General features: G+C 69.6%; 114 protein-coding genes and 2 tRNA genes (2 of these 116 only partly in view). 54 read left to right on the forward strand and 62 right to left on the reverse strand.

Features of this window, described 5'->3' with window-relative positions; all coding sequences use genetic code 11:
• A protein-coding gene (locus MOX01_RS04540; protein ID WP_141368561.1) for a DNA/RNA non-specific endonuclease crosses the window boundary here: on the reverse strand, positions 1–501 show its 5' portion. It extends 285 nt beyond the left edge of the window; the window shows 501 of its 786 coding nt (coding positions 1–501); it begins with the start codon at positions 499–501; its stop codon lies beyond the left edge, outside the window.
• A 99-nt stretch (positions 502–600) separates the two neighbouring features.
• On the opposite strand from MOX01_RS04540, the gene MOX01_RS04545 reads away from it, so the two are divergent.
• The 3 genes from MOX01_RS04545 (at position 601) to MOX01_RS04555 (ending at position 3,293) form a co-directional block, all read left to right on the forward strand.
• Positions 601–1,962, forward strand: coding sequence for an aminotransferase class I/II-fold pyridoxal phosphate-dependent enzyme (locus MOX01_RS04545; protein WP_113681058.1), 1,362 nt, complete (start codon positions 601–603; stop codon positions 1,960–1,962).
• On the forward strand, positions 1,959–3,209 hold the full coding sequence (locus tag MOX01_RS04550) for an aminotransferase class I/II-fold pyridoxal phosphate-dependent enzyme (RefSeq protein ID WP_230977803.1): 1,251 nt from the start codon (positions 1,959–1,961) through the stop codon (positions 3,207–3,209). Before MOX01_RS04545 ends, MOX01_RS04550 begins: the two co-directional genes overlap by 4 nt.
• A gap of 13 nt (positions 3,210–3,222) precedes the next feature.
• Positions 3,223–3,293, forward strand: a tRNA-Cys gene (locus tag MOX01_RS04555).
• A gap of 30 nt (positions 3,294–3,323) precedes the next feature.
• On the opposite strand, the gene MOX01_RS04560 is transcribed toward MOX01_RS04555, so the two are convergent.
• On the reverse strand, positions 3,324–4,175 hold the full coding sequence (locus tag MOX01_RS04560; protein ID WP_046747657.1) for an AraC family transcriptional regulator: 852 nt from the start codon (positions 4,173–4,175) through the stop codon (positions 3,324–3,326).
• Positions 4,176–4,298: 123 nt separating this feature from the next.
• Here MOX01_RS04560 and MOX01_RS04565 point away from each other — a divergent pair, with 123 nt between their 5' ends.
• Positions 4,299–4,844: a carboxymuconolactone decarboxylase family protein gene (locus tag MOX01_RS04565; RefSeq protein WP_046747658.1), complete on the forward strand. Its 546-nt coding sequence runs from the start codon at positions 4,299–4,301 to the stop codon at positions 4,842–4,844.
• Positions 4,845–4,905: 61 nt separating this feature from the next.
• Here the strand turns inward: MOX01_RS04565 and MOX01_RS04570 are convergent, their stop codons facing one another.
• Together MOX01_RS04570 and MOX01_RS04575 are read right to left on the reverse strand one after the other, a co-directional pair.
• Positions 4,906–5,637, reverse strand: coding sequence for a glutamine amidotransferase (locus tag MOX01_RS04570; protein ID WP_058630687.1), 732 nt, complete (start codon positions 5,635–5,637; stop codon positions 4,906–4,908).
• Positions 5,634–6,656, reverse strand: coding sequence for a type I glyceraldehyde-3-phosphate dehydrogenase (locus tag MOX01_RS04575; protein WP_141368563.1), 1,023 nt, complete (start codon positions 6,654–6,656; stop codon positions 5,634–5,636). Before MOX01_RS04575 ends, MOX01_RS04570 begins: the two co-directional genes overlap by 4 nt.
• Before the next feature lie 69 nt (positions 6,657–6,725).
• Between MOX01_RS04575 and MOX01_RS04580 the strand changes: the two genes are divergently transcribed.
• Positions 6,726–7,388: an HAD-IA family hydrolase gene (locus tag MOX01_RS04580; protein ID WP_211368706.1), complete on the forward strand. Its 663-nt coding sequence runs from the start codon at positions 6,726–6,728 to the stop codon at positions 7,386–7,388.
• A 4-nt stretch (positions 7,389–7,392) separates the two neighbouring features.
• On the opposite strand, the gene gabT is transcribed toward MOX01_RS04580, so the two are convergent.
• Positions 7,393–8,730: a 4-aminobutyrate--2-oxoglutarate transaminase gene (gabT, locus tag MOX01_RS04585; protein WP_141368567.1), complete on the reverse strand. Its 1,338-nt coding sequence runs from the start codon at positions 8,728–8,730 to the stop codon at positions 7,393–7,395.
• A gap of 78 nt (positions 8,731–8,808) precedes the next feature.
• Between gabT and MOX01_RS04590 the strand changes: the two genes are divergently transcribed.
• A complete protein-coding gene (locus tag MOX01_RS04590; protein WP_141368569.1) occupies positions 8,809–9,588 on the forward strand; it encodes a YggS family pyridoxal phosphate-dependent enzyme in 780 nt (259 codons plus the stop codon).
• Positions 9,589–9,594: 6 nt separating this feature from the next.
• On the forward strand, positions 9,595–10,470 hold the full coding sequence (locus MOX01_RS04595; protein ID WP_141368571.1) for a heme o synthase: 876 nt from the start codon (positions 9,595–9,597) through the stop codon (positions 10,468–10,470).
• 13 nt (positions 10,471–10,483) lie between these two features.
• Here MOX01_RS04595 and MOX01_RS04600 read toward each other — a convergent pair whose 3' ends face one another.
• The 7 genes from MOX01_RS04600 to MOX01_RS04630 form a co-directional block, all read right to left on the reverse strand.
• Positions 10,484–10,690 carry a CDGSH iron-sulfur domain-containing protein gene (locus tag MOX01_RS04600; protein ID WP_061015425.1) on the reverse strand — a complete coding sequence of 69 codons (207 nt, stop codon included), beginning with the start codon at positions 10,688–10,690 and terminating at the stop codon, positions 10,484–10,486.
• Complete coding sequence (locus MOX01_RS04605) at positions 10,687–11,754, reverse strand: iron-containing redox enzyme family protein (RefSeq protein WP_058630681.1); 1,068 nt, start codon at positions 11,752–11,754, stop codon at positions 10,687–10,689. Before MOX01_RS04605 ends, MOX01_RS04600 begins: the two co-directional genes overlap by 4 nt.
• A gap of 133 nt (positions 11,755–11,887) precedes the next feature.
• Entirely contained in the window at positions 11,888–12,778 is an 891-nt protein-coding gene (locus MOX01_RS04610) for an endo alpha-1,4 polygalactosaminidase (RefSeq protein WP_082738390.1), read from the reverse strand.
• Entirely contained in the window at positions 12,703–13,395 is a 693-nt protein-coding gene (locus MOX01_RS04615; RefSeq protein ID WP_061015427.1) for a DUF899 domain-containing protein, read from the reverse strand. Before MOX01_RS04615 ends, MOX01_RS04610 begins: the two co-directional genes overlap by 76 nt.
• Positions 13,396–13,450: 55 nt before the next feature.
• On the reverse strand, positions 13,451–14,848 hold the full coding sequence (locus MOX01_RS04620) for an MFS transporter (RefSeq protein ID WP_141368573.1): 1,398 nt from the start codon (positions 14,846–14,848) through the stop codon (positions 13,451–13,453).
• Between the two features lie 43 nt (positions 14,849–14,891).
• Positions 14,892–16,007, reverse strand: a complete 1,116-nt coding sequence (locus MOX01_RS04625) for a carboxylate-amine ligase (protein ID WP_141368575.1) — start codon at positions 16,005–16,007, stop codon at positions 14,892–14,894.
• Between the two features lie 8 nt (positions 16,008–16,015).
• Complete coding sequence (locus tag MOX01_RS04630; protein WP_061015430.1) at positions 16,016–16,282, reverse strand: DUF7218 family protein; 267 nt, start codon at positions 16,280–16,282, stop codon at positions 16,016–16,018.
• 123 nt (positions 16,283–16,405) lie between these two features.
• Between MOX01_RS04630 and MOX01_RS19095 the strand changes: the two genes are divergently transcribed.
• On the forward strand, positions 16,406–16,570 hold the full coding sequence (locus tag MOX01_RS19095) for a hypothetical protein (protein ID WP_017201713.1): 165 nt from the start codon (positions 16,406–16,408) through the stop codon (positions 16,568–16,570).
• A gap of 76 nt (positions 16,571–16,646) precedes the next feature.
• Here the strand turns inward: MOX01_RS19095 and MOX01_RS04635 are convergent, their stop codons facing one another.
• Entirely contained in the window at positions 16,647–16,853 is a 207-nt protein-coding gene (locus tag MOX01_RS04635; protein ID WP_046747714.1) for a CsbD family protein, read from the reverse strand.
• A gap of 279 nt (positions 16,854–17,132) precedes the next feature.
• Here MOX01_RS04635 and MOX01_RS19595 point away from each other — a divergent pair, with 279 nt between their 5' ends.
• Positions 17,133–17,444 (forward strand): four-helix bundle copper-binding protein, encoded by a 312-nt coding sequence (locus tag MOX01_RS19595; protein ID WP_484992085.1) that lies wholly within the window; start codon positions 17,133–17,135, stop codon positions 17,442–17,444.
• 46 nt (positions 17,445–17,490) lie between these two features.
• On the opposite strand, the gene MOX01_RS04645 is transcribed toward MOX01_RS19595, so the two are convergent.
• Positions 17,491–17,838, reverse strand: coding sequence for a hypothetical protein (locus tag MOX01_RS04645; RefSeq protein WP_141368577.1), 348 nt, complete (start codon positions 17,836–17,838; stop codon positions 17,491–17,493).
• A 296-nt stretch (positions 17,839–18,134) separates the two neighbouring features.
• Here MOX01_RS04645 and MOX01_RS04650 point away from each other — a divergent pair, with 296 nt between their 5' ends.
• Positions 18,135–18,620, forward strand: a complete 486-nt coding sequence (locus MOX01_RS04650; RefSeq protein ID WP_058630742.1) for an FBP domain-containing protein — start codon at positions 18,135–18,137, stop codon at positions 18,618–18,620.
• A 5-nt stretch (positions 18,621–18,625) separates the two neighbouring features.
• Here MOX01_RS04650 and MOX01_RS04655 read toward each other — a convergent pair whose 3' ends face one another.
• The 6 genes from MOX01_RS04655 to MOX01_RS04680 form a co-directional block, all read right to left on the reverse strand.
• Complete coding sequence (locus MOX01_RS04655) at positions 18,626–19,447, reverse strand: PaaX family transcriptional regulator (RefSeq protein ID WP_141368579.1); 822 nt, start codon at positions 19,445–19,447, stop codon at positions 18,626–18,628.
• Positions 19,437–20,675, reverse strand: a complete 1,239-nt coding sequence (locus MOX01_RS04660; protein ID WP_141368581.1) for a kynureninase — start codon at positions 20,673–20,675, stop codon at positions 19,437–19,439. The genes MOX01_RS04655 and MOX01_RS04660 overlap by 11 nt, the downstream gene beginning before the upstream one ends.
• Before the next feature lies 1 nt (position 20,676).
• Entirely contained in the window at positions 20,677–21,639 is a 963-nt protein-coding gene (locus tag MOX01_RS04665) for an amidohydrolase family protein (RefSeq protein WP_141368583.1), read from the reverse strand.
• A complete protein-coding gene (locus tag MOX01_RS04670) occupies positions 21,639–22,490 on the reverse strand; it encodes a tryptophan 2,3-dioxygenase (protein WP_058632347.1) in 852 nt (283 codons plus the stop codon). The genes MOX01_RS04665 and MOX01_RS04670 overlap by 1 nt, the downstream gene beginning before the upstream one ends.
• A 61-nt stretch (positions 22,491–22,551) precedes the next feature.
• A complete protein-coding gene (locus MOX01_RS04675; protein ID WP_141368585.1) occupies positions 22,552–24,267 on the reverse strand; it encodes an amidase in 1,716 nt (571 codons plus the stop codon).
• A complete protein-coding gene (locus MOX01_RS04680; RefSeq protein ID WP_141368587.1) occupies positions 24,267–25,307 on the reverse strand; it encodes an agmatine deiminase family protein in 1,041 nt (346 codons plus the stop codon). The genes MOX01_RS04675 and MOX01_RS04680 overlap by 1 nt, the downstream gene beginning before the upstream one ends.
• A 67-nt stretch (positions 25,308–25,374) precedes the next feature.
• Between MOX01_RS04680 and MOX01_RS04685 the strand changes: the two genes are divergently transcribed.
• Positions 25,375–26,064: a TetR/AcrR family transcriptional regulator gene (locus MOX01_RS04685; RefSeq protein WP_141368589.1), complete on the forward strand. Its 690-nt coding sequence runs from the start codon at positions 25,375–25,377 to the stop codon at positions 26,062–26,064.
• Between the two features lie 40 nt (positions 26,065–26,104).
• Positions 26,105–27,478: a pyridoxal phosphate-dependent decarboxylase family protein gene (locus tag MOX01_RS04690; RefSeq protein ID WP_141368591.1), complete on the forward strand. Its 1,374-nt coding sequence runs from the start codon at positions 26,105–26,107 to the stop codon at positions 27,476–27,478.
• A 32-nt stretch (positions 27,479–27,510) separates the two neighbouring features.
• Here the strand turns inward: MOX01_RS04690 and MOX01_RS04695 are convergent, their stop codons facing one another.
• Positions 27,511–28,035 carry a TetR/AcrR family transcriptional regulator gene (locus MOX01_RS04695; protein WP_058632351.1) on the reverse strand — a complete coding sequence of 175 codons (525 nt, stop codon included), beginning with the start codon at positions 28,033–28,035 and terminating at the stop codon, positions 27,511–27,513.
• Positions 28,036–28,132: 97 nt separating this feature from the next.
• On the opposite strand from MOX01_RS04695, the gene MOX01_RS04700 reads away from it, so the two are divergent.
• On the forward strand, positions 28,133–28,843 hold the full coding sequence (locus MOX01_RS04700) for an MBL fold metallo-hydrolase (protein WP_141368593.1): 711 nt from the start codon (positions 28,133–28,135) through the stop codon (positions 28,841–28,843).
• Between the two features lie 25 nt (positions 28,844–28,868).
• Here MOX01_RS04700 and MOX01_RS04705 read toward each other — a convergent pair whose 3' ends face one another.
• The 3 genes from MOX01_RS04705 to MOX01_RS04715 form a co-directional block, all read right to left on the reverse strand.
• Positions 28,869–29,432 (reverse strand): cysteine hydrolase family protein, encoded by a 564-nt coding sequence (locus MOX01_RS04705; protein WP_141368595.1) that lies wholly within the window; start codon positions 29,430–29,432, stop codon positions 28,869–28,871.
• On the reverse strand, positions 29,429–30,871 hold the full coding sequence (locus MOX01_RS04710; RefSeq protein WP_061015727.1) for a purine-cytosine permease family protein: 1,443 nt from the start codon (positions 30,869–30,871) through the stop codon (positions 29,429–29,431). The genes MOX01_RS04705 and MOX01_RS04710 overlap by 4 nt, the downstream gene beginning before the upstream one ends.
• Before the next feature lie 78 nt (positions 30,872–30,949).
• On the reverse strand, positions 30,950–32,230 hold the full coding sequence (locus MOX01_RS04715; protein ID WP_058632355.1) for a M18 family aminopeptidase: 1,281 nt from the start codon (positions 32,228–32,230) through the stop codon (positions 30,950–30,952).
• Between the two features lie 267 nt (positions 32,231–32,497).
• Here MOX01_RS04715 and MOX01_RS04720 point away from each other — a divergent pair, with 267 nt between their 5' ends.
• A complete protein-coding gene (locus MOX01_RS04720) occupies positions 32,498–33,361 on the forward strand; it encodes an EamA family transporter (protein WP_141368597.1) in 864 nt (287 codons plus the stop codon).
• Positions 33,362–33,478: 117 nt separating this feature from the next.
• On the forward strand, positions 33,479–34,912 hold the full coding sequence (locus tag MOX01_RS04725; RefSeq protein WP_141368599.1) for an HNH endonuclease signature motif containing protein: 1,434 nt from the start codon (positions 33,479–33,481) through the stop codon (positions 34,910–34,912).
• A 24-nt stretch (positions 34,913–34,936) separates the two neighbouring features.
• Here the strand turns inward: MOX01_RS04725 and MOX01_RS04730 are convergent, their stop codons facing one another.
• Positions 34,937–35,593 carry a response regulator gene (locus MOX01_RS04730; RefSeq protein WP_230977804.1) on the reverse strand — a complete coding sequence of 219 codons (657 nt, stop codon included), beginning with the start codon at positions 35,591–35,593 and terminating at the stop codon, positions 34,937–34,939.
• 227 nt (positions 35,594–35,820) lie between these two features.
• Between MOX01_RS04730 and MOX01_RS04735 the strand changes: the two genes are divergently transcribed.
• Positions 35,821–36,963 (forward strand): sensor histidine kinase, encoded by a 1,143-nt coding sequence (locus tag MOX01_RS04735; protein ID WP_061015719.1) that lies wholly within the window; start codon positions 35,821–35,823, stop codon positions 36,961–36,963.
• A gap of 254 nt (positions 36,964–37,217) precedes the next feature.
• Here the strand turns inward: MOX01_RS04735 and MOX01_RS04740 are convergent, their stop codons facing one another.
• A complete protein-coding gene (locus MOX01_RS04740; protein ID WP_230977806.1) occupies positions 37,218–37,961 on the reverse strand; it encodes a GntR family transcriptional regulator in 744 nt (247 codons plus the stop codon).
• Positions 37,962–38,130: 169 nt separating this feature from the next.
• Here MOX01_RS04740 and MOX01_RS04745 point away from each other — a divergent pair, with 169 nt between their 5' ends.
• The 6 genes from MOX01_RS04745 to MOX01_RS04770 all read left to right on the forward strand — a co-directional run bounded on the left by MOX01_RS04745 (position 38,131) and on the right by MOX01_RS04770 (position 44,693).
• The gene (locus MOX01_RS04745) at positions 38,131–39,060 is read left to right on the forward strand and encodes a phosphate/phosphite/phosphonate ABC transporter substrate-binding protein (RefSeq protein ID WP_141368601.1); all 930 of its coding nucleotides are present in this window, start codon (positions 38,131–38,133) and stop codon (positions 39,058–39,060) included.
• A 108-nt stretch (positions 39,061–39,168) separates the two neighbouring features.
• Positions 39,169–39,999, forward strand: coding sequence for a phosphonate ABC transporter ATP-binding protein (phnC, locus tag MOX01_RS04750; RefSeq protein ID WP_141368603.1), 831 nt, complete (start codon positions 39,169–39,171; stop codon positions 39,997–39,999).
• Positions 39,996–41,753, forward strand: a complete 1,758-nt coding sequence (gene phnE, locus MOX01_RS04755) for a phosphonate ABC transporter, permease protein PhnE (protein ID WP_141368605.1) — start codon at positions 39,996–39,998, stop codon at positions 41,751–41,753. The genes phnC and phnE overlap by 4 nt, the downstream gene beginning before the upstream one ends.
• Entirely contained in the window at positions 41,750–42,889 is a 1,140-nt protein-coding gene (locus MOX01_RS04760) for a TIGR03364 family FAD-dependent oxidoreductase (protein WP_141368607.1), read from the forward strand. The genes phnE and MOX01_RS04760 overlap by 4 nt, the downstream gene beginning before the upstream one ends.
• Positions 42,886–43,593 carry a phosphonatase-like hydrolase gene (locus tag MOX01_RS04765; protein WP_141368609.1) on the forward strand — a complete coding sequence of 236 codons (708 nt, stop codon included), beginning with the start codon at positions 42,886–42,888 and terminating at the stop codon, positions 43,591–43,593. Before MOX01_RS04760 ends, MOX01_RS04765 begins: the two co-directional genes overlap by 4 nt.
• Positions 43,594–43,604: 11 nt before the next feature.
• Positions 43,605–44,693 (forward strand): alcohol dehydrogenase catalytic domain-containing protein, encoded by a 1,089-nt coding sequence (locus MOX01_RS04770; RefSeq protein WP_052748693.1) that lies wholly within the window; start codon positions 43,605–43,607, stop codon positions 44,691–44,693.
• Between the two features lie 69 nt (positions 44,694–44,762).
• On the opposite strand, the gene MOX01_RS04775 is transcribed toward MOX01_RS04770, so the two are convergent.
• Both MOX01_RS04775 and MOX01_RS04780 read right to left on the reverse strand, forming a co-directional pair.
• The gene (locus tag MOX01_RS04775; protein ID WP_058632364.1) at positions 44,763–45,314 is read right to left on the reverse strand and encodes a CinA family protein; all 552 of its coding nucleotides are present in this window, start codon (positions 45,312–45,314) and stop codon (positions 44,763–44,765) included.
• A 25-nt stretch (positions 45,315–45,339) separates the two neighbouring features.
• Positions 45,340–45,819, reverse strand: a complete 480-nt coding sequence (locus MOX01_RS04780) for an FHA domain-containing protein (protein ID WP_046747739.1) — start codon at positions 45,817–45,819, stop codon at positions 45,340–45,342.
• Between the two features lie 186 nt (positions 45,820–46,005).
• Between MOX01_RS04780 and MOX01_RS04785 the strand changes: the two genes are divergently transcribed.
• The 3 genes from MOX01_RS04785 to MOX01_RS04795 all read left to right on the forward strand — a co-directional run bounded on the left by MOX01_RS04785 (position 46,006) and on the right by MOX01_RS04795 (position 48,420).
• Positions 46,006–46,353, forward strand: a complete 348-nt coding sequence (locus MOX01_RS04785; protein ID WP_046747740.1) for a DUF7882 family protein — start codon at positions 46,006–46,008, stop codon at positions 46,351–46,353.
• A gap of 128 nt (positions 46,354–46,481) precedes the next feature.
• Complete coding sequence (locus tag MOX01_RS04790; protein WP_141368611.1) at positions 46,482–47,366, forward strand: SDR family oxidoreductase; 885 nt, start codon at positions 46,482–46,484, stop codon at positions 47,364–47,366.
• A gap of 136 nt (positions 47,367–47,502) precedes the next feature.
• Positions 47,503–48,420 (forward strand): EamA family transporter, encoded by a 918-nt coding sequence (locus MOX01_RS04795; RefSeq protein ID WP_141368613.1) that lies wholly within the window; start codon positions 47,503–47,505, stop codon positions 48,418–48,420.
• Here MOX01_RS04795 and MOX01_RS04800 read toward each other — a convergent pair.
• Together MOX01_RS04800 and MOX01_RS04805 are read right to left on the reverse strand one after the other, a co-directional pair.
• Positions 48,392–49,171, reverse strand: a complete 780-nt coding sequence (locus MOX01_RS04800; protein WP_046747743.1) for a YidC/Oxa1 family membrane protein insertase — start codon at positions 49,169–49,171, stop codon at positions 48,392–48,394. The genes MOX01_RS04795 and MOX01_RS04800 overlap by 29 nt on opposite strands.
• Before the next feature lie 66 nt (positions 49,172–49,237).
• Positions 49,238–49,510 (reverse strand): DUF6412 domain-containing protein, encoded by a 273-nt coding sequence (locus tag MOX01_RS04805; RefSeq protein ID WP_046747744.1) that lies wholly within the window; start codon positions 49,508–49,510, stop codon positions 49,238–49,240.
• Positions 49,511–49,580: 70 nt separating this feature from the next.
• Between MOX01_RS04805 and MOX01_RS04810 the strand changes: the two genes are divergently transcribed.
• Positions 49,581–50,627 carry an NAD(P)H-dependent flavin oxidoreductase gene (locus tag MOX01_RS04810; protein WP_141368615.1) on the forward strand — a complete coding sequence of 349 codons (1,047 nt, stop codon included), beginning with the start codon at positions 49,581–49,583 and terminating at the stop codon, positions 50,625–50,627.
• A gap of 136 nt (positions 50,628–50,763) precedes the next feature.
• Here the strand turns inward: MOX01_RS04810 and purU are convergent, their stop codons facing one another.
• Positions 50,764–51,615 carry a formyltetrahydrofolate deformylase gene (gene purU / locus MOX01_RS04815; protein ID WP_046747746.1) on the reverse strand — a complete coding sequence of 284 codons (852 nt, stop codon included), beginning with the start codon at positions 51,613–51,615 and terminating at the stop codon, positions 50,764–50,766.
• A 116-nt stretch (positions 51,616–51,731) separates the two neighbouring features.
• Between purU and MOX01_RS04820 the strand changes: the two genes are divergently transcribed.
• Complete coding sequence (locus MOX01_RS04820) at positions 51,732–52,946, forward strand: cation:proton antiporter (protein WP_046747747.1); 1,215 nt, start codon at positions 51,732–51,734, stop codon at positions 52,944–52,946.
• Entirely contained in the window at positions 52,943–53,413 is a 471-nt protein-coding gene (locus MOX01_RS04825; RefSeq protein WP_046747748.1) for a hypothetical protein, read from the forward strand. The genes MOX01_RS04820 and MOX01_RS04825 overlap by 4 nt, the downstream gene beginning before the upstream one ends.
• Position 53,414: 1 nt before the next feature.
• On the opposite strand, the gene MOX01_RS04830 is transcribed toward MOX01_RS04825, so the two are convergent.
• Genes MOX01_RS04830 through MOX01_RS04845 form a run of 4 tightly spaced genes read right to left on the reverse strand, consistent with a single transcriptional unit; the run spans position 53,415 to position 56,823 of the window.
• Positions 53,415–54,131 carry a glutamine amidotransferase-related protein gene (locus tag MOX01_RS04830; protein WP_127012625.1) on the reverse strand — a complete coding sequence of 239 codons (717 nt, stop codon included), beginning with the start codon at positions 54,129–54,131 and terminating at the stop codon, positions 53,415–53,417.
• A gap of 40 nt (positions 54,132–54,171) precedes the next feature.
• The gene (locus MOX01_RS04835; RefSeq protein ID WP_113680106.1) at positions 54,172–54,912 is read right to left on the reverse strand and encodes a substrate-binding domain-containing protein; all 741 of its coding nucleotides are present in this window, start codon (positions 54,910–54,912) and stop codon (positions 54,172–54,174) included.
• A 10-nt stretch (positions 54,913–54,922) separates the two neighbouring features.
• Positions 54,923–55,234 (reverse strand): hypothetical protein, encoded by a 312-nt coding sequence (locus MOX01_RS04840; RefSeq protein ID WP_058632370.1) that lies wholly within the window; start codon positions 55,232–55,234, stop codon positions 54,923–54,925.
• Positions 55,234–56,823: a PspC domain-containing protein gene (locus tag MOX01_RS04845; protein ID WP_170224122.1), complete on the reverse strand. Its 1,590-nt coding sequence runs from the start codon at positions 56,821–56,823 to the stop codon at positions 55,234–55,236. The genes MOX01_RS04840 and MOX01_RS04845 overlap by 1 nt, the downstream gene beginning before the upstream one ends.
• Positions 56,824–56,937: 114 nt before the next feature.
• Here MOX01_RS04845 and MOX01_RS04850 point away from each other — a divergent pair, with 114 nt between their 5' ends.
• Together MOX01_RS04850 and MOX01_RS04855 are read left to right on the forward strand one after the other, a co-directional pair.
• Complete coding sequence (locus tag MOX01_RS04850; RefSeq protein WP_141368619.1) at positions 56,938–58,182, forward strand: ATP-binding protein; 1,245 nt, start codon at positions 56,938–56,940, stop codon at positions 58,180–58,182.
• Positions 58,175–58,834, forward strand: coding sequence for a LuxR C-terminal-related transcriptional regulator (locus MOX01_RS04855; protein WP_061015694.1), 660 nt, complete (start codon positions 58,175–58,177; stop codon positions 58,832–58,834). The genes MOX01_RS04850 and MOX01_RS04855 overlap by 8 nt, the downstream gene beginning before the upstream one ends.
• A 23-nt stretch (positions 58,835–58,857) precedes the next feature.
• Here the strand turns inward: MOX01_RS04855 and MOX01_RS04860 are convergent, their stop codons facing one another.
• From MOX01_RS04860 to MOX01_RS04875, 4 genes are all read right to left on the reverse strand, one after another.
• Positions 58,858–59,265 (reverse strand): DapH/DapD/GlmU-related protein, encoded by a 408-nt coding sequence (locus tag MOX01_RS04860; RefSeq protein WP_017829277.1) that lies wholly within the window; start codon positions 59,263–59,265, stop codon positions 58,858–58,860.
• A gap of 80 nt (positions 59,266–59,345) precedes the next feature.
• Positions 59,346–60,119 carry a DNA-formamidopyrimidine glycosylase family protein gene (locus tag MOX01_RS04865; protein ID WP_061015692.1) on the reverse strand — a complete coding sequence of 258 codons (774 nt, stop codon included), beginning with the start codon at positions 60,117–60,119 and terminating at the stop codon, positions 59,346–59,348.
• Positions 60,119–60,952, reverse strand: coding sequence for an EI24 domain-containing protein (locus MOX01_RS04870; protein ID WP_113681010.1), 834 nt, complete (start codon positions 60,950–60,952; stop codon positions 60,119–60,121). Before MOX01_RS04870 ends, MOX01_RS04865 begins: the two co-directional genes overlap by 1 nt.
• A 23-nt stretch (positions 60,953–60,975) precedes the next feature.
• Positions 60,976–65,556 carry an ATP-dependent helicase gene (locus MOX01_RS04875; RefSeq protein WP_141368621.1) on the reverse strand — a complete coding sequence of 1,527 codons (4,581 nt, stop codon included), beginning with the start codon at positions 65,554–65,556 and terminating at the stop codon, positions 60,976–60,978.
• A 70-nt stretch (positions 65,557–65,626) separates the two neighbouring features.
• Between MOX01_RS04875 and MOX01_RS04880 the strand changes: the two genes are divergently transcribed.
• Together MOX01_RS04880 and MOX01_RS04885 are read left to right on the forward strand one after the other, a co-directional pair.
• Complete coding sequence (locus MOX01_RS04880) at positions 65,627–66,034, forward strand: DUF6157 family protein (RefSeq protein WP_061015686.1); 408 nt, start codon at positions 65,627–65,629, stop codon at positions 66,032–66,034.
• Positions 66,035–66,056: 22 nt separating this feature from the next.
• On the forward strand, positions 66,057–66,443 hold the full coding sequence (locus MOX01_RS04885; protein WP_061015685.1) for a hypothetical protein: 387 nt from the start codon (positions 66,057–66,059) through the stop codon (positions 66,441–66,443).
• A gap of 21 nt (positions 66,444–66,464) precedes the next feature.
• On the opposite strand, the gene MOX01_RS04890 is transcribed toward MOX01_RS04885, so the two are convergent.
• Complete coding sequence (locus MOX01_RS04890) at positions 66,465–67,073, reverse strand: hypothetical protein (protein ID WP_141368623.1); 609 nt, start codon at positions 67,071–67,073, stop codon at positions 66,465–66,467.
• Positions 67,074–67,198: 125 nt separating this feature from the next.
• Between MOX01_RS04890 and MOX01_RS04895 the strand changes: the two genes are divergently transcribed.
• Genes MOX01_RS04895 through MOX01_RS04905 form a run of 3 tightly spaced genes read left to right on the forward strand, consistent with a single transcriptional unit; the run spans position 67,199 to position 69,927 of the window.
• A complete protein-coding gene (locus MOX01_RS04895) occupies positions 67,199–67,960 on the forward strand; it encodes a DUF998 domain-containing protein (RefSeq protein WP_141368625.1) in 762 nt (253 codons plus the stop codon).
• Between the two features lie 33 nt (positions 67,961–67,993).
• Positions 67,994–69,265, forward strand: a complete 1,272-nt coding sequence (locus MOX01_RS04900; protein WP_141368627.1) for a sensor histidine kinase — start codon at positions 67,994–67,996, stop codon at positions 69,263–69,265.
• On the forward strand, positions 69,262–69,927 hold the full coding sequence (locus MOX01_RS04905; protein ID WP_127012618.1) for a response regulator: 666 nt from the start codon (positions 69,262–69,264) through the stop codon (positions 69,925–69,927). The genes MOX01_RS04900 and MOX01_RS04905 overlap by 4 nt, the downstream gene beginning before the upstream one ends.
• Before the next feature lie 48 nt (positions 69,928–69,975).
• Here MOX01_RS04905 and MOX01_RS04910 read toward each other — a convergent pair whose 3' ends face one another.
• Positions 69,976–71,595: an ABC-F family ATP-binding cassette domain-containing protein gene (locus tag MOX01_RS04910; RefSeq protein WP_141368629.1), complete on the reverse strand. Its 1,620-nt coding sequence runs from the start codon at positions 71,593–71,595 to the stop codon at positions 69,976–69,978.
• A gap of 289 nt (positions 71,596–71,884) precedes the next feature.
• Between MOX01_RS04910 and MOX01_RS04915 the strand changes: the two genes are divergently transcribed.
• Complete coding sequence (locus MOX01_RS04915; protein WP_127012616.1) at positions 71,885–72,169, forward strand: glycine zipper domain-containing protein; 285 nt, start codon at positions 71,885–71,887, stop codon at positions 72,167–72,169.
• Here MOX01_RS04915 and MOX01_RS04920 read toward each other — a convergent pair whose 3' ends face one another.
• The gene (locus MOX01_RS04920) at positions 72,170–72,826 is read right to left on the reverse strand and encodes an alpha/beta hydrolase (RefSeq protein ID WP_141368631.1); all 657 of its coding nucleotides are present in this window, start codon (positions 72,824–72,826) and stop codon (positions 72,170–72,172) included.
• A gap of 120 nt (positions 72,827–72,946) precedes the next feature.
• On the opposite strand from MOX01_RS04920, the gene MOX01_RS04925 reads away from it, so the two are divergent.
• Positions 72,947–73,552: an NUDIX hydrolase family protein gene (locus MOX01_RS04925; RefSeq protein ID WP_141368633.1), complete on the forward strand. Its 606-nt coding sequence runs from the start codon at positions 72,947–72,949 to the stop codon at positions 73,550–73,552.
• 12 nt (positions 73,553–73,564) lie between these two features.
• On the opposite strand, the gene MOX01_RS04930 is transcribed toward MOX01_RS04925, so the two are convergent.
• Entirely contained in the window at positions 73,565–74,638 is a 1,074-nt protein-coding gene (locus MOX01_RS04930; RefSeq protein ID WP_113680604.1) for a threonine aldolase family protein, read from the reverse strand.
• A 55-nt stretch (positions 74,639–74,693) separates the two neighbouring features.
• Between MOX01_RS04930 and MOX01_RS04935 the strand changes: the two genes are divergently transcribed.
• Positions 74,694–76,085, forward strand: a complete 1,392-nt coding sequence (locus MOX01_RS04935) for an MFS transporter (protein WP_141368635.1) — start codon at positions 74,694–74,696, stop codon at positions 76,083–76,085.
• 78 nt (positions 76,086–76,163) lie between these two features.
• Here the strand turns inward: MOX01_RS04935 and MOX01_RS04940 are convergent, their stop codons facing one another.
• Both MOX01_RS04940 and MOX01_RS04945 read right to left on the reverse strand, forming a co-directional pair.
• Positions 76,164–76,844, reverse strand: a complete 681-nt coding sequence (locus MOX01_RS04940) for an SDR family NAD(P)-dependent oxidoreductase (protein ID WP_141368637.1) — start codon at positions 76,842–76,844, stop codon at positions 76,164–76,166.
• Positions 76,845–76,975: 131 nt separating this feature from the next.
• Complete coding sequence (locus MOX01_RS04945) at positions 76,976–78,415, reverse strand: DUF6421 family protein (protein WP_046747767.1); 1,440 nt, start codon at positions 78,413–78,415, stop codon at positions 76,976–76,978.
• Between the two features lie 72 nt (positions 78,416–78,487).
• Here MOX01_RS04945 and MOX01_RS04950 point away from each other — a divergent pair, with 72 nt between their 5' ends.
• Positions 78,488–78,946 (forward strand): Lrp/AsnC family transcriptional regulator, encoded by a 459-nt coding sequence (locus MOX01_RS04950; protein WP_046747768.1) that lies wholly within the window; start codon positions 78,488–78,490, stop codon positions 78,944–78,946.
• A 15-nt stretch (positions 78,947–78,961) separates the two neighbouring features.
• Here the strand turns inward: MOX01_RS04950 and MOX01_RS04955 are convergent, their stop codons facing one another.
• Positions 78,962–79,987, reverse strand: a complete 1,026-nt coding sequence (locus MOX01_RS04955) for an ArsR/SmtB family transcription factor (RefSeq protein WP_141368639.1) — start codon at positions 79,985–79,987, stop codon at positions 78,962–78,964.
• Positions 79,988–80,032: 45 nt separating this feature from the next.
• Between MOX01_RS04955 and MOX01_RS04960 the strand changes: the two genes are divergently transcribed.
• Genes MOX01_RS04960 through MOX01_RS04970 form a run of 3 tightly spaced genes read left to right on the forward strand, consistent with a single transcriptional unit; the run spans position 80,033 to position 81,725 of the window.
• Positions 80,033–80,395, forward strand: coding sequence for a cupin domain-containing protein (locus MOX01_RS04960; RefSeq protein WP_061015667.1), 363 nt, complete (start codon positions 80,033–80,035; stop codon positions 80,393–80,395).
• 13 nt (positions 80,396–80,408) lie between these two features.
• Positions 80,409–80,699: a DUF4287 domain-containing protein gene (locus MOX01_RS04965; RefSeq protein WP_046747770.1), complete on the forward strand. Its 291-nt coding sequence runs from the start codon at positions 80,409–80,411 to the stop codon at positions 80,697–80,699.
• A 51-nt stretch (positions 80,700–80,750) separates the two neighbouring features.
• Complete coding sequence (locus MOX01_RS04970) at positions 80,751–81,725, forward strand: 1,4-dihydroxy-2-naphthoate polyprenyltransferase (RefSeq protein ID WP_058632542.1); 975 nt, start codon at positions 80,751–80,753, stop codon at positions 81,723–81,725.
• Between the two features lie 49 nt (positions 81,726–81,774).
• On the opposite strand, the gene MOX01_RS04975 is transcribed toward MOX01_RS04970, so the two are convergent.
• Together MOX01_RS04975 and MOX01_RS04980 are read right to left on the reverse strand one after the other, a co-directional pair.
• On the reverse strand, positions 81,775–82,080 hold the full coding sequence (locus tag MOX01_RS04975) for a DUF4229 domain-containing protein (protein ID WP_058632543.1): 306 nt from the start codon (positions 82,078–82,080) through the stop codon (positions 81,775–81,777).
• Positions 82,081–82,089: 9 nt separating this feature from the next.
• Positions 82,090–83,010, reverse strand: a complete 921-nt coding sequence (locus tag MOX01_RS04980; protein ID WP_141368641.1) for a hypothetical protein — start codon at positions 83,008–83,010, stop codon at positions 82,090–82,092.
• A 423-nt stretch (positions 83,011–83,433) separates the two neighbouring features.
• Between MOX01_RS04980 and MOX01_RS04985 the strand changes: the two genes are divergently transcribed.
• The 6 genes from MOX01_RS04985 to MOX01_RS19100 all read left to right on the forward strand — a co-directional run bounded on the left by MOX01_RS04985 (position 83,434) and on the right by MOX01_RS19100 (position 89,599).
• Positions 83,434–84,414 (forward strand): glycosyltransferase family 2 protein, encoded by a 981-nt coding sequence (locus MOX01_RS04985; RefSeq protein WP_141368643.1) that lies wholly within the window; start codon positions 83,434–83,436, stop codon positions 84,412–84,414.
• The gene (locus tag MOX01_RS04990; protein WP_141368645.1) at positions 84,411–85,760 is read left to right on the forward strand and encodes a polysialyltransferase family glycosyltransferase; all 1,350 of its coding nucleotides are present in this window, start codon (positions 84,411–84,413) and stop codon (positions 85,758–85,760) included. Before MOX01_RS04985 ends, MOX01_RS04990 begins: the two co-directional genes overlap by 4 nt.
• A 38-nt stretch (positions 85,761–85,798) precedes the next feature.
• Complete coding sequence (locus MOX01_RS04995) at positions 85,799–86,959, forward strand: acylneuraminate cytidylyltransferase (protein ID WP_141368647.1); 1,161 nt, start codon at positions 85,799–85,801, stop codon at positions 86,957–86,959.
• 93 nt (positions 86,960–87,052) lie between these two features.
• The gene (locus MOX01_RS05000) at positions 87,053–87,925 is read left to right on the forward strand and encodes an N-acetylneuraminate synthase family protein (protein WP_058632547.1); all 873 of its coding nucleotides are present in this window, start codon (positions 87,053–87,055) and stop codon (positions 87,923–87,925) included.
• Positions 87,922–89,331 (forward strand): DUF6716 putative glycosyltransferase, encoded by a 1,410-nt coding sequence (locus tag MOX01_RS05005; protein WP_141368649.1) that lies wholly within the window; start codon positions 87,922–87,924, stop codon positions 89,329–89,331. Before MOX01_RS05000 ends, MOX01_RS05005 begins: the two co-directional genes overlap by 4 nt.
• 192 nt (positions 89,332–89,523) lie before the next feature.
• Positions 89,524–89,599, forward strand: a tRNA-Met gene (locus tag MOX01_RS19100).
• 45 nt (positions 89,600–89,644) lie between these two features.
• Here MOX01_RS19100 and MOX01_RS05010 read toward each other — a convergent pair.
• The 8 genes from MOX01_RS05010 to MOX01_RS05045 form a co-directional block, all read right to left on the reverse strand.
• A complete protein-coding gene (locus MOX01_RS05010; protein WP_141368651.1) occupies positions 89,645–90,535 on the reverse strand; it encodes a siderophore-interacting protein in 891 nt (296 codons plus the stop codon).
• Positions 90,532–92,403, reverse strand: coding sequence for an ABC transporter ATP-binding protein (locus MOX01_RS05015; protein ID WP_141368653.1), 1,872 nt, complete (start codon positions 92,401–92,403; stop codon positions 90,532–90,534). Before MOX01_RS05015 ends, MOX01_RS05010 begins: the two co-directional genes overlap by 4 nt.
• Positions 92,396–93,976: an ABC transporter transmembrane domain-containing protein gene (locus MOX01_RS05020; RefSeq protein WP_307723492.1), complete on the reverse strand. Its 1,581-nt coding sequence runs from the start codon at positions 93,974–93,976 to the stop codon at positions 92,396–92,398. The genes MOX01_RS05015 and MOX01_RS05020 overlap by 8 nt, the downstream gene beginning before the upstream one ends.
• A 78-nt stretch (positions 93,977–94,054) precedes the next feature.
• A complete protein-coding gene (locus MOX01_RS05025) occupies positions 94,055–94,843 on the reverse strand; it encodes an ABC transporter ATP-binding protein (RefSeq protein WP_061016883.1) in 789 nt (262 codons plus the stop codon).
• Between the two features lie 11 nt (positions 94,844–94,854).
• Positions 94,855–95,958, reverse strand: a complete 1,104-nt coding sequence (locus MOX01_RS05030) for a FecCD family ABC transporter permease (protein WP_141368657.1) — start codon at positions 95,956–95,958, stop codon at positions 94,855–94,857.
• Positions 95,955–97,028, reverse strand: coding sequence for a FecCD family ABC transporter permease (locus MOX01_RS05035; RefSeq protein WP_230977807.1), 1,074 nt, complete (start codon positions 97,026–97,028; stop codon positions 95,955–95,957). The genes MOX01_RS05030 and MOX01_RS05035 overlap by 4 nt, the downstream gene beginning before the upstream one ends.
• A gap of 8 nt (positions 97,029–97,036) precedes the next feature.
• Complete coding sequence (locus MOX01_RS05040; RefSeq protein ID WP_061016886.1) at positions 97,037–98,101, reverse strand: ABC transporter substrate-binding protein; 1,065 nt, start codon at positions 98,099–98,101, stop codon at positions 97,037–97,039.
• 187 nt (positions 98,102–98,288) lie between these two features.
• Positions 98,289–99,131, reverse strand: a complete 843-nt coding sequence (locus MOX01_RS05045) for a helix-turn-helix transcriptional regulator (protein WP_141368661.1) — start codon at positions 99,129–99,131, stop codon at positions 98,289–98,291.
• A 158-nt stretch (positions 99,132–99,289) separates the two neighbouring features.
• Here MOX01_RS05045 and arfB point away from each other — a divergent pair, with 158 nt between their 5' ends.
• A complete protein-coding gene (gene arfB, locus MOX01_RS05050) occupies positions 99,290–99,730 on the forward strand; it encodes an alternative ribosome rescue aminoacyl-tRNA hydrolase ArfB (protein ID WP_141368663.1) in 441 nt (146 codons plus the stop codon).
• Positions 99,731–99,800: 70 nt separating this feature from the next.
• On the forward strand, positions 99,801–100,379 hold the full coding sequence (locus tag MOX01_RS05055; protein WP_141368665.1) for a hypothetical protein: 579 nt from the start codon (positions 99,801–99,803) through the stop codon (positions 100,377–100,379).
• Between the two features lie 7 nt (positions 100,380–100,386).
• Here the strand turns inward: MOX01_RS05055 and MOX01_RS05060 are convergent, their stop codons facing one another.
• Entirely contained in the window at positions 100,387–101,001 is a 615-nt protein-coding gene (locus MOX01_RS05060; RefSeq protein WP_046747787.1) for a TetR/AcrR family transcriptional regulator, read from the reverse strand.
• A gap of 71 nt (positions 101,002–101,072) precedes the next feature.
• Between MOX01_RS05060 and tet(42) the strand changes: the two genes are divergently transcribed.
• Positions 101,073–102,359, forward strand: coding sequence for a tetracycline efflux MFS transporter Tet(42) (tet(42), locus tag MOX01_RS05065; RefSeq protein ID WP_230977808.1), 1,287 nt, complete (start codon positions 101,073–101,075; stop codon positions 102,357–102,359).
• A gap of 3 nt (positions 102,360–102,362) precedes the next feature.
• Here tet(42) and MOX01_RS05070 read toward each other — a convergent pair whose 3' ends face one another.
• The 5 genes from MOX01_RS05070 to MOX01_RS05090 form a co-directional block, all read right to left on the reverse strand.
• Complete coding sequence (locus MOX01_RS05070; RefSeq protein WP_141368667.1) at positions 102,363–103,196, reverse strand: nucleotidyltransferase domain-containing protein; 834 nt, start codon at positions 103,194–103,196, stop codon at positions 102,363–102,365.
• 30 nt (positions 103,197–103,226) lie between these two features.
• A complete protein-coding gene (locus MOX01_RS05075; protein WP_141368669.1) occupies positions 103,227–105,302 on the reverse strand; it encodes a bifunctional lysylphosphatidylglycerol flippase/synthetase MprF in 2,076 nt (691 codons plus the stop codon).
• Between the two features lie 45 nt (positions 105,303–105,347).
• The gene (locus tag MOX01_RS05080) at positions 105,348–106,160 is read right to left on the reverse strand and encodes a tyrosine-protein phosphatase (protein WP_141368671.1); all 813 of its coding nucleotides are present in this window, start codon (positions 106,158–106,160) and stop codon (positions 105,348–105,350) included.
• Between the two features lie 89 nt (positions 106,161–106,249).
• The gene (locus MOX01_RS05085) at positions 106,250–106,903 is read right to left on the reverse strand and encodes a DsbA family protein (RefSeq protein WP_141368673.1); all 654 of its coding nucleotides are present in this window, start codon (positions 106,901–106,903) and stop codon (positions 106,250–106,252) included.
• A 70-nt stretch (positions 106,904–106,973) separates the two neighbouring features.
• The gene (locus MOX01_RS05090; RefSeq protein ID WP_141368675.1) at positions 106,974–107,402 is read right to left on the reverse strand and encodes a hypothetical protein; all 429 of its coding nucleotides are present in this window, start codon (positions 107,400–107,402) and stop codon (positions 106,974–106,976) included.
• 75 nt (positions 107,403–107,477) lie between these two features.
• On the opposite strand from MOX01_RS05090, the gene MOX01_RS05095 reads away from it, so the two are divergent.
• The 3 genes in view from MOX01_RS05095 to MOX01_RS05105 are tightly spaced (at most 16 nt apart) and all read left to right on the forward strand, a layout consistent with a single transcriptional unit that may run on beyond the window.
• Positions 107,478–107,828 carry a PLD nuclease N-terminal domain-containing protein gene (locus MOX01_RS05095; RefSeq protein WP_046747792.1) on the forward strand — a complete coding sequence of 117 codons (351 nt, stop codon included), beginning with the start codon at positions 107,478–107,480 and terminating at the stop codon, positions 107,826–107,828.
• Positions 107,829–107,842: 14 nt separating this feature from the next.
• Complete coding sequence (gene menD, locus MOX01_RS05100; protein WP_058632598.1) at positions 107,843–109,492, forward strand: 2-succinyl-5-enolpyruvyl-6-hydroxy-3-cyclohexene-1-carboxylic-acid synthase; 1,650 nt, start codon at positions 107,843–107,845, stop codon at positions 109,490–109,492.
• 16 nt (positions 109,493–109,508) lie between these two features.
• A protein-coding gene (locus tag MOX01_RS05105; protein ID WP_046747793.1) for a polyphosphate kinase 2 family protein crosses the window boundary here: on the forward strand, positions 109,509–110,157 show its 5' portion. It continues 194 nt past the right edge of the window; the window shows 649 of its 843 coding nt (coding positions 1–649); its start codon is at positions 109,509–109,511; the stop codon falls past the right edge of the window.

Raw genomic sequence — 110,157 nt, forward strand, 5'->3', positions numbered from 1 at the left:
GATGCCGCGGTAGGGAGGGTCGCTGTCCTCGAGCACCGGCGCGGTGAACACCGACACCCGCTGGTCGGTGCTCTCCGCATAGGCGAGCACGTGATCCTCCAGGCCGAGCCAGAGCTCCTTGGACTGGTTGAACCCGGCCGCCTGCGGAGCCGCGTTCGGGTAGAAGAAGGTCGCTTCGCTGGCCGCGCGGGCGGTGGCAGGCGGTCCCCAGCCCGGATCGCGTCGGCGCACGAGGTGTCCGCGGTCGAGATCGTTGCGGGCGTACACCTCGGGCCCGGTCTGCTCGTCGGGCCGCAGGCGTTCGTCCAGCCGCCAGTCGCCGGTGCGGGGGAGGCTCTGCAACGTGGCGCCGTCGATGTTCACGGCCGTGACCGCTGCCAGGCGCCGCTCAGGGTCGAGCAGCACCGTGAACCGGGGGTAAGGGAGTGTGCGCACGTCGTGCGCAGGGCGCGGGAGGGGGAGGGGCGTCCCGAGGAACTCCGCGTCGTAGCCGTCGCTCATGGTCCCATCGTGCACCGGGCCTCCGACGCGCACCCGTTCGATCTCGAAAACAACGGGTCGAGTTTTGACATAGGTCAAACGATCCCCTACGGTCGAAGCATGGCTCAGGCACCCGATCGTGAAGAAGTCTCGGAGGCGATCGTGGGCTCGACCGCTGCGGAGATCTCCGAGAGCGTGCGCGACCTCGTCGAGCGCGGGGCCTATGCTCCGGGCGATCAGCTGCCGCCCGTGCGTTCCCTCGCGGCCCGCCTCGGCGTGAACCGGAACACGGTGCTGGCCGCCTATCGATCGCTGGTCACCGCGCGCATCGCCGCCACGGGCGGTCGCACCGGGACCACCGTGCTCGGGCCGGCGGAGAATCATGACGAGGGGTTCACCCCGGGCTCGGTGCTGCGCGACATCGGCAGCGGCAACCCCGATGCCGCGCGTCTTCCCGACCTCGCGGCCGCGTTCGCCACGGTCACCCCGGGGCACGTGCTCTACGGCGAATCGGTGATAGACCCCGACCTGGCCGAATGGGCGACCGACTGGATCGCCGCCGATCACCCGCGTCCGTTCCGGCTGTCGATCACCGCAGGAGCGGTGGACGCCGTCGAGCGTCTCCTCGCGCAGACGCTCGTGCAGGGCGACCGGGTCGGCCTCGAGGATCCGTGCTTCCTCTCCAGCATCCACACGGCGCGGCTCGCCGGATATGTGCCGGTCGCCATCCCGGTCGATCGCGAGGGCATGACCGTCGCGGGCCTGAGGGCTGCACTCGAGAGCGGTGCGCGCGCGATCGTCTGCACCCCTCGCGCGCACAACCCCACGGGCGTCGGCACCAGCGCGACCAGGGCTCTCGCGCTGCGCGAAGTCCTCGCCGACCATCCTCATGTCCTGGTCATCGAAGACGACCACTTCTCGCTGCTCGACCCCACGCCCTACGCCAGCATCATCGCGCCGACGCAGCAGCGGTGGGCGCTGGTGCGTTCGGTGTCGAAGTTCCTGGGGCCGGACATGCGCCTGGCGGTCACGGCATCCGATCCGGTGACCGCGCGACGTCTCGCGTTGCGGCTCAGCCCCGGAACGATGTGGGTGAGTCATGTGATGCAGCGGCTTGCGGCAGCGATGCTGCGCGATGACGAGGTGCAGCGGTCGATCGTCGCAGCGGGCGAGCACTATGCCGGACGGAACGAGGCCTTCGTGTCGAAGCTCGATGCGCGCGGAGTCCAGGCGCAGGCGGACAGTGGCCTCAACGTGTGGGTCGATGTCCGCGACGATGCGACCAAGGTCGGTCGACGTCTCGCGTCGCGCGGGTGGCTCGTGCGGCCCGGCTCCGAGTTCGCCCTGGACACCGAGAGCGCGCAGGGCTCCACGCATCTCCGTCTGACCGTGCACGCCCTCGATGATGCCGAGGCTCAGCGACTCGTGGACGATCTCGTGGCTGTGGCCGGCGGGTCGCACTCGTCCGGAGCGGACGCATGATGGCCGGCCGGCGTCGGGGCGCCGAATCGCGCATCGGCCGCTCTTCGCGCCTGGAAGGTGTGCTGTACGACCTGCGTGGCCCGGTCGCCGACCGGGCGGCCGAGCTGGAGAAGCGCGGGGAGTCCATCCTCCGTCTCAACATCGGCAACCCGGCACCGTTCGGGTTCGATGCTCCTCCGGCCATCGTCGAGGCGCTCCGCTCAGCCCTGCCCCATGCGCACGGCTACTCCGAGTCCGCGGGGCTTCCGGAGACGCGCGAGGCGATCAGCGCGCACTATGCCCTCCGCCCGGGCTTCCCCGCGCTTGCCATCGATGACATCACCGTCGGCAACGGTGTCTCGGAACTCGTGGGCCTCACGCTGCAGGCGTTGCTCGAGCCCGGCGACGAGGTGCTGATCCCGAGTCCCGACTACCCGCTGTGGACGGCATCGACGGTGCTGGCCGGTGGGCGGGCGGTGCACTACCCGTGCATCGAAGCCGAGGGGTGGGCGCCGGACCTCGCGGCGATGGAGGCGTCGATCGGTCCTCGGACTGCGGCCATCGTCGTGATCAACCCGAACAACCCGACCGGCGCGGTGTACGGGCGACAGGTTCTCGAGCAGATCGCCGAGCTCGCGCGGCGGCATGGCCTGCTGCTGCTCTCCGACGAGATCTACGACCGCGTCGTCTACCCGGGGTACGAGCACGTCTCAACTGCACAGGTCGCTCCTGACGTGCCCTGCGTCACCTTCGCGGGACTCTCGAAGACGCACCGGGTCGCGGGGTATCGCGCCGCGTGGATGACCGCGACCGGATTCCACTCCGACGATCCCTTCCTCTCCGGGGTGCGTCTGCTCGCCTCGATGCGCATGTGCGCCTCCGTTCCGGCGCAGCACGCGATCACCGCGGCGCTGACCCATGATGCCTCGCTCGACGAGCTGGTCGCGCAGGACGGACGGCTCACCCGGCAGCGGGATGCCGCACTCGACGCACTCGGCGGGATTGCCGGGTTGGACGTGCAGGTGGCGGGCGGGGGACTGTACCTGTTCCCTCGACTCGACCCGGAGGTGCACGGCATCGTCGACGACGAGCGGCTGGTGCTGGACTTCCTCGACGCCGAGCGGATCCTCCTCGTGCATGGGCGGGCCTTCAATCTGCAGACTCCCGATCACCTCCGCATCGCCTTCCTCCCGGAGGCCGATGTGCTCACCGATGCACTCCGCCGTCTCGGTGCCTTCCTGGACGGGTACTCACCGCCTCAGCGCTGAGCTCGTCCGACCCGGTGGAGTGACCGAGTGGCCAGGTCGCGGTCCGCAAGACCGTGCACGCAGGTTCGATTCCTGCCTCCACCTCTCAACGGCCCGGCGCCGGAACGCACACCCTCAGGCGGCCAGCGTCAGCCACGTCCTCGGCGAGTGTCCGATGCGCTGGGCGAAGACCCGAGAAAAGGCGGAGGAGCTCGCGTAGCCGAGCTGCGCCGCGACCGCGCTCACCGACATGCCGCCACGCAGCTGCTCCTGTGCGATCGTGAGCCGCCACTCGGTGAGGTAGTCGCCGGGCGAGCGTCCGAGCACCTCCTTGAATCGCGCGGCGAACGCGCTGCGCGACATGTTCGCCGTGCGGGCGAGGGACTCCAGGCTCCACGCTTCCCCCGGTTCCTCGTGCATGGCGACGAGCGCGGGGGCGAGCCGCTCGTCGGCGAGGCCGGGGATGAGCCCCGGTGCGAGGTCGAGCTGCTCTGCGTGATCGAGCATCCATCGAAGCAGCTGGATGAGCACGACCTCGAACATGCGGTCCGCCACCAGCGGGCGTCCGCACCGCACATTGTCGACCTCAGAGAACATCAGGTCGAGTGCGGGGCCGAGAGTCTCGACCTCATCGAGGGGCAGCACGATCGACGATGGCAGTGTGCGGACCAGCGGGTGGGTCGCGCCGCCGTCGAAATCGAGAGTCGCGCAGGCGAAGTCGGACTCCTCGGTCGGCGCGTTCAGGAACGAGTGGTCGACCGGCCGCGGGAAGAACAGCAGGCTCGGCCGTGAGATGAGCGCGCGCTCGCTGCTGCCGTCGGCCCGACGATGCGTCACCTCCATCTCGCCTCGTCGCAGCACGTGCAGGAAACCGTGTCCGCCGCTCGCCGGGAACACCGTCGTGCCGCACAGCGGCCCGTTGTGGAACAGCCGCGTGCGCACGCGGAACCGCTCGAGGAGGGGAGAGAGGCGATCGATATCGGACACGCTCCCAGTATCCAGGACGATATGTCATGAAAGCAAGACGTTATGGTGCGCATCGTCCAGTCGTTGTCGAAAGACTGGAGTCGGCTCGGATCCGGGCCGACTCGACAACCGAAGGAGCATCCCGTGCCCAACGTCCCTCTCATCGACCGCGACAACGCCACCGGAAACGTCAAGGAACAGCTCGATCAGATCGCCGGCGCCTTCGGGGCCGTACCCGCGATGTTCCGCGCCGTCGCCAACTCTCCCGCGGCTCTCACCAGCATGTGGGGGGCGTTCGGCGCCTTCGGCGGCGGCTCGCTCGGTCCGGCCATCGGCGAGCAGATCGCCGTGGCCGTCGCCGACCGGAACTCCTGCCAGTACTGCCTCGCCGCGCACACCGCCCTCGGCAAGAAGGCGGGCCTCAGCCGTGAGGCCCTCACCGCCGCGCAGAGCGGCGAGTCCGACGACCCGCGCACGGCGGCGCTGCTCGCGTTCGCGCTCAAGCTGGTGGAGGAGCGCGGTCAGGTGTCGTCGGCGGATGTCGACGCGGTGCGCGCGCAGGGGTGGACCGACGAGCAGATCGTCGAGACGATCGCCCAGGTCGCGCTGAACCTGTTCACGAACTACGTGAACATCGCTCTCGACGTCCCGATCGACTTCCCGAGCGTGGCTCTTCGTCGCGCGAGCTGAGCGCTGTCGCAGACGAAGGGGCCGGGTCCGCAGGGACCCGGCCCCTTCGTCGTCGTCGCGGTCAGGCGGTGGGAGCGGGCAGTTCGACGGAATCCAACCATGTCGCGATGGCGGAACGGGCTGCCCTCTCGAGTTCCGGTCCGTAGGCTCTGGCGTCCTCGCGGATGATGCGCGGGTCGATGCCGTTGTGATGCAGCTCGTGCGCGTGGCCGATCAGCCAGCTCCCGATCGCGCGGTGGTCGGCCTCGAGGTGGAACTGCAGGGCGAGCACGGTGCCCGTGCTGAACGCCTGGTTCGGGAACCCGGGGGTGGACGCCAGCCGGCGAGATCCGGCCGGGATCGTGAACGCGTCTCCGTGCCAGTGCAGCACGGGCATGCCGTCGAGTGCGCGCAGCGGTGAATCGAGGCCGTCCTCGGTCAGATCGAGCGGTGCGTAGCCGATCTCGACCTGACCGGTCGCGTGCACCTGCGCCCCCAGCGCGTCGGCGATCAGCTGTGCTCCGAGGCATACCCCCAGCAGCGGCCTGCCGGAGCGGAGCCGATGGGCGACGGCCTCCTTCGAGGCGTGCAGGAGCGGATACCCATCGGCGTCGTGCACGCCGATCGGGCCGCCCAGCACGATCATGAGATCGGCGTCGTCCACGCGTTCGATGTCGATGGCCTCGGTGCCGAGGTCGACGTACTCCACACGAAAGCCGCGTTCGCGCAGGAGAGGCCCGAGGATGCCGAGGTCTTCGAAGTGCACGTGGCGGAACGCGAGCGCCGTGCGCTCGCGCGGCTCGGGAATCGTCATGCGGACAGCCTTTCTGCGACGTACTCGGTCAGCTCGGTGAGACGGTGCGAGTATCCCCACTCGTCGTCGTACCAGGCGGAGATCTTCACCTGCGAGCCGATCACGCGGATCAGACCGGCGTCGAGGATCGAGGAATGCGGATCGATCACGGTGCCGGCGACCGCGATCTCATCGTCGGCGCAGCGCAGGATCCCCTTGAGCGGGCCCTCCGCGGCCGTCTCGTAGGCGGTCCTGACCTCATCGGCGGTGACCGGTCGGGACGCCGTGACCGTGAGATGCGTGATCGAACCGCTGATGGCCGGCACCTGCAGGGTGTAGCTGTCGAGTCGGCCGTCGTCGAGCTCGGGCAGGACGCGACCGATCGCGGACGCGGCTCCTCCACTGAGCGGCGTGATCTTTCCGCCCTTCGCCTCCTTCCCCATCGCGGACCGCGGGTCCGCGTGGTGGGCGTCCTGCACCTGGAGGTCGGATGACTCGGCACGGATGGTCGTCATCAGTCCGGAGTCGATGCCGAACGCCTCGTGGAAGACCTTGGCGACCGGGGCCAGGCAGTTGGTCGTGCAGGACGCGCTGGAGATGACGTGGTGTCGGGCCGGGTCGTAGGTGTGCTCGTTGACGCCGAGCATGATGGTGCCGTCGTCGTCCGGAGTCGGAACCGTCGTGATCACCTTCTTCGCGCCGGCCGTCAGGTGCGTGCGTGCGTCGTCGGCCCCGGCAACGGACGCCGTCGCCTCGATGACGATGTCGACTCCGAGCTCACGCCAGGGCAGCCGCAACGGATCGCGCTCGGAGAGCATGCGGACCGCGTGTCCGTTGAGGAAGAGGTGGTCGTCGTCGTACCGCACGCCGCGCGTCGACGGCCCACTGCTGCCGTCGCTGCGCAGGAGATCCGCGATGGCGCGTGGCCCCCGCGGGTCGTTCACGGCGACGAGGTCGAGCTCCGATCGACGCGCGAGCAGAAGTCGGAGCTGATTGCGGCCGATTCGGCCCAGTCCGTTGATGGCGATTCTCTTAGGCATTGGTGTCCCCTCCGCGGCGCGGTCCCCCCGTGCCGGTGCTAGCTTTGGCCTATGCCAAAATTATCACACGTGCGCAGCGGGGATTACTGGGAGTTCGGACCGGCCGGACTGCTGTTCGACTGCGATGGCGTCCTCGTGGACTCGGTCCTGGCCGCAGCGCCCGCCTGGGATGCCTGGGCCCGCCGGCATGCTCCCTCCTTCGACTTCCTGCGCGATGCGCCGCACGGCATGCGGCCGAGCGAGGTCGTGGCCGGCCTGGTGGGGCGGGAGGCCGCGGAAGAGGCCACGGCGGAACTGGTCGCGCTGGAGGTCGAGGCGGCCGTGCACACCCGGGAGGTCGGAGGATCGTCGCGGCTGGCGGGTGCGCTTCCGCGCGACCGCTGGGCGGTGGTGACGAGCAGCAACCGCGCCGTGGCTCTGGCGCGGCTGCGCAGCTCCGGTATCGCGCTTCCACCGGCGTTGGTCGCGGCGGAAGACGTTCCCCGGGGGAAGCCGGAACCCGACCCCTATCTTCTCGGCGCCTACCTGCTGGCGCGCCGCGCTGAGGACTGCATCGTGTTCGAGGACTCCGTGCCGGGGATCCGCTCGGCGCGCGCGGCGGGTGCCGGGTTCGTCGTCGGGGTCGGAGCGGCGTCGTCGGGAGGCGACCCCGACCTGGTCGTGCCCGACCTTCACCGTGTGCGCTGGCGGGAGGGCGCACTCGTCATCGACGCGACGGGTGCACCCGGCTGAGTCGTCAGGCGAGTGTCGCCAGTGCTCGGTCGATCACGTCCACCGCGACCTCGATCTGATCGTCGGTGGTCGTGAGAGTCGGCAGGAATCGGATGACGTTCGCGTCGCTGCCGGCCGTCAGCAGCAGGATGCCGTGCTGGGCCGCGTAGGCCGCGATCGCGGAGGCGGCTCCCGCGGCGGGGTGCGAGGTGGCGGGATCGGTGAGTTCGAAGGCGTACATGGCGCCGATCCCGCGCACATCTCCGATCAAGGGGTGGCGCGAGGCGAGCGTGGTGAGGTGCTGCCGGAGGCTGCCTCCGATGCGTAGGGCTTCCGCGAAGAAGGGGCCGTGCTCGAGCTCATCGAACACGGCCAGGGCCGCGGCGATGGAGACGGGGTTGCCGCCGAAGGTTCCGCCGAGGCTGCCGGGGTCGGGGGCGTCCATGATGTCGGCGCGTCCGGTGACGCCAGCGAGTGGGAGTCCTGCCGCGATGCCCTTGGCCGTGAGGACGAGGTCGGGGACGACGTCGAAGTGCTCGCTCGCGAACCACGTCCCCGTGCGTCCGAGCCCGGTCTGGATCTCGTCCGCGATGAACACCACACCGTTGCGCGTGCACCAGTCCTGCAGTGCGGGCAGATAGCCGTCGGCGGGGACCACGAACCCGCCCTCGCCCTGGATCGGCTCTGCGATGACGGCGGCCAGGTCGGAGGTGCCGATGCGCTGCTCGAGGTGGGCGATCGTGCGCTCCGCCGCCTGCTCCCCGGAGAGGCCGTCCCGGTACGGGTAGGAGTTGGGTACGCGGTGGATGTCGGACGAGAAGGGGCCGAATCCGGTGCCGTATGCGGCCTTGTGGTTCATGGCGAGAGTGAGGTTGGTGCGTCCGTGGAAGCCATGGTCGAGGGCGGCGACCGCGCGCCTGCCGGTGTGCCTGCGAGCGATCTTGACCGCGTTCTCGACGGCCTCCGCGCCCGAGTTCACGAACACCGAGCGCTTCTCGTGATCGCCGGGGGTCTTCTCGGAGAGGCGCTCGGCCAGCCTGACGTACCCCTCGTAGGGCGTGACGGTGAAGAGCGTGTGCGTCACCTGCTCGAGCTGCGCGGCGGCGGCCGCGACGGCGGCGGGATTCCCGTGTCCGATCGTGGTGACGCCGATGCCGCTGCCGAGGTCGAGGAGGCGATTGCCGTCCACGTCGGTGACCCAGGGGCCGTCCGCGTGCGCGATGTACACCGGCAGCACGCTGCCGACTCCCCGGGCGACGGTCTGCCTGCGTCGCTCGTGGAGGGCTCGACTGCGCGGTCCCGGCACATCGGTCAGCAGCAACGGGGCGGAGGAGTGATCGGGAAGCACGCGGGGCGCAGACATGGGGGCTCCTTCGGTGAGCAGTGGTGAGCGGCGGACATCGCCGACGAAACGGCCTAAGACTATGTTAGTGTTTGGCCTATGTCAAAGTTGGATGCACCGATCGGCGCCGACGAGCGCTACCCCACGGCGGTCACCGTCGACGACTTCCGGCATAACCTCGCGAGCGTCGAATCGCGCATAGCCGAGGCAGCGCGGCGGGCGGGGCGCGATCCGCGTGAGGTGACCATGCTCCCGGTGAGCAAGACGGTCCCGATCGAGCGCGTCCGCGTCGCGATCCGCTCGGGCATGCGGCTGCTGGGCGGGAACAAGGTGCAGGAGGCGGTGCGCAAGAACGGGGAGACCGCCGACCTCGATGTGTCGTGGTCGATCATCGGGCACCTGCAGACCAACAAGGCCAGAGATGTGGCCGCGTTCGCCACCGAGTTCCAGGCTCTCGATCGGTTGCGGGTGGCCGAGGCGCTCGACCGACGTCTGCAGGCCACCGGCCGCAGCCTCGACGTCTTCGTGCAGGTGAACACCTCGGCCGAGGATTCCAAGTTCGGGATGCCACCGGAGGAGCTTCCCGCGTTCCTGGAGGCACTGCCCTCCTATGGGACGCTCCGCGTGCGGGGACTGATGACCCTCGCCATCCTCACCCCGGACGACGCCAGGGTGCGCGAGTGCTTCTCGCTGCTGCGCACGCTGCGGGACCAGGCCAGAGAAGACGCGCCCGACCTCATCGGGGCGGGCGAGCTGTCGATGGGGATGTCCGGGGACTACGAGATCGCCGTCGAGGAGGGCGCCACGTGCGTGCGCGTCGGACAGGCGATCTTCGGTGCCCGCGCGCTACCAGACAGTCACTACTGGCCGGAAGGCTGACGACACGTGCTGCGGACCGTTCGCGCCTACCTCGAACTGACCAAACCCCGCATCCTGGAACTCCTCCTCGTCACCACGATCCCCGTCATGGTGTTCGCCGCCGCCGGACGGCCCGACATCGCTCTCCTGGGCGCGGTGCTCGTGGGCGGGGCACTGAGTGCCGGTTCCGCCGGGGCGTTCAACATGTACTTCGAGCGCGAGAGCGATGCGGTCATGGAGCGCACGGCCCGGCGCCCCCTGGTCACGGGCGTCGTGTCCGCGCGCGCCGGTCTGATCTTCGCGACCGTGCTCGGAATCTCCTCGGTGGGGTGGATGCTCACCTTCGTCGGCCCCCTGCCCGCCGCGTTGTCCACCGCCGGCCTCGTGCTGTACGTGGTCTTCTACACCCTGCTGCTGAAGCGTCGCACCGAGCAGAACATCGTCTGGGGCGGGGTCGCTGGGTGCATGCCCGTGCTCGTCGGCTGGACCGCGGTGCGCGGCGCTCTCGAATGGCCGGCGGTGATCCTGTTCCTGGTGGTGTTCTTCTGGACGCCTGCGCACTACTGGCCGCTCTCGATCCGTTACCGAGACGACTACCGCCGGGCCGGCGTCCCCATGCTCGGTGCCACGCGCCCGCCGTCGTTCGTCGCCATCAGGGTGATCGGCTTCGCGGTGGTGACGGTCGTGTGCTCGCTCATCCTGCCCTTCGTCGCGGAGGTGAGCCTGCTGTACTGGACGGTGGCTCTGGGGGCGGGCGCGGGGTTCGTGGTGTCCGCGTCGCTGATGCGGTCACGGGCTCGGCGGGGTGGCGAGCTGCGCCCGATGCTCGTCTTCCGCGCGTCGATCGTCTACCTCGCCGCACTGTTCCTCGCGGTGGGCGTCGATCCTCTGCTGACGCCCTGAGTGCGCGGCCCCTTCAGTCCTCGGTGCGGAAGCCTGCGGGCTTGTGTGTGCCGTCGCAGAAGGGCTTGAGGGCCGACAGTCCGCAGCGGCACAGCGCGACGGTGCGGCGGTGGGAGGGGATCGGCGTGCCGTCGGCGGCGTGCAGCTCGACGGCACCGCGGACGAGCAGCGGACCGTCCGGGTACGGAGTGATCGTCGCCGGTTCGTGGTCCGCGCTCATGATGACGCCCTCGTGCGCAGCGACGAGGAATCCGCCGACCAGGCCTCCAGGATGTGTGCGCCTCCCCATCCGTCCACCGTCAAGCAGGCGGCTGCACCGAACATGATGTCTGGCAGCAGCTCCGGGTGGTCCTCGGCGAGGCTGCCTGCGAGGTCTCGGGCGGCGATCTGCTCATGCACGGCGTCGGCCTCGACGTGCTCGTCGAAGTACGCCGTGACGTCGGTGGGGAAGTCCAGGCGGCGCAGACCGTCGGCATACAGGCGGCAGGGGATGGACGAGGTCATCTCGTAGGCGGCCAGATGACCGACGATCGATCCGACGAGCCGACGGTTGAGTCCGAACATCGACATCATGTTGAGCGACGCGAGGGTGACGGCGGGGAGATCGTCGACGTACGCGCCGTAGGTGTCATCCAGGCCGGCTGCGCGCATGGCGCGCGCGAAGAGGGCGGCGTGCACGCGGTGCGGTCGGCCGCCGCCGTACTCGTCGGACTGGATCTCGACCAGAGCCGCCTTGGCCCGTCCGTCGAGTCGGGGAATCGCCCAGGAGTGCGGGTCCGCCTCGCGGAGCGTGTACGCCGAGCGCTGGATGAGCATCTCCCGCGCCTGGGACTTCGTGGCCTTCTTCACGAAGTAACGAGAGAGGCTCGGGCCGGTGTCCGCTTCGGCGAGTGCGAAGAGCGCCCGCCCGACGGCGTCCACGGTCGGCTCCGGCAGCTCCGGCATCGGGATTCTCGCGCGCAGTTCCCGCTCGAACGCCGACTCGAGCGTGCGGCGGGTCGCGAGGAGCGCCGGGTCCCACTCGAGCTCGGGATCGAGTGCCGACAGTGATCCGTAGGCGGATGCGTAGAGCACGAAGAGGGCGAGCTGGATGTCGTCGTCACGGGAGACGTCAGCGCAGGCCGCTGCGGCTTCTTCGGCGAGAGCGGCGTGGTCGGCGTGACGATCGACTCCGGTGAGATGCGAGATGACGGCGCGGCTCACCGGGCCGCGGTCGGGGAAGGGGAGTCTCGGTGCGGATGCCGGTGCGGGTGACGGTGCGGTCGCCGTGGCGGAAGAGGTCATGTGTCGTGCTCCTGATCGATGCGGACCCTCGTATCCTGCGGGCTCGGATGAGATCGGGCCAGGGACTTGACGAGCGCGCATCGACCGGGCAAGCGGGGCAGGCATGGAAGCCCGCGCGGATGCACGGAGCCGGCTACCGGCAGGACTCGAATGCGTAGCCGTCGTCGTCGGGGGTGACGAGGTCGCGGTCCCGCAGCACCATCGATGCCGGCGAGGCGTCGTCCGCGCACATCTCGGCGAAGGGCCGCGGAAGCTCATCGGTGTACTCGATGTCGATCACGCGCTCGCCGTAGACATCGGTGTACGCCGCGCACTCCTCGTACGCCGCGCACTCCTCGGTCACCGCGAAGTCGAAGCCGGCGTGCTCCTGCAGCGCGGGGGCATCCTCGGCGGCGTTCTTCTGTCCCGCTGCCAGCCCCACATCGTGCGCCGCCTCGACGAGGAGTGCGGCCAGCGCGAGGTTGTCATCGAGCGAGAGGGCTCCCTTCGACCGCGAGTACGAGTCGAGGTTGTCGAACTCGACGGCATCGAACCCGTCATCCGCGCAGTGCTCGATCCAGGGGATCACGGTGTCGGCGATCTGCTCCCGGCGCTGCGCGGTTGACGTGTCGAGCAGCGCCTCGTCGGGCCAGTCCGGGTCGAAGACGACATGTCCGTCGCGCTGCAGCAGCAGATCATCGGGCCAGGTGTCGAGTTCTCCCGGTTGTGTCTGGAATCCGTTGACGTAGCAGACCGAGTACACACCGGCCGCGGGCTCCGCGGTGCGGTCGCGCCCGACCACGCCGACGCCGGAGGGCGGATCGTAGGCCCCGCCGAGCTGATAGTCCGGCGTGGCGCCGGAGGGAGGAAGGGCGACGGAGGACGGCGGGTCCGCGGGCGCCGCGCACCCGCCGAGAGCGAGGAGGAGGGCGACGCCGGCCGCTGGCCAGGCACTCCGGAGCAGCCGATTCAGCGTGCCGCTCCGTACAGCTCCGCGATCTCCTTCGACCCCATGCCCTGCGCATAGGTCGGATGCTGGGGCCATCCCTCCGGAACGTCCTGCCATTGCTCCTGTCGACCGTAGGGGAGCAGATCGACAAGACCCTGCAGGTAGCTCAGCCGCTCCGTGCCGCGGCCGTCGGTGTGCCAGGTGCGGTACACGGTGTCGCCGTCGCGCAGGAACACGTTTACGCCGAACCCCGCGTTCGGCGGGGCGTCCACATCGGCCCCGAACGTGCTGTCGGCGCTCGAGTACCACTGCATGCGGTTGCCCACGCGTTCGCGGTAGGCCAGGGCTTCCTCGATCGGACCGTTCGTCACGATCACGAAGCGCGCGTCGTAGTAGCGCTCGAGCACGTCGAGCCGCGTGAACTGCGAGGTGAAGCCGGTGCAGCCGGGACACTGCCATTCGCTGCCGTCCGACCACATGTGGTTGTAGACGATCAGCTGGGATCGTCCGTCGAAGATATCGGCCAGGCGTACCGGACCCTCGGCGCCGACCAGCGTGTAGTCGGGCAGCTCGACCATGGGCAGGCGTCGTCGTTGCGCGGCGATCGCGTCGAGCTCCCTGGTCGCGGCCTTCTCGCGCACGCGCAACTCGTCGAGCTCACGGCGCCAGGTCTCGGCGTCGACGACAGGGGGAAGGGGCTGTGCTGTGCTCACGGTGACCTCCGGATGCTGAGCGATGCGTCCAGTCTGCGCGCGGCCGGGGACACGGTCAATGCGGGAGCGGTCCCGTCGATGCGGTGTCGGCGGGGAGCGCCTCGCTCGGATTGCGGCGGATGCCGATCCACGACACCACGCCGCCGATCACGAGCAGGGTGGCCGTGACCCAGGCGGCGCTGTGGAACCCGTCGAGGTCGAGAGTGCCGCCGACGATGGTCGACAGCATCGCGACGACGAGCAGCCCGGCCACACGAGATACCGCGTTGTTGACGGCCGAGGCGATGCCCGAATGGTTCTCGTCGATGGCACCGAGGATCGCGGCCGTGAGCGGTGCGACCGTGAGCGAGAGGCCGAGACCCATCACGATCATCGCCGGCAGAACCTGCCACCAGTAGTCGAAGTCTGCGGACACGAGGAGCAGCATCAGCGCGCCGACGGCCATCAGCAACGGGCCGACCGTCATGAAGATGCGGGGTCCCCACCTGCCGGCCCACTGACCGGCACGCGAGCTGATCAGGATCATCAGGATCGTCATCGGCAGACTCGCCAGGCCCGCGGCGGTGGCGCTGAGTCCTGCGCCCTGCTGCAGGTAGACCCCGACCACGAAGCCGTTGAGCGACAGTGCTGCGTAGACGAAGAGCGTCGCGAAGTTGCCCCACCCGAAGTCGCGCACCCGGAACAGCCAGAGCGGCATGAGCGGCGAGGCGGAGTGCTGCTGCCGCCACAGGAACAGTCCGAACAATGCGGCGCCGGCGATCGCGGGGATCCAGATCGCGGGCGACTGCCACCCCATGTTGGGCTGCTCGATGAGTGCGAAGACGACGGCCCCGAGCCCGATCGCGCACAGGGCCCCGCTCCACCAGTCGACCTTGACGCCGCGGGGGTGCTCCGGCAGATGCAACCGGGCGAGGAGCAGCAGGGTGATCCCGATCGGGATGACGTTGATGAGGAACACGAAGCGCCACGAGAGGTAGTCGACGAACAGTCCCCCGAGCAGCGGACCGACCAGCTGCGCCCCCGTGGTGAAGGCCGTCCAGACGCCGATGGCGCGCGATTGCACGTCGGCCCGCATGGTGGCCGTGATGAGGGCGAGCGAGCTCGGTACGAGCAGGGCACCGGCGGCGCCCTGCGCGGCGCGGGCGACGATCAGCATGAGCGGATCGACAGCCGCCGCCACGGCGATCGAGGCGATCCCGAAGGCGATGAGTCCGATGCGCATGACGAGCACCCGGCCATAGGCGTCGGACACCGATCCGGCCAGCAGGATCAGGGCGCTCAACGTGATCAGGTAGGCGTCGACGACCCACTGCTGGGTGGTGATGCCGCCGCCGAGCTCGCGACTGATCGCCGGGAGTGCGACGTTCACGACCGTGCCGTCGAGGAAGGTCACGAACGACGCGAGCACCGCGATCGAGATGACGAGTCTTTGGAGCGGGGCGAAGGTGGCCACAGGCCGACACTACTCCCGGTGGCCGACGTCGGGGCCGGGCGCCTCATGGTGTGGGCGTGGAGACCGTGAGTCCAGGGGGATCCGCCGGGAGCGGTGGCGGCGTCCCTGCGCGCAGGAGCTCGGCGAGCTTCGACGGCCCGCCATCCGCGGCGGCCCGGCGTTGGCGATCAGCGCCCGTGCCGGACGCACGCAGCCGGGCGATCCCGTCGCGGACCCTGTCCTCGTCGTCGAGCTCGCGGAGCGCGGGAGCGATCGCTGCCAGCAGCCGGTCGGCAAGCAGCCACGCGTCCTCCGCCTTCCCGGTCGCCGGATCGAGCAAGCGGGCGGCCATGCCGTGCCGCGCGGCCGTCCACATCGAGGCGTCGATGCCGTCCACGCCGATGTCCGCGTGCGGCAGATCGTCGGTGAGCACGATCGCGCGGGAGAGGAGCGCTGCGAACACCGCGTCCTGGGCGGAGAGCTGCGCGTCGAAGACCCTGAGCTCGACCGTCGGATACCGCTCCGACAACCGCGCCGACCACGACAGCGAGGCCGCATCGGCGATGGCACCCACGTCGATGAGTCGCTGCACATCCGCGCGGTAGGCGTCGTAGTCGCGGAAGTGCGGGGGCGTCCACGACGAGGGCAGCCGACGGATCAGGATGCTGCGCCAGCTGGCGAAGCCGGAGTCGCCGCCGTGCACGAACGGGCTGTTGCCGGTGAGGGCCAGCAGCACGGGGAGCCACCCGCGCACGCGGTCGAGCGCACGCACCCTCTCCTCGTCGTCGGTGACCTCGACGTGCACGTGGAGACCGTTGACCTCGTGGTCGCGCGTGAGGTGTCCGAGGTGCGCGGCGACCTTGTCGTAGTGCGGTGAGGGCGACACCGCTGAGGAGCGCGTCGTGGCGAACGGTGTGCCGGTGCCGGCGGCGATGGCGTGCTGGTCGCCGGCGTGCCACCCGATGAGTCCGCGCAGGTGCGACAGCTGCTCCGTGGCGGCCTCAGCCGTCGATACAGGTTCGGTGAGGCACTCGATCTGCGAGGTCAGGTACTCCTGCGTGACCTCGCCTCCCGTGCTGAGGCGGGTGATGCGCTCGCGTGTGCCGGCGGCGAGACTCACGGGCGCCAGCGAGTGCTCATCGAGGAAGAGGAATTCCTCCTCGATGCCGAAGCGGGGCATCCCCGTCCTCAGTGATTCCTGAGCGCGGAGATCAGCTCGGACTTCCGCTTGCCGCTGTAACCGGTCAGACCGAGCTCCTTCGCCCGCGCGCGCAGCTCCTTGACCGTCCAGTCCTCGTAGTCGCCGTGCTCCCCGCCGCGTCGGCCGACCGCGCTGCGACCTTCCCTCGCCGCGGCGTTCGAGATGCGCGCCGCCTTCTCCTTCGAGGCGCCGTCGTCCCTGAGCTCCTCATACAGCTCGGGATCCTTCAGCGAGTTGTTGCGTCGTCCTGGCATGAAATCTCCTCCTTCGCGCACTCGGGGGGCCGAAGTCAACCCCCTCTGACAGAAGTCCCTCCGCGGATAGCGTGAAGGCACCACAGTCGGGCGTCCGCGCCTGCCGAAAGAAGGGAAAGACCGATGAACATCCTCCTGATCATCGTCATCGTCGTCGCCGTGATCCTCGCGATCACCGGAGGACTGGTGCAGTCGCTCCAGTTCCTCCTGTGGGTCGGACTCGTCCTCCTCGCGATCGCGGTGATCGCCTGGTTGATCCGAGCGATCAGCGGCAGCCGCAAGGTCTGACAACGCAGTAGGTCTGACCCCATCGAGGTGAGGCCCGCCCATCGGCGGACCTCACCTCTTCGGTGTCCGGGGCCTGTTACTTCTCGAACGCGTCCCGGACGTTCTCGCCCGTCTTCTGGGCGGCGTCCTTCACGTTCTCCCCGGCCTGCTTCGCGGAGGCCTTGACCTGGTCGGCCTTGCCCTCCGCTTCGAGCTTCTCGTTGTCGGTGAGCTTTCCGACGCCTTCCTTGACCTTTCCGGCGGCCTTCTCGGCGGCGTTCTTGATGTCGTCTGCAGCACTCATGTGGTGCTCCTCTCCTCGTCGGATCGATTGACTCCGAGGCTCTCATGTCCCGAGGGAAGCGGCCACGGGATTGACAATCCGCCGCGCACATGACAATGTTCCGACGCCATCGACGCACGGGCGTCGAAGGACTAGCCTGGCGCCAGGCGGGTGGTCCTGCCCGCGGACTCGACCAGGAAGCGGTGTGCGATGGACTCGATGATGATGGGCGCCATGTCGAAGAACATGGAGTCGATGCCCGACATGCAGATGATGGACATGGCGGTCATGCAGGCGTGCATGGATGCGTGCGCCGCCTGCGAGCAGGCCTGCACGGTGTGCTCGACGCAGCTGATGGACTGCGCACCGGCCTGCATGAACTGCGCCGACATGTGCAACACCATGATGCGGTCGATGATGCGGATGCAGGGGATGACCCCTGCCTCGATGATGGCGATGCTGAACGCCTGCATCGCGATGTGCAAGGCGTGCATGGATGCCTGCGCTCGGCACGCGGACGACAGCGAGGTGTGCCGGATGTGTGCTCAGGCGTGCGAGGCGTGCATGGACGCCTGCTCCGCCATGAAGGACATGCTGATGGCGAGCGCCTGAGACGAGCCGGTCCGGCGGTGACGCTGTCGCAGGTGGGTGCGAGTGATCAGACGGTCGCGACGTTGAACTGCGTGCCGCCGACGGCCAGCACTCCATAGCGCTGGTGCAACGCGACCGGGGTTCCCGCGGCAGCTTCGAGTGCCGCACCTGCCCCGTTCCACAGCGTGTGCGTTTCGCCGTCGAGCGTGCGCACGACGAGGTCGCCGAAGACGGCGTCGGCCTGCTCGACCAGCGCATCGATCCATTCGGACGGCGTCGCCGAGGCGATCCGCGCCTGGATGAGGTGCAGGGCGTGGCCGGGGGCGAAGGACGAGCACCGGCCGCCGTGACTGCACATGCACGCTGCACGCTCGCGCACCGGGAGGGGCGAAAGGCGGTTCAGCGGCGTGGACACGAGGGACTCCTTCTCGTTCGTCGTTCCGGAAAGACTAGGTCGGTCGTCCTGCGACGCCCAGAGGAGCCGACACGGACGGAAACAAACGGGTGTAAGCTCGCCGGGTGCTGTCGTCAATGAGCGCCCTCGCGGCGCAGAGCGGAGCTGCAGGCGCCTTCCGCGCCGCAGACAGAGGCTGAGGACCCACCGGAGGCGGAATCCCCGTCCCCGGTGCCGTGTCGTACCCGGTGGTCACTGCCGGGCCTTCCTCCTGTCGATTCGCCTTCGCGGCGACCTCTCTGAAAGCACTCACCCTCATGCGTCCCATCGACGAGCGCGCAATCCGCGCCTCCTTCCTCAACGCCTCCCGCAAAGAGGTGTCCGACCTGACCCTGCCGCCCGGTTTCGCCGAGATCGACTTCGACCGTCTCGACTTCCTCGGCTGGGCCGACCCGAAGATGCCCCGCCGTGCCTACGTCGTCACCTGGATCGACGACGCACCCGTCGGCGTCTTCCTGCAGCGCGCTGAGCAGCGTGTGATCGCCAGGGCGCAGTGCTCCTGGTGCGAAGACGTGACGCTCCGCAATGATGTGCAGCTGTACGTGGCCCGGAAGGCGGGACCCGCCGGGCGCAAGGGCGACACCGTCGGCGTGCTCACCTGTGCCGAGTTCGGCTGCAACCGCAACGTGCGGATCCTGCCGCCGCTGGCCTATCAGGGGTTCGACCGCGAGTTCGCCCGCGACCTGCGCATCCTCCGGCTGCAGGAGCACGTCGCGGGCTTCCTCGCCGCAGTGGCGGGCTGAACGGGCTAGGACGCCCTCGATCGCACGTGCGCCCAGGCGGGTGCCGCCAGCTCCGCCGACCGACGCGCGAACTCGTCGAAGCTGCGACGACCGGGCCAGCCGGGCGGCAGCATCGACGGGGGAAGCCCCGGGTCGGTGTATGGCAGCACCCGCCAGCGGTCGATCAGCTGCACGTACGCGGCGAACGGCTCGCGGGGCAGCGTCGTGAGGGAGTTCTGGAAGGCGAGGTGCTCCTCGCGCAGCGCCTCCAGATCCCACCACTGCGCTGCCGCGTCGACCAGGGTGCCGGCGGGCAGCGGAGCCGATGCGGGGAACAGCGTCGCCCACCGACGCGCGTCGAGGTCGTCGAGGATCTGCTCCACCTCGGCCTGAAGGTGGCCGGGGCAGATCCACAGGGCGGGGGACACGATGCCCGCTCCGATCCACTGCAGTCTTCGCCGCAGCTGGTGGCGCACGCTCCTGGCGCTCTCCGGGATCGAGAACGACACCAGGCACCAGGGGTCGGCGTCGGTCATCTCCTGCATCTCGAAGATGCGCCTGTCGCCGCGCTCCAGCATCGGGATCGCCGCCGGGTTGAGCCGGTAGCCGATCTGCCCCTCCCGTGCGCCGAGCAGCAGCCCCTTCTGCTTCAGGCGTGCGATACCCGTGCGCGCCGCGGCAGCGTCGATGCCGAGGTCACCGGCGAACGCGACCAGGTCGGCAGCGGAGATCCACCCGCCGAGCGGACGGAGGAAGACGCCGATGAAGGTCCGCAGCAACGAGGCGATGCTGCCGGGGCGTGCGTCGATGTCGTCGAGCACGGGGGCGGGAGCGATGTCAGAGGTCACCGGACTCCAGCGCATCGCGTACGGCGAGCACACCGGTGACGGTCTCGACGTGCGAGGTGCTCAGGGGGGAGAGACCCAGGCGGATGCCGTCCGGGAACCGGAAGTCGGGGATGATGCCGTCGGACCACAGCCGCCGCGTGACCTCGCGGAAGTCCGGGTGACCGATCGTCACGTGGCCACCCCGCTGCTCGGCGTCGCGAGGGCTGAGCAGGCGGACGCCGAGAGGAGCGAGCACCTCGTCGTAGGCGCGGACCGCGAGATCCGTCAACGACTGCGACTTGGCCCGGACGCCCGCGATCGTGGACTGCTCGATGAGGTCGAGCATTCCCTGCATGGCCAGCATCGAGATGACGGGAGGGGTGCCGCTGAGCAGCTGGCGGATGTCGCCGGAAGGCACGTACTCCGGTCCCATCGCGAAGATGTCCGCCGCGCTCCACCATCCCTGGATCGGCTGACGCAGCACGCCCTGGAGACCGCGGCGCAGGTAAGCGAAGGCGGGCGAGCCCGGCCCGCCGTTCAGGTACTTGTAGGTGCAGCCCACGGCCATGTCGACACCCCACTCGTCGAGCTGCATCGGGATCACGCCGGCCGAGTGGCACAGGTCCCACATCATCAGGGCGCCGACGCCGTGCGCAGCCGCGGTGATGCCCGGCATGTCGGCCAGAGCCCCGGAGCGGTAGTCGACGTGGCTCAGCGACACCAGGGCGGTGCGCTCGGAGAGGACGGCCTCGACATCGGCGACCGACACCCCGTGCACGGGGTCGGGCTCGATCCAGCGCAGCGTCATCCCGGTCTCCGCCGCGACGCCTTCGGCGAGGAAGCGGTCGGTGGGGAAGTTGCCCGCCTCGATCACGAGCTCGGTGCGCGCGGGGTCGGCGGCAGCGGCGGCACGCATGAGCTTGTAGATCAGCACGCTCGTCGAGTCGGCCACCACGGTCTGGCCGGCCGCGGCGCCCAGCGCGACGTGTCCGATGCGGTCCCCCAGCTCCATCGGCAGCGCCATCCACTGCTCGTCCCAGGACCGGATCAACCGCGTGCCCCAGTCGTCGCGTACGAAGGCCGCGAGCTTCTCCGGCATGTCGCGCAGCGGGCGCCCGAGCGAGTTGCCGTCGAGATACGCGTCGACGCCCGGTGCCTCGGAGAAGGCGTCGAGGTGAGCGCGCAGCGGGTCGTTCCCATCGAGGGCGCGAGCGTGCTCGAGCAGGGAGGCGTCGGGAGTCGTGGTCATGTCACACCTTCAGGTCGGCGGGGGTGAGGGGGCGGGCGTCGAGGGGGTCGAACGACGAGGAGCTGCTGACGGGGAGGAGCAGGAGCACCGATCCGGAGTCGAGCGGATCCACGGGGGCGAGCGATCGCAGGAGGGCCGCGTCGTCGACTCCGGCCTCGCGAAGGGCACCGACCTCGTGCGGGTTCAGGTCGACAGGCATCGGTCCGTTGCCCAGGTCGGTGCCGTAGAACACGGTGCCGCCCGCGGCGTGGAACCGGCGCACGTTGTCGATCGCGGTCGCACGCTCGGGGTCGTCGTGGATCGCGAGCGTCGAGATCCACGAGGCGGAGGCCGCCTGACGCACGATCTCGTCATCGTCGAGGCGCTCCGTGAACGGGGCGTGGGCGAGCCCGGCTGCGCCGAGAGCGACCACCCGCTGCGCTTCACCCGCACCTTCGGCGTGCGCGACGACGGGGAGGTCGTGGTCGGCCGCGACCCGGACGATCGCGCGGAACAGCTCGTCGGTGAAGACCGGCCCTGCGCCGCTGTTGCTGGTGACCTTGATGCAGGTGGCACCCGCATCCGCCATACCGGAGACCGTGGCTGCGGCAGAGTCCGCGTCCGTGATCTCGCGGACCGATCCCTCCGGCGCCCAGTCCCGGTCGGAGGGGTAGCCACCAGGAGCGGTCAGGAACGCCCCGGCGAAGTCGATCTCGACGTGGCGCCGGGCGGTGGGCGTGAGCTGACGCAGCACCTCGGGGTTTCCGCCGAGGTCGACCACGCGGCCGAGGCGAGACCCTGCCAGCAGAGTGTGGTCCACCAGCTGCAGGTGCACGTGGTGGTCGGTGAATCCGCCCGTGATGACACCTCCGATGCGGGGGAGTCCGGGGGCGGGGCGCTCATCACGTAGGCGCACACGCCCGTCGACGAGCTCGACGACGCCCTCGCGCCACGCGCTCCCGTCGAAGAACGTCGCAGCGTGCATCAGCTGCCGATCTCCGTGCGCACGGTGTAGAGCTCGGGGAAGAACGTCAGATCCAGGGCGCGCTGCAGGAAGCCGACGCCGCTGGAGCCGCCGGTGCCGACCTTCATGCCGATCGTGCGAGCGACGGTCTTGAGGTGTCGGAACCGCCAGAACTGGAAGTTGTCCTCGAGGTCGACCAGGTCTTCGCAGGCCTCGTACAGATCCCAGTAACGGCTCGGGTCCTGATAGATCTCGCGGATCGCCGGCACCAGTGCCGGTGTCTCCCGATAGGGCTCCCGCACGTCACGCTCGAGGATCTCCGTCGGAACCGGCAGCCCGCGGCGGGCGGCGAAGCGCAGGAACTCGTCGTACAGCGTCGGCTTCTCCCACTCGGCGGTGAGCAGCGCGAGGTTGGCCGGGTGGTCGGCGAACACACTCAGCATCTTCGCGTTCTTGTTGCCGAGGGCGAACTCCACGGCGCGGTACTGCACGGACTGGAATCCGGAGGAGTTGCCGAGCGCCCCACGGAACTGCGCGTACTCGGTGGGCGTCAGCGTCGCGAGCACCGACCACTGCTGCGTCATCACGTCCTGGATGCGTTTCACGCGGGCGATGCGCTTCAGAGCTTCGCGCAGGTCGTCCCTGGCCAGCAGCTGACGCGCGGACGACAGCTCGTGCAGCAGCTGCTTGAGCCACAGCTCCGTGGTCTGGTGCTGGATGATGAACAGCATCTCGTCGTGGTGTTCGGGTTCGCTCACCGGGTGCTGCGCGGTGAGCAGCTGGTCGAGTGCCAGGTACGAGCCGTACGTCATGCGCCCAGACAGGTCGGTGACGATGCCGGATTCGAGGGCGCGTTCGTTCTCGGTGTGCATCTGCCGAACATATCACTTTCGTGGCGAGCGTCACAGGAGTGTTATGTCATGCCTCCGGGATTCAGAGCGCGGGAGTGCGGGGCGGCGGCGTGCGCCGTGTGCCCGGTCGGCCGAGAGCCTCGAATGCCGCGGCGAAGCGCAGCAGCCTCGTGTCGTCGTAGGCCCGTCCCGCGAACGTCAGCCCGATCGGCATGCCGATGTCGCCCATCAGCCCCATCGGCACCGTGACCGTCGGGATGCCGAGGTGGCGTATCGCGAGGTTGCCGTTCGCGATCCACACGCCGTTGCGCCACCCGAGGTCGGCCGATTCCGGGTTCACGTCCATGTCAGCCGGGCCCACATCCGCGACCGCGGGGAAGACGACGGCATCGAGCCGCAGCACGTCCATCCAGACTTCGAGGTCGCGGCGACGCGTCTCCTCCAGGCCGCGCAGACCGCTTTCGAGCTCGGGCATGTCCGCGATCCCGACGCCGGGGTTGTCGCGCACCCAACCGGGGTACTCGGCGATGTCGTCGTCGAAGCCCGTGTAGCGGTCGGGGAGTGCGCCGTCCGGATGCGGGAAGATCGTCGCCCCGTCGATCTCGGTGAGCGAGTGCAGGGCCGGATCGCCGTTCGCCCGGAGGAAGTCCTCCCACGCCCATGCCGAGAGGTCGACGATCTCGCGGTGCAGGTATTCGGGTGACACGAGGCCGCGGGTGGCGATGGTGTGCGCGCCCGGTCGGTCGCCCTCGTAATTCGAGACGACGGGGAAGTCCACCTCGACCACGGTCGCTCCCGCGGCGGTGAGATCGTGGCGCGCCGCCCCCCAGCATTCGATGATGCTCGCCCGTGTCTCGATGCGCCGGCCCGTCGGGCCGCCGACTCCGGGATTCTCGGCACTGCCGGCATCCGGGTCGGCGTTGATGTACATCCGGGGGATGCCGATGCGGGCGCCGACGAGGGGGAGGGCGGATTCCGTCGCGAGCGCCGGATACGACTCCGGCCGGAGGGAGGATGCGGCGGGCAGCTGCACCCACGGCTGCGCGCGCCAGAAGTCGCCACGGACCTCCGCATCGTCGGCCACGATCACGTCGAGCACCTCGAGGAGGTCCGCCATGGTGCGGGTGTGCGGCACCACGACGTCCATGGTCGGCACGAGAGGCCAATTGCCGCGGGTCGAGATCACCCCGCGGGAGGGTGTGTAGGCGCACAGCGCATTGTTGGTGGCCGGCCCGCGTCCGCTCGACCAGGTCTCCTCGCCGAGTCCGAAGGCCGCGAAGCTCGCCGCCGTCGCCGTGCCTGATCCGTTCGACGACCCCGAGGCGAAGGGGGCCGTGAGGAAGGCGGCGTTGTAGGGGCTCTCGGCTCGGCCGTAGACACCGCGCTGCATGCCGCCGTTCGCCATCGGGGGCATGTTCGTCAGCCCGAGGCAGATCGCTCCCCCCGCGCGCAGCCGTTCGATCGTGAAGGCGTCGCGCTGAGCGACGAGCTGTGCGAATGCCGGGCTCCCTGCGGCGGCCGTGAGCCCGCGCACGAGGTAGCTGTCCTTCGCGGTGTACGGGATGCCGTCGAGGGGACCGCGAGCCTCGCCCCTGGCGCGGCGTGCGTCAGAGGCCGCGGCCTCGTCCCGTGCATCCGCGTTCGCGACGACGACCGCGTTCAGGGCGGTCTCGGTGGCGGGGGCGTCGTACGCGGCGATGCGTGCGAGATACGCGTCGACCAGCGCGACGGCCGTCGTCTCCCCTGTCTCGAGGGCGCGGCGCAGGTCGGCGATGGACGCCTCGACCACGTCGACCATCAGCGGAGTCCGTCGAGCGCCGGCTGCTGCTGGGTGATGCAGTGGATGCCACCGCCGCGGTCGAACAGCGGACGTGCATCCACCGTGACCACCCGGCGGCCGGGGTAGGCGTCGGCGAGGATCTCGCGTGCTGCGGCATCGGCCTTGTCCTCGCCGAAGCCGCACGCCACCACGCCGTCGTTCGTGACGAGGTGGTTGACGTAGCTCCAGTCGACGGGACCCTCGTCGTCGCTCAGCATCGACGGAGCGGGCAGCCCGATCACCTCGAAGCGGCGCCCGGCGGCATCCGTCTGCTCCGAGAGCAGGGCACGCAGCTCGCGGGTGACGGCGTGGTCGGGGTGGTCGGGGTTCTGCTGGTCGTGCAGCAGCAGTCGCCCGGGGCAGGCGATGGTGGCGACGATGTCGACATGGCCGTTGGTGCCGAAGTCGTCGTAGTCGCGCGTGAGCCCCCGGGGGAGCCAGATCGCTTTCGTGGCGCCGAGCGTGCGGGACATCTCGGCCTCCACCCGCTGCTTGTCGGCGTAGGGATTGCGGCGGGGGTCGAGCTGCACGGTCTCGGTGAGGAGCACAGTGCCCTCTCCGTCGACGTGGATGCCGCCCCCCTCGTTCACCAGGGCGGAGCTCACCAGCTCGGCACCGACGGCGCCGGCCACGATGCGTGCGTGCTGTGCGGCCTTCCGCCACTCCGCCCATTCCGGGGCGCCCCACCCGTTGAAGATCCAGTCGACCGCTCCGAGGACACCAGGACGCTCGTCGTCGACCACGAACGTGGGCCCTGAATCGCGCATCCAGAACTCGTCGACGGGTGCTTCCACGATGTCGATGCCGCTGCTGAGCATGCGCCGCGCCCTGGCGAGCTCGCTCGGGTCGACCAGCATCGAGACGGGCTCGAACTCGGCGACGGCATGAGCGACAGCGGTCCAGGTGGCATAGCCCTCTTCGCGCGCCGCTGCGGTGTCGCCGAGAGTCTCTCCCTCCGCGGGGAACGCCATCCACGTGCGCTCATGACGTGCGGTCTCGGTGGGCATGCGCCAGCTCATCGTGGTCTCCTCGTGCGGCCGGTCCGACTATTGAACATGCGATCAACAGGTGTTACGGTAACCCCTGATGAAGACGACGTCAACAGGTGCGACCGCTCGGCGGATGTCGCCGCAGGAGCGCGATCACTCGATCCTCGAGGGGGCGCTCGGCCTTGCCCGCGAAAGCGGTCTGGAGAGCCTGACCGTCCGTGCGATCGCCGCCAGAGTGGGTGTCACCCCCGCCCTCGTCGCGCACTACCGACCGGGGATGGACGCCTTCGTCGCCGACGTCTTCGGATCGATCGTGGCGGCCGAGCGCGAAGAGGTGATCTCCGCCTTCGACGAACGCCCGTTCCGCGACGCCGCTGAGTTGCGCGGTGGTCTGCTGCGCCTGATCGAGACCCTTCTCGACGCCGACCGCGACGACGTCACCCTCATCTGGGTGCAGGCGTGGGCGCTCGGTGCCCGCAACGAGGCGCTCGCCGCCCGTGTGCGGCAGGAGATGGACGGATGGCAGAGCGCGCTCGAGGGGATCTTCGCCCGCGCAGCCGCCGACGGGGCGATCGAAGCGGGTCGCGCCGACACGGCCGCTTGGCTGCTGCTCGCGATGGTCGACGGCATGAACGCGCACTCGCTGGTGAAGTGGGCCCCACGCGACCGTGCCGACCTCGCCAGGCGCGCACTGTCCGCCGTGCTGGACAGTGCCGCCCCCGATGCCCTCGTCGGTGCTCGATCCTCCGACTCCCGACCTGCTGACTCCCGACCTGCTGACTCCTGACCTGCTGACTCCTGACCTGATGACAAGTAAAGGAACGCCCATGGATGCTGTGCGCATGCACGCGGCCTCGCCCGAATCGACCGCGATCGTCGATGCCGTGCTCGACTACTCGCGTCGCCGCATGCTCGCCGCCGATGTGCCGCTCGACAAGCCGCAGTCCGAGGCCGAGCTGAACCGCCTCGTCGGGCCGACCATCACGGACGCGGGGTTGGGGGCGGCGCGGGCGCTCAGCGTGTTCGAGCATGTGCTCGCCCCGGCCTGCCTGACGACGAGTCATCCGCTGTACCTGTCGTTCATCCCGACGGCGCCGACCATGGCCGCCATCGCCTTCGACCTCGTCGTGTCGGCCTCCGGGCTCTACGGCGGCAGCTGGCTCGAAGGGGCCGGGGCCGTGCACGCCGAGAACGAGGTGCTGTCGTGGTTGGCCGGCGAGTTCGGGCTCCCCGACACGGCCGGTGGCGTCTTCGTGCAGGGCGGCACGATCGGGAACCTCTCGGCGCTGGTGGCCGCCCGTGAGGCGGCGAAAGCCCGTCTGGTCGCGGCGGGGAGGGAACTGCCGAGCCGGTGGAAGATCCTCTGCAGCGTCGAGGCGCACTCCTCGAACAAGTCGGCCGCGCGCGTGATGGATGCCGACGTGCTGCTGGTGCCGGCGGGAGAGAACGGCGTGCTGCGTGCCGAGGGCGTCCGCGAGGCGCTGGCCGAGCACGGGGACGAGATCTGCGCGGTGGTCGCGACCGGGGGATCGACGAACTTCGGCATCGTCGACGACATCGCCGGCATCGCCGCACTCAAGGACGAGTTCGACTTCTGGCTGCACATCGACGGCGCCTACGGCCTCACGGCCATGCTGGCCCCGGAGGCTCGGCACCTGTTCGCCGGTGTGGAGCGCGCCGACTCGGTCATCGTCGACCCGCACAAGTGGCTGTTCGCTCCGTTCGACTGCTGTGCCCTGATCTACCGCGACCCCGACAGCGGACGTCGGGCGCACACGCAGCACGCCGAGTACCTCGACATCCTGACCGACGTCGACGAGTTCAGTCCCTCGGACTATTCGATCCAGCTCACTCGTCGACCGCGCGGTCTGCCGATGTGGTTCTCGGTCGCGACGTACGGCGTGACGGCATACCGCGAGGCCGTGAGCGCCGGTCTCGCTCTGACCCGGCGGATCGCCGACGAGATCGCCCGACGCCCCGAACTGAAGCTGGTGCGCGACCCGCAGCTGTCGATCGTGGTGTTCGAGCGCGAAGGATGGGAGCGCGCCGACTACGACCGCTGGTCGGCCGCTCTGCTCGACTCGCAGCGTGCCTTCGTGGTGCCCAGCTCCCACGCCGGTCGTCCGAACACGCGCTTCGCGATCCTGAATCCGCTCACCACGTTCGAAGACCTCGTCGGCATCCTCGACACCATGAGGTAGGCGAGGCGGACTCGACCTGCAGCGTGGGCAGGTCAGGCGGTGATTCCGGCCAGCAGACGGTGCAGGCCGTACTCGAAGGCACGATCGACGTCGCCGCCGAGGCGGAACGCCCCGGACAGCTCCATCTGCAGGAAACCCGTGGCCCACGCCGTGAAGAAGCGCGCGGCGTCGAGGGCGTCTTCCTGCCCGACCAGGGCGGAGGCGGTGCGGATCAGGGGCGCGGCTGACCGTTCGAGGGCATCGTGCGGGGCCGCGATCGTGAACATGAGGCGGAAGCCCTCCGGATGCCGGTGCGCGAAGTCGCGATAGGCGTGCGCGAGCGCACCGATGTCGTCGCCCGCGGCTTCGAGACGTGCGGTGAGCGCGTCGATCGAGGCTGCGGCGACGGCGGAATGCAGTGCGTCACGGTCTCGCACGCGCTTGTACAGCGAGGGGGCGCGGACCCCCACCCGTTCTGCGACGGCCTGCATCGTGAGCCCGGAGGGACCGGCGACCTCGAGGATCTCCCGCCCGGCGGCGACGATCTCCTCGGTGGATGTGCGTTCGGGCGTCGGCATCGATCCTCCTGTGACGGCTGTGGACAGCCATGGCTATTGACATTAGCCATGATAGCTACGTATCGTAGCCATCGCAATCATCCCGAGAGGATCAGCCATGAAGCTCGCACCGCACCTGCACCGACTGGGCAACGACATCGTCGCCTCCTACCTCATCGACCTGCCGGAGGGGATCACCCTGATCGACGCCGGTCTCCCCGGGCACTGGCACGATCTGCAGCGCGAGCTCTCGACGATCGGGCGCCCCCTGTCCGATATCCGCGGTCTCGTGTTGACGCACGGCGACGGCGACCACATCGGGTTCGCCGAACGGCTGCGGAAGGAGGTCGGGGCACCGGTGTTCATCCACGAGGCCGACAGCCATCGGGTGCGCACCGGCGAGAAGCCCAAGACCCCCATGGGGCCGGCCAAGATCGGACCGACGCTCGGGTTCCTCACGTACGGGCTCCGCAAGAACGCGCTGCGCACGCCACACGTGTCGGTCGTGACCGAGGTGACAGACGCCGATGTGATCGACCTTCCGGGCGCGCCGGTCGTGCTCGGGATGCCCGGCCATTCGCCGGGGAGCATCGCGGTGCACGTCCCCGCCGTCGACGCGGTGTTCGTCGGCGATGCTCTGACGACCCGTCACGTACTCACCGGTCGCACCGGCGCCCAACCCGCACCGTTCACCGACGAGCCCGCGGAGGCGCTGGCCTCGCTCGACCGTCTCGCCGACGTGTCGGCGGCGTGGGTGCTGCCGGGGCACGGAGCGCCCTGGCACGGTTCCCCCTCCGACATCGCCGCAGCGGTCCGCGCTTCCGCCTGAGGCGCCGCGGTCAGGTCGGCGCGGGTCAGTGAGCCGCGAGCACCGTCGCGGTGTCACTCATCGTGATCTGCGGCGGGTAGAGACTCATCACCTGCAGGGCGGCGGCGTGATTCTCCGCGGTCGAACCGGCACAGGCGTCGGCCGCTATCGTCACGTGTGCGCCCGCGTCGGCGGCGGCCAGCGCGGTCGAGATCACGCAGCAGTCGGTCGAGACGCCCGCGAGCACGACGTGCCCGCCGCGTCCGATGATCCGCTCGAGCTCCGGACCCCACTTGCCGAACGTCGGCAGGTCGATGCTCGAATGCGGCGAGAGCGCCTCGGCGTCGTGGACGAGGGCGAACAGGGGATCGCTCGGCGGCTGGTCGGCGAAGGGCCAGGCGTCGAAGTACGCACCCCAGGACGTCGTCCGGTCGGCGGTCGGCATCCAGCGGGTCACGAGCACGCGATCGCCGAACGCGTCGGCCAGGGCGCGGATGCGGGGCATCACCTCGGGGAAGAACGGCGACCCCCAGGCGGAATCCGGCGCGGCGAAGATGGTCTGCGGATCGATCACCACGAGCCAGGTGTCGGTGGTCGCGGACGCATTCACGCGGCCTCCTGCTGCCGGATCTTCGCCGCCCTCGCGAAGTACGTCACGAGGAACGAGAGCACCAGCGCGAAGAACACTCCGAGGTTCGCATAGGCCCACTCGCCGTCGCGGCCGCCGATGAGGAACAGCAGGTAGCCCTGCCAGTTGTTCCAGGCTGCGTCCTCGGCGAAGTTGTTCACGACCAGGCCCCAGCCGATCACGCTGGTGACGACCATCGTGCCGATCGAGGTCCAGTCCCACGCGCCGTAGCGTCCGCGCTGGTCGAACAGTGCCTCTTCGTCGTAGTCCTTCCGGCGGCGCAGGATGTCGGCGATGAGGATGCCGGCCCACGAGGCGAGGGGCACGCCGAGCGTGATCAGGAAGCTCTGGAACGGTCCGAGGAAGTCGGTCGCGAAGAACACCACGAAGATCGTGCCGACCGTGAGGATGACCCCGTCGATCGCTGCGGCGGACGGGCGGGGGATCCGGATGCCGAGGCTGAGCAGCGTGAGCCCGGAGGAGTAGATGCCCAGCACCGCGCCCGAGACGAGGGCGAGTACCGCGGTGAGCAGGAACGGTACGAGCACCCATACGGGCAGGATCGAGGCGAGCGCGCCGATGGGGTCGGCGGCGATCGCGTTCATGAGGTCTTCGTCGGAGCCGCCCAGGAGCAGGCCGAACACCACGAGGATCACCGGTGCCACCGATCCGCCGATCGTGTTCCAGGCGACGATCGCCCCGTCCGATGCGGTGCGCTTCTGATAGCGCGACCAGTCGGCGGCGATGTTGATCCAGCCGAGGCCGAACCCGGTCATCACCATGACGAGCGCGCCGATCACCTGGCCGACGCCGCCGTCGGGTCGGGCCAGCACGACCGCGAGGTCCACCTGCGGAGCGGCGAGCACGATGTAGAGCACGGTCACGACACCGGTGATCCACGTGAGCACCGACTGCAGCTTCATGATCGTGTGATAGCCGAGCACGGACGCCGTGACGATCAGTGCTGCGACGATCACGGTGGCGACGATCTTGAGCGCGATGCTGTCTCCATCACCTCCGAGCTGGGTGATAACGGTGGCGGTGGCGAGCACGGCCATGATCGCGAGGAACGTCTCCCAGCCGATCGAGGTGAGCCACGAGACGATGCCCGGCACCTTCTGACCCTGCACGCCGAAGGCCGCCCGCGAGAGCACCATCGTCGGCGCGGAGCCGCGCTTGCCGGCGATGGCGATGAGCCCGCAGAGCAGGAACGACACGACGATGCCGATGACAGAGACGATCGTCGCCTGCCAGAACGAGATGCCGAAGCCGAGGACGAACGACCCGTACGACATGCCGAACACCGACACGTTCGCGGCGAACCACGGCCAGAACAGGTCTCGCGGCTTCGCTGTCCGCTCGGATTCGGGGATGATCTCGATGCCCGCACGCTCGATGAGGGCCGGCTTGATGTCCGTCATGCTCACATCCTGGCACTGCCGAGGCGGTCGCAGGCGGTTTCGGCGGCGGCCCCGCCGCGGTGTGCGGCCGGCGGGGGCCTAGCCGGCGAAGAAGGACTGCGCTGTGCGGGTCAGATCGTGCAGGTCCGAGACCCCTGCGAGCTCCCGCGCGGAGTGCATGGACAGGATGGGGATGCCCACGTCGACCGTACGGATGCCGAGCCGGGTCGCCGTGATCGGGCCGATGGTCGAACCGCACGGCACGCTGTTGTTGGATACGAACTCCTGCGTCGTGACCCCGGCGCGCTCGCACCAGGAACGCCACGATGCCGTGCCGACCGCATCCGTGGCGTAGCGCTGGTTGGCGTTGATCTTCAGGATCGGTCCCGATCCGAGCACCGGCTGCACCACGGGGTCGTGCTTGGCGGCGTAGTTCGGGTGCACCGAGTGTCCGACATCGCTCGACAGGCACCACGACGACGCGTAGGCCTGGCGGCGTGCGGATCCGTCGGCACCGAGGCCGGCGTACACGCGTTCGAGCACGTCTTCGAGGAAGGGGCCCGCCGCGCCGGAGCGCGACTCCGAACCCAGTTCCTCGTGGTCGAAGGCGGCGAGCACCGCGATGGGTGCTCCGGCTGCAGGGGCGTGCGCCTCGAGGGCCACCACGCCGGCGTGCACCGAGGCGAGGTCGTCGAGGCGTCCCGACGCGAAGAACGCGTTGTCCTTGCCGAACACCGCTCCGCGGGCGGAGTCGGCGATCACCACGTCGTAGCCGCGGATGTCGGAGGCCGAGACGCCGGCGGAGGAGGCGAGCTCGGCGAGGATGTCGGCCTCGGTCGGGTCGCCGAGTCCCCACACCGGCTGGGTCTCGGTCTGCTTGTCGAGGGCGAGGCCGTTGTTCACACCGCGGTCGAGGTGGATGGCCAGCTGCGGCAGACGCAGCAGAGCTCCGGTGTCCGCCAGCACGACACGGCCGTCGGCCAGTGCCAGTCGCCCGGCGAGGCGCAGCTCGCGGTCGAGCCAGGAGTTCAGCAGCGGTCCGCCGTACACCTCGACGGCGGCCTGCAGCCAGCCCCGCGAGCCGGTCGTCGGCTGCGGCTTGAGCTTGAAGCCCGGGGAGTCGGTGTGCGCGCCGAAGATCTGCACGGGCGTCGTGGCCGCAGCGTCCTCGGGGACGACCCAGGCGATCGCCGCCCCGTCGCGTACGACGACGAAGCGTCCACCGGTCGTCGGCCAGGCGTCCTCCTCGTGCAGCCGGTGGAAGCCCGCAGCCTCGAGCCGTCGGGCGACTTCCGCCGCCGCGTGGTAGCTCGACGGGGAGGCGGCGACGAAATCGGCGAGGTCCTCGGCGTGGGCGAGAGCGGCGGGGGTGACGGGCATGTCGTGACCTTCCTGGAGAGCGCGGTCCTTCGAGCGTAGTCGGGGTCTCCGTGCGTCCTCCACGACGGCGGCCCGCGCCCGCGCTGTTTCCCGGCCGTTCATCCCGGCGGGTTAGGGTGGTCCCGATAGCGCCTAGGGTTCCGGGGTTCGCGCCCGTCTGGTCCGAGCGGCGCCACGGCTCTCCTCCGCAGGAGAGCCGTCATCTGACAGGACAAAAGCCCGGAGGACCCTGTTCGTCGCGCCGTGCGCCGGACGGAAGGGTCTGTTTTGTCTCCTCTCGCCTTCGTCCTCGTCTTCGGTGCGGCCATCGCCCACGCGGCGTGGAACATCATCGCGCACGGCATCAGCAGAGCGGGCGCGCCGTTCCTGTGGTGGGGCGCCGTCGCCAGCACCGTGGTCTGGATCGGCGCGGTGCCGTTCACGGGAGGTCTCGGCACCGACGATCTGTGGTCGTTCGCCCTCGGTGTCGTCGTTTCGTCGGTGCTCCACGTCGGCTACATGGCGGTGCTCCAGCGCGGCTATCGCGAGGGCAACCTCTCCACGGTGTACGCGACGGCCCGCGGCACCGGGCCCTTCCTCTCGGTGATCGTGGCCGTGCTGCTGCTGGGCGAGCGCCCGTCGGTGCTCGCGCTGATCGGGGTGGCGGCCGTGATCGCAGGCGTCGTCGCCATCGGACTCGTCGACCGGGGCAGAGGATCCGGCACCCGGCGGATGGATCCCGGCATCGTCTTCGGCGTGCTCACCGGCGTCGCGATCGCCGTCTACACGATCTGGGATGCGCACGCGGTGCGCACGTGGGACCTCTCGCCGGTCGCCTTCATGGTGGGCACGACGCTGTTGCAGGTGCCGTTCTACTCGATCGCGGTGCGTCGGCGCTGGGACGCGGTCTGGGCGCTCTGGCGCACGCAGTGGCGCCGCATCCTCGCGTTCGGTGCCCTGTCACCGCTGTCCTACATCCTGGTGCTGACCGCGATCCAGATCGCCCCGGTAGCGCTGGTGGCGCCCCTCCGCGAGGTCAGCGTGGTGCTGGTGAGTCTGTTCGGGGTGTTCGTGCTGCGGGAGTCGCGCGGGGGCTGGCGGATCGCGGCATCCCTCGTCGTGGTGACCGGGATCGTCCTCCTCGCCGTGTGAGCCCTCGACCGCGGGATCGACGGGTGGTATCGAGCGTATTCCGGAATGCCAGGAAAGTACCTCTGAACAGGACTGTTCCGACCCTGCAATGTCGGTGGTCGGGTGTGGGATGGACGTATGAACCCCCTCGCGGAAGCTCTGGATCGGGTCGTCGCCGACCTCGACGCCGTGCTGTCCGCCGCACAGCTCGCCGGACTCGACGATGCCGCGCGACTGGATGTGCTCCGCGGCGCTGGCGAGGCGCTTCGTCGCGTGGAGGCCGTCGTCGTGGAGACGACCGCCTCCGCCGAGCCCCGCTTCGCCGAGGCGACCGGATGCCGATCGATGAACGAGCTCCTGCAGCGGGTGCTGCGGGTGGATGCACCCGGAGCGTCTCGGGTGGTGAAGGCGGCCGAGGCGGTTCGGCGCGAGGTGGCGCTGACGACGGGGGAGCGGCTCCCGGCGCGCTTCCCCGCGATCCGCGAGGCGATGCTCGACGGCGTGATCGGGGTGGCCGGTGTGCTCGCGGCGTCCGGGCCGGTCCTGCAGGCGGGCGATCGGATCGGGGCGGAGGAACGGGTGGCGGCCGATGCTGCGCTGGCCGACCTGGCACGCGGACTCCCCGAGGCGGACGGGGGCACCGAAGGTGGAGGGCCGCCCGCCACCCCTGACGACCTCCGGCAGTACGCGATGCTGCTCGCGCAGCTGCTCGATCCGGATGGTGCCGAGCCGACGGACGCGAAGGCGCGGAATCGGAGATTCCTCACCATCGGGCGCCTGCGCAACGGGGTGCATCCGCTCCGGGGCAACCTCCTTCCCGACGCGGCCGCTCAGCTGCAGCTCATCATCGACGCTCAGAACAATCCGAAGACCGATGGCCCGCCAGAGCCGGGCGTGACCTTCCGGTCGGAGAGCGAGCGATCGGGCGATGGAGCCGAGTCCGGTGCAGACGTCGCCGACGCCGATCCGTGGAACTCCGACCCGCGCAACGTGATCGAACAGCGCACCGCCGCGCAGAAGCGGCACGACGCCATGGCGGCAGCACTGGCGATCGCCGCGCGTCACGAAGACATGCCCCGACTGGCCGGAGCGTCCCCGACGCTCGTGGTGCACGCCGACGCGGACGACCTCGTCTCGGGCACCGGGTGGGCGACCGCGGTCGGCTTGCAGGCGCCGGTGCCGATCGGGGTCGCGATCCAGGCCGCGTGCACGGGCGCCATTCAGCGGGTGCTGTTCGACGACGGCCGGATCGTCGGCACGACCGTCATCGATCGGGTGTTCACGGTCCACCAGCGCCGCGCGATCATCGCTCGGGATGGAGAGTGCCTGATCCCCGGGTGCCATGTGCCGGCGTCATGGTGCGAGATCCACCACGTCGTCGAGCACGCCAGGGGAGGACCGACCGATACGGACAACGGCGTGCCCCTGTGCTGGTGGCATCACCGTTCGCTGAACCGATCGGGGTGGGAGATCCGGATGGCGGGAGGTACCCCGCAGGTCCGCGGCCCGGCATGGTGGGATCCCGAGCGTCGCTGGCGTGTTCCGCGGCAGCGCGAGACCGTAGCTGCGTGATAGCGCTGAAACGAGGGTGGGTGATCAGCGGAAGTTGACGAGTCCGGCGTGTGCGGCCGTCACGAGGATCTGCACGCGGTCGCGCAGGTGCCACTTCGACATCATGCGCCCGAGGTGTGCCTTCACCGTGCCCTCGGAGACGATGAGCGCCTTCGCGATCTCTGCGTTCGACATTCCCTGCGCGAGGCAGTTCAGCACCTCGACCTCGCGCTCCGTGAGCGGTTCGAGCGCGGCAGCGTCGGCGGCGACCGGGGTCGAATCGCGGACGTGCTTGATCAGCATCGAAGCGATCCGCGGCGACAGCGAGCTGGCCCCGCTGTGCACCTCGCGCACACCGGTGACGATGTCCTCCGCGCTGGAGTCCTTGAGCAGATAGCCGGAAGCGCCGGCGCTCAGCATGGGGAGCACGGTGTCGCTGCCGTCGAGCGTGGTGACAGCGAGCACGCGCACGTGCGGCCATCGCTCGGCGATGACACCCGTCGCCTCGATGCCGTCCATCTCGGGCATCTGCACGTCCATCATCACGACGTCGGGCTGTTCGCGCTCGACAGTGGAGATCGCCTCGAGACCGTCCTCTGCCTGCGCGATCACGCTGATCTCCGGGTCGCGCGAAACGAAGTGCGACAACGCCGAACGGACGAGGGGATCGTCATCGACGATCACGACACGGATTTCCTGCATAGGGGGAAGCCTAACGGCGCGGGCACCTGATGGACGTCATGTAGACCTTTGGCCAAAAAGGTCTAGACCTGAGACAGATGTGCGCCGCTCCTGTCGCCGAGAAGATGAATACAGACATCGACGAACGACTACATAATGGAGGTGAACGTAATGACTTTCTGGCAGCAGGTTGGCAAGTTTTTTGGTCTCGTCCGCTAGCGTACCTGGCGAATAGGAGATAGTGAACCATGGCCTTCGACCAGTCACCCCGGCGATCTACTGATTCGTTCCGGTTGGGTCGAGGCGAGAAGCTCAGCGCGATAGAGCGGATCGTCGTCCTGGTCATCGTCTCCATCACCATCGCCACGGACGTCATAGGTTTCTTCACCACACCGGGGGTCAACCCGGTAGCCCTTCTGGTGAGCGTCGCATGTACGGCAGCGTTCGCCCTCTATCTCTGGAACCCGCTCATCGCGACATGCGCCCTCGGCGTCGTGTTCGCGGCATCATTTCTCGTGGGAACGGAGTCCCAGGTTCTGACCGCCGCCGCTGTCGCGGCTGGGCTCGTCATGAGGCTGGGATGGACATCCCTGATCCTGTCGTACACCGGAACGTTCCTCATCGCTGCGGCTCTCGTCGCCAACGGCGTTGCTGACTCGGGTGTGAACGTCGGTCTCTTCCTCATCTTCGCCACGGTGGCCGGAGCTGTCGGGTTCGCCCTTCGGTTGGCCTTCGCCCGTGGCAGTCGCCTCGAGCGCGAACTCGAAGAGCGGGCTGAACAAGAACGACAGGCAGTGCTCGCCGAGCGACGTTGGATCGCTGGTGAGCTGCACGACAGCATCGCGCACCACCTCACGGTGGTGTCGCTGCACGTGCAGATGCTCGAAGACCCCGAGATGAGCACCGACTCTCGAGAGGCGATCCGCGTCGCCGCTCGCAAGGCCATGACCGATCTCCGTTTCGTGATCGAGCTCGCCGACGACGGTCCGCAGTCGTCGAGCGTGCAGACGGGCGACCTCGCGGCGGCTGTCGACGAGGCGCAGAGCGAGTTCGAAGCGGCGGGCCACTCCGTGGCCCGCGTGGGCGATCCCAGCGACGAGCGCATCCCGCGGGCCGTCGAGATCGTCCTCGCGCGCATCGTGCGCGAGTCCGCCACCAACATCCTCAAATACGCAGGCCCCGGCGAGGTGCTGATCGACCTCGCCGTGGACGACGAGGTCGCGCACCTCACGCTGCGCAGCCCCCTCCCCACGACGCCGCGCCGTGAACTCTCGTCGAGTCGAACAGGACTCGGCCGGATGGCGGAGCGCGTGATGGGAGCGAGTGGCGAGTTCAGCGCCGGCGAAGTCGACGGGTTCTGGGTCGTGTCGGCCCGACTTCCGGTCGTCTGATGCCCTAGAGTGTGTGAGCACCCTCTCCAAGATCCGCGAGAACCTAGACGAAGGTCTAGCGAGGTCTCGACGTTCGACACTGTGGAACGAGTTGCAGTCCGCCATATTCTGAGGGTTCCCCAGATAAAGCGTCCCCAGCGCTGCGATCGCGAGCGCGGTCTTTCTGGCTTCTGAAACACTTTGCGCGCTCGCGATCGCCTTCTGCGTTAACGGCTGTCTTCCCGGCCTTCCGCGCGACGCTCCGTACCGCGCGACTACCCGCCCACTGCGCGCATGTAGTGGCCATCGGTGGAGATCCCCGATGCGGCGACGGTGAACCGCACGACCTCGCTCAGGTACCGGTCCTCCGAGGCCTCGAAGATCCGCCCCTCCGCGTCACGCGAGGTGCGGGTGAGACGCAGGATGGGCGTCCCGCGCGGCACGCGCAGCAACTCCGCGTCCTGGTCGTCAGCGGCCACGGCGTCGATCACGTGCTGGAGGGTGACGATGGGGTGCCCGACCGACGAGAGGTACTCCGTGATCGATACCTCGTCCAGATCCACCTCGAACAGCCTCCGGCCCGCGACCTCGGTGTAGTTGAGCCGCTCCAGCATGGTGGGGCGCCCGTCGAGCAGGCGCAGCCTGACCACGCTCACGATCGTGTCCCCGGCGTCGACGCCGAGTGCCGCTCCGAGCTCTCCGGCGCGTCTCAGGCTCAGCTCCTGCGTCTCGGCCCCCGGCGTGACGCCCAGCTCGCGGGCCCAGCGGGTGAACGGCACCGACACGTCGACCGCCTGGCTCGCCTTCCTGGCGACGACCCGCGCCGGCCGACCGCGACTGGTCTCGATCAGGCCTTCGCCGCGGAGCGCGGCCAGGGCGTTGCGGATCGGCCCCCGCGAGGTGTGCCATCTCTCCGCGAGGTCCGCTTCGGTGGGTACGTCATCCCCGGGGCGCAGGGCACCCGCGGCGATCTGGGCGCGCAGGTCGTCGGCGATCTGGGTGTACACAGCTTCGGCCACATAGGTACATTACTTGGTCAGCCTGAACGGCGTTGCCTCGTTCCGGGAGTGTTCACTCAGGCGAATCCCCGGTAAACGCGGCCTGAACTCTTCCGAGTTAGGTACATATCTGCGCTCATCACCTGCCAGAGTCTTCCGTGGATCACCCCTCACACCCTGAAAGGTCCTCATGAAGCTTCGCGCTCTCCCCGCCCTCGCCGGCGTCGCGCTCCTCGCCCTCGGCCTCGCCGCCTGTTCCGGCTCGGCGGACGCCTCCGGCACTCCCGGCGCCGACGAGTCGTCCTCGGCCAGCGGCTTCGCGGTCGATGAGAACACCCTCGTCTTCGGTGTCGTGCCCGACTCGGTCGACACCGAGACGAACTACCAGCCGCTCATGGACTACATCGCCGAGATCACCGGCAAGACGGTCGAGTACCACGAGTCGACCGACTATGCCGCACTGATCGAAGCCGCCGTCGCCGGCAAGGTCGACGTCGCGTCGTTCTCCGGCTTCACGTACGTCACCGCCACGAACAACGGCGCCAAGCTCACCCCGATCTCCTCGATCGTGACCGAAGAAGGCCAGGAGCCCGGTTACTTCTCGCAGGCCATCGTCCCGGCCGGCAGCGTCATCAAGAGCATCGATGACTTCAAGAGCAAGAAGGTCTGCTTCGTCGACCCGTCCTCCACCTCGGGCTACCTGTTCCCGTCCTACAACCTGCTGAAGGCCGGCATCGACCCCAAGACCGACATCACGCCGGTCTTCGCGGGCAAGCACGACGTCAGCGTCACCAAGGTCGGCGAGGGCGTGGAGTGCGAGGCGGGCTTCGCCGAGGACTCCGAGGTCGAGAAGTCGGACAAGGTGAAGGTCGTCGACGAGACGATGGTTCCCGGCGCGCCGCTGGTCTACTCGTCGACGCTTCCCGACGACGTCTCGAAGAAGCTCATCGACGGCCTCTCCGAGATCACGATCGACGACATCATCGCCGCCGGTATCGACGGCGCCGACACCGACGCCTTCCGCAGCGTCTTCTACGCCACGAAGCCGGTCGACGACGCGTACTACGACCTGATCCGCGACATCTGCAAGGAGACCGAAGCGGAGCAGTGCCAGGGCTGAGCCCGGCCTGACCCCTTCGCCTCACCCGGCGCCCTCCGTCTCGTCCGCCTCACCCGGACGAGACGGAGGGCACCACCGCACGACTCACGACAACACAGGAGCTACGACATGACCGCCTCGGCATCCGACGCCCTCATCCGCCTCGACGGCGTGACGAAGACCTTCGGGACGACCACCGCGCTGAAGGATGCCTCGCTCGAGGTGTCCCGCGGAGAGATCGTCGTGCTCCTGGGCCTCTCCGGCTCGGGGAAGTCGACCCTGCTGCGCCACCTCGACGGCCTCGAGATCCCCACCGCGGGCTCCGTTGAGGTGCTGGACGCCCAGGTCCCGTCGCTGAAGGGGAGGGCGCTGCGCGACCTCCGCAGCCGCGTGGGCTTCATCTTCCAGCAGTTCGAGCTGGTTCCCTCTCTCACCGTGCTCGAGAACGTGCTCACCGGCTCTCTGTCGGGTGTGCGCGGGCCGCGTCTCGGTCTCTGGGGCTACTCGCGGGCGGCAAAGCTCACCGCGCTCGAGCACCTCGACCGCGTCGGGCTCCTCGACCGCGCCTACCAGCGCAGCGACACCCTCTCCGGCGGACAGCAGCAGCGTGTGGCCATCGCCCGCGCTCTCATGCAGAAGCCCGCGATCCTGCTCGCCGACGAGCCGGTCGCCTCTCTCGACCCCGAGTCGAGCGAACAGGTCATGGCGCTGATCCGCGAGATCGCCGCCGACGAAGGACTCACGGTCGTCTGCAGCCTGCACCAGGTCGACCTCGCGATCTCGTGGGCCGACCGCATCGTCGGGCTGCGTCACGGCGAAGTGGTGCTGGACACCCCGACCGGTGACCTCACCAAGGCCGAGGTCATGGAGATCTACGGCCGTGTCGCCACCACGACCGCCGAGATCCGCGCGGTGGCCGAGGAGCTCGTGGAGGCGGCTGCGCAGGTGGCCGCATCATGACGGCCCTCGATTCCGCGACGGATGCAGCCACCCGCGGCGGTGGCCCGGCGCCTCGGGGCGGCGGGCAGACGGTCGCCGAGCGCGCTCCGAAGCGCCCGATCTCGCCCGAGCGGATCGCGGCATCGCTCACCCTGGTCGCGCTCGTGGTGCTCGGCATCCTCGCCGTCCGCGACGTCGACATCTCGATCCCGGCGATGGTGCAGAGCTGGGGCAACGCCGAGAACTTCATGGCCCGTGTCGGGGGACTCACGTTCCCGGCGCCCGGCGACCTCGCCTGGCTGATCGCCCTCACCGTTGGCCTGGTGCTCGTCGGCACGCTCCTCGCTGCCGTGCTGTCGGTGCCGATCGCCTATCTCGCCGCATCCAACACCACTCCAGGCAACGGTTGGCGCGCGGCCGCGCGCTTCATCGGCGTCCTCACCCGCGCCCTGCCCGACGTCGTCCTCGCGATGGCGTTCGTGCTGATGTTCTCTCTCGGCACGCTTCCCGGCATCCTCGCCATCGGCATCCACTCCATCGGCATGATCTCGAAGATGTTCGCCGATGCGATCGAGCAGATCGATGAAGGACCCCGCCTCGCCATTCGCGCAGCGGGTGGGTCGAAGATGCAAGAGTTCACGTCGGGCATCCTGCCGCAGGTGCTGCCGAGCTGGGTGGCCACCGTGCTGCACCGCAACGACATCAACCTGCGCGGCAGTGTGGTGCTCGGCTACGTCGGCGTCGCCGGCCTCGGCCTCGAGATGTCCTACGCGTTCAAGTCGCTCAACTACGGCAAGGGCCTCGGCATCGCACTGGTGATCTTCATCCTGTGCGTCGCGATGGAGATCGTCTCGAGCATGGTCCGCGGAGCGATGCTCGGCGAGCAGAAGCACACCCGCTCGTGGATCGACCGGATCCTGCATCCGCGCCTCGGTGCGCACGCCGCATCCACCCAGGTCGAGCGCCCCGCCTGGGCGGCCAGCCCGGAGACCGCCGTGCGTCGCCCCTGGACCGCGCAGCGCATCCGGCACACCATCGCCGGCGTCGTCGCCGTGCTCGTGGTGATCGGAAGCGTGCTGGTCAGCCAGATCAACTGGATGGACCTCATCACATTCTGGGCCAAGCTGCCCGAGGTCGCGGCGCGCTTCTGGCCGCCCTCGTTCGGCAACTACGACGCGAGCGCCATGTTCCAGGCGATGCGGGAGACGGTCGCGATCGCCCTGGCCGCGACCGTGCTCACCCTGCTCCCGTCGCTGCTGCTCGGCTCGCTCGCGGCCCGCAACGTCGCTCCGAGCTCGGGAGCGCGGGGGACCGCACGGCTCCTGCTCGTGGGCATCCGCGGCATCCCGGAGCTGATCCTCGCGATCGTGCTCGTCGTCATCACCGGACTCGGTGCGCAGGCGGGTGTCATCGCCCTCGCGATCGGCGGCATCGGACTGCTTGGCAAGCTCATCGCCGACTCGTTCGAGGAGGTGGATCGCGGACCGGAACGCGCACTGCGCGCCGTCGGTGCGACACGCCTGCAGACCTACACCTCGGCGACCGTGCCGCAGGGCATACAGGCGCTCATCGGCCACAGCTTCTACATGCTCGACACGAACATCCGTGCGGCGACGATCCTCGGCATCGTCGGCGGTGGCGGGGTCGGCTACTACCTGCTCAACGCCAGCCAGGGGTCCCGCTACGAGACCGTGACGGCCATCGTGCTGATGATCCTCGCCACGGTGCTCGTGGTCGAAGGTCTCGCCATGTGGATGCGGAAGGTGTTCCGATGAATCGCGCTCTCGACACGGCGGATGTGGTCGTCGTCGGCTCCGGCATCGTCGGCCTCGGTGCGGCGTACGCGGCGGTCCGGCGTGGGCTGCGGGCGATCGTCGTCGACCGCACGGATGGGCCGGTCGGTGCGACGATCCGCAACTTCGGACACCTCTGCATCGGCGCGCAGGGTGGCGAGGCGCGGCGCTACGCCGATCTCTCGCGCGACCTGTGGCTGCGCCTCTCGCGGGATGCGGGATTCTGGCTGCGAGAGTCGGGCACGCTGGTCGCCGCCAGACACGACGACGAGCTCGCCGTGCTGGAGGCGGCATCCCGTGAGGGAGGCATCCGCATGCTCGAAGCCTCGGAACTCCTGCGGTCGGCCCCGCTCCGCGCCGGGGGACTCGTCGGCGGCGCGCACATCGAGACCGACCTGCAGACGGATCCGCGCACCGCGGCGGACGCGATCGTGCGCCACCTGGTCGCCCTCGGTGTCGAATTCCGCTTCCGCACCGCGGTCACCGCTGTGGGGGCCGGGCGGGTGGACACGACTCGGGGGCCGATCGCCTGCGGAAGCGTCGTCGTCGCCGTGAACCACGACATCGACCAGCTGCTCCCGGAGGTCGCCGAAAGGCACGGGGTCGTGCGGTGCGCGCTCGACATGATGCGGGCGGCCGTGTCGTTCCCGCGTCCGCTCGCGGCCCCCCTGCTCACCGGCTGGTCGCTCGTGCGCTACGGCCGCTTCGCGCACGGACCGGAGGCCCGTGCGGTGCGCGAGCGTCTGCACACCGAGCGGCCCGATCTCGCAGCGATCGACCTCAACCAGATGTACACGCAGCTCCCCGACGGCACGCTCATCATCGGGGACTCGCACGCCACGGCGCTCTCCCCGGCGCCGTTCCAGCCCGAGGCCGCATTCACCGCGTTCCTCGACGAGGCCGAGGCGCTGTTCGACGCACCCGCACCGCGGGTGATCGAGCGCTGGCAGGGCGTGTACGCGAAGGGCCCGCAGGAGTTCCTGATCGACCGGGGCGACGACGGTGTGCTGGTGCTCGCCGCGACGACCGGCATCGGGATGACCACGGGCCTCGGACTCGCCGAAGAGAACCTCGCCGCCGCCTTCGGGTGGACGGCAGCAATGGAAGGAACATCATGACCACTCCTCTCGAACTCGCCGTCCTCGACATGGCGGGAACCACGGTGCTCGACGACGGCGTCGTGGAGCAGGCGTTCCAGCGTGCCGCAGAGCGCACGGGCGTCGCAGACCGCATGCCGTGGGATGAGGCGCTCGACTACGTGCGGGTGACCATGGGGCAGTCGAAGATCGATGTCTTCACTCACCTCTCCGGCGGAGACGCCGAGGCCGCGGCACGCGCGACTGCCGCGTTCGAGGGCGCGTACGCCGAGATCGTCTCCGAGCAGGGCGTCTCCGAGATCACCGGCGCCGCCGACGCGATCCAGGGACTGAAGGATGCCGGGCTGAAGGTCGTGCTCACCACCGGCTTCGCCCCGGTGACCCGAGACGCCCTGATCGACGGACTCGGCTGGCGAGACCTCGTCGACCTCGCGCTGTCGCCGATCGACGCCGGACGCGGACGCCCGGCGCCCGACCTCGTGCTGGCGGCCCTGCTGCGCACGCAGGCGTCATCCGTCCAGTCGATCGCGGTCGTCGGCGACACCGTCAGCGATGTCGAGTCGGGTCGTCGAGCCGGCGCCGGATTCGTCGCGGGCGTGCTCACCGGCGCCCACGATCGTCCGGCGCTGAGCGCCGCCGGAGCCGATGCCGTGCTGAGCGATGTGAGCGCGTTGCGGGATGTGCTCGTCCAGCGCGAGCTGCTGCCGCTCGTCGCCACCTCCTGAGGGATCGCTCCATGGGAACGCTGCTGATCCGTCCGCCCGGCCACCGCCGAGACGTCGCGCTGCGCCCGGCGGCCACCGCGATGGTCTGGGTCGGCGAAGGCCACCCGCACGAGACGATCGCGGTACCGGGAGTGGCTCTCGCGGACGGGGACGCGCTCGTGGCGGTCGAGATGTCGACGATCTGCGGATCCGACGTGCACACGGTGCGGGGACGACGATCCGCTCCGACGCCCCTGGTGCTCGGACACGAGAGCGTCGGACGGGTGATCGCCATCGGCGACGCCGGCGCGCGCACCGTGGACGGCACTCCGCTGCGGATCGGCGATCGGGTGGTGTGGTCGGTGACCGTATCCTGCGCGAGCTGCGATCGCTGCCTGCGGGGGCTGCCGCAGAAATGCCGTGATCTGGGGAAGTACGGGCACGATCGCGTCGGCGCGCACGGCGACCTCACCGGAGCGTTCGCGAGTCACGTGCAGCTGAGGGAGGGGACGGCCATCGTCAGGGTGCCCGAGGCGCTCCCCGCCGCGGTGCTCGCGCCCGCCTCGTGCGCCACGGCCACCGCGTGGGCGGCGGTCGCTCGAGCGGCGAAGGACCACGACCTCGACGGGGCCTCCGTGCGGATCCACGGCGCGGGTCTCGTGGGGCTGTCCGCCGCAGCCATCGCCGCCGAACAGGGGGCGACCGTGGAGGTGCGGGACCCGAACGTCGACAGGCAGGGTCTGGCCGCACGGTTCGGAGCGACGCGTCTCGACCGGGATCCTGATGTCGTGATCGAGGCGTCGGGGCATGCCGTGCAGGAAGCACTCGCCGGCGTGGCGGTCGGGGGGACGGTCGTGCTGGTCGGGAGCGTGTTCCCCGCTGACCCGGTTCCGTTCGACGCCGAGAGCATCGTGCGCCGGCTCGTCACCGTCGCGGGCATCCACAACTACACGGGCGCAGAGCTGGCTGAAGCGGTGGCGTTCCTCGCGGGCCGGGGGAGGGCCTATCCCTTCGCCGATGCCGTTGGCGCGGTGCGGCCGCTCTCCGAGATCGATGCGGCGCTGCGCGAGGCGACCACCCCACAGGCGCCGCTGCGGATCGGACTCCTGCCCGGCCAGTGAAGCTGCGGCCAACGCGCCGGCGGGGGTGCTGCGGCCTGTGACGATGCGCGACTCGTGGCGATGCCGTGGTCAGCGCGGACGACGGTCTTCGCCGTCGTTCTCCTGACCGCGCCGCGGACCCAGCGGTCGCAGCCCCTCGGCGTGGAACGCCAGCAGGCCGACGGCCGCACCGACGGTCGACGCGAGCACCTCTTCCGGGTCGCCGACAAGTGCCAGTCGACGGTGGCCCACGTCGCCATCGGCCGTGGCCCAGCCCAGATAGACGGTTCCCGCCGCGTGCCCGCCCTGGGGTTCCGGGCCGCCCACACCGGTGGTCGAGACCGCAAGGTCGACATCGAACAGGGTCCGTGCACCGGCGGCGAGCTGCTCCGCGCAGGCGGCAGAGCACGGATCCGTTCCCGGCGTCAGTCCCAGCACGCGCTCCTTGACGTCGGTGAAGTAGGCCACGATGCCCCCGGCGAACCAGCCGGAGGCACCGTCGCCGGCACCGATCGTCTCCGCGAGCATGCCCGAGGTCAGCGACTCGGCCACTCCGATGCGGAGCTCCCGCTCGGCGGCGAGTTCGCTCAACCGTGCGATGTGGCTCTGCGTGTCCGAGTCGAGAGCGTCGAGAGCGGTCACCGTGCGGAGCGTCCGTTCTCGAGCGTCATCGCTCTTCGCTCTCGTCGTAGTCCGGACGAGGGGGCTGCAGCGGCTGGTCCGAGTACTCTCCGCCCGCGCGGCCGCCGTAGGGGCGTCCGTGATCGGCGAACTCGTCGCGGGCGAACACCAGGGTCCACGGACCCGCCGTGAAGTGCGCGCCCGTGCGCAGGGTCTCGGAGTTCTCATCCACGTGCGTCGCGTCCACGCCGAGGCTCGCGTTCGTCTCGCCCTCGCCGTGCAGGGTCAGCACGTACTCGTCGCGGTCGTCGTGAGTGATCGTGGCGTGCACCGGGTCGGTGTCGGCGAGGCGCAGTTCGTTGCCCTCGGCCGAGCCGACGCGGACGACATCGTCTTCGAGCGCGAACTCGGTGCGCTCGTCGTCCCTGGTGATGCGCAGACGGGGGTTTCCCGCGCCCCACGACGCGTGCGTGGTGCCCGGGGTGTTGCCCTCGTCCGGGCGGTCATCGATGTGTCGGTCGTTCATGGCAGTGCCCTCCTCGGGGTCGAGTGGAATGAGGCTATGCGTCCCTCCAGATCTCGCCGAGGGGGTTGACTTCGCTGTGGCGACCCGGCATCGGATCCACCCGCCGAGGGACTGTGTGGCCGTCGGCTGTTTGGGGAACAATGGGTCGCAACCGTCGTCCCCACCGCCACGACCGAGGAGCAGTGCATGGGAAAGTTCGTCTATGAAGGCAGCGTGAAGACCGAGATCGAGGACCGGGCGCTCACGCATCTGCAGCTCGTCATCACCGCCAAGCTGCGTCGCGGTGAGCCCTTCCCGTTCAGCTGGCGAGAAGACACCAGCGTGGGCGGTGGGCGCACCACCGTCTGGATCCAGCCCGGCAGCGCGCTGGTCTTCAAGTACTTCGGCAGCAGGCAGCCCTCCGTCAACCGCGCCTGGATCGAGGCACTCGCCTTCACGGCGAACGCTCCGAGCGGGCTCTACCTCGTTCCCGAGCCCGCGGAATCGGGAACCGAGCCGGGCACCGAGGAAGTCCCGGTGACCCCGCCCGTCTGATCCTCTCGACCCCTCGCACAGGGCGGACCTGTCAACCCCCCTGACGGGAGGGCGGCCCTCGGGGAGAGTCGCTCGTACGACGACACGTTCCACGAGACGACACGTTCCACGAGATGAGGAGGATCGCCATGACAGACGACACCACCGACCCCCGGCACGCGCATCGCGAGGAGGGCTTCCCCGCGCAGCATCAGGATCAGCCGGGGCTGACGGAGCGGACCCGGCCGGAGCCCGACCACGGGGAGCAGACCTACGCAGGCCACGGTCGCCTGGGAGGACGACGTGCTCTGATCACGGGCGGGGACTCGGGCATCGGCCGCGCCGTCGCGATCGCCTTCGCCCGAGAGGGCGCGGACGTCGCCATCGCGCACATGCCCGAGGAACAGGCCGACGTGGAGGATACCCTCGCCCTGGTCCGCGAGGCCGGCCGGATCGGAGTGGGATTCGCGGGCGATCTGCGCGACGAGGGGTTCGCGACCGACATCGTCGCGAAGACCCGGAGCGAGCTGGGTGGACTCGACGTGCTCGTGCTCAACGCCGGCTACCAGCACGACATCGACGGTTTCGCGTCGCTGGAGACGGAGCGGATGCGCCGGGTCTTCGACACGAACCTGGCCGGAATGCTGTTCTCGGCACGTGCGGCCTATCCCGACCTCGAACCCGGTGCGAGCATCATCGTGACCGCGTCGGTGCAGGCCTACAACCCCTCGCCGGGTCTGATCGACTACGCCATGACCAAGGCGGCACAGGTGGCGTTCGTGAAGGCGCTCGCCGAGGAGGCAGGGCCCAAGGGCATCCGAGTGAACGCCGTGGCCCCCGGCCCGATCTGGACACCGCTGATCCCCGCGACGGGCTGGGACGCCGAGCGCCTGGCGACCTTCGGTGCCGACACCCCGCTCGGGCGGGCAGGGCAACCCGCGGAACTCGCCGGGGCATATGTGTACCTGGCGTCTGACGAGTCCTCCTACACCTCGGGATCGGTCATCGCGGTCACGGGCGGCAAGCACCTCTGACCCGTACGGCACCCGTCGAGACCCATCGTCTTCGTCGACACCCACGCGCCGTCGCGCATTCGACGGTGGGTCTCGACAGGGACGGTGGGTCTCGACAGCACGGTGGGTCTCGACAGTCGCCGCCTAAGCTTGTCTGGTGCAGAAGCCCACCGCGTCCGGTCCCCTCGTGGGGGTCGTGCTCGTCATCGGCTCCTGCCTCTCGCTTCCCTTCGGCGCTGCTGTCGCGGCCCAGCTCTTCCCGGTGCTCGGACCGTGGGGGGTGACCTCGCTGCGCGTGGCGATCGCCGCGGTGCTGCTCGTCGTCATCGTGCGGCCGCGACCGGGGAAGTGGACCCGCGCGCAGTGGATTGCCGCCGTGCTCTTCGGAGTCTCGCTGGCGGCGATGAACGGCTTCTTCTACGCCGCGATCGATCGCATCCCGCTGGGGCCCGCCGTCGCGATCGAGTTCCTCGGACCGCTCGTCCTCGCCGCCGTGCTCACCCGGAAGCTCAGAGATTTCGCCTGGGTCGGCATCGCCCTGCTGGGCATGGTCGTCCTCGGCATCGACGGGCTGATCGGGGCCGAGCCGCTCGATCCGCTCGGGGTCGTGTTCATCCTCATCGCCGCCGGATTCTGGGCCATGTACATCCGGATGAGCGCCCGCGTCGGCGCCCTCATCCCCGGCAGCAGCGGCCTGGCGATGGGACTCGTGGTCGCGGCCGTGCTGCTGATCCCGGTCGGCGTTCCCGCTGTGTCGACCGTGGCGATGGACCCGCAGCTCCTGCTGCTCGCGGCGATCACCGCGGTGCTGTCGTCGGTCATCCCGTACAGCTTCGAGCTCGCGGCGCTGCGGCGGCTTCCGCAGCGCGTCTTCGGGGTGCTGCTGAGCCTGGAGCCGGCGTTCGCCACCCTCGCCGGCTGGCTCATCCTCGGTCAGGATGCGACGCCGTTGCGCATGCTCGCCATCGCTCTCGTGATCGCCGCGAGTGTCGGCACCACGCTCGGCGTGCGGAGGGACCGTCGCGACGGCGGCCCCTCCGGTCCCTTCACCGCGCCGATACCGCTGCCCGATTGACCGTCGGCGTCGGCAGCGGGAATCGCCGACGCAGGATGACGCGCTGGACGAGCGTCCACACCACCGTGACGGTGAGGTAGAGCGCAGCGGCGAGGGGCACGAATGCGGCGAAGACCGCTGTGAGGTAGTGCGTCGCCGAGACGACGCGCAGCATCGTGGGCGAGTTCAACGGGGAGTCGTCACCCTCGACCGGAGTGGGACGGAACACGCGGCGGGTGACCTCGGCGACCGCGACCATGACCGCCAGCAGCACTCCGAACACCAGGAACGTGGCGGGCGTGGCCGTGCCGCCGAAGAGCGCGGAGACCAGGCTCGTCCCCAGCGGGGCGCCGAACAGGTCGTGCGCGAGCAGTTCGTTCGGATGACCGGCGATCTCGGGACGGAGGAACAGCGTGTACAGGATGCCGACGACGGGGGCCTGCGCCAGCACCGGGAGCATCCCCGCGAACGGCGACGTGTTCTCGGCCTTGTAGAGCGCCAACGTCTCCTTCTGCAGGCGCTCGGGGTTCTTCTTGTGGCGGCGCTGCAGCTCACGCAGCTTCGGGGCGAGACGCGCCCTGGTCTGTTCGGCCTTGGCCTGGGATATGCCCACCGGGATGAGCAGCGCCCGCACCAGCAGGGTGACGAGCACCACGGCGAGTGCTGCGGCCGCGGCGCCGGCGAGAGGGGTGAGGAGGTCGGAGAGCCCGGTCATGGCGCCGTAGGCGGCGTCGAGGAGGGCGGCGAGAGGAGGGAAAGCGAAGATGTCCAAGAGAGTGTCCGTTCGTGGGGTCGGGAAGGGTCGGCGAAGGCCGCGCTGTCCCGTCGTGCGAACGGACTACGCGGCGGTCGCGACTCCCGGCGCCCGAGGGCGCGGATGCCCGGCGGCATCGGGGTCACTCTGCGTGAGGAGGGTGCCGACGTCGATGGCCCGCAGCGGATGCGGGGCGTCGGCTGTGGCCTCGGGGTGCACGCTCAGCACGATGGCGAGCGTGAGGGCGGTCACTGCGAGCAGCGCGATCGCGAGGCCGAGGGCCGTTGCGTCGGGCATCGACACGAGGCCGATCGCGGTCGCGACGAAGCTCAGCATCTGCCCGAACCACTCGCTCATGTGCGCACCCCTTCCTGCGACGAGGGTATCACCGGGGCCTCGGGGTCGCCCGCGGGCGTAACGTCGAAGCATGAGTGACCTTCGCACCCTGCTCGGGATCGAGCATCCGATCGTTCTCGGCCCGTTCGGCGGGCTCTCCTCGACCGCGCTCACCGCCGCGGTCAGCAACGCGGGTGGACTGGGGTCGCTCGGACTCTACGGTTACGACGGCGATCGCATCCGTGCGACCGGGGCCGAGCTGCGTGCCCTGACCGACCGGCCCTATGCGGTGAACGTCTGGCTTCCGATGGGAGACGAGGTCGAGCCGAACCCGCAGCACACCGTGTTCGCGCAGGCCCTGCAGCCGTTCTACGAAGCCGTGGGCGTGGACGTCCCCGCGCGGCCGGAGCGGTACGCCCCGACCCTGGACGAACAGCTCGAGGCCGTCTGGGAGATCGAGCCCGCCGTGCTCAGCGTGGTGTTCGGCGTGCCGTCGGACGACCTGATCGAGGAGGCGCATCGCCGCGGCATCCTCATCGTCGGCACGGCGACCACGGTGGCTGAGGCCGTCGCGCTCGACGCAGCGGGCGTGGACGCCGTGGTCGCGAGTGGCGCCGAGGCCGCGGGTCATCGGGTCGCATTCCTGCATTCAGCGGAGGAGTCGCTGGTCGGGACGTTCGCGCTGGTGCCTCAGATGGTCGACGCGGTCGGGGTGCCCGTGATCGCGGCAGGAGGTGTCGCCGATCGTCGCGGGGTGGCGGCGGCGTTCGCCCTGGGCGCGGCGGGAGTGCAGGTGGGGACGGCGTTCCTCGCCACCGCGGAGTCGGCCGCGAACGAAGCGCACCGCGACGCGATCCGATCCACCGCCGCCGACGAGACCGTGCTCACACGTGCGATGAGCGGACGCCTGGCTCGCGGCGCCCGCAACCGTGTGGTGCGGGCGATCGAGGCGAGCGGCACGATCGCGCCGTTCCCGATGCAGAACTGGCTGACAGGGCGCTTCCGCACCGCGGCGGGGGAGCAGAACCTGGGCGCGCTGCAGTCGCTGTGGATGGGGCAGGCCGCGCCGCTGGTGCGTCATGGCACGGCTGCCGAGGTCTTCGCCGAGCTGATGGCAGGGCTCCCGGCGACGCCGTGACCCTCGCTGCGGCCCGGATCGCGGGCTGCTCCGCGCTGTGGACGAATGACCGACGCCTGGCAGCGGCCTCCCACGGGCTCGCGGTCGATATCCTGAGCGACCGCGACTGACCCGAGCCCTCCCGGGTTCGTCCGGGCTAGAGGATCACGGTGGACTTGCCGTGCACGATCACGCGATCCTCGGCGTGCCACTGCACGGCGCGGGCGAGCACGAGGCGCTCGACGTCGGCACCGCGACTCTGCAGCTCGGCGGCCGACTCGGAGTGGGTGACGCGCGTGACGTCCTGTTCGATGATCGGTCCCTCGTCGAGGTCCGCCGTCGCGTAGTGCGCGGTCGCGCCGATCAGCTTGACGCCACGGTCCTTGGCGCGAGCGTACGGGTTCGCTCCGATGAACGCGGGCAGGAACGAGTGGTGGATGTTGATGACCGGAGCTTCGAGGCGCGTGATGAAGTCGTCGGAGAGGATCTGCATGTAGCGGGCGAGCACGACGAGGTCGACGTTCCCGCGCAGCAGTTCGAGCTGACGATCCTCCATGGCGGCCTTGTCGCCGGAGGGGATGTGCACGAACGGCACACCGAACGAGCGGACGGCCTCGGCCAGGTCGGGGTGGTTGGACACGACCATGGTGATGTCGATGTCGAGCTGTCCGCGCTGCGTACGCCACAGCAGCTCCATGAGGCAGTGATCGTACTTCGAGACGAAGATCGCGACGCGCTTGCGGCGGGCCACGTCGTGCAGCGACCACTCCATGCCGAAGCGCTCGGCGACGGCCGCGATGTCGGCTTCGAGTGCCGGGCGCGCCGCTGCCAGACCGTCGAGGTGGATGACCGTGCGCTGGAAGAAGCGTCCGCCCTCGGAGTCGGTCGAGTGCTGATCGAGCGAGATGATGTTCGCGCCGTGATGAGCGAGCACGCCGGCGACGGCGGCGACGATGCCGGGCTGGTCGTCGCAGGCGATGAGCAGGCGGGCGGTATCGGGCTGAGACATGGGGGCTCCTCGAGGGTGTGCATCGATTCTGCCGTGGATGCGCCGAGCGGGCGAATCGCGAAAGATCACCCGCTGCACTGCCTGCGCACTGCACCGCTCTCACCTACCCTGAGAGCATGAATGCGAGTGACCTCGGCCTCGTGCTGATCCCGCTGCTCGCCGTGGCGGCGCCGCTTCTCGCACGCGGCGTGCGACCGGTGGTCCGGGTGCCCATCGTGGTGTTCGAGCTCGTGCTCGGCATCCTCGTCGGTCCCGCTGTCTTCGGCTGGGTCGAACCGGGACCGCTGCTGGAGAAGCTCAGCGATTTCGGCCTCGCGCTGCTGTTCTTCGTCGCCGGAACCGAGATCGACTTCAAGATGGTGGCGGGCAAGCCGCTCGCGCGCGCCTCTCTGGGCTGGCTGCTCAGCGTGCTCCTGGGCATAGGCCTGGGTTTCTTCTTCGCGCCGGGAGAGGGGATGGTGGTGGTCGGCATCGCGCTCAGTTCCACGGCGCTGGGCACCCTGATGCCGATCCTGCGCGATGCCCGCGAGCTCGACACCCCCTTCGGTCGTGCCATCAGCGCGATCGGCGCGGTGGGCGAGTTCCTCCCGTTGATCGCGATCTCGATCTTCCTCAGCACGCGGACCACGCCGATCGCCACGGCCGTGCTGCTGACCTTCGTGGTGCTCGCCGGGCTCGCGGTGCTGCTGGCGCACCGCGTCCCGCACGGGCGGCTGCACGGCATCGTGCGGGCGACACTGCACACCTCGGATCAGTTCGGCGTGCGCTTCGTGATCCTGCTCATCGCCGCTCTCGTCGGGCTGAGCGTCATGCTCGATCTCGACATGCTGCTCGGGGCTTTCGTGGCCGGGGCGGTCTGGCGCATCATCATGGCGCGTGCACCGAAGAAGGACGCGGAAGAGGTCGAGAGCAAGATCGAGGCGATCGCCTTCGGTTTCCTCGTGCCGATCTTCTTCCTCTACACCGGGGTCACGTTCGATCTGCAGGCATTGCTGTCTTCGCCGACGGCGCTGGGGCTGGTGCCCATCTTCCTGATCGCTCTGCTCGTGATCCGCGGATCCGCGGCGCAGCTCTCGGCGCCGGCGGGGATGAGCGTGCGCGACCGCGCGGCCCTCGGACTGCTCGCCGCGACGGGCCTGCCGATCATCGTGGCTGTCACCGCCATCGGTGTGGATCAGAAGATGCTCGACACCGGCACGGCTGCGGCGCTCGTCGGAGCCGGAATGCTGTCCGTGCTGCTGTATCCCCTGATCGGGATGACGCTCCGTGGCGACCGCGCGGAGGTCGTGGGCCCGCGACTGGCCGACAAGACACGACAGGGAGAGCTGTGACCACCGCATCCGCGCTGCTGACACAGGCCGTGCACGACCTGAAGGGCGCTCCGAAGGAAGGGCTCGGCGAACAGCGCGATTCGCGCTGGCGCGGGCGTCGCATCGTCAGGGTCGGTGAGGCGTGGCACCTGGGTGTGCTGCTGCTGACCGAGACACATGCGCTGGCGACGGCCGAGGTCCTGCGCGCGGCGGACCCGGGGCGTCGCGGCTACACGGCCGAGTCGGCCAGGGAGCGGGCGGAGCGCAGGGCCGAGGCGCTGCGCGGCGGCTTCGACGAGGGCGATGTCGTGCACGTGGGATGGAGCGTCGTCGACGTCGACGCCGTGGACGCCGGAGGTTCATCCGGTCCGCTCGCTCAGGTCGACGGTGTGCCCTCCGTGCGCTGGAGCACCGCGGGAGGATTCATGCCGTTGGAGGCATACCTGCGCGAGCGCGTACCGCTGCTCCGCGACTCGGCGTCGAGCTGATTCAGGCGAAGGTCTCGGCGAAGCGTCGCAGCAGGGCCGCACCCTCAGTGACCGAGGCTGCGAGAACCTGCTGCTGCACGGCGTCGAACTCGTCGGGGTCGAAGTAGCCGGTGGTGCGGTAGAACGTCATCCGGTCGGCGAAATCGCGAGGCGTGGGCTCTGGGTGGAACTGAGCGGCGTAGAGATGCGTGCCCACGCGGTACGCCTGCACGGGGCAGGCCTCGTTCGTGGCCAGCAGCACGGCGCCGGGCGGGGTCGCCGCCGCGCTCTCCTTATGGGCCGTGAAGACCGTCAGAGCGGAGCCGCTGGGTCCGAACACCGGATCGGCCGCGCCCGCCTGCGTGGTCTCGATGACCGTGGCGCTCGCGGGCTCCGGAGTGTCGGTCACCACCTCGCCGCCGAGCATGCGGGTGACGACACCGATGCTGAAGCAGGTGAAGAACACCGCGACCTCGGCGGCCATCGCCGCGTCGGCCAGCGTGCGGAGGTCGGCCTCGACGCGAAGCTGCTCGGCGGACTTCACCGCATCGGAGACGTTGAACGGCGAGCCCCCGACGACGATGCCGCGATATCCCCGCAGGCGTTCCATCGGCAACGCCCCGTGTAGCAGATCGAGCCGGTCGACCACGTCGACGCCCAGCGCCCGACGGAAGGAGGCATGCTCGGCATCCGCCGCCCCGGTCTCGGGTCGCACGCAGACGTAGAGAAGCGAGGCCATCAGGAGATTCTAACGAGCGCGCGTGGCCCAGCAGACGCGGTCACCGCGAGGAGTTCGCCGTGCGACCGCGGACGATGCCCACGAACGTCTCGACGTCGGCCGTGGTGCGCTCTCGCGGCCACACCAGCGCGACGGTCGAGGTCGGTCCGTGCGCGAGGACGCGGTGATCGGCGTCCTTGCGATGGTGCAGACGCGCGAGAGACATCGGGACGACGACGATGCCGACGCCGGATGCCGCCGTCGCGATCGCCTCGTCGGTGGGAAGGGGATCGAAGGTCGCCGGGACAGTCCCCGGGAACACGGGAGAACCCAGGACATCGTCGGTCAGCGCGATCACGACCTCGCCTTCGAGGTCGGCCGCGGTGAGCTGCTCCGCGGCCATCAGATGCGAATCGACCGCTGCGACGACGACCGGGACCTCGTCGTACAGGGGGATGATGTGCAGCGACTCGTCGGTGAGGGGCAGACGAAGGAGCGCCGCATCGACGCGGTCGAGTGCATCGCGCTGGGCGGCCGGGTCGATCGTCACGAGCTCGAGCGGCACACGCGGCATCCGCTGCTTCCAGGCGTCGATCCACTTGCCGGGGGTCGCGCCGGGCACAGCGCCGAGGCGGAAGGTGCGCGGCGCTTCCGGTTCGGGCTGCGGGGCATCGAAGACGACCTTGGAGGTGGGCTTCTTCGGCTTCTGCGGGGGATACCGCTCCGCGGGTGCTGCCTTGTTTCGGCGTACCGGTGTTCCGCGGCCTGTGCCCTTCGCGGGGCGTCTTCCCTGGTTCGCCATGCGGTCAAGGCTACTCGGCGGGAGTGCCCGGCACCTCCGTCGGCGCAGCAGGGCTCGTGGTGGAGAGCTTCCGCTGCGCGCGACGGACGAGTCCGGCGGCTCCGCCGACCAGGAGCAGCACGCCGACGGTCAGGAGCGCGACCGTGACGGCGGCCGTCGGGGTGAGGGCCAGCAGGGCGTCGGCGGCTGCGTCGCGGCGGTCGGCGTCTGCCAGCATCCAGAGGGCTGTCGCCGAGATCGCGGCGAACAGGAGCCCCCAGATGATGGCCGCCCAGCGGGTGCGGGGCACGGCGGTGGTCTCGGTGATCGACGGAACGCTCATCACTGGTCTTCCTTCGCGGGCTCGGCGACGGTGATGGAGATGTCACCGCTGTTCTGATCGAGGGTGATCGGTTGGATGGTCGTCGGGGAGGCGGTGTCGGCCGAGATGCTCTGCACGATCACCGCCTCCTCTCCTGCGCGCTCGTCTCCGTCACGCGTGCCGAGCCATGTGCCGGAGTCGACGATCGTTCCCGAGTCGCCCTCCACGCGGGTCCAGGTCACGGATGCCGTGTCCACCGTCGCTCGGAGCTGCAGCTCGACGCCGGGATCGACATAGATGTACGTCCCCCCGGAGGACTTCTCGATCACGATCGGTCGCGGCGCGCCGTCGTGCTGATAGAGGGTGACGGAGAGGTCGCCGAACGGCTGACGGATGTGCTGCTCGCGGCTGTTGGTGATCGAGGCCCATCCGAAGGTCAGGTCCTGCAGCGTGGAGAACGCCCCGGCCACGAGTCCGCCGACGAGGGTGATGACCGTCACGAAGGCCAGGAAACCGCTGCGCCGACGGAACGCCCCGGCGACGATCATCCCGAGCGCGAGGATCAGGGCTGCTGCGAGGAGGCCGAGAGCTCCGCCGAGCTGGGCTGCGCCGGTCGCCAGTCCCACGGCAGCACCGGTGATGATCGCGAGCCCCACCATCGTCGCCACGAACGCGAATCCGGCGCGCGGGTTCGACTCCCGGCGGATGCGACGGCGTTCGGCGGCTTCGGCGGCGAACACGGCGGCCTCGGCCTGGCGCTCACGGCGCAGCTGGTCGCGGGCGGCGCGCTCGACGTCCTGCTGCTGGCGCCGCCACGCCTGATCCTGTTCCTTCCAGGCGGCATGCTGGGCGCGCCAGGCTTCGAGGGCTGCGGGATCCTGCGAACCAGGCGGCAGAGGGGCCGGCGGTGCCGGCGGGATCGCGCCGAGTGCGGGATCCGGTGACATCGGCTCTGCTGCGATGCCGGCGTCGGAATCCGCGGCGGCGGAGAGAGTGGCGTCCGCCCCCTCGGCGGTACCCGAACCGGCGAGGGGGGCGGACGCGGCCGGGGCCGTCTGATCTGCGGAAGCCGTCGGCAGATCAGACGCGGAAGCGCCCGGGGTGCGGCTGGCAGCACGCACGATCAGGAAGAGCAGGCCGGCGACGAGCACGAGCCCGACGATCCAGCTGAGGAGGGAGAGGGCCGACCAGTCGCCGTAACCGAGCCCGAACAGGCGGCCAGCGAGCGGAGCGGTCGGGAACAGCCCGATGACGGCCATCGCCAGGATGCCCCACTGCACGGGCTGGTAGTCGCGACGCAGCAGGTCGCGCAGGTGCACCCGTCCATCGATGTCGGGCAGCAGCGCCCACGCGGCGGCGTACAGGAAGATCACCGGCAGTCCGAAGAGCGCGGCCACCACCAGCACCCCTCGCACGATGAGCGGGTCGATCCGCAGGCGTGCGGCGATACCGGCGGCGACGCCACCCAGCCAGCCCTCGGAGCGGGCGACGCCGAGACCGGCGACCCAGAGCAGGAAGCGGTCGGCGCCGCGCGGGGTGCCCGTGCCGGGACCGCCGACGGCCGGAGCGTCTGGATCGGCAGGGGGCGGAGGCGCAGTCGGAATCGTCATGCTTCGATCCTGGCGGTGGCGCGGGGCGCTGTGCCATGGGGGGAACCCCTGAGCGACCCCTGATTCTCGCCGGGGGAGCCCCCGGAGCATCGGCGCGGATGATTGGATGGCGACATGTCCTCTTCGGCGCACGCTCCCGCGCGACCTCCGCGCGTCGCCGCTCCACCGCGCCCGTCGCTGACCCGCGATCGCGACTGCCTGGTCGCCGGCGTCAGTGCCGGACTCGCACGCCACCTGGGCGCACAGCCGTGGATGGTGCGCGCTCTGTTCATCGCCCTCGCGCTGTGCGGCGGTGCAGGGGTGCTGCTCTACGCCTGGTGCTGGATGTTCACGCCGTGGGCGGAGGGTGAGGACGCACCGACCAGACGGATGCCCGTGGCGTGGCTGCTGCTGGCTCCCGCGGCCGTGGGGGTCCTCGTCGTGCTGGTGTGGCGTGGCGGCAGCGACTGGCTGACCGGGTCGATCCCTCCCGATGTCGCGGCGGTCGTCGTCGGCGGAACGGTGGTCTTCGCGACCGGCGCCGGGCTCTGGGCGACGCTGATCGACAGCACCGACACCGCACGGGGGCCACGGCACACGCTGAGCATCCGGATCCTCTCGATCGTCCTGCTGGCCCTGCTGTTCACGATCCTGCTGTCCTGGCCGGTGGCCCGGTCGGGCGTGGCGCTGGTGCTGCTCCCGCTGGTCGGGCTCGCGGCCGTGGTGTCCTCGTCGTTGATACCCCGATGGCGCGAGCTGTCCGGTGAGCGGGTGCGCCGCATCCGCGAGGAGCAGCGCAGCCAGATGGCCGCCCACCTGCACGACTCGGTGCTGCAGACACTGGCGCTGATCCAGAACAGGGCGGGAGCTTCCAGCGAAGCTGCGCGCCTCGCCAGGGCGCAGGAGCGGGAGCTGCGTGCCTGGTTGTACGACGGCGATGCTCCGGCCGACAGTGATCTTCCGACCGACCTGCGCGACTATGCCGGAGCGTTGGAGCTCGACTACCCGGTGCGCATCGACGTGGTCTCCGCCGGCCTGTCGACAGAGCGGGCGAGCGGAGAGCTCGCCGCCGCCGCCAGGGAGGCGATCCTGAACGCGGCCCGCCACGCAGGAGGCGAGATCTCGGTGTACATCGAGGGAAGCGTGTCAGGCGTCGATGTGTTCATCCGCGATCGGGGCCCGGGATTCCAGCTCGATGAGGTGCCCAGCGATCGGTTGGGCGTGCGCGAGTCGATCATCGGACGGATGCGCCGTGCGGGTGGCAGTGGAGGGGTTCGCAGCGACGAGAGCGGCACAGAGGTGCATCTGCGCATCATGACACCGTCCAACCAGGAGCGGCCGGTACCGCGTGCGACGGCTCGGGAGGAGCACCATGGCTGAGATCATCCGTGTCGTGATCGTCGACGATCACTCGATCTTCCGCTCCGGCCTGCGCGCAGACCTCGATGCGAGCGTCGATGTGGTGGGCGAAGCGGCAGACGTGCCGTCGGCGATCTCGGTGATCGGCGAGACGCGACCGGATGTCGTGCTCCTCGACGTGCATCTCCCGGGCGGCGACGGCGAGGACGCGGCCGGAGGTGAGGCGGTGATCCGCGGGTCGTCTCCGACCGATGCCCGCTTCCTCGCGTTGAGCGTGTCCGACGCCGCGGCCGACGTCGTGCGGGTGATCCGCGCCGGCGCGCGGGGTTACATCACGAAGGGCTCATCCGGCGTCGAGGTCAGCAGCGCGGTGCGGGCCGTGGCCGAGGGTGATGCGGTCTTCTCGCCGAGGCTTGCCGGCTTCGTGCTCGACGCCTTCGGGGCGGTCGCCGGTGAGACCGCGACAGCGACCGACGAACTCGACCGGCTCTCGGCACGCGAGCAGGAGGTCATGCGCCTGATCGCTCGGGGCTACGCGTACAAAGAGGTCGCGTCGGAGCTGTTCATCTCGATCAAGACGGTCGAGACGCATGTGTCGTCGGTGCTGCGCAAGCTTCAGCTCTCCTCACGACACGAACTCACGGCATGGGCCTCCGAGCGGCGGCTGTTGTGAGAGCACCGCTCGGGTGAGGTCGCTCAGGCCGCGAGCCACAGACCTTTCTGATCCGTCGCGATGGTGAGTCCGGCCGCGACCGTCTCGTCGTCGCCGATCCTGGCACCGCGGACGATGCGCGCTCCGGCACCGATGTCGGTGCGGACGCCCACGTAGGCGTGATCGCCGATCGCCGCGCCATGGCCGACGTGCGCGTGCGCGTCCACGAACGCGCCTTCGCCGATCACGGCGTCTTCGTCGATCCAGGCACCGCGGGCGATGGTCGCGCCGGCACCGACGCGCGCCCCCGGTTCGATATAGGCACCCGCCTCGATGTGTGCCTTCGGGTGCACCTTCGCGCCATGCGCGACGAGACCCCGGCCGTTCGCGTGCTTGCGATACCGCAGCGTCGCGCCCTGGTCGTTCTCGATGTCGACGTAGTTCTTGCCCACGATTCCTCCCGTGCTCCGGAGTTCTCCGGATATATCAACAACCACGACAGGGGCGGATTCATTCCCGCGGATGGATGTGGTCAGTGCTGACAGGAGGGGCACCAGAAGGTGATGCGTTCGCGGGTCGGATCGGCGCCCTGCTCGCCCCGCCGGATCAAGGTGCCGCAGCGTCGGCACGGACGTCCGGCGCGGCCGTACACCCAGGTGCCCTGGCCGGGCCGATCGACGCCGGTGAAGGTGCGGTGACGGCGGTCCCGGTTGGCGCGGATCGTGCGCACACCGAGGTCGAGGAGGGCGGCGACATCGACCTCCGGCGCCGGTCTGGTCGGCAGGATTCCTCGGAGGAACAGGAGTTCTGCGGCGTACTCGTTGCCGAATCCCGCGACGTTGCGCTGATCGAGGAGGGCGACGTGGATGCTGCGGGCGTCGGCCTCGAGACGTCGGACTGCCTCTGCCGCATCCCAGTCGTCGGCGAGCGGATCAGGTCCGAGGTAGCCGACGAGCTGATCCTCGTCACGGGTGGGGACGACCTCGATCTCGGCGATGTCGACGCCCACGGCTTCGCCCCGCGGCGTACCGACGACCGCACGCACCTTGAACGCCGGATGCCGCCACTTCTCGCCGGGGCGATAGGTGAACCACGCGCCGTCCATGCGCAGATGCGAATGCAGTGTGCTGTCGCCGATGCGCATGAGCAGATGCTTGCCGCGGGGGATCACGGCATGCACCGGCTGGCCGGTCAGGTCGAGCGTGGCGAATCGGGGCACGCGCAGGTCGAATCGGGTGACCTCCGCGCCGGCCAGAGCTTCGTCGAGTCGTCGTGCCGTGCGGAAGACGGTGTCGCCCTCGGGCATCAGGGGGCGCCGATGGGAGTGGGCGGCGGCGGGGTGCGCGGCGACGCGGTGGGCGGCGCGACGGGCGGTGTGGTGGGCAGCGTGGTGGGGGACGTGGCGAATCCGGCTCGCGCGAGCATGTCTCGCGCGAGCATCGTGCTTCCGGCCACGGCGGCCGGCATGATCGCGACGGCCCCGCCAGGGATCAGGAAGCAGAGCTGTGTCGCCACTCCGAAGCCGAGAACCCGCGCCCGGCTGCCCGAGAACAGGGCAGCGCGCTGGGCGGGGCTGAGATCGCGGGCATCGAAGGCTCGACCCGTGAGCTCTCGGGCCAGCAGTCGACCGGTCAGGACGACTCCGGCGATGGGGCCGAAGAACCCGCCGACGGCAGGGATCAGACCGATGAGGAGCACGACGATCGCGATCAGGATGCCGAGCAGAACCAGGCGGAGTCCCTCGCCGAGAGTGGTCCAGAAGCTGCCACCGTCGGCTGGGGGAGCGTCGCCGAGGTCGGCCTCTACCGCATGCCAGATGCGCTGGTAGAACGGATCGCCGATGGTCAGGGTGAGGGCGCTGAAGACCACGCTGGCCAGGGCGAGCGCGGCCGCGACGATCACGAAGCTCACCGCAGACCGCAGCAGGCCGCGCCACGGTTCGAGCCACCCCTCGGCGAACGGCGTCAGCCACGTGGAGACCGACGGCAGACCGATGATCAGCGGTACGAGCGCGGCAGCGAGCAGGAGCAATGCGATGATCGCGGGGACCAGTCCGAGCAGCATGAGTCCCGGCCGGGTGCGCCACAGCCCGAAGCCGCGCAGCAGTGTGCGGATACCGGTGGCGAACTCGCGGATCATGGCTTCCAGCGTAGGCGTAGTGCTCAGACGACCTTGCGGAGCGTGTATCCGCGAGGGGTCGCCACGAAGCCGGACTCCTGCAGTGCGAGGGCGAGTTCAGTGCCGTAGACGCCCTCGCCGTTGATCTTCTCGACGGTGAGCGTGTCGAGGCGACGGGCGCGCGCGGTGGCCGCGAGGTCGGAGGCCGCGGCGCGCAGCACCTCGGCGTCGTCGCTGAACGACAGCACGGTGCGTCCGCCGCGTTCGAGGGACAGCACCAGTGCACCGTCGACGAGCACGACCAGACCGCCCGCTTTGCGCCCTGGACGATGCGAGACCCCGTCGAGCTTGGGCCAGCCGAGGGCGGCGCCGTACGGGTTCGCCGGATCGGTCGACGCGAGGGTCACGGCCTTGCGCGGCGGCGGATCCGCGAGGCCCGCATAGGTGCGCAACCGGTCGACGGTGCCGGACGCGGCGAACTGCGCAGCTCCGAGCTTCTCGATCACGTAGCCCCGGCGGCAATGCCCCGCCTCTTCGAAGCCCGCGAGCACCCGATAGGCCTGGGCGAAGCCGCCGGGAACACCCTCAGCCTGCACGGCGCCGCGCGTGACGACGCCGTAGCGGTCGAGCAGGAGCCCTGCGGTGACGGTCGCCCGGCGGGCAGGATCGGTCTCGAGCGCCGGCAGCAGCGACCAGCGGCCGCCGATCGAGGGCGGGCGGGGTGCCGCGGTCCCGGTGAAGGACACCCCGCGGTAGGTGCGGGCGCGGGGCGCACGGCGTTTGACCTTGTGCGCCTGCGAGCCGCCGGTGAGGAGCGAGCGGATGGGGGCGAAGGTGTCGTTGGTGACGTAGCCCGCCCAGGTCAGAGACCACAGCGCTTCGAGCACCGACTGCTCGTTCTCGGCCGCCGCCATGTCTTTCAGCTGTCCGGCGAAGTAGGCACCCCCGACGTCGAGCGCGATGAGGATGCGCGACTCCAGGGAGTCGGACGCGATCTCGGTGTCGCGCTCCGGGAGGGTGAAGGGCGCGATGTCGGACGGATGCAGCGACACCCAGCCGTCCCGTCCCGGGAGGGTGCCGTGTCCGGACCAGATGACCTCGCCCGATGCCGTCAGTTCGTCGAGCATCGCCGGGGAGTAGTCGCGCACGCGGGAGGGCAGGATCAGCGACTCCCACGCACTCGCGGGGATCGGTACACCGGCGAACTGCTCGATCACGTTCAGCACGCCGTCGACGCCTTCGAGCGGACGACCGATGTGCTGCCAATCCGGGAGGAACCGTGCGTACGCCTCGGGAGAGACCGGCTCGACCGAACCGCGGATGGCCGCCAGCGAGCGCATCCGGAGCCGACGCAGCACCTCGGAGTCGCACCACTCGACCGCGTCGCCGCTGCCTGCCGCCTCGGGCAGGAAGTACCCGCTCGTGAGCCGTCCTGCCGTCTCGAGCCGCTGCAGCGTATGCCGCGCGACGGCGGCACCGAGCCCGAATCGGGAGGCGACGGCATCTGTCGTGAACGGCCCGTGCGTGCGGGCATGGCGAGCCACGAGGTCGCCGAGCGGATCTGCGACCGGTTCGAGGAACGCCACCGGGATTCCCGTGGGCAGCGCTGCGCCGAGCGCATCGCGCAGCCGACCGGCATCCTCGATCGCTGCCACCCTGGTCGCTCCGGCGATCGTGACGGGGATCGCCCGTCGCGCGGTGACGAGGTCGTCCAGCAGAGCGGCTGCCGAGGCACCTGCTGTCGATTCGGGGTCGATGCGCGCAGTGACCTCTTCGGCGTCGAGCGGGCCGAGCATCCGGAGCAGGTCCGCGACGCCCTCGAGGCCTCGTGCGCGGCGGTCGGGATCGAGACGCTGGGCCTCGCGTTCGAACTGCGCGATCACGTCGGGGTCGAGCAGTTCCCGCAGTTCGACCGTGCCCAGCAGCTCCCCGAGCAGAGCGGGGTCGACCGAGAGCGCGGCCGCCCTCCGTTCGGCGAGCGGAGAGTCTCCTTCGTACATGAACGCGCCCACGTAGCCGAACAGCAGGTCGCGGGCGTACGGCGACGGCTGGCCCGGCTCGGTCTCGACCAGGCGGATGCGTCGGTCGGCGATCGATGTCGCGAGCTTGCGCAGCGACGGCAGATCGTAGACATCCTGCAGCACCTCGCGCAGGGTCTCCAGGATCACCGGGAACGTCGGATGGCGCCTCGCGACCTCGAGCAGTTGGGCCGACCGCTGCCGCTGCTGCCACAGCGGTGTGCGCTTGTTCGGGTTCATGCGGGGCATGAGCAGCGCCCTGGCCGCGCATTCGCGGAAGCGGGAGGCGAACAGCGCGGAGCCGCCGACCTCCTGGGTGACCAGGAGTTCCAGCTCCTCGGGGTCGAACACGAACAGTTCGGCACCGGGCGGCTCCGCCTCGGCATCGGGAATGCGCACGATGATGCCGTCGTCGCTCGCGACCGCCGATCCTTCGACGCCGAGACGTTCGCGCACCCGGGCGTTGATCGCCAGGGCCCAGGGCGCGTGCACCTTCATCCCGTAGGGCGAGTGCAGGATCACCCGCCAATCGCCGACCTCGTCGCGGCCGCGCTCGACGGTGAGGGTGCGGTCGGTGGGGAGCGTGCCCGTCGCCTCGCGCTGTTCGGTCAGATGGGCCATGAGGTTCGTCCGTGCCTGCTCGTCGAGCCCCGCATCGATGAGCCGCTGTGCCGCCTTCTCGGGCGTCGCCGCCGAGACCTCGCGCGAGAAAGCCCCCAGCGCCTCGCCCAGTTCGAACGGCCGACCGATGCCGTCGCCGTGCCAGAACGGCACCTTGCCCGGCTGCCCGTAAGCGGGGATCACGTTCACGCGGTCGTGCGTGATCTCGGCGATCCGCCAGCTCGTCGTGCCGAGCGTGAACACATCGCCCACCCGCGACTCGTAGACCATCTCCTCGTCGAGCTCGCCGACCCTGGCGCCGGTCGTCTCGCCCGCGACGAACACGCCGAACAGGCCGCGGTCGGGGATCGTGCCGCCGCTGGTCACCGCGATGCGTTGTGCCCCCGGCCTTCCCGTCAGCGTGCCGGCGTCACGATCCCACACGAGGCGTGGCCGCAGTTCGGCGAACTCGTCCGAGGGGAAGCGGCCCGCCAGCAGATCGAGCGTCGCCTCGTAAGCCGAACGCGGAAGCGCCTGGAACGGCGCCGATCGGCGAACGGTCTCGAACCACTCCTCGACGCCGATGGCTCCCAGCGCGCTCGCCGCGACGGTCTGCTGGGCGAGGATGTCGAGCGGGTTGCGCGGCACCTGGATCGCCTCGATCTTGCCCGCCAGCATGCGCTCGGTCACGATCGCGGTGTGCAGCACGTCGCCGCGGTGCTTCGGGAAGAGGGCGGCCCGGCTGATCTCGCCCACCTGGTGCCCGGCGCGGCCGACCCGCTGCAGACCCGAGGCCGCAGACGGCGGAGCCTCGACCTGGATCACGAGGTCGACGGCACCCATGTCGATGCCGAGCTCGAGACTGCTCGTCGCCACGACGCAGCGCAGCACTCCCGACTTGAGCTCCTCTTCGACCTGTGCCCGTTGCTCTTTCGACACCGATCCGTGGTGCGCCTTCGCGAGCACGGGATCGGCCCCCGCGGTGGCTCCGGCCTGGGCCATCATCGCGGCGGGCACGGTCGTATCGGGGAGGGGTACGCCGATCCGCTCGGAGTAGATCTCGTTCAGTCGCCCGGTGAGGCGCTCGGCCAGCCGACGGGAATTGGCGAACACGATCGTCGAGTTGTTCTGCAGGATGCGGTCGACGATCGCTTCCTCGACGTGCGGCCATACCGAACCGGTGACCTCGGAGTATTCGGCTCCGTCGGCGTCTCCCGGAACTCCGGGCGGTGGAGGCGGATTCGTCATGTCGTCCATCGGGACGACCACACCGAGCTCGAAGGTCTTGGAGGCGGGAGGTGCCACGATCTCGACCGGGGCAGAGCCGCCGAGGAACCGGGCCACCTCGTCGATCGGCCGCACCGTGGCGGAGAGGCCGATGCGCTGAGCCGGTGTCTCGACGCCGTTCGCGCGGCGCAGGGCGTCGAGCCGTTCGAGGCTGACGGCGAGGTGCGCTCCGCGCTTGGTGGCGGCGACGGCATGCACCTCGTCGATGATCACGGTGTGCACGCCACGCAGCGTCTCGCCCGCGCGGCTCGTGAGCATGAGATACAGCGACTCGGGGGTCGTGATGAGGATGTCGGGCGGATCGGACACCAGCTTTCGCCGGTCGCTCGATGTCGTGTCGCCGGAGCGCACCCCGACGGTGACCGCAGGGGCCGTCACCCCGAGCCGTCTGGCCGACTGGCCGATGCCGATCAGCGGGGAGCGGAGATTGCGCTCGACGTCGACGCCGAGCGCCTTCAGGGGGGAGATGTAGAGGATGCGCGTTCGGGGCTCGCCCTTCGCCGACGGCGTGGTCTCGCCCATGCGCTCGCGGAACACGCTGTCGATCGCCCACAGGAACGCGGACAGCGTCTTGCCCGATCCGGTCGGGGCGACCACGAGGGCGTGCTTGCCGGCGGAGATCGCGTTCCAAGCACCCGCCTGCGCGGGAGTGGGCGCGGGGAACGCCCCCCGGAACCAGTGCTGCGTGGCGGGAGTGAAGCGGTCGAGCACGTCGCTCATCCCTCCATCATCGTCGAGGCCGCAGACATCGGGGCGTGACGATGTCGGCGGGAGGGAGGATGCTGGGGGAATGGCGCACACCACGAACTACGTCGACACGTTCATCGAGGTCGCCGACGACTGCCCGATCGCGCACGCGACCGAGCCGCCGGTCGCCGAGAAGCCCTCGATCGCGGCGATGCATTACCGTCTGATCGCCGAGCAGCCCTACGCGCGCACCTCCGACGACGTGATCTTCGAGACGTATGCGCTGCGCAACGGCATCGCCGTGGACGACACTGCCGCACGGGCGTCGTTCTTCTCGAAGGGACAGCCCTGCCTGCGCTCCTCGCCGCTGGGAAAGCGCTACGGATGGGGCGTCCACCACGACGCGGAGGGTCGGGTCGCTCTGGTTCCGCGGGACTCGGCGGAGTACACGGCGCTCGCCGCAGACCCCGCGCTCGCGCACACTCGGGCGATGCGGAGTCGGCGGGCGTGAGTTCGCGGAATGAGAAGGTGGGTTGCCCGCGCTGGTAGAGGAAGCGGAGACGGACATCAACGATGACGATTTCGGTTGGGTGATCATTACCCTGACCGTCTTCGCACCGTCGACGATCGACGAGTTGTCGGCGTTCGAATGGATCGGCGACGCGAAGGACGGCGGTCGATCGTACGACCTCGGGACGATCAGGGTAGACGAACCCGACGCAGACCGACGGCTGCATGCACTCGACAGTTCCGTCTCGACCTTGCTGGACCTGTTGTCAGATGTGCCGCGCGAGGTGCTGTTCGACGAGGCGTCGTTCGTCCGGCTGTTCATGACGTTCGGACGCGGTGCGCAGACACTCCGGCCCGCACTCATCCAGAAGATCGCCGCTGTCAACGCGACCGTCTGGATCGACACCTGACTTCGCGTGCGCTCCCTGTCATCAGGGGAAGAGCAGGACGCCGAATGTGAGCGCGGCGACGCTCAGCAGGCCGAAGACTGTGGCAGTGACCCGTGCCTTCTCGAGCGCGGATGCCATGGCCGTCACGCCGCAGGTCGCGGCGAGCACGAACAGAGCGACGGTGCTCAACACCAGTGCGTGATCCCGCGCGTTCGCGTCGCCCTGGATCGTGACGACGAATGTCCAGATCAGCGCGATCACGACCATGAGGCCGAAGGCCGTCCACGAGTATCCCGCGATGTCGCCGACGACGTTGCGTCGTGCCGCAGCCGTCGCCGCTTTCAGCTCCTGCTTCACTCTCGTCTCAATCTCGATCTCGATGTCGTCGGCAAGGCGGCTGAGTTCGCGCATCCGCCGATCGTCGGCGCCGATGCCACGGAGCATCGAGGCGTAGGCCCGGAGCTCGTCGTCGGTGGCGAGACTCTCGATCGCGAGGGCATACCGCCCGGCCTGGTCCTCGTGACCGTTGCGCCGATACCAGGCGACCAGAGCACGACGTGTCGAGTCATCGCGAGGTTCGACGGCAAGGCGGGACTTGAGATCTCCCAGCTCCTGCGGGCTGAGAGGGAAGTCCATGGGGTTTCGTGACACGGCCTCATTATCTCGGCGCGGCAGCCTGGACACTTCAGGGTGTCTCGTACTGAGGTACGACGACCCCTGACAGTGGGCACTTCGGGCCGACGCGACGGGGTGGCCTGCGCTTTTACCGTCGCCCTATGCCCGTCGAGAACACCCTTCCCCACCCCGCCGCCAGCGCTCTCCGTGTCATCGCCTCGATTGTCGGAAGCGTGCTCGTCGCCGCCGCTCTGAGCATCATCTGGGTCGCCCGTCTGAGCATCGACCGGGTCCTGTACGTGAGCGGCCTCGGAGCCGACGGAGAGCCGACGGCCGGATGGTTCGAGCTCGCCCTGCTGCTCCTCGTCGTGGGTGGTCTCTCGGTCGCGTGGGCGGCACGCGGACTGCGGTCGACGGTGCCCTGGCTGAGCATCTGGACGCCGTCCTTCTCGGTGGCGATGGCGTCCGCGCTGTTCCTGGTGGCCTCCCAGGTCACATGCACGACGGGATGCCCGCTTCCCGTCGGCCCGGCCTTCACCTGGCAGGACCTCGTGCACACGACCGTCGCCGTCCTCGCCTTCGCGCTGGCCGCGTTCGCGATGCTCCAGGTGTCGTTCGTCGAGGGGAGGCGCACGCTGCGGATCCTCTCCTTGGTGGCGGGTATCTCGACCGCGGTGATCGCGGCGGCCGGTGGCCTCCTCTCGCTGCTGCAGTTCCGCACCGATATCGGCAGCATCCTCGAGCTCGTCGCGACCACGATCGGCATGGGCTGGCTCGCGATCCTCGGGATGGACACCGCGTTCGCCCAGCGTGCAGGTGCGGCGCGCAGGCAGACGTGGGTCCGGGTCTCGAAGGAGAAGGCCGGCGCTCTGGTGGGGGAGCGTCGCACCGCGACCGCATCGCTCCTCGTCGTCTCTCGCTGACAGAGTCCACGATGCGGTGCGTAGAGTCGACCCATGCGAGAGCCAGCACCCGTCGCCGCCGGAGAGGCCAGAGCGATGGGTCTGCCTCGGCCTCCCGCTGCGCTGGGGCGGTTCTGGAAGACGCACCCCTGGCTCTTCGACGGACTCCTCGCCGCCGGCTACCTGGTCGTGAGTGCGTTCTGGTCCCTGGTCACTCCGCTGTCCTCCGGCGCATGGTCGCCCGCGTGGCCGTACATGATCCCGCTGTTCGTGAGCGTGGTGACCTCCGCCTCCCTGATGTTGCGCTCCCATCGACCCTGGCTCACGTACCTGGTGTTCGGGGCGGGTGCGGTCGTCGCGCTCGTCACCGACACCGTCGTCGAGACGTTCGGGGTCGGCCTCGCGGTCTACGCGCTGTTCGTCTACCGGTCGAATCGCAGCGGCTGGATCGCGTTCGGCATCACCGTGGTGGGAGGGGTCCTCGTCCTCCCTGCCCTGGACTGGCTGCGCGAACCCGATCCGGAACGTCTCTTCGTCTCGGTGCCCACGAGCGTGCTGTTCCTCGCCGTGATGCTGATCGCTGCCCTCCTCGGAGTCAACGTGGGTGACCGGCGGCGGTATATCGGAGCGATCCTCGATCGCGCCAATCAGCTCGCCCGTGAACGCGATCAGCAGGCACGGATCGCGACTCTGGCCGAGCGCGCCAGGATCACGCGCGAGATCCACGATGTCGTGGCGCACAGCGTGTCGGTGATGGTGTCGCTCGCAGACGGTGCGGATGCCCTGGCCGAGAAGGACCCGCAGCGGTCGAGGGACGCCGTGCAGGAGATCGGCGAGATCGGGCGGCAGTCGCTCGTCGAGATGCGGCAGCTGCTCGGTGCTCTGGGCGACGACACGGCGGAGAGCGAAGAAGACGGTTCGTTGCGGCCGAATCCTGGACTTGCCGAGCTCGTGCCTCTCGTCGAGACCTTCCGCACGGCGGGGCTCCCCGTGTCGGTGCGCACGGAGGGGAGTGCGCCTTCGTCGCCCGCTCTGCAGAACACGATCCACCGCATCGTGCAGGAGGCGCTCACGAACGCGCTGCGCTACGCGAAGGATCCGCGTGAGGTGCGGGTGCTGCTCGACTTCCGCGACGACGTCCTCGTGATCGAGGTCACCGACGACGGGCAGCAGGGACCGCCCGCCGCCTCGGTCGGGTCGGGTCGCGGGCTCGTCGGCGTGCGTGAGCGGGCGCGGCTGGCCGGCGGAACAGTGCAGACCGGACCTCTGCCCGACGGCGGATGGCGCGTGCGGGTGGAGATCCCCGAACAGGAGGACCAGCGATGACCGAGGAACCGACCCCGATCCGGGTGCTCATCGTCGACGATCACGAGTTGATCCGGCGAGGGATGAGGATGGTGCTCGACGCCGAAGACGACATGAAGGTCGTCGGCGAGGCAGCATCAGGAGCCGAGGCTGTGCACATGGCCGCGGATCTGCGCCCCGACGTGATCCTGATGGACATCCGGATGCCGGAGATGGACGGCATCGAGGCGACCAGGCGCATCGTCAGGGGCACTCCGTCGAGCAGGGTGCTGGTGCTCACGACCTTCGACCTCGACGAGTACGCGTTCGGGAGCCTTCGTGCGGGAGCGAGTGGTTTCCTGTTGAAGAACACTCCGCCCGCGCAGCTGACGGCGGCGATCAGGGCGATCGCCGCCGGTGATGCTCTGGTCTCGCCGCGTGTCACCCGGTCGATGCTCGATCTGTTCGCCACACGCCTGCCCCGACAGGCGGAGCGTGGGGATGCGCGCCTGGACGTGCTGACCGAGCGGGAGCGCGACGTGTTCCTCGCCATCGCCAAGGGGTACAACAACACCGAGATCGGCGAGAGCCTCTTCGTGTCCGAGTCGACCGTGAAGACCCATGTCGGCAGGGTGCTGCTGAAACTCGATCTGCGTGACCGCGTGCAGGCCGTCATCCTCGCCTACGAGATCGGTCTGGTCTGACGGGGGTGCGACGTCAGGGAGCTCTCTCCCCGACGTCGCACGTCCGCGTCAGGGCTCGAGCGTCACCTCCTGCAGTGCGCCTTCGCCGTCGATCTCGAGCGTCAGATCGAGGTCGAGGCGACGCAGGAATGCGTCGTCGTGGCTCACGACGAGCACGGCGCCTCGGTAGGCGCGGAGGGCTTCGACGAGCTGGTCGACCGTGTCGAGGTCGAGGTTGTTCGTCGGCTCGTCGAGCACCACGAGGTGCGGTGCGGGGTCGGCGAGCAGCAGCGTCGCCAGCGCGACGCGGAACCGCTCACCGCCGGAGAGGGACGCCACAGGGCGCTCGGCCGTGGCTCCTCGGATGAGGAACCGGGCGAGCCGGTTGCGCAGCTCCTTCTCCGGCACGTGGGGTGCTGCGGCGGCGATGCTCTCGAACACCGAGCGCTGCTCGTCGAGTCCGTCGACCCGCTGCGGCAGGTAGCCGATCAGGTCGGTGTGGGCCTCGGCGTGCAGCGGATGCTCATCCGGAGCCGAGCCGCCGGCGACCAACCGCTCCAGCAGCGTGGTCTTGCCCGCCCCGTTCCGGCCGATCAGTGCGACCCGCTCCGGACCCTGGATCACCCAGGCTCGTTCGTCATCGCCGACCGTCGCGATGCGGCGGCTGCGGGACACCTGCGGGTCGGGCAGTTCGATCTTCATCGATGCATCAGAGCGCACACGGCGCCCCGCTTCATCGAGGAGCGACCGCGCCGCATCCTCCTTCGCTCCGACCTCGGTGCGCAGTCGGCCCGCCGAGACCTCAGCGGCCATCTTGCGCCCGTGGGCCACGATCTTCGGGACGCGCTTCTCGATCTCCGCCTTCTTCGCGGTGCGTGCGCGGTGGGCGAGCTTCACCTCGGCTTCGATCCGCTGACGCTTCTCCTTGCGGAGCACCTGGGCGGCGGTGACCTCGGCTTGCTTCGCCGCATCCTGCTCGGCGTCCAGCCACGCCCGCCACTCGGAGTACGGGCCGCCGAACACGCTCAGCGTCTGGGCGTAGAGCTCGGCGGTGTCGTCCATCAGCTCGAGCAGAGACAGGTCGTGGCTCACGACGATGAGCGTGCCCTTCCAGGCGCGCACCATCGCCGCGAGCTTCGCTCTGGCGTCGCGGTCGAGGTTGTTGGTCGGCTCGTCGAGAACCGTGATGGGCGCGCGGCGCAGACGGATGCCGGCGATCGCGACGAGCACCGCCTCCCCTCCCGAGAGCTCGCCGACCGTGCGGTCGAGGAAGTCCGGGGCCAGTCCGGCCTCGGCCAGCGACGCCTCCGCGCGCGCTTCGATGTCCCAGTCGTCCCCGACCGCATCGAAGTGGGCCGGGTCGACGTCGCCCGTGCCGATCGCCCGCACGGCATCGAGGGCTTCGGACACCCCGAGGAGGTCGCTGACGCGGCGGTCGACATCGAGTGTCAGCTGCTGCGGAAGGTACGCGACCTCGCCGGATGCGGTGACGACGCCCGAGGTGGAGTCGAGCTCGCCGGCGATCAGTCGCAGCAGCGTGGACTTGCCGGCGCCGTTGCGTCCGACGAGCCCGGTGCGTCCCGAGCCGAAGGACCCGGAGATGCCGTCGAGCGCGATCGAGCCGTCGGGCCAGGTGAAGGTGAGCCGGTCGAGGACGACCGAGGCGTGAAGAGTTGTCGGGGTTGACATGAGTGTCTCCTGTCGAGTGCGAGGGTGCACTGACACCGAGCCCCCTGCCGGGCCGTGACACGCGTCACGGGATGGGGAGGAGTGGGTCTGCCGTGGAGTCGGCGATCGTCGGGTCAGCGCGCGGAAAGATGAGCGCGGAGGCGACGGATCAGATCAAAGGACTTCCAGACACGGCGGACAGGACTCCCCGACGATACCCGGGCGTGTCGCGATCGCGCAACCCCGGGCGTGTCGGATTGTCCGTCGCGCGGGGGATGCCGTCGCCTCCACCGGTGCGTAGCGTGGAGGCATGGCAGATCACGATCCGAGTCCGCAGGAGTCGCGTTCGCGTATGGGCCTGGGCGTCGGGCTCGCGCTCGGAGTGGCGATCGGGGCGTCGCTGGGCGCCGCCCTGCAGAACTGGGCCCTCGGAATCGGAATCGGAGTGGCGATCGGCGTCGCCCTCTCCGTCGCCATCACCTCGGGCGGCGGATCCGGTTCCCGCGAGCGCGAGGACGAGCGCGACGGGGGCGACGAGACCGACGGGCGCCCTGGTGACGACTCCGGTGCGTCCGAGGAGGAGCCGGAGCGCTGATCAGCTCGCGGCGATCCCCTCGACCCACTTGGTGAGGAAGCGGTGCACGTCGGTCAGTTCCTCCTCCGAGATGCTGTGCGTGAGTCCGGTGTACACCCGACCGGACAGCTCGGAGTGCGTCGGCAGCCATTGGGCCGTGTGGTCGACCAGCGCGGGCGGGATGACGTCGTCGTGCGTGCCCCGACCCCAGAACACCGGTGGGCGCAGCTCGGCAAGTGCCTCGTCGTTCGGAAGGTCTCCCGATGCGGCGTATCCGCTCAGCGCCGCCACCGCGCCGAAGCGTTCCGGAGCCAGACGGAGGGCCTGCAGCGCCACCGCCGCGCCCTGAGAGAAGCCGAGCAGCGCCACCGAGGGGGCATCGGCGGCTGCGGAGTCGAGCCAGCGCAGGAAGGCGTCTGCCGCGGCGGTGACCGCCTCCGAGCTGCGTCCGTCGAGTCCTTCGATCGGGTACCAGGAGCGCCCCGGCATGGGCCACGGAGGGGCGAGCGGAGCGGCGACGGAGGCCACGGCGATGCCCTCGGGAAGGTAGGGGATGAGTCCGAAGAGGTCGTGTTCGTCCGCCCCGTAACCGTGCAGGAGGACCAGCAGAGGCGCCCCTGCGCGGTCGGTGGACGACCATCGGGTCGCGGAGTCGTCGATCGTCAGGTTCTCGCTCACACCGTCATCCTGCCAGGGGCCACCCTCATCGTCTGCTCAGCCGTCGCGCGGCGGCCGTCCACTCGAGGTGCACGGCCGGGCGCGGTGTCGGTTCTGAGGGACGGCTGGTAGAAAGGACACATGGCGGTCCGCACACCTGATCCTGATCCGGAACCCGACGACGACGGTCTCGGCGAGTTCCCGGATTCGAATCGCCCTGCGCGCGATGCGAACCCCGGCTGGTTGAGCGAGTTCGAGCTCGAAGAGGCTCGGCGTCGGCTGCCGATGCTCTATGTGGAGGCGATCCCGGTGCGCACCGACGGCTCCGGCCAGGTGATCGAGATCGGCATCCTGCTGCGCTCCACCCCGATGGGGGAGATGACCCGCACGATCGTTTCCGGGCGCGTCCGCTTCGGCGAGACGATCCGCGACGCCCTCTTCCGCCACGTCGAGAACGACCTGGGCCCGATGGCCTTCCCGCTGCTTCCGCCCCAGCCGCTGCCGTTCACCGTGGCCGAGTACTTCCCGATCCCCGGCGTGAGTGCCTTCCACGACGACAGGCAGCATGCGGTGTCGCTGGCCTTCGTCGTGCCGGTGACCGGCACGTGCGAGCCACGGCAGGATGCGCTCGAGGTCACCTGGTTCTCGCCGGAGGCCGCCGGGTCCGACGCGGTCGCCGCCGAGATGGAGAACGGTCGAGGCACTCTCATCCGCCAGGCTCTCGCGAGCCTCGGTCTGCTGCGCTGAGACCTCCGGTGCTCAGGCTCCGGCTGTGGTGAGGCGCGAGAGCTCGGCGACGAAGGCGTCGACGTCGGCTTCTTCGGTGTCGAAACCGCACATCCAGCGCACCTCCTTGCGCGCCGCGTCCCAGTCGTAGAAGCGGAACGAGTCGCGCAGCCGGTCGGCGACGCCGTCCGGGAGCGTGGCGAAGACGCCGTTGGACTGCGTCGGCTGGGTGAAGTCGACGCCGCGGATGGAGCCGTCGGCGATGCCCGCCTCGATCTCCGAACGCAGACGCGCCGCCATGGCGTTCGCGTGCTTCGCGTTGCGCAGCCACAGGTCGGTCTCGAGCAGAGCGATCAGCTGCGCCGACACGAACCGCATCTTCGACGACAGCTGCATGTTGAACTTGCGCGAGTACTTCAGGCCGTCGGCGGCGTCGGGGTTCAGCACGACGATGGCCTCGCCGAGCATGGCGCCGTTCTTGGTGCCGCCGAAGGTCAGCACATCGACGCCGGCGTCGCGGGTGAACGCACGCAGCGGCAGGTCGAGGGCCGCTGCCGCGTTCGAGAGGCGCGCACCGTCGAGGTGCAGCTTCATGCCGCGCTCGTGCGCGTGGTCGGCGATCGTGCGGATCTCCTCGGCTGTGTACAGCGTGCCGAGCTCGGTGGTCTGGGTGATCGAGACGACCAGCGGCTGTGCGCGGTGCTCGTCGCCCCAGCCCCAGGCTTCGCGGTCGATCAGCTCGGGCGTGAGCTTGCCGTCGTCGGTGGGGACGGTCAGCAGCTTGAAGCCGCCGATCTTCTCCGGGGCCGCGGCCTCGTCGACGTTGATGTGGGCGGTCGAAGCGGCGATCACCGCCCCCCAACGCGGCAGCATGGACTGCAGGCCGGTGACGTTCGCGCCGGTGCCGTTGAACACCGGGAACGCCTGCACGCCCTCGCCGAAGTGCTCCTGGAAGACCTCCTGCAGGCGCGCGGTGTACGCGTCCTCGCCGTAGGCGCTCTGGTGGCCTCCGTTCGCCGCGGCGATGGCCGCGAGGACGTCGGGGTGGATACCGGAGTAGTTGTCACTGGCGAAGCCCCGGATCGCGGGGTCATGCTGGATGCTCACCGCTCAAGCCTAATCGCCCTACCGGATGTCCCCGCCCCGCTCTACCCTCGAATCCATGGAGCGCACCGTAGCGAAGAGAGCCTTCGCCAACGTCCTCGTCAACACGCTCATCGCGAACGTGACGACGAGCTTCCTGTGGTTCGCGCTGACGTTCTGGGTCTACATCGAGACGCAGTCGGTGCTGGCCACGGGCATCATCGGCGGCGCCTACATGCTGTTCGTCGCGTTCTTCGCGATGGCGTTCGGCACGATCGTCGATCGCAACCGCAAGCACACCGTCATGGTGATCTCGAGCATCATCTCCGCGGTCTCCTTCCTCGTCGCCGGGGTGCTCTACTTCTGGCAGCCCGAGGCGGCGCTGCTCGATCTGGGAGGGCCGTGGTTCTGGCTGTTCTCCGGCATCATCCTGTTCGGCGGCGTGATCGAGCAGCTGCGCAACATCGCGCTGTCCACGACCGTGACCCTGCTCATCCCCGAGGAGAAGCGCGCGAACGCGAACGGTCTGGTCGGCACGGTGCAGGGCATCGCCTTCCTGGTCACCAGTGTGTTCTCGGGATTGTCGATCGGCTTCCTCGGCATGGGATGGACCCTGGCGATCGCCATCGCCGCCATGGCGCTCACCTTCGCGCACCTGCTGTTCATCCGCATCCCTGAGGGCGCTCCGGAGCCCGACCCGAACGCCTCCAGCGCCCTCGACTTCCGGGGAAGCGTGCAGGCCATCCGACTGGCTCCCGGGCTGTTCGCCCTGATCATCTTCTCCACGTTCAACAACCTCATCGGCGGCGTCTACATGGCGCTCATGGACCCCTACGGGCTCACGCTCTTCGATGCCCAGACCTGGGGGTTCGCTTTGGCCTTCGCCTCGACCGGCTTCCTCGTCGGCGGCGGGCTGGTGGCCAAGTTCGGCCTCGGCCCCAAGCCCATGCGCACGATGCTGCTCGTGGTCATCGCGATGGGACTGCTCGGGTCTGTGTTCATGCTGCGAGAGTGGTGGCCGCTCTACGTGGTCGGCATGTGGGTGTACATGGCACTGGTGCCTCCGGTCGAGGCCGCGGAGCAGACCGTGATCCAGAAGGTCGTGCCGTTCCAGCGTCAGGGGCGTGTGTTCGGGGTGGCCGCAGCGATGGAAGCGGCGGCGGCTCCGCTCACGGCCTTCCTGATCGCCCCGATCGCCGAATTCCTGATCATCCCCTACATGAGGACCGCCCAGGGGCAGCAGCAGTGGGGGTGGCTGCTCGGAGAAGGCGAGGCGCGAGGCATCGCGCTGATCTGCCTGTTCGCCGGACTGATCATGGTCGTCGCCGCCACGCTGGCCTTCTTCACGCGCTCCTATCGCAAACTCACCGAGCTCTACGCCGAGGCTCCCGAGCAGGAGATCGACGCGCCGGAACCGGAGGGGGCGGATGCTCCACCCGTGGTTCCGGGGATGCCTCCGGATTCCCGCTGACGCTGACCGCCGCGCAGGAGCGGACAGGGGGCATCGAGACGGCATCGAGGGAGCCTCGGTGCCGTGCCAGGCCGGGGATCAGCCCAGGTCCAGCACCCGGTCGTTGAGCGCGGTCGCGTCCTCGTCCCACAGCGCGACGATCCGGGCGGCCAGCGCATCGGGATCGAGTGCCTTGGCGCGGAACACCACGGACGCCGTGCGCAGGGGCTCGTCGGCTTCGCGTGCGGCCTTGGCGTAGCCCTGGGCCACCGCTCGCGCCCAGGCCTCGCTCGCAGCCTTGACCGCGGCGTAGTTCGCCCCGCCGGCGAGGGGGCGCGCGACGGCGGTGGATGAGACGATCGCGAAGCGTCCGGCGTCTGAGGCGCGCACCACATCGTCGAACGCCCGGCTCGTGGCTCGCACGGCGTCGAGCGCGGGGAGCAGCGCGGCGAAGTCCTCATCGGACTGTCCGGCCAGGCCCCCGCCTCCTCTCCACCCTCCGACCAGCGGAACCACTGCATCCACGGGGCCGAGCCGCGAGGCCAGGGTGGTCATCTCGTCGAGAGAGGTCGCATCGGCGACCTCGACCTGAGCGCCGGCATCTGCGATCTCCCGCAGGCGCTCCTCCGAGCGGCCGGTCGCGAAGACCCGTGCGTTCGCGGCGACCAGCGCCCGCGTCACGGCGAGGCCGGCCGCACTGGTGGCCCCGGCGAGCAGGACGATGCGTCCGGAAGCCGTCGATTCGGTGCGCTCGGCCTCGTGCGCCACGTGTTCAGCCATGTCGTCCACTCTCCCGGATCGGAGGGGCTTCTGCGGCCGGAACCTGCGGGAGATCCCGCACGAGAGGTTCCGGCCGCAGCGCGGTGCGCCCCAGCGTCACACTCGGAACGCGCGCGGTGCGCGCGTGGTCATCAGTCGTCCGTGCCGCGGATGCCGACGGTCGACTCGATGACCGGCTTCATCTTCTTGTCGAGGGTCTCGAAGAACATCGACAGCGGGAACTCGTCGTCCATCACGGCGTCGGTGTAGCCCTTCGGCGCGCCGGCGAGGATCTCGTCGGACAAGCCGCGGGCCCACTGAGACGCCGGGTGCGGGGTGAGCGTGCCGCGGACGAGCTCGTATGCGGCGAGCCAGTGCGCGACCTTCGGACGGTCGATCGAGTGCCAGTACAGGTCGTCGATCGCATCTCCCAGAGCCACCACGGCATCCGGCACGGCGTCCCAATCGAACGCGAGAGCGGTGTCGGTCCAGTGCAGCACGCCACGCTGGTGCAGCCACGCGAACAGGAGCTGTCCGCCGACCGCGTCGTAGTTGCGCGTGCGAGTGCCCGTGATCGAGAAGCGGAAGATGCGATCGAAGATCACCGCGTACTGCACGAGGTGCGCGTAGTCGTGCGTCTCCTGCTCGATCTCGGTGAGCTCTTCGCCGGCTTCGATGCGGGCAGCGAGAGCACGCTCGATCTTCACCGACTCGCGGAACGCCGTCATGTCGCAGCGCATCTCCTCCAGCGAGTAGAGGAAGAACGGCATCCGCTGCTTGATCATGAACGGGTCGAAGGGCAGATCGCCGCGCATGTGGGTGCGGTCGTGGATGATGTCCCACATGACGAAGGTCTTCTCGGTCATCTGCTGGTCGTCGAGCATCGCGGCCGCGCGCTCCGGCAGGTCGAGGTTGGTGATCTCGGCAGCGGCACGGGTGACACGACGGTAGCGGGCCGCCTCGCGGTCCTGGAAGATCGCGCCCCACGTGAAGGTCGGGATCTCGCGCATCGCGACGGTCTCGGGGAACAGCACGGCCGAGTTCGTGTCGTAGCCGGGGGTGAAATCGACCAGACGCAGCGAGACGAACAGCTTGTTGCCGTAGTCGCCGGCTTCGAGTGCCGCGATGAACTCCGGCCAGATCGTCTCGACGATCAGCGCCTCGACCAGGCGGTCGCTCGAGCCGTTCTGCGTGTACATCGGGAAGACGACGAGGTGGCGGATGCCGTCGACGCGGTGCTGCTGCGGCTGGAAGGCCACGAGCGAGTCGAGGAAGTCCGGCACACCGAAGTCTTCCGAGACCCAGCGCTCGAAGTCGACCACGGAGGCGGCGAGGTATTCGGCGTCGTGCGGGAAGGCGGGGGCGAGTGCGCGGATCGCGGCGGTGATCGCACCGACGAGTTCACGGGCGGCGGCGTGGTGCGCGGCATCCGGGATCGAGCCGTCCTTGATCTGCATCTCGCGGATCGCGATCGCGGCGTCCTTGAGCTGAGCCCACGCGGCAGACTGCTCGGCGATCGATGCGTCCTCGACGACCTCAGGTTCGCCGACGATGGCCTGGACAGCGGAACTGTTGGCGGAAAGAAGGGACATCGGGACCTCCGATCGGAGAGTTTGGTGGAAAGATTCCGGCATATACGGAATCCTGACGATAATCTTACAGCTATGGATGACTCTGTCGACCGCGCGATCCTGACCGCCATCTCCCGCGACGGCCGTGCCACGCTCTCGCAGCTCTCCGACGCCGTGGGGCTGTCGGTGTCGGCCGTGCAGTCGCGCCTGCGCAGGCTGGAGACGCGGGGTGTCATCTCCGGCTACCGCGCGATCCTCGACCCCGAACAGGTGGGCACACCGCTCTCGGCGTTCATCGAGATCACGCCGCTCGACCCCGCCCAGCCGGACAACGCCCCGGAACTGCTCGAGCACCTCGATGCCATCGAGGCCTGTCACTCCATCGCCGGTGACGCGAGCTACATGCTGTTCGTGCGGGTGCCGTCGCCGCGCGCACTCGAAGAGCTCGTGCGCGACGTGCGCCTGGCGGCGAACGTCAGCACCCGCACGACGGTGGTGCTGCAGACGTACTACGAGCACCGGCCGATCATTCCGGTGGGCTCCGCGGAGTAGCCCGTACGGCGGGTGTCAGAGCGCGGCACCCACCAGGGCCTCGCCCAGCGGGGTGCGCAGGTGGTGCATCCTGGCGCCGTCGCGTTCGCTGGTGACCAGGCCGGCATCTCGAAGAACCGAGAGGTGATGCGACGCCGTCGATATCGCGAGGCCCGCATCGTGCGCGACCTGCGTCGTCGTGCGGGCGGCGCCGGCCTGAAGCAGGATCGCCGCCCGCGCCGGTCCCAGCAGGGCGCCGAGAGCATCCTCGATGTCGGCGGCGTCTCGGGCCCAGCCTGCGGTGACGCCGCGGGCCGGATAGAACAGCGTGGGTTGCGCCGGAGGTTCGGTGAGCACCATGCAGCCCCACGACGACATGACCGAGGGCACCAGCACCAGTCCGCCTCCGCGGCAGTCGACCTGCTCGCTGTGGCGACGCAGGGAGACGCGCACGGCGCCCGCGCCCCAGGTCACCTGGCGGTGCAGGTCTCCGGCCATGCCGGCGATACCTGCTGTCGTGATGGTGCGGGCGCGCACAGCGATGTCGGCACGGAGCAAGCGCTCGAGCTGCGGCCACACCGGGGCGAGTGCCGCCTCCCATACGGCGGCCCACCCGTCGGCGATCATGTCACGGGCGCGCTCGGGATGGTCCTGCATCTCGCGTAGGGCCTGTCGGCGGGCGCCGGTCGAACGCTGCACCATCTTCCCGAAGTCGACGCGCATCGGATCGAGAGGTGCCGCGCGCAGTTCGTCGAGCTCGGCCTCGGGGGTCAGATCCCAAAGGGGCGTGGTCGTGAGGAAGTCGGGCAGGTAGCCGTCGTCGCCGATCACGGTGGAGAGCAGTGCGAAGTCGCGGCGCGGGAGCTGTTCGCGAACGGCGCGCAGCCACCCCCATTGCAGCGGATGGGCGGCCGGACGCCGCAACACCCTCACCGCGTGCGCGAGCTCGTGCCCGGGGGAGATGCCGAACCGCACCGCCTCGACGTCGCCGGGGCTCAGGTGGAACTCGACACGATGATCCGGGTGCTCGACGCCCTCGATCGGGCTGGAGTTTCGATCCACATCGAAACTCTAGGAGCAGGCGAAGGGTCTGTCGAGACTGGAGCCATGAACAGCACACCGTCTCTCTCCGGCGTCGTCGCGGCCGACGACATCCGCATCGGCACGGGGCGCAGCCGGAGGTTCGTCGGGGTCGAACACGGCGCCGCCGTGTCCTACTTCTTCGTCGAGAACCAGCCGGGGGAGGGGCCGGGTCTGCACTGGCATCCCTATCCTGAGACCTGGGTCGTGATCGAGGGCATCGCCTCGATCACGGTGGGCGAGGAGACCTTCGTCGCCGGAGCAGGCGATACCGCGACCGGACCCGCCTATGTGCCGCACCGCTTCACCAACGTCGGTGACGGGGTGCTCAAGATCATCGGCATCCACGCCTCCGCCACCATCATCCAGACGTTCCTCGACGAGGACTGACCACAGGAGCACCATGTCCTTCCAGGCATACCTCGACAACATCGAGACCAAGACCGGCCTCACCCCGCGGCAGTTCATCGAACTCGCCGCCGAGAAGGGGTTCGACCAGACGACCAAGGCGACGCCGATCGTCGCGTGGCTCAAGGAGGACTACCAACTGGGACAGGGCCACGCGATGGCCCTCGTGCACGTGATCACCAAGGGGCCGCAGATCAGCGACAAGCACGTGGGCAAGGGCGGCGCCCACGGCGACCGGTCCGACACCCTGTGGCTCGACGGCAAGGACACCAACCCGAACCCCTGATGCGCCGTCCCGCTGAGGTCCGGCATCGGGTCGGCCAGTAGGATTCCCTGCGTGGCAGCATCCTCCCAGCGCAAGAAGAAGAACCCGTCCGCGAAGCGCACGCCGGTGCACACGAGTGGCAACCCGGCGAAGCGTCCGGTGGTCGAAGCCGGACCGGTGACGGCGGGGGACTGGATCGGCGCTGCGCGCCTGCGCACCCTGCCGCTCGCGATCGCACCCGTCGTCATCGGCACGGGCGCCGCGCGCAGCACCGGGCCCGAGTTCCACTGGGTCATCGCGCTCGCCTGCCTCGCGGTCGCGGTGCTGCTGCAGATCGGTGTGAACTTCACGAACGACTACAGCGATGGCGTCCGCGGCACCGATGCGCACAGGGTCGGACCTGCGCGCCTGACGGCCTCGGGGCGGGTGAAGCCGCGCACCGTGCTGATCATCGGCCTGGTGTTCTTCGCCCTGGCCGCTCTCGTGGGTCTAGGGATCGTGATCCGCACGGGGCAGTGGTGGATGCTGGCCGTCGGCGCCGCCTGCATCGTCGCCGCGTGGTTCTACACCGGCGGCAAGCGGCCGTACGGGTACTACGGCTTCGGCGAGGTGTTCGTCTTCGTCTTCTTCGGACTCGTCGCCACGCTCGGCACCACCTGGGTGCAGATCTTCGCCCTGCCGCAGCAGGCCTGGCTCGGCGCGATCGCGACCGGTCTGTTCGCCTGCGCCGTGCTGCTCGCCAACAATCTGCGCGACATCGACCAGGACCGCGAGGTGGGCAAGCGCACCCTCACGGTGCTGATCGGGCGCAGGGCCACCCAGGTGCTCTTCACGCTCTTCGTGCTCGCGCCGTTCGGCATCGCCGCATTCCTGGCACTGGGGTTCCCGATCGCGTGGATCTCCCTGCTGGCGCTGCTCGCCGGTCTGCCGGCCATCGCCATCGTCTGGTCGTACCGGCAGCCGAAAGAGCTGGTGACCGCTCTCGCGCTCACGTCATTGACGTCGCTGCTGTACGCCGGGGCCCTGTTCTGGGCCTTCGTGGGCTGATCCGGCCGTGGGCTGATCCGGCCGTGGGCTGATCCGGCTCGCGGGAGCCTCAGGGCTTGGCGTCGCCGTCGACGGGATCGTTCGACTCGTCGATCGCCTGGTCCTCGGCGTCCGCGTCGTCCTGACCGCCGGATGAACGGCTCTCGCGGCGCTCCTGCAGGCGGGCAGACGCGTCGGTGAGCGGCGTGCGGAGGAACAGCATCGAGATGCTCATACCGATGAGCGCGGCGAAGATCGCTGCGAGCCACCAGAACTCCCGGAAGATCGGGAAGAAGAACCAGAGGATGGCGAGCGGGACGAGGAACGCCAGCAGCCGCAGCACGGTGTAGACGAGGAAAGGCGCGGGCTTCTTCACCCCTCCAGTCTACGTTCGCCGTCGGGAGCCCTCGTCGCCGATCCCGAGCCTGGCGAAGGGGATGCCGCGCACCACCCGTCGCCAGGGGTGCTCTCCGAGCGACCAGAGCAGTCCGGCCTCGAGGTCGAGAGCCAGGTCCTCGCACCCGACGGGGAGAGGGACGGCGTCCGGAGCGAGAGCCCCGCGTCGGCCGCTCCAGAGTGTGCCGGGGTGCATGCGGTCGGACTGCGACACGAAGTGATGCCGGCCCCAGCGGACGGCGCCCTGCATCCGTGCGATGCCGGGGGTGAAGCGGTCCACCTCGGTGAACTCGCCGGCGAGGTCGACGGGGATCGCGAACTCGCCGATCCTTCCGCTCTCGTCCGGGCGATGCTCACCAATGAGTACCCGTGCGAGCGGGGAGCCGTCGTCGTCGAACACCCGCCCGAGGTACGAGCAGCGCAGGGCGATGGGATGCACCCTGGTTCGCACGGCGACGAGAGCGGTGCTGCGTCCGCCGCGGCGGTTCGACCCGGCGAGCCGCTGGGCGAGAGCGCCGCGCACGGTACGGATGTCCGACAGATCGAACTCCCAGATGCCCTGGCCCGTCGCGGCGGCGAACAGCCGATCCCCGAACCACGCGAGTCCCCCGGCGTGGATCCGCGCCGAATGCAGTTCGCCGTCGTCGTCGTCGGCGGTCGCGAGCAGGACGTCGAGGTGACGCGAGCGCTCGAGATCGACGAGCGTCACGCGGGAGGCGAGATGCTCTCCTGACAGCTCCTGGCGGAACCAGCTCACGGCAAGGGTGCGTCGGCCGCGCCACTCGCCGACGTCGACGCCCTGCGGATACCAGCGCCTGGTCCAGGTCCTCGCGCTGAGCCAGCGCAGGTCGACGGTGTCACGCCGCCGCTGTCGCACGGGGCGCCAGGTCGATCCGAAGGGCCACAGCATCTCCCCATCGTCGCCGATACGGCCGGTGGGGGCGAACCGGACCACGGGAGTCGCGCGATGGAGTGCAGCCGTAGTTCTGGCATGTATTATGTTACTGTCCGGTCGCGCTCGCCTCTCATCCAGGGTGGCGCGACGACCATGAGCGTCTCGCGGCCATCTGATGGGGGTCAGTCGGCCGCGTGGCACGCGGTGTCGCATCTGCGATACCGCGTCCCGAACGTGTCTCGTTCGGCAGTGCGATGCACTGGGAGGTGTGGTTCCGTTCGGGTACGGGACCACACCTCAGTGCCTTTCTCCCGAGTGCCTTTCTCCCGAGTGCACGGTCTCTGGCGCTTCACGGACACCCGTCGTTCACCTCCGCGTCGCCGTCCGGCAAGGACCGCCTGCGACCATTCCCGCACACCGTCCCCGTTCTGGAGTCCTGTGCGCACACCCCTCGTCACCGTCATCCTGCCCGCGAAGGACGCCGGCGCGTACATCGGGACGACGCTCGAGACGCTCACTCGGCAGTTCGATGATCTCGGAGCCGTGAAGCTGGTCGCGATCGACGACGGCTCGCGCGACGACACGGGTGCTCTCATGCGGCGGTACGCGGAGCGGTTCCCCCGCGCCGAGGTGCTGCGCAACGAGTCCGCGCGCGGGTTGGCGACGGCCCGCAACCAGGGACTGCCGCACGTCGAGGGGGAGGCCTTCTGCTTCCTCGACGGCGATGACTGGATGCAGCCGCGTCGGCTCGACGTGCTCGCGTCGCGGCTGCGAGAGCTCGATTGCGACTTCGTACGCACCGACCACGTCACGGTGAGGGGTGGGACGCGCGCCTTCGTCCGGGCGCCGTATCCGTGGCGCGACCGGGTGGTTCCTCCGCGAGACGCCATCCTGCCGGAGCACGAATCGACGATGGTCGACTACCCGTACGCCTGGGCGGGGCTCTTCCACCGCCGGCTCATCGACCGTGGCCTGGCGGCGTTCACCGAAGGGCTGTTCACCGCAGAGGACCGACCGTGGATCTGGCGACTGCATCTGCAGGCCGAGTCGTTCGCGGTGGTCGATGCGCCTGCGCTGCTCTACCGGCGGGGCGTGGCCACATCGCTCACCCAGACCCGAGATCGGAGACAGCTCGACTTCGCCAGGGCGATGGACGAGGTCATCTCGCTCGTCGAACGGGATCGCGAGGCGGAGCGGTTTCTCCCCAAGGCCGTCTGGACGGTGCTCGCCCTCAGCTCCCACCACCTCGTGCGCGCCCGCCGCATGAGCCCTCAGCTGCGCGGCGCAGTGCGCGCGGGGATCCTCCGCACGCTCCGTCGACTCCCGGCCGATGAGGTGGCCGTCGTGCTGAGCCACCTCGATGGACCGCGCCGCCGGGTCCTCGCACGCGTCCTCCGTCAGGCGGGTCGTGCCGGATGACGCAGGTCTTCGCGCTGCACAGCGCCTATGGACTCGCGACCGCGGTGGCCGCGATGGATGCCGGACTGATCGACGACGAGGTCCGTGGCGAGCGCATCCTTGTGCCCTTCACCTCCTCGACGGTGCCCGAGACCGTCACCGGGATCGCGGATGATGCGGCGCTCGGGCCGCTGCGGGCGCGGTTCGACCGCGCGGAGCCGCTGGATGAGATGCTCATGCCGCGGCATCCGCGATCCTGGGAGCCGAAGGCCGCTGATCTCCCGATGCTCGAGCGCCTGTTCGCGCGCGCGTGGGGTGTGGACCCTCGCGATCTGGAACTGTTCGTGCAGAGCCCGCAGGTGGCGCCCGCCAGGACGTTGATGGCGCTGTTCCCCCGGGCGCGGATCACGATCATCGGGGACGGGCTGATGACCTATGCGCCCATGCGGGTGCGGGTGCCCTATCCCGTCGCCGCACGCATCGAGCGAGTCGTCCATGCCGACGTCGTGCCGGGCGTCGAGCCTCTCGTGGGATCGCCGGGTGCGCGGATCGTGCCGGTGCCGCCGGCGTCGTTCGCCGCGGTCCTGCGAGAGACGGACACAGGGGGGTCTTCCCTCCCTGAGGCTTCCCCGTCGACGGTGCTCGTGCTCGGCCAGTACCTGTCGGCGCTCGGTCTGGTCTCGGTGGCCGAGGAGATCGACCTGCAGCAGCGTCTGATCGACCGTGCGGCGCAGTGGCGACCACGGCGCATCGTGTTCAAGCCGCATCCGGGCGCGCCGCCTCTCGTGACGGCGGCCGTCGGGGCGCGAGCGAGCGAGCAGGGCATCGACTTCGTCGAGTATCGCGGTCCGCTCGCGGCGGAGCTGCTCGCCGAACGGATCGATGCCCTGGCCGTCGTCGCCGGGTTCTCCACTGCGCTGCCGACCGTGCACACGCTCTTCGGACGCGCGATCGGGTCGGCCGGCAATGACGCGGTGCTCGCGGCACTGAAGCCGTTCGAGAACAGCAACCGGATTCCCGTGACTCTGGTGGACGCCATGACGCGCGAGGGCTCGCCCTACGCCGACCCCGCCCGACTCCAGCTGCTGATCGACGCGGTCGGTTATGCCATGCAGCCGAAGATCGCCGGACATCTGCGGGGGCGGGCCGAGGAGCTGCTGCACGATCTCGACCCGGCCGAGCGGAATCGGTACTTCTCGCCACGAAGGCTCGCCGAGCTGCGGCTACCCGGCGCGCCGGTCGAGAACGCCGTGCGTCGTGCACTGCGACCCGCCGGAGGTGTGGGCAGGATCGAGGAGTGGCGACTGCACGCCCTCGGTGCGCGGCGGCGTGCGGGGCGCGTCTGGCGGGCGGCGCGCGGACGATGATGGCGATGGCGATGGCGACGACGAGGAGGACAGGGACGATGGACGAGCAGAGGCCCCTCACAGTGGCGATCATCCCGGCACGCGGCGGATCGAAGCAGGTGCCGCGCAAGAATCTGCAGCGCGTCGGCGGCGTGCCGCTGGTCGAGCGCGCCGTGCGCGCGGCCGCCCGTGCCGCGGGCATCGACCTGGTCGTGGTCTCGACCGACGATGACGAGATCGCCGCGCTGGCGACTGCCGCGGGTGCCAGAGTGGTCCGCCGCCCCGCGGAGCTCGCGGGAGACACCGCGACCTCGGAGAGCGCGATTCTGCATGTCCTCGACGCGCTCGAAGCGAGCGGCGACAGCGTCGATGTCGTGGCGTTCCTGCAGGCGACGTCGCCGTTCATCCCCAGTGATGCGCTCGCCGCCGCCGTGGAGGAGGTTCGCGCCGACCGTGCCGACAGTGTCTTCGCGGCGCATGAGACGTACGGGTTCCTGTGGCGGGAGGACGAACACGGTGAGGCTGCGGCGATCAACCACGAGGCCGCACACCGCCCGCGAAGGCAGGATCGCGAGCCCCACCACCTCGAGACCGGGGCGTTCTACGTGTTCCGGGCTTCCGGCTTCCGGGCGAGCAGACATCGCTTCTTCGGCAGGATCCGCATCGCCCCCGTGCCGGAGTGGACCGCGATCGAGATCGACGATGCAGAGCAGCTCCGTGTCGCCCGTGCGCTCGCCGCTCTGCACGACGTGCCTGAGCCCATCCCGGTGCGCGCGGTGGTCACCGACTTCGACGGCGTGCACACGGACGACACCGCCATCATCGATGCCGACGGCGGGGAGCGCGTGCGGGTCAGTCGGGAAGACGGCATGGGTGTCGCGCTCCTGCGTCGGGCCGGTGTGCCGCTGCTGATCCTGTCGACCGAGGTCAACCCGGTGGTGCGTGCTCGTGCAGACAAGCTCAGGGTGCCCGTGCTGCACGGCATCGACGACAAGGAGAGCGCACTGCGCGCCTGGTCGCGCGAGAACGGGGTGCCGCTCGCCGACATCGCGTATCTCGGCAACGACGTCAACGACCTGCCGGCCTTGCGGATCGTGGGGTGGCCGGTCGCGGTCGCGAACGCGCACCCGCTGGTGATCGAAGAGGCTCGTGTCGTCCTGCGCCGCCGGGGCGGAGAGGGCGCCGTGCGCGAGCTGATCGAACGGGTGTTGTCGAGCTGACCTATGCCGGTAACCCGGCGGTCTCCCGGTGTTCATCCTCGGCCCGTAGTCAGGAGGGAGCGGTTGCACCAACGCTCGAACACCGGAGGAATCATGACTGTCAGCATCGGCTCGCGAGTGATCGGCGGCGGTCGTCCGGCCTACGTCATCGCGGAGATCGGCCTCAATCACAACGGCGACGTCGACATCGCGAAGAAGCTCATCGACGTCGCGGCTCGGGCCGGCGCCGACGCGGTGAAGTTCCAGAAGCGGACTCCGGAGATCTCGACTCCTGAGCACATGCGCGACGTCCCCCGCGAGACGCCCTGGGGTGTGATGAGCTACCTCGACTACCGCCGGCGGGTCGAGTTCGGTCGTGAGGAGTACATCGAGATCGGCGACTACGCGACCATGCGCGGTCTGGACTGGTTCGCCTCTCCCTGGGACGTGCCCAGCGTCGAGTTCCTGGAGGATCTCAACGTCGTGGCGCACAAGGTCGCGTCGGCCAGTCTCACCGACACCGAGCTGCTGATCGCGTTGCGGGAGACCGGCAAACCCGTGATCCTCTCCACCGGCATGTCGACCATCGAGCAGATCGACCGAGCGCTGGAGACCCTCGGCACCGATCGCGTGGTGCTCATGCACGCGACCTCGACCTACCCGCTGGAGCCCGAGGAGGCGAACCTGCGGGTGATCGCCACGCTGCGCGACCGCTACCCCGGCGTGCCCGTCGGCTACTCGGGCCACGAGCGCGGGCTGCAGATCTCGCTCGCTGCAGTGGCCATAGGAGCCGTCGCGGTCGAGCGGCACATCACGCTCGACCGCACGATGTGGGGGTCCGACCACGCGGCATCGCTCGAGCCGACGGGGCTGGAGCACCTCGTGCGCGATATCCGGGTGATCGAGCGCGCGACCGGCGACGGGGTCAAGCGGGTGTTCGACAGTGAGCGTGCGCCGATGGCGAAGCTGCGCCGCGTGCCGGCATGACGGTAACCAGCGGCATCCGCGTCGTCGCCATCGCGGACGCCGACTCGTTCGTGAAGTGGGCCGCCTCCCTTCTCGGTTCCGTGCCCGGTGTGCGCCCTCACCTGCTGCTCGTGCGCACACCGCTCACGGCCAGCGCCGAGCAGCAGCGCACGGCTCTCGCCGGCACGACGCTCGGGCCGGATGACGTCACCCGCATCGGGTTCGCGCAGACGGAGGGCTGGCTGGCCGAACAGCGCCCGGACGTGGTCCTGCTCGCGGGGCGTGGACCGTTCGTGCGGCTGATGGGGCGCGTGATCGACACGTTGGAGCATCGGCCGGTCACGGTCTCGGGGCTGCCCGGTATGGCGATCCCCGCCCAGCGCGGGGCGCTCGACTATCGCCGCCACACCGACCTGCTGGTGGTGCACTCCCACCGCGAGGTGCGTGCCTTCGAAGAGCTCGGGCGCCGGATCGGGGTGCGGACGCCCGTGGCGCTCGCGACCCTTCCGTTCGCCCGGCGACGGCAGCGGATGCTGCGCTCGGAACGACTCGCCGTCGATGCGGCGGCGGCGTGGGGCAGCGGTTTCGCGGCGCTGGGCGCCGGTGTCGCGGTCGCCGAACGCCCCCCGCGGACCGCTCCGGTCAAGCCGCCGGCCACGGACATCGTCTTCGCCGCGCAGGCCCTCGTCCCCCTCGCGAAAGACCAGCGCGCCGAGATCGCGGCCATGCTCGTGCGCGCGGCCGAGGCCGAGCCGGGCCGCCGGGTGGTGGTGAAGCTGCGGTCGCGGCCGGGGGAATCCGAGACGCACCTCGAGCGCGAGCCGTACGCGGGGTTGCTGCCGTCGCGCCTTCCGGAGAACCTCGTCTTCTCCTACGACTCGATGAGCACGGCGCTCGACACGGCCGCGGGCCTCGTCACGGTGAGCTCCACCGCCGCGATCGAGGCCACGGCTCTCGGTGTGCCCGTGATCGCCCTGGATGCGTTCGGTGTGAGCAAGAGTCTGCTGAACACGGTGTTCGTGGGAAGTGGGCTGCTCGGCGGTCGCAGCGAGGTCGTGGCGGGGCGCTTCCGGCATCCGCACCCCGACTGGCTGCGCGACAACTACTTCCATCCCGAGAACGAGTCGACGTGGTGGGAGCGTGTCGAGCAGCTCGTGGCGCTTCGGCGCTCCGGGGCACTGCCTGCGCGGCGGGTGCCGGCGGCACGAGGCGGATCGCTGCACGAGGCCTGGCACCGGGCGAGCGTGCTCGGGGTCGAAGATCGCACGGTGCGGGGCTCGGTGGCGCTCGCGGTGGGCGCCCCGGCGACGCGAGCGCTCGGTGTGCTTCGACGGCGCAGGACACCTGCGGATGGCGGGACCTGGTCGGACGCCTCGACCGACTACACGCTCGAGCCGAACCCGTTCGACGACTCCCTCCGGCGCTGAGTCTTCTGCCCGCGGCTGCCGCGGCCAAAACCCAGACCGAACGTGATGTGTGCGGTGTGTCGAGGCTGGACACGCCGATGGTGCGCCGCGGCGTCTGGGTTTCGGCCGCGGCGTGTCATCCGCGGACTCATAGTGTTATCCCAGGCAACGGTCCTGGCGGGTCAGATCACGGCCGGGTAACGTCATTCCCATCGCGGCGATCCGGGCGGTCCCGGGCCTCAGCTCATACCTGATGGCGTTGCGGGTTCGACTCCCGCCGTCGCGTCCACTCCAGAAGGTTCGGCGCAGCCTCGCGTCCGCTGAGATGCCGTCGTCACAACCCGAGCTGGTCCAAGCGCTCCTCGAAACGCACCTGCACGTCCTCGGGCTCGTCGTCCTCGGACTCGGCCCAGATCGCATCCAGCTCCTGCTGCACCGACTCGGGCAGCGCGGCGAACTTCTCGTCCCACGCAGCGACCGGCGTCCAGTAGCCGACAACCTTGAAGCGGGTCGCGGGCAGGCCGAGCTCCTTGCGCAGATACTTGCGCACTTCGCGCAGCGCGACGGTCTCGCCGGCCACCCACACATAGCCCTCATCGAGGGGGAGCCGGTCGTCGACGATGCCGCGCACGAGCGGGCCGAGTGCGCTGGGGCCGTGACCGTTGCCGCCGACCACCCAGGTGACCTCGACATCCGCCCCCGCCTCCAGACCTATGCGGTCCGACTCGCTCGGCACTTCGAGCACGACCCGCGTGCGCACGCCCCGAGGTGCTTCGGCGATGATGCGCGCCACGGCCGGAAGCCCGGTGAGGTCGGCGACGAGCACCTGCCACGTGATGCCCTCCGGCGGCGAGTACAGGCCGGTGGGGGAGTTCAGCCCGAGCACATGACCCGGCTGCGCGCGGGCGGCCCAGGGACCGGCGACACCCGCCTCGTGGATCACGAAGTCGATGTCGAGCTCACCGGCGTCCGGGCGCACTCCGCTGATCGTGTAGGTGCGCATCGGTGCCTCTGGCGCTCCCTCCGGTGTCTCCCACCAGTCGCCCGCGGGCACCGGCAGCGAGACATCCATCGGGTCGTCGCCGTGTGGGAAGAAGACCCGCACGTACTCGTCGCCGATGCCGGTGCTGAGGAACTCGGCGACGCCCTCGCCGCCGAGCGTGACGCGGACCAGGGTCGGCGTGAGGGTGGTGGTGCTGCTGACGATGCCGCGGTGGATGCTCACGGAGTCTCCGTCTCTGTGGTGGGGGTGGTCTCTGTGGTGGGGGTGGTCTCTTCGGCGGGGGTGGTGTCTGTGGCGGGGGAGAGACCGGTCGGGTTCGCTGTCGCGACTGAGGCGCGAGTCTGCGCCAGCCAGGAGTCGCGATAGAGCCCGTCGGTGGCGAGGAGCTCCTCATGCGTGCCGCGCTGCGTAGCCCTGCCATCGGCGAACACGACGATCTGCTCGGCGGTGACGGCCTGCTGCAGCCGGTGCGCGATGAGCAGAGCGGTGCGTCCTTCGCGCAGCACGGCGATCGCCTCTTCCACGGCTTCTCGATGGTGGAGCCCGACGTCGGCGGTGGCCTCGTCGAGGATCACGATGTCCGGGTCGGCGAGGAAGGCCCGTGCGACGGCGAGCTGCTGGATGCGTCCCTCGTCCAAGGGCACGACAGCCTCCTCGGAAGGCTCCACGTTCTCGCGGACCATGGCATCGACGGCCCACTGCGCTCCGACAGCCTGCAGCGCCGCGATCATCTCGTCGTCGCTCGCCTCCGGAGCGATGAGCCTCAGATTGTCGGCGATCGTGCCCCGGAAGTGATGCAGCTCCTGCGACAGGTAGTACGGGGCCGACGTGCGGGAGGCGAGGTGCACGCTGCCAGAGGTCGGTGGGTGGTGGCCGGCGACCACGCGCGCGAGTGTGCTCTTGCCCGACCCCGAAGTGCCCACCAGCGCCGCCGTGGTGCCCGGCTCGACCCGCAGGTTCACGTCGTGGATCCCCCGGCCGGTGGTCGGATAGCGGAACGTCACGTCGCGCACCTCGATCCCCGCTGATGACGCTGATTCCTCCGATGCCCGTGCTGCCGCGTCCGCTCGCCGATCCGAGGCGATAGTCGACGGCGCGAGGTCGATCACGCCGACGAGTCGCGCCAGGCCGATGGTCGCGCGTTGGATGTCGTCGAGTCCGAAGATCAACTGCCCCACGGGACCGAACAGACGGTGGAACAGCAGCGCTGCGGTGGTGACGGCGCCCACCGTGACCGCGCCGGCCGACTGCAGCAGGAACCCGGTGCCGAGGATCGCGGCGAGGCCGACGAGCTCGCCGCCGTTGATCCAGCGGAACAGCCGGTTGGTCACTCGCACGCCCTCGATCTGCTTCCGGATCGAGGCCTCTGCGCGCTCTCGCACCCGCTCCAGCGCCGGCTCCTGCTCGTTGAACGCGGTGAGCGTCTCGATACCTTCGACCGCATCGAGTACGGCCTGACTGCGCGCGGCTTCGCGCACCCGCACTTCGCGGAACACGACGCGCGACCTGCGGAGGAACGCCCGGGTGCCGAGCACGTAGAACGGTGCGGAGGCGAGTCCGGCGAGGGCGAGCCGGGGATCGAGCGCGGTCAGTGCGAACACCGACACGGCGATCGCGAATGCGGCGGACAGCAGGGTCGGGGCCACGTTCCCTCCGGCCTCGGCCACCGCATCGACATCGCCGGTCACGCGGGAGAGCAGGTCGGCGCTCTCGCCGTCGTCGACCGTGCTCACCGGAAGACTCATCGCCGAGGCGAACACGTCCTCGCGCAGTGCCGCGAGCATGTCCTGCACCAGACCGGTGAGCACCCGCACGGCCCACAGCATCACCACGGCCGCACCGATGGCGCCCAGTCCCGCTCCGACGACCCAGCCGGCGATGCTCGCGAAGCCTGCGTCTGACGAGACGGCATCGACGATGCGGCCCAGGCAGGCGGGCATCACGATTCCGAGGACGGAGGCCGCGAGGAAGAGCGCGGCGACGGCTGCCGTGCGGCCGGGATGCCGGCGCAGAAGCGCACCGATGACGGCCCGTACCCGAGCGCTGGAGGCGATCGGCAGCAGAGGGGAGGTCGAGACCGGGTCACCCATGCTGCACCTCCGATCCGCCGGAGGGAACGTCGACGACTCGGTCGCAGGCGCCGAGCAGAATCGGCGAAGTGGTGATCACGATCACGGTCCCGGTGTGTTCTGCCAGGGCGCGGGCGATGTGCGCCTCGGTGAGGGCGTCGACGGCGGAGGTCGGTTCGTCGAGCACGAGCACGTCGGCCTGTGCGTGCAGGGCGCGGGCGATGCCGATGCGCTGCCGTTGTCCGCCCGAGAGACGTCTCCCGGCTTCCCCGACCTGCGCTTCCCAGCCGCCGACCTGCACCACCGTGTCGTGGAGGGCTGCCATCTCGATGAAGGGCGGGTGCGTGGGCTCGTCCCGCCCGTGCCCACGCACGGCCTCGCGGAGAGAGCCGCTCACGATCGTCTGCCCATGCGGAGGGGCGACGACCCGATGCCGGTATTCCACCGGGTCGAGGTCGGCCAGGTCTCGGAGTTCTCCGTCGACCGCGAGGTGGACACGGCCTCGGTCGACACGGGTCCGCAGGCCGAGCATCCGGGAGAGGGCCCTGGCCGTGTCGCTGTCGGCAGGGCGGACACCGAGGAGCTCCCGCTCGCGCACCTCGACGCGCGGCGAACCCGAGTCCGTGTGGAAAGCCAGCACCACCTGTCCCGCCGGACCTGCCGATGCGGGCGATGCGGGCGGCGGATCCAGCAGATCCTCGGCGTCGATCATCTCGGCGAGGCGCTTGGCGGAGGCGAGTTTGTGGATCCAGTTCGAGGGGAACGACCCCGCATACGCGAGGTATCCGCTGATGAACTGGGCGAGGCCGAGCACGGTCACCAGTTCACCGATGCTGATGCGGCCCTCGGCGGCGAACCATGCCGACATGCCCGCCAACGCGGTCGTCGCGATCGCGGCCAATGTGCCGCTCACCGCTTCGTAGGAGGCGAGGGATCGGCCGGCTGCCGTCGCCGCGCGTCGGGAGGTGTCGCTCGCGGCGACGTAACGCCGCACGGCCTCATCCCGGGCACCGATACCCACGAGCACGCGGAATCCGCTCATGAAGTCGGCGGCCACGGCGCCGGCCTCGGTCGCCGCGTGCTGCTCAGCGAACCCGCGACGCTCGAGCGGACGGGAGACGACCTGCATCACGAACATCATCGCGATGGTCGAGCCGAACACGACGAGTGTCGCGACGGGCGAGATCACCAGCATCGCGAGTCCGGCTCCGATGATCGCGGCGATCGTGGAGCATTGCTGCGCCACTGACCAGGCGACGCCGGCGACGCGATAGGTGTCGGATGTGACGAAGGTGAGCGCCTCGCCGGGGGTCACCGTGCGACGGGAGAGCCGGGGTCGCAGCATCCGCGACAGCGCGAGGTGACGGAGCGCCTGCTCGCCGTACCCGTAGACCGAGACCATGAGCCGGGAGGCCGACTGATAGCTCACGGTCAGCACGAGGAACGTTCCGACGAGCACGCCGAGCCAGAGGGCGAGCGCGGCGGGGTCTGCGGGAAGTACGGCGCGGTCTATCGTCGCTCCGATGATGACGGGGATCGTCGCCTCGGCGAGCGCGTGCACGATGAGCAGCGCCGTCGCTCCGGTGAGGGCGATCCCGCGACCCCCCCGATCTCAGCGCGATCCCGAACAGCTTCCGCGGAGTGGACGTCGTGGGGGATGTCTTGGGGGACGTCACGGTGTCCGCCGTCCGAGCGGCAGCACGAGCGGGGTGCCTGAGACGGGGTCGGTGATCACCTTGCAGGGCAGGTCGTACACGGCGTGCACGAGCTCGGCGGTGATGATCTCGCGCGGGTCTCCCTGCGCCACGATGGCCCCGTCGCGCATCGCCACGAGGTGCGTGGCGTAGCGAGCGGCGTGGTTGAGGTCGTGCAGCACGGCGACGAGCGTCGTGCCCTCGCGGTGCAGGTCGGCGAACAGCTCCATCAGGTCGATCTGGTGCGCGATGTCGAGGAAGGTCGTCGGCTCGTCGAGCAGCAGGTGCTTGGTCTGCTGGGCGAGGGCCATCGCCACCCAGACGCGCTGTCGCTGCCCGCCGGAGAGCTCTTCCACCAGGCGCCGTGAGAGATCCGTGACCCCGGTGGCGGCCATGGCCTCAGACACCGCACGCTCGTCGGCGCTGCTCCACGTGCGCATGGCGCTCTGATGCGGGAAGCGTCCGCGACCGACGAGATCGGCGACCGTGATGCCGTCTGGCGCGATGGACGACTGGGGGAGAAGGCCCAGCTTGCGAGCGGCTTCCTTCGGCTTGAGCGAGCGCAGCTCGTCGCCGTCGAGCAGGACGGCCCCGGTGCTCGGGCGCAGCAGCCGGGCGAATCCGCGCAGCAGGGTGGACTTGCCGCACGCGTTCGGTCCGATGATGATCGTGAACGAGTCGTCCGGTACCTCGAGGGTCAGCTCGGAGATGATGGGGGTGTCTCCGTAGCCCAGCGTGATGTCGCGAGCCAGCAGCGAAGCGGTCATGGGTGTTCCTTTCAGGTGCGGCGCGCGTACTGGGCGGCCAGCAGCCAGGCGAGGTAGATGCCGCCGACCGAGACCGTCACGACGCCGACGGGCACGGCGACGAGCTGGGCGACGGCGTCCGACACGACGACGAGCGCGGCCCCGGTCAGCATCACGGGCACGGTGCCCATCGGGGTGTTCGAGCGGGTGAGGCGCTGCGAGATCTGCGGGGCGGCGAGAGCGATGAACGATATGGGTCCGGCGGCGGCGGTGACGAGCGCGACCAGGGCAACGCCGAACACCATCGCCGCGAGGCGGGTGCGTCCGGGACTGATGCCGAGGGCGGTCGCTGCGTCGTCGCCCATCTCGAGCACCGGGAGCGTGCGGGCGAGCGGGAGGGACAGGAGCATGACGATCGCGAACACGAGAGTCGCCGGGATCAGCTGGTCGAACCCGAGCGAGGCGATCGAACCTGCCCCCCAGGTCGCCGCCATCATCGCCTTCTCGACACTGACCGAGATCAGGATCCACGAGGTGAGGGAGCCGAGTCCTGCCGAGACGCCGATGCCGACGATGATGAGCCGGAACGACGACATCGTGTTCTTGTTCGCCAGCACGTAGACGAGAAGTGCAGTCAACAGGCCGCCGATGAGTGCGCCGACCGCCTTGAACATGTAGGTGTTCAGTTCGAGCACGACCATCACGAGCGTCACACCGAACTGGGCCCCGATGCCGAAGCCGATGATGTCCGGGGAGCCGAGCGGGTTGCGCGTGAGGGACTGGAAGATGCCACCGGCGAGGGCCAGGGCAGCGCCGCACAGTACGGCGAACAGCACCCGGGGCAGGCGCCATTCGACGACCACCTGGCGGATGTCGGGGTCTGAGGAGGGATCGAAGATCGCCCGGATGACGGCCGCGAAGTCGACCTCGTAGGCGCCGAGCGTCATGGAGAAGAGGCCGGCTCCGACGATCACGACGAGGAGGATGAGGCACACGACCACGGAGCGCACCGGGATGAGGGTCGCGACGCGCGCGGTCTCGATCCGGAACAGGCGCCGACCGTGGTCGACGGGCGCGACGTCGGTCGGCCGCGCTGGCGTTCCCGACGCGGTGACCGGCTTCTGATCGATGCTCACAGCCCGCTCACCCGCTTGCGGCGAACGAGCACGATCAGGATCGGGGCTCCGAGGAGGGCGGTGACGATCCCGACGCGCATCTCCCCGTTCGGGAGCACGATGCGGCCCAGGATGTCGGCGAGGAGCAGGAAGGCGGGGCCGATGATCATCGAGTACGCGAGTACCCAGCGTTGATCGGGTCCGGTGAACCAGCGCACGATGTGGGGGATCATGAGTCCGACGAAAGCGATGGGTCCGGCGGCGGCGACGCTGGTTCCCGCCAGCAGGGTCACGGCGATGATGACGAGGATGCGGGTCACCCGCACGCGAGCGCCGAGGGCCTGCGCCAGGTCGTCCCCGAGAGCCAGGGCGTTCAGGGAACGCGCGCACAACAGGCCGATCAGCAGCCCGGCGACGATCAGCGGCACGGCCCAGGTGAGCTGGTCGATCGTGCGTCCGCCGATAGAGCCGACGCCCCAGAACCGCATGACCTGAAGCGTGCTGGTGTCGCGCAGCACGATGGCGGTGGTGAACCCGGTGAAGGCGGCGCCCAGGGCCACCCCAGCGAGGGTGAGCTTCATCGGGGTCGCACCCGAGGCGCCGAAGGAACCGAGGATGTACACGAGCATGGTGAGCACGAAGGCGCCGCCGAGGGCGAAGGGCACGTAGGCGCCGGGGGTGGTGAACCCGAGCACGCCGACGGCGAACGTGACGGCGAACGACGCACCGGCGTTGACCCCGAGGATGCCGGGGTCGGCGAGCGGGTTGCGGGTGAAGGCCTGGATCAGTCCGCCGCACACGGCGAGAGCCGCGCCCACGACGATGCCGAGCAGGGTGCGGGGCACGCGCAGCTCCATGACCATCAGGTGCAGCGGGTTCTCGTCGTCGTAGGTGAAGAGCGACTGCAGGACGGTGACAGGGTCGATCGCGCGGGCGCCGACGGCGAGCGAGGCGATGGCGGCGATCACCAGCACACCCGCGGCGATGACGAGTCCCAGAACGAGCGTCCCGTTGCGGTGCGGGGAGCCGCCTTCGCGACTCCCCGCACCCGTGTTCGAGACGTCCGTGACGTCGTCTGTCGTCAGGGACATCCCGTGCGTCACTTGCCGGTGATGGTCGGCTCGCCCTGCAGTGCGCCCGCGAGGTCGTCGACGTACTTCGGCAGGATGTACTTCAGCGAGAGCACGGTGGGTGCGCTGATGGCGGAGGCCTCGGCGTCGTCGGCGTAGATCACGTACGAACCGTTCGCGATCGGGTTCCAGCGGGAGACGACCTTGTTCTCGACGGTGTACTTCCCCTCGTCGGCGCTGCCGCCCCACGCGGCGAACAGGTCGGCCTGGACGTCGTAGAGCTTCTCGAGGCTGACGCCGGTGTACCAGTTGTCGCCCTCGGCGGTCTTGAGGAAGCTGTCCATCGCCGAGGTGGACGTGAATCCGAGGGCCTCGGTGATGCGCACGCGGGGGTCGTACTCGAGGTAGACGCCCAGGTCGGTGCCGCCCTCGTTCAGTGTCAGGCCCCAGACGAAGGTCTTGTCCTGGAACTCGGGGTGCTCGCCGGCGAGGGTGGTGATCTGCTCCTCGGTCTCAGCGATCAGCTCGTCGGCCTTCTTCTCCTCCGACAGTGCCTTGCCGACCGTGCGGGTCATGTCCTCCCACGTGCCGGGGTTCCACGGACCTTCGATGTAGGGGACGGTCGGGGCGATCTCGGTCAGGCGCTCGTACTCGATGTCGGAGATGCCCGAGTACAGGCTCAGGATCAGGTCGGGCTTGAGCTCCTTGATGGCCTCGTAGTTGGGGCCGTCTTCGAGGAAGGGGATGATCTCGGGCGTCTCGCCGTACTCTTCGGTGACGTAGTCCTCGAACCAGGGCTGGTAGCCGCTCTCGCCCGCGCCCCACACCTCTTCCATGCCCACGGGGTTGGTGCCGAGGGCGGCGACGATGTCGGCCGTCATCCAGCCGAGGGTGACGATGCGCTGCGGCTTCTCGGGGATCACGGTCTTCCCGTGGCCGTGCTCGATCACCACGCCGTCGGTTGCGGTGGGCGCCGAATCGGCAGCTTCACCGGGCGCGGTCGAGCACCCGGCCAGCGTGAGGGCGGCGGCGACGGCCGCGGCGACGAGGGCGGAGCCTCGGCGGATCTTCGGGCGCGCAGAAGCGTGCGACATGGTTCTCCTTCGGGAAGGGGGGAGGGTGTTGCCGCATCGACGCGGCGAGAAGTTAGGTAAGCATGCCCTAACAGAATGATGCTAGAACGCGGATGGCGCGCTCAGTGTCGCGGGAGCGACGACTTGTATCGCGGAACCGACAAACGCCGGTCGGATCGACCGTCGGGCGACCGGGAATGCCGTGCCGTCAGCGCCAGTACAGCTGGTGGGCGGCGTCGGAATGCACCCGCGCCACGTGCTGTCGCGGGGTCAGGCCGAAGCGGTCCTTGAATGCGGCGGAGAAGGCGCTCGTCGTGGCGTAGCCGCAGCGGTGCGCGGCGGCGCCGATGGGGGTGCCGTCCACGACCAGTCGGGCTCCGAGAGTCATCCGCACTCCGGTGCGCCAGCGCCCGAAGCTCATGCCGACGTCGTTCTGGAAGATGCGCAGCACCGTGCGCTCGTGGAGGCCGTGGGCGAGGAACAGCTCGATCGCACTGCGGGGGTCGCCGGGGTCGGCGAGCACGGTCTGCACGAGAGCTGCCACGCGTTCGTCGGCGGGCATCGGTACCTCGCCCCACTCGCTCGCGGCCTCCGGAAGCGGCTGTTGGAGCATCTCGATCAGGACGGACTGGATGCGCACGCGCAGGTCGGTGGGCATGTCGTTGATGCCGAGGTGCAGCAGCATCTCCTGCACGGCGCGCGGCACGAGCACCCGGGTGATGCCGTCGATCGGGGTGATCAGCGCGGAGTCGGGGATGTAGGTGTAGCAGCCCGTCGAGTCCGCCTCGTGATGAGCGGTGTGTGGGGTGTTGGCCGGGATCCATACGCCCTGACCGGGAGCGAGTCGCCACCGCGCATCCTGCAGGTGCACCCACACCGTGCCGCGATAGCACCAGGCCAGCATCGGGTCGGCGTGGCTGTGCGGGGGAGAGAGCGGACGGGTTCCCGTGTCTTCGGCGGTGACCACACCAGTGCCCATCAGGTACGGCTCGTTCACGGTCGACGGATACGAGGGGCTCGCCGCCCAGTCGTCCTGCCGGTATGAGTTCATTCGTGCTCCGCGTGACGGGCTGCGCCGCGGGCTCGAAATCCGGCCTGCCGTCCTCGCCATGCTAACGGGGTGCGGTGCGGTGCGGTGCGGTGCGGTGCGGTGCGGTGCGGTGCGGTGCGGTGCGGTGCGAGTGCGACGCGAGGCCCGATGATGGAGGTATGCCCTCCGCTCATCGCCCCGGTCTGCGGGTCTCGTCGGGTCTCACGATCCCCGAGGCCGAGCTGTCGTGGCGCTTCTCGCGGTCGTCCGGTCCGGGCGGTCAGGGCGTGAACACGGCTGATTCCCGTGTGGAGCTGGTGTGGGATGCGGCGCGTTCGCCGGTGCTCTCACCGCATCAACGCGAGCGACTGCTCGACCGGTTGAGCGGTCGTCTGGTCGACGGCGTGCTGACGATCGCCGCCTCAGAACACCGCGCACAGCTGCGGAACCGGGATGCGGCGCGCGATCGACTCGTCGCTCTCGTGGAGGAGGCGCTGCGTCCGCCCGCTCCGCCGCGTCGAGCGACGAAGCCGAGTCGGGGATCGAAGGAGCGCCGGCTGAAGGCGAAGCAGCGGCGCACGGATGTCAAGAGCCTGCGTCGGCGCCCGCGCGACGACTGAACCGACAGTGAACGAGGGCGATGCCCGATCGTGATCCTCGGGCGCACCTGAAGTCCCTATGCTCGACGCCATGGTCGACCAGGTCGGGTGGGTTCCGGAGTCCCAGTACCGTCGCGCCGTGGGTCTCCTCCGTGGCTGGGTGACGGGGCTGGCGATCCTGGGTGTCGTCGGGGTGCTGATCCTCGGTGCGTTGATGTTCCGCTGGGTGTTCCAGGTCTCGCCCTTCCCCGTGGTCGTGTCGTCGCCGGCGGCGTGTCATCTTGGCGGCGATCCGCAGGACCCCAGGTTGTACGTGGCGGTCGACGTGCAGAGGATGGTTGACGGGGCGCTCGTGGACGCATCATCGTTGGGCCCTTCGGGATGGACTGTCGAGGCCGCAGGGGTCGCCGCGTCGATGCCCGAGTTCGCTGCCCTGGATGACGCGGCGTTGACGCGCATCATCGAGCGGGCGGCGGCGGATTCCTCGATGCTCAGCGCGAAGAGGCCCACCGGCGTTCTGCTCGTGGTGCTCGACACCGAGGGTGAGAGCAGCGGGAGCCTCGCCGGACTCCGCACCGAGTGGGTGTTGGGGGAGCCCGTCCACCAGCAGGATGTGCCTCTGGGAATCGAGTTCACGCCCTCCGGTTGCACGGTGACGACCGTTCGATGAGGGCTCTCTAGCTGGCGGATCCGCTGAGGCCGGCTTCGACCGGCGCCCAGCCGTTCTCGAGGATCACGAATCCTGCTTCGAGCGTCCCGAAGGGGTCGTCGTTCTCGTTGACGAGCAGCTGCATCTGCAGGATGAACCGCGAGTAGACCCGGATCTCCGGGGTGGGGGTGTCGAGTCCCAGTTCGTCGGCGATCGCGTCGGAGAGGGCGTCTTCGTGTCGGAGCCACATCTTCGCCGCGTAGTCGCGCAGCGCCGGTGTCTCGTTCAGGAAGCGCATGAAGGTGCGAGTGATCTCGTCTCCGTGCTCGTCGACGTTCGCGCGGAGCTCTGAGGCGTAGAAGTCGTGGATGGCGCGGTTGATCGTGCTCCCCGACGGGCGCTCGCGGACGGCGGCCACCAGTCGGTCGCGCTGCTCGTCGTCTTCGTCGAACACCAGCGCCTCCTTCTGAGGGAAGTGCGCGAACACGGTCGTGGGGGAGACATCTGCGGCATCGGCGACCTCGCGGATGCTCACCTCATCGAAGCCGCGTTCCAGGAACATGGCCGTCGCGACGTCGGAGATCGCCTTGCGGGTCGCGGCCTTCTTCCGTTCGCGGCGACCGAGAGGTGCGGGATTGGTCATGTTCGAGAGTCTATCGTGAACCCACTATGAAACTGGCTTGACACCAAAACTGGTATGACTACACTTTCGGTATGACTTCACCCACCTCTCTCACGCGACGGGACCAGAACCGCGCGTGGATCATGCTCATCGTGCTCACGATGCTCACCGTCATCGGAATGACGGTCGTCCTCCCGGTCCTGCCCTTCGTCGTGCTCCAGTACGTCTCGCACGAGAGCGACCTGGCCATCTGGGTCGGCGTGCTCGAAGCGATCAACGGCCTCTGCGCCTTCCTGGTCGCGCCCTTCCTCGGACGTCTCTCAGACCGCTTCGGACGTCGACCCGTGATCATCGTCGCGGCATTCGGTGCGGCCTTCTCGATGGCGCTGTTCGGATTCGGCGGCGCCCTCTGGGTGCTCGTGCTCGCTCGCGTCATCCAGGGCCTCACCGCGGGCGATCTACCCGCCCTCTTCGCCTACCTGGCCGACATCACCCCGCCGGAGCAGCGCGCCAAGCGCTTCGGCCTCCTCGGTGCGCTCTCGGGGATCGGCACCATGATCGGTCCAGCCATCGGAGGACTGCTCGCCGCGATCAGCATCCAGCTCCCGGTGTTCCTGACCGCCGCCGTCGCCCTCACGATCGCGATCCTCAGCATCTTCCTCCTCCCGGAGAGCCTGAAGCCGGGCAACAGGATCGCCGCAATCAAGCTGCGCGACGTGCAGCCCTTCGCCGTCTTCAAGGAGGCCTTCGGACGCAAGGAGCTGCGCGGGCTGATGATCGGCTTCGGCCTGCTCGCGCTGCCGTTCGGCTTCTTCGTGAACAACTTCAGCGTGCTCGCCCTGGACTCCATCCAGTGGGGACCGACCCAGATCGGACTCCTGACCGCGGCCGTCGGCATCATCGACATCCTCATCCAGGGCGTGCTACTGGGCATCCTGCTTCCGCGCATCGGCGAGCGCGGAGTGATCGTGAGCGGCATCGTCGCGCAGATGATCGGTCTCGCGGCCCTCGCCGTCGTGGCTTCCGTCTTCGCGCAGCCGTGGGTGTTCATCGTCGGCGCCCTGATGCTGGCCGCCGGCCAGGGGGCGTCCCAGGCCGCGATGGACGGGGCGATGTCCAACGCCGTCGGCGACGACGAGCAGGGCTGGCTCGGCGGAGCCACCCAGTCGTTGAATGCGGCGATGGGCACGGCAGCCCCGCTCATCGCCGGTGCGCTCTACGCACTGGTCAGCCACGCGGCCCCGTACTGGCTCGGGGTCGCGCTCATGATCGTGGCGGCGATCGTCGTCAGCCGCGCGCACATCGCGAACACCGCGAAGCGCCCGGCCGGCGAGACGACGGGCGACGCTCCCGCGGCACTCGTGGAGACGGCCGGCTGAGGTTCAGTCCGAGGGGGTTGCCGGGCGCGGCAGCCCCCTCAGCTGTGCGATCGACGCCAGCAACTCTTCCGGCGCGGTTCCGATGCTTCCGAGCACCGCGGCGGCTGCCGCGCTGAACCCCGCCGTGTCGATCGGGAGCCGTGCCACGTTCGGCACCAGTCCCTTCTCGTTCGTCACCCACTGGCCGGCGGCCGCGTGCCAGGCATGGGCGATCAGCATGGCCGCTGTGGTTCCGCACAGCGCCACGTAGGCGGCATCGCCCGTCTTCGTGCCCTTCGTGGCTGCGTTCAGCAGGAAGTCGACCTGCCAGAGATTCTCGATGAACGCCGCGCGGAGGGCGTCGGGGTACGGAGTCACGCTTTGAGCCAGCGCGACGAGGATCCCGTCCGGGTCGCAGAGCGGCACGCCGGTCGCCACCTCACCCGCATAGGCGACGTCGAGGAAGCCGAGCGGATGTCCCGGCTGGGAGTGGAAGGCGAACTCGCCACGGGCGGCGCGGGCGCACTGGTCCTCGACGCGGGTCACGTCGCGGAGGATGAGGTCGACCGGTGCGCCGTCGACGATCAGCCAGGCCCCGCTGTCGACCCAGGGTCCCCATCCGCCGCGGCCGGCGATCTCGACGTCTTCGCCGGTCCATCCGCTCGCTGCCTCCGCGAGGGCGGTCAGGTCGACGTCCGCCTCCACATACAGCCCCAGATCGATGTCGGAGTCGGGGCGGTGCGTCCCTCGCGCGCGGCTGCCGCCCAACGCGACGGCTCGCACCCCTGGCACCTTTCCCAGGTCGTCGGCCATGGAGCGGAGGCGGTCTTCATCGAGCACGACACCGATCGTACTCATGCGGATTCCCCGGTGCGGATCCCGCCGGCGTCAGTCCTTGCCGCCGCGCACGAGCTCGAGCCCTGCGCCGGCGAACTGCCGCAGGGTCGCGTCCGGGAGGAAGGCCCGGGTGAGCGCTCCGCCGATGCGGGTGAGGTCGCTCTCGTCACGGAACAGCAGGTACATGGTCTCGTACCGCGGGTGGAACTTCTGCTTGAAACGGTGCAGCGACCCGAAGCCGTACACCGGTTCCAGGGCCTCGGCGAGCCGGTCGCTGAGCGCTGCGATCATCCCGGCATCCGGTGGATAGTCGTGGGCGAGCGGTGCCCCTGAGAGCGACATGATCTGTGCGCCCTCGTCGGCGAACTGGCGGGCGGAGGATCCGATGAGGTACTCCATCACCGGCCCGAAGCCGCCCTCGCGACGCCGCATGAGGTCGAGGGTCCAGCCGCGCACGACGCCGCCTTCGCCGTAGACCGGCAGCCACGACAGGAACCCGTCGACGTCGCCGTTCGGAGCGAGGGCCAGCGCGAGTCGCACCTCCGGGTCTTCCGCCTCGTCGAGCGTGCCGAGCGTGAAACGCATCTCCGGCAGATCCTTGTCTCCCACCCAGGCCTCCGAGATCGCGCGCAGCTGCTGCTGCACACCCCACGGTTCGGCCTTCAGGTGCGTCATCCGGAACGTCATCTCCTCGCGGCCCGCCTTGTTGAGCGAGGTGCGGACGGAGTTCCAGCGCTTGCCGGTGAACTCCAGGCCGGGGAGGTCGACGATCGTGTCGTCCGCCACCACGATGCTCCGCCACGTCGAGGGCACGGCGGCGCGCGTGGCTTCGTCGGCGCTGAAGAAGCACGGCACGAGACCGGCCAGCTCGGCGGCGTGGATGAAGTCGGTCACGGCCTCGGCGCGCGTCTGTGTCGGTCCGATCGGGTCGGCGAGGGCGAGGGCGACGCCGTTGCGCCGCTGGTACGCCACGATGCCGCCGATGACCCTGGCGTAGCTGTTGCCGTCCCAGGTCGTCATCCACGAGAGCGTGCCGCCTCCGTGCGTGCGCAGCTGCTGCTTCATGTCCTCGACGGTGGGGGCGGGTTGCATGCCGAGCTTGGCTCGCCGCTTGGCGCGGAAAGCGCGGCGTACCCAGATCAGGTACACGAGCATGATCAGCCAGAGGAACCCGTTCGCCAGAGCGAGCTCGGTGTCTCCATCCCAACGGAAATCGACCTGAGCCTGGCTGTACACCGTGATCAGGATCAGCACGAGAGTGGCAGTGAGGACGTTGAAGATCCCCAGCAGCAACGCGAGCACCCAGGTCCAGCGGCGCCCGCGCCGGAGGCCGTTCACCAACACGAGGATCACGACGAGGTCGATCGCCAGGTCGATGAATCCGCCGGACGCGGGATCGGTCTGGCCGAAGGGGCCGTCGGTCGCCACGAACGTCGTGATGATCTCCACGGCGCCGAGGACGAGCATCGCGACCACGGCGATCAGCCGCTGCTCGCGGACCGTGGTGTGCCGCACCCGCAGCGACCGGTCGACCACGAGGATCAGCAGCACCGCGAGGAGGTGTTCGAGGTCGGCGACCTTGCCCCAGAACAGCATCGCGATGAAGACGAAGCCGAGCAGGATGAGCCAGCCGCGCACTCGCCACGGCGGACGGAACAGCCCGACCGCGGCGGCGATGCAGGCCATGGTGCCGCCGGATGCCCCCACGTCGAGTGCCTGGGCCTGCTCCGTCGCCCAGGCCCAGGGGAACTGCGACAGCAGGAACAGCAGCAGCGCGGTGGCGAAGATCGCGAACAGCTGCCCGATCCAGTAGTAGGCGAGCGCGATGCGCGACCCGCGACGGAACTCCAGGTAGGCCATGCCCCAGAAGCCCGCGATGGTGAACAGATACACCCACGGCTCGTTGACGAAGAACGTGCCGGTGAGCGGAGTCCACCACTTGCCGTCGGCCAGGTTGGGAAGACCGTAGGCGACGCTCTGGAAGAGTGCGGTGTCCTCGAACGGGCTCCAGAGTCCGCGCGAGACCACCCCGACGACGAGGATCAGCAGCACCATCGTCAGCGTCGCGGGGATGCGCCGGACGACGGCGATCACGGGATGCGGAGAGGGGGAGTGCTCCTCGGTCATGCGCTCAGCGTAGCGAGGGAGGTGGCTCCGCCGCGGAGGGCGCTCCTACTCGCCGCGGAGAACCCGTCGGAGGTCGGCGATCTCCTCGGCCGTCATCCCACCGCTGCGCAGGTAGCCCGATACGTCTCCGTGATTCGCGGTGATCCACTCCATCGCCGCCTCGATCGCCGACGCCGGTGATTCGGTGGCGAGGGTCTTCAGCGCCGGGGTGAGGGGGACTCCGAGAGAGGTGATCAGCGCGGTGAGGGCCTCGGCGAATCCGCGCGCGAGGTTCTTCTCCGTGAGGGTGTAGTCGGCGACGATCTCCTCACGGGGAACCTCCGCGACGAGCAGCAGGATCGCGGCAGCGAGGCCGGTGCGGTCCTTACCCGCAGTGCAGTGGAACAGCACTCCCGGCCGCTGGGTGCGCGCGGCGGCGAGCACCGTCCTGGCGATGGTGGCGAACTGCGGGGCACTGGACTCCAGGATCGAGGTGTAGAGCTCCTCCAGCGTCGGCACCTGCTTCAGCACCTCGGTGACCTGGGTCACGGAGAGACCAGCGCTCCCGGCCGCAGGGAGGAACTTCTTGACCATCTCGTCCATCGCCCCGCCCTGCATGGGAAGTTCGATCAGTGTCACGCTGCCGTCGTCGGGCAGTCGGTCGGCGGCACGGGAGCGCTCGCCGTCCGTGCGCAGGTCGATGACCGTGCCGATACGCAGATCGGTCAGGGCCTGCATCCCCTCATCCGTCAATGCAGCCAGCGCGTCCGACCGGAAGAGGAGGCCGGAGGCGAGCGTCCCGCCGTCGGAGGTCGGGAGTCCCGTGAGTTCGCGGGCGTTGTGGGTCGTCTGCAAAGCGGTTGAGATGTCGATGGTCATTCTGGCCTCTCCTGGGTGTGCGGCCAGAATATCGGTGTGGCGGGAACGCGCGGCTTCGACACGGAAACCGCGCGTTCCCGCCCGTCGTCTCAGCCTTTCACGGCCTTCTCGATGGCCTGCTCGAGGTCGTCCCACTCCTGCAGCACGACTTTCTCCCCGGCGACGAAGAAGGTCGGCGTGCTGTTGACCCCGAGCTTCTCACCGTCCGTCTTGTCGGACTGCACCCGCTCCGCGGTGGCCGGATCGGCGATCGCGGCGTCGTAGGCGGCCATGTCGAGGCCGAGCTCTTCGGCGAAGCCTCGGAACACCTCAGGGGTCTCCTCTGGCTGCTCGCCCCACTGCGCCTGGGTCTCGAACAGGCGGTGGTACATGTCCTCGAAGCGGTCCTGACGAGCGGCCGCCTCGGCGGCCAACGCGGCCTGCGTGGAGTTGATGTGACCGGGAAGCGGGAAGTAGCGCACGACGTAGGTGATCTCTCCGTCGTACTTCTCGCGGAGATCTTCCACCACGGGGTAGAACGCACCGCACGCCTCGCATTCGAAGTCGAGGAACTCGACGACGGTCACGGCGCCGTCGCTCCCGTCGTCGAGCACATGCGAGTCGGTGCGGACGGTCTGCTGCGGTTCTCCTTCTGCCGAGGGTGCGGCGGGTTGCTGCTGGCTGATCGCGAACACGATCCCGGCGATCAGCAGGACGATGGCGACGGCGATGGCGACCAGGGTCGCTTTGACAGAGTTCTTCATGGGGTCTCCAGACACACGGGTACGACGAGGGAAGGTGCCGCCGGCGGGCGGCGCGGACGCTCGTCGTGGATCAGGTGCGGGAGATGGAGAGCTGCGTGAGGGTGAGGGCGGAGACGAGGATGCCGGAGCCCGCCCGGCTCGGAGTCGCCGCGTGCGGAGAGTGGACGTCGAGTGTCCGTGTCGAATGGCCCGTGAGCCGGCGGAACAGCAGGATCAAGGCGACGGACCCCAGCACCGCGAGCAGGCAGATGCCCACGCCGGAGGACAGCACATCGACCGTCGCTGCGCTCTCGACATCGGCTGAGGTCCGGGCAGCCGCGGCCGACTCCGAGACACCGGAGGCGAGACACAGTGTCGCGTGCACGTCGGCGGAACCCCGAGACGTCGACCAGGCGCCGACGACGAGCAGGAGCGCGAGGCCGACGGCGATGATCACACGGGCGATCAGCAGCCGTTCGGCCCCCGCTCGCGGCGACGGATCAGGCGATGGGGGCAACATTTCCCGCGCAGTCTAACAACGCCGCCTCTGTCCTCCCCGGGGCCGGAGCGGTCGCGACACGCCTAGACTGGAGGGGTGGCGAGACTACTGATCGTCGGCGGCTTCCTCGCCGCCGTGTTCTGGGTGTTCAGCATCGTCGACTGTGCAGTGCAGCCGGCGACGCGGCACCGGGGTGTGTCCAAACCGCTCTGGATCGCGATCGTCGTGCTCCTTCCCGTGATCGGCGGCATCCTCTGGTTCGTGATCGGCCGCCGTCGGGCCAACGATCCCGGTGTCCGTCCTGTCGTCGCACCGGATGATGACCCCGCCTTCCTCCGCAGCATCAGCAAGTCCGAGCAGGATGCGCGTATCCGCCGCCTCGAGGAAGAGCTGGCACGCCTCGACGACGAGACCGACGAGCCGCCTGCCACGGACCAGCGCCCGTGACCTCGTCGCCGGCGATGGACGCCGCGGCGACCCTGATCGCCGAGCTCGTCGGCCACGGTGTGCGCGACATCGTGGTGTCGCCGGGCTCGCGGTCGCAGGCACTCGCGCTCGCCGCTGTGCGTGCCGCCGATGACGGACACCTCCGCGTGCACGTCCGCATCGACGAGCGGGTCGCGGGGTTCACCGCCCTCGGCATCGCCAGGGAGACACGCATGCCCGCAGCGGTGGTGTGCACCTCGGGGACGGCCGTCGGCAACCTGCTTCCCGCGGTCATGGAGGCGTTCCACTCCGGGGTCCCGATGCTCCTGCTCACCGCCGACCGCCCCCCGGAGCTGCGCGGCGTCGGCGCCAACCAGGCGACGCTCCAGGAAGGCCTCTTCCGTCCGTGGGTGCGTGACGCGCTCGATGCTCCGGTGCCGGGCGAGGGCGACTGGGCCGGACTCGCCGAACGGGCGGTCGCCGCGTCGATGGGGGCACGCGAGGTCGAGAGCGGCCTCCGTGGCGTCGCCGGGCCCGTGCACCTGAACCTTCCCACGAGAGAGCCCCTCTCGGGGGACCTTCCCTCCATCGAACCCGTCCGGGGCGAAGTTCCCTCGGGGCTGAAGGAGGAGCCGTTCGAGCTCGACCGCAGCCGGCGCACCGTCGTGATCGCCGGGGCCGATGCCGGCCCCGATGCCGAAGAGATCGCGCATGCCGGTGGGTGGCCGCTGATCGCCGAGATCGTGAGCGGTGCGCGGTTCGGACGTCAGGTCGTGCACGGCTACCGTCGCCTGCTGGCTCGTGAAGATCTCGGCGGACGCATCGAACGGGTCGTGGTGCTGGGCCATCCCACTCTCAGCCGCGAGGTCGCCGCGCTGCTCGCGCGACAGGACGTCGAGATCGTCGCCGTGCGCCACGGCGGCGAGGAGCTGAACCTCAACCACCGCACGCGCGGAGTCGACGCGGTCGCGGTCGCCCCGGGGGCGGCCGCTCGCGACTGGCTCGGCGAGTGGATGCGCGCGTCCGCCGCTGAGGTCGTGGACCTGAGCGAGCACGCCCCCGACCCGGAGGCGCTGGCATCCGCCGACTTCGCTGCGCGCAGAGAAGCGGTGAAGGCCGAGCTCGACGCGGTCCGCCGCCCGCTCGATCGCGAGCTCCTCGTCGATGCCGTGTGGCGCGCCACCTGGCCGCACGATCGCCTGGTGTTCGGATCCTCGCGCCTGGTGCGCGTCGCCGATCAGGTGCTCGGCGGCAAGAAGGTCCCCGTCCACGCCAACCGCGGTCTCGCCGGCATCGACGGCACGATAGCCACCGCGACAGGTGTCGCGATCTCCAGTCAGGCGGCCGGAGCACCAGGGATCACCCGTGTGCTGCTGGGCGATCTGGCCTTCCTGCACGATGTCGGCGCTCTGCTGCTGCCGCCGGACGAGACGGAGCCTCGGCTGCAGGTCATCGTCGGGAACGACGGCGGCGGCACGATCTTCGATGCCCTCGAGGTCGCATCCTCCGCGCGGCCGGGCGACCTCGACCGGGCCTTCTACACGCCGCACACCGTCCGCCTCGAACACCTCGCCCTCGCCTACGGCTGGGAGTACCAGCGCGTCACCACCCGCACGGCACTCGATCAGGCGCTGACCTCGCCGCGCGGCGGCCGTCAGATCATCGAGGTGCCGCTGGCGCGTTGACTGGCAGGATGTGCGTATGAACGCGCACACCTGGACGCAGAAGCTGCGAGTCGGCGAGGGATTCCGTCTCGCCGATGTCGACCCCGATGCCAAGCCCGGCTACGACCACGGCAAGTCGCACGGGGTCTCCGACCTCGCGGCAGGCCTGGCGGACCTCAACGTGCTGCAGGAACGGCTGTTCGCCGAGAGCCGCGTCGGCGTGGCGAAGGACGCCGTTCTCCTGGTGCTGCAGGCGATGGACTCCGCGGGCAAGGGCGGCATCGTGCGGCACGTTGTCGGCGGTGTCGATCCGCAGGGCGTCGCGCTCGCCGCATTCAAGGCGCCGACGGCCGAGGAGCGCGCGCACGACTTCCTCTGGCGTGTCGAGAAGCGTCTGCCGGAGCCGGGGTTCATCGGGGTGTTCGATCGCTCGCACTACGAGGATGTGCTGATCGGGCGCGTGCGCGAACTCGCCCCGCCCGCGGAGATCGAGCGCCGCTACGACGCCATCAACGAGTTCGAGGCGCGCGTCGCGGCATCGGGTACCCGGATCGTGAAGGTCATGCTGCACATCTCGCCCGAAGAGCAGAAGGCGCGGCTGATGGAGCGCCTCGAACGTCCGGACAAGTACTGGAAGTACAACCCGGGTGATGTGGACGAGCGGATGCTCTGGCCGCAGTACATGG

The sequence above is a fragment of the Microbacterium oxydans genome, from assembly GCF_006540085.1.
Classification (GTDB): domain Bacteria; phylum Actinomycetota; class Actinomycetes; order Actinomycetales; family Microbacteriaceae; genus Microbacterium; species Microbacterium oxydans.

Bases quoted from the DNA above. Each gene is read 5' to 3' on its own strand.
- MOX01_RS04670 (WP_058632347.1), bottom strand. From the start codon at position 22,490: ATGCACACCGAGAACGAACGCGCCCTCGAATCCGGCATCGTCACCGAC.
- MOX01_RS04780 (WP_046747739.1), bottom strand. From the start codon at position 45,819: ATGAACGACCGACACATCGATGACCGCCCGGACGAGGGCAACACCCCG.
- MOX01_RS04945 (WP_046747767.1), bottom strand. From the start codon at position 78,415: ATGTCCCTTCTTTCCGCCAACAGTTCCGCTGTCCAGGCCATCGTCGGC.
- MOX01_RS04700 (WP_141368593.1), top strand. From the start codon at position 28,133: ATGAAGCTCGCACCGCACCTGCACCGACTGGGCAACGACATCGTCGCC.
- MOX01_RS04610 (WP_082738390.1), bottom strand. From the start codon at position 12,778: ATGGCCCCAGCATCCGACCTATGCGCAGGGCATGGGGTCGAAGGAGAT.
- MOX01_RS04870 (WP_113681010.1), bottom strand. From the start codon at position 60,952: ATGATCCGCGAGTTCGCCACCGGTATCCGCACACTGCTGCGCGGCTTC.
- MOX01_RS04960 (WP_061015667.1), top strand. From the start codon at position 80,033: ATGAACAGCACACCGTCTCTCTCCGGCGTCGTCGCGGCCGACGACATC.
- MOX01_RS04995 (WP_141368647.1), top strand. From the start codon at position 85,799: ATGGACGAGCAGAGGCCCCTCACAGTGGCGATCATCCCGGCACGCGGC.
- MOX01_RS04805 (WP_046747744.1), bottom strand. From the start codon at position 49,510: ATGAGCGAGTGGTTCGGGCAGATGCTGAGCTTCGTCGCGACCGCGATC.
- MOX01_RS04730 (WP_230977804.1), bottom strand. From the start codon at position 35,593: ATGCAGGAAATCCGTGTCGTGATCGTCGATGACGATCCCCTCGTCCGT.
- MOX01_RS04790 (WP_141368611.1), top strand. From the start codon at position 46,482: ATGACAGACGACACCACCGACCCCCGGCACGCGCATCGCGAGGAGGGC.
- MOX01_RS04660 (WP_141368581.1), bottom strand. From the start codon at position 20,675: ATGACCACGACTCCCGACGCCTCCCTGCTCGAGCACGCTCGCGCCCTC.
- MOX01_RS04830 (WP_127012625.1), bottom strand. From the start codon at position 54,131: ATGGCCTCGCTTCTCTACGTCTGCGTGCGACCCGAGACCGGGGCGGCG.
- MOX01_RS04695 (WP_058632351.1), bottom strand. From the start codon at position 28,035: ATGCCGACGCCCGAACGCACATCCACCGAGGAGATCGTCGCCGCCGGG.
- menD (WP_058632598.1), top strand. From the start codon at position 107,843: ATGGACGCCGCGGCGACCCTGATCGCCGAGCTCGTCGGCCACGGTGTG.
- MOX01_RS04965 (WP_046747770.1), top strand. From the start codon at position 80,409: ATGTCCTTCCAGGCATACCTCGACAACATCGAGACCAAGACCGGCCTC.
- MOX01_RS04845 (WP_170224122.1), bottom strand. From the start codon at position 56,823: ATGACGATTCCGACTGCGCCTCCGCCCCCTGCCGATCCAGACGCTCCG.
- MOX01_RS05060 (WP_046747787.1), bottom strand. From the start codon at position 101,001: ATGACCAATCCCGCACCTCTCGGTCGCCGCGAACGGAAGAAGGCCGCG.
- MOX01_RS04760 (WP_141368607.1), top strand. From the start codon at position 41,750: ATGAATCGCGCTCTCGACACGGCGGATGTGGTCGTCGTCGGCTCCGGC.
- MOX01_RS04850 (WP_141368619.1), top strand. From the start codon at position 56,938: ATGTCCTCTTCGGCGCACGCTCCCGCGCGACCTCCGCGCGTCGCCGCT.
- MOX01_RS19095 (WP_017201713.1), top strand. From the start codon at position 16,406: ATGAACATCCTCCTGATCATCGTCATCGTCGTCGCCGTGATCCTCGCG.
- MOX01_RS04900 (WP_141368627.1), top strand. From the start codon at position 67,994: ATGCGAGAGCCAGCACCCGTCGCCGCCGGAGAGGCCAGAGCGATGGGT.
- MOX01_RS05075 (WP_141368669.1), bottom strand. From the start codon at position 105,302: ATGACCGAGGAGCACTCCCCCTCTCCGCATCCCGTGATCGCCGTCGTC.
- MOX01_RS04745 (WP_141368601.1), top strand. From the start codon at position 38,131: ATGAAGCTTCGCGCTCTCCCCGCCCTCGCCGGCGTCGCGCTCCTCGCC.
- MOX01_RS04575 (WP_141368563.1), bottom strand. From the start codon at position 6,656: ATGCCTAAGAGAATCGCCATCAACGGACTGGGCCGAATCGGCCGCAAT.
- MOX01_RS04765 (WP_141368609.1), top strand. From the start codon at position 42,886: ATGACCACTCCTCTCGAACTCGCCGTCCTCGACATGGCGGGAACCACG.
- MOX01_RS05035 (WP_230977807.1), bottom strand. From the start codon at position 97,028: ATGTCCCTGACGACAGACGACGTCACGGACGTCTCGAACACGGGTGCG.
- MOX01_RS05070 (WP_141368667.1), bottom strand. From the start codon at position 103,196: ATGAGTACGATCGGTGTCGTGCTCGATGAAGACCGCCTCCGCTCCATG.
- MOX01_RS04630 (WP_061015430.1), bottom strand. From the start codon at position 16,282: ATGCCAGGACGACGCAACAACTCGCTGAAGGATCCCGAGCTGTATGAG.
- MOX01_RS04735 (WP_061015719.1), top strand. From the start codon at position 35,821: ATGGCCTTCGACCAGTCACCCCGGCGATCTACTGATTCGTTCCGGTTG.
- MOX01_RS04855 (WP_061015694.1), top strand. From the start codon at position 58,175: ATGGCTGAGATCATCCGTGTCGTGATCGTCGACGATCACTCGATCTTC.
- MOX01_RS05005 (WP_141368649.1), top strand. From the start codon at position 87,922: ATGACGGTAACCAGCGGCATCCGCGTCGTCGCCATCGCGGACGCCGAC.
- MOX01_RS04935 (WP_141368635.1), top strand. From the start codon at position 74,694: ATGGAGCGCACCGTAGCGAAGAGAGCCTTCGCCAACGTCCTCGTCAAC.
- MOX01_RS04590 (WP_141368569.1), top strand. From the start codon at position 8,809: ATGTCAAAGTTGGATGCACCGATCGGCGCCGACGAGCGCTACCCCACG.
- MOX01_RS04875 (WP_141368621.1), bottom strand. From the start codon at position 65,556: ATGAGCGACGTGCTCGACCGCTTCACTCCCGCCACGCAGCACTGGTTC.
- MOX01_RS04865 (WP_061015692.1), bottom strand. From the start codon at position 60,119: ATGCCCGAGGGCGACACCGTCTTCCGCACGGCACGACGACTCGACGAA.
- MOX01_RS04990 (WP_141368645.1), top strand. From the start codon at position 84,411: ATGACGCAGGTCTTCGCGCTGCACAGCGCCTATGGACTCGCGACCGCG.
- MOX01_RS04650 (WP_058630742.1), top strand. From the start codon at position 18,135: ATGCGTCCCATCGACGAGCGCGCAATCCGCGCCTCCTTCCTCAACGCC.
- MOX01_RS05085 (WP_141368673.1), bottom strand. From the start codon at position 106,903: ATGAAGAACTCTGTCAAAGCGACCCTGGTCGCCATCGCCGTCGCCATC.
- MOX01_RS04840 (WP_058632370.1), bottom strand. From the start codon at position 55,234: ATGAGCGTTCCGTCGATCACCGAGACCACCGCCGTGCCCCGCACCCGC.
- MOX01_RS04915 (WP_127012616.1), top strand. From the start codon at position 71,885: ATGGCAGATCACGATCCGAGTCCGCAGGAGTCGCGTTCGCGTATGGGC.
- MOX01_RS05040 (WP_061016886.1), bottom strand. From the start codon at position 98,101: ATGTCGCACGCTTCTGCGCGCCCGAAGATCCGCCGAGGCTCCGCCCTC.
- arfB (WP_141368663.1), top strand. From the start codon at position 99,290: ATGCCCTCCGCTCATCGCCCCGGTCTGCGGGTCTCGTCGGGTCTCACG.
- MOX01_RS04925 (WP_141368633.1), top strand. From the start codon at position 72,947: ATGGCGGTCCGCACACCTGATCCTGATCCGGAACCCGACGACGACGGT.
- MOX01_RS04785 (WP_046747740.1), top strand. From the start codon at position 46,006: ATGGGAAAGTTCGTCTATGAAGGCAGCGTGAAGACCGAGATCGAGGAC.
- MOX01_RS04820 (WP_046747747.1), top strand. From the start codon at position 51,732: ATGAATGCGAGTGACCTCGGCCTCGTGCTGATCCCGCTGCTCGCCGTG.
- MOX01_RS05015 (WP_141368653.1), bottom strand. From the start codon at position 92,403: ATGGGTGACCCGGTCTCGACCTCCCCTCTGCTGCCGATCGCCTCCAGC.
- MOX01_RS04910 (WP_141368629.1), bottom strand. From the start codon at position 71,595: ATGTCAACCCCGACAACTCTTCACGCCTCGGTCGTCCTCGACCGGCTC.
- MOX01_RS05000 (WP_058632547.1), top strand. From the start codon at position 87,053: ATGACTGTCAGCATCGGCTCGCGAGTGATCGGCGGCGGTCGTCCGGCC.
- MOX01_RS04605 (WP_058630681.1), bottom strand. From the start codon at position 11,754: ATGACCTCTTCCGCCACGGCGACCGCACCGTCACCCGCACCGGCATCC.
- MOX01_RS04710 (WP_061015727.1), bottom strand. From the start codon at position 30,871: ATGACGGACATCAAGCCGGCCCTCATCGAGCGTGCGGGCATCGAGATC.
- MOX01_RS04570 (WP_058630687.1), bottom strand. From the start codon at position 5,637: ATGACGATTCCCGAGCCGCGCGAGCGCACGGCGCTCGCGTTCCGCCAC.
- phnE (WP_141368605.1), top strand. From the start codon at position 39,996: ATGACGGCCCTCGATTCCGCGACGGATGCAGCCACCCGCGGCGGTGGC.
- MOX01_RS04685 (WP_141368589.1), top strand. From the start codon at position 25,375: ATGAAGACGACGTCAACAGGTGCGACCGCTCGGCGGATGTCGCCGCAG.
- MOX01_RS04980 (WP_141368641.1), bottom strand. From the start codon at position 83,010: ATGCTGTGGCCCTTCGGATCGACCTGGCGCCCCGTGCGACAGCGGCGG.
- MOX01_RS04940 (WP_141368637.1), bottom strand. From the start codon at position 76,844: ATGGCTGAACACGTGGCGCACGAGGCCGAGCGCACCGAATCGACGGCT.
- MOX01_RS04550 (WP_230977803.1), top strand. From the start codon at position 1,959: ATGATGGCCGGCCGGCGTCGGGGCGCCGAATCGCGCATCGGCCGCTCT.
- MOX01_RS05045 (WP_141368661.1), bottom strand. From the start codon at position 99,131: ATGAACTCATACCGGCAGGACGACTGGGCGGCGAGCCCCTCGTATCCG.
- MOX01_RS19595 (WP_484992085.1), top strand. From the start codon at position 17,133: ATGGATGCGTGCGCCGCCTGCGAGCAGGCCTGCACGGTGTGCTCGACG.
- MOX01_RS04810 (WP_141368615.1), top strand. From the start codon at position 49,581: ATGAGTGACCTTCGCACCCTGCTCGGGATCGAGCATCCGATCGTTCTC.
- MOX01_RS04680 (WP_141368587.1), bottom strand. From the start codon at position 25,307: ATGAGCTGGCGCATGCCCACCGAGACCGCACGTCATGAGCGCACGTGG.
- MOX01_RS04725 (WP_141368599.1), top strand. From the start codon at position 33,479: ATGAACCCCCTCGCGGAAGCTCTGGATCGGGTCGTCGCCGACCTCGAC.
- MOX01_RS04950 (WP_046747768.1), top strand. From the start codon at position 78,488: ATGGATGACTCTGTCGACCGCGCGATCCTGACCGCCATCTCCCGCGAC.
- MOX01_RS04635 (WP_046747714.1), bottom strand. From the start codon at position 16,853: ATGAGTGCTGCAGACGACATCAAGAACGCCGCCGAGAAGGCCGCCGGA.
- MOX01_RS04880 (WP_061015686.1), top strand. From the start codon at position 65,627: ATGGCGCACACCACGAACTACGTCGACACGTTCATCGAGGTCGCCGAC.
- MOX01_RS04905 (WP_127012618.1), top strand. From the start codon at position 69,262: ATGACCGAGGAACCGACCCCGATCCGGGTGCTCATCGTCGACGATCAC.
- MOX01_RS04715 (WP_058632355.1), bottom strand. From the start codon at position 32,230: ATGCCCGTCACCCCCGCCGCTCTCGCCCACGCCGAGGACCTCGCCGAT.
- MOX01_RS04545 (WP_113681058.1), top strand. From the start codon at position 601: ATGGCTCAGGCACCCGATCGTGAAGAAGTCTCGGAGGCGATCGTGGGC.
- MOX01_RS04665 (WP_141368583.1), bottom strand. From the start codon at position 21,639: ATGCACGCTGCGACGTTCTTCGACGGGAGCGCGTGGCGCGAGGGCGTC.
- purU (WP_046747746.1), bottom strand. From the start codon at position 51,615: ATGTCTCAGCCCGATACCGCCCGCCTGCTCATCGCCTGCGACGACCAG.
- phnC (WP_141368603.1), top strand. From the start codon at position 39,169: ATGACCGCCTCGGCATCCGACGCCCTCATCCGCCTCGACGGCGTGACG.
- MOX01_RS04625 (WP_141368575.1), bottom strand. From the start codon at position 16,007: ATGCCCCGCTTCGGCATCGAGGAGGAATTCCTCTTCCTCGATGAGCAC.
- MOX01_RS05080 (WP_141368671.1), bottom strand. From the start codon at position 106,160: ATGACCATCGACATCTCAACCGCTTTGCAGACGACCCACAACGCCCGC.
- MOX01_RS04600 (WP_061015425.1), bottom strand. From the start codon at position 10,690: ATGAGCGCGGACCACGAACCGGCGACGATCACTCCGTACCCGGACGGT.
- gabT (WP_141368567.1), bottom strand. From the start codon at position 8,730: ATGTCTGCGCCCCGCGTGCTTCCCGATCACTCCTCCGCCCCGTTGCTG.
- MOX01_RS05090 (WP_141368675.1), bottom strand. From the start codon at position 107,402: ATGTTGCCCCCATCGCCTGATCCGTCGCCGCGAGCGGGGGCCGAACGG.
- MOX01_RS05025 (WP_061016883.1), bottom strand. From the start codon at position 94,843: ATGACCGCTTCGCTGCTGGCTCGCGACATCACGCTGGGCTACGGAGAC.
- MOX01_RS04770 (WP_052748693.1), top strand. From the start codon at position 43,605: ATGGGAACGCTGCTGATCCGTCCGCCCGGCCACCGCCGAGACGTCGCG.
- MOX01_RS04690 (WP_141368591.1), top strand. From the start codon at position 26,105: ATGGATGCTGTGCGCATGCACGCGGCCTCGCCCGAATCGACCGCGATC.
- MOX01_RS04895 (WP_141368625.1), top strand. From the start codon at position 67,199: ATGCCCGTCGAGAACACCCTTCCCCACCCCGCCGCCAGCGCTCTCCGT.
- MOX01_RS05055 (WP_141368665.1), top strand. From the start codon at position 99,801: ATGGTCGACCAGGTCGGGTGGGTTCCGGAGTCCCAGTACCGTCGCGCC.
- MOX01_RS04835 (WP_113680106.1), bottom strand. From the start codon at position 54,912: ATGGCGAACCAGGGAAGACGCCCCGCGAAGGGCACAGGCCGCGGAACA.
- MOX01_RS04675 (WP_141368585.1), bottom strand. From the start codon at position 24,267: ATGGTCGACGTGGTCGAGGCGTCCATCGCCGACCTGCGCCGCGCCCTC.